The following is a 115343-nucleotide window of genomic DNA, read 5'->3' as shown; positions in this document are numbered from 1 at the left end:
TGCCTGTATTATTGATGGCTTGCGCTTGCACATGGGTAAAAGGTTTGTATATCAGCACAATGATATTGATAGCGCCAAAAAACAATTAGAGCGTGCTACAAAATTAACCAACGAATCTGGAGGCGGAATCCTTTTGATTACTGAAGGTGTATTTGGAATGAGCGGTGCGCAAGGTAAACTAAAAGAAATTGTTGAGTTAAAAAAAGACTTCAACTTCCGTATTTTGGTTGATGATGCACACGGTTTTGGTACAATGGGTAAAACTGGAGCAGGAACACACGAGGCTCAGGATTGTATTGAAGGAATTGATGTTTACTTCGGAACTTTCGCAAAATCAATGGCTGGAATTGGTGCTTTTGTTGCTTCAACTGAAGAAATTACTAATTTCTTAAGATATAACATGCGTTCACAAACATTTGCAAAGGCATTACCAATGCCAATGGTAATTGGTTTGTTAAAACGTTTAGAGTTGCTTAAAAGTAAGCCAGAATTAAAAGATAAACTTTGGGAAATTGCAATGACTTTACAAAAAGGATTGCGTGAACGAGGTTTTGATTTAGGTGTTACAGACTCGGTAGTTACACCTGTTTTCCTAAAAGGAGAACTATCTGATGCGACTGCTATTACTTTTGATTTACGCGAAAACTATAGCATTTTCTGTTCTATCGTTGTTTATCCAGTAATTCCAAAAGGAATGATCGAATTAAGGTTGATTCCAACTGCTGTACACACATTGGAAGATGTTCAGCGTACGCTAGATGCCTTTAGTGAGGTAGCTACTAAATTGGAAAACGGATATTATAAAGAAAATCTATTTGCAACTGTTTAAGTAACAAATAAATTATACAAAGCCCTTTAAACATGTTTAAAGGGCTTTTTTATTTTAAAATTTGGCTCAAATGGTTGATTTATAGTGTTTTAAGCTCTTTTTTCATCTTTTAAATGTTTATAAAAGGAAGAATTGTGGAAAAAAACCACTTTAAAGCCTGTTTTTTCTTATGCTAAAAGTTTTTTTATTTCGTTAAACAGTTTAAATTAGAGTAAGATAATTAAAACTTAAACCTTAAAGTATTATAGGAGTAATTAAAAATGAAAAAATTTGAAGAAGTAAAAAGTTTAGTTGCAGCTTTGGAAGCTGATGCAGACAAGTTTTATAACAAAGGAAACAGCGCTGCTGGAACCCGTGTTCGTAAGGGCATGCAAGATTTAAAAAATTTAGCTCAAGCGATTCGTTTGGAAGTGCAAGACACTAAAAATAAAGCTTAAGCAATCCAAAATATTTGAACCAAGCAAAAGGCCTCAAGAATTTCTTGAGGCTTTTGCTTTATCTAATAAATTTGTAATCTTCGGCATTGCCAGATTGTTCATAGCGAACCAGTTTCGCCTTGTAGAAATAATAGAAAGAATAAAATGGTGTGTTAATCGAATCGAACGTTCGTCGCCCAACTCGATAAATACTTGTTCCGTCTGCCGCTGCAGAAACTAATTCCGCTGATCGATTAGACTTTTTAAAGTCTGTCTCGCTTGTTCCAATCGGGAAAATGGCTGGTGTTTTACAGCCGAGCATAACCACTGCCAAGCCTAATAAAAATAATTTTTTCATTTGTGTTTTATTTGTGTGTACACCAATGATTTCAATAATTAAGCCTGAGTTATTTCAAATTTTTGTTTGGGTTATTAGGGGATTATAATCTATGAATAACTTCCTGTAAATCAGGTAAATTATTAATCGTAATTTTTCGTTTACACACAAAAAAACAGATCTTTCCGTTTGCTAGACGCAAACAGGAATAAATCTGTTCTTTAAAATGGAAACCTGTTGTTTTTTATTCCAGATATTTAAGCAAGCTGGCTCAATTTTTCAATTTCTGATACAATTAGTTGCTCTAAATTAGCAGATGCTTTGACCAAAGGAAGCCTAACGGTATCGTTGCAGATATTTAAATATTTTAAGGCTGCCTTAACGCCTGCTGGATTTCCTTCTACAAAGGCTAGTCGAGTAAACTCAACTAAACTTAAATGAGCCGGTAAAGCCGTTTTAAAATCACCAGCAAGACAATTTCTAACCATATCAGAAAACTGTCTAGGAAGCGCATTTCCAACAACTGAAATAATTCCTGAAGCGCCCAATGCAATCATCGGCAAAGTAATTGGATCATCACCAGAGATTAAAAGAAAATCAGCTGGTTTATCTCTCATAATCTGATTAAACTGGTCAAAATTTCCGCTGGCATCTTTTATGCCAATTATATTCTCAAAATCATTAGCCAATCTGCAAATGGTTTCGGGCGACATGTTGCTTGCCGTACGACCAGGTACATTATATAAGATCAAATCCAGTGGAGAAATTTCAGCAAGATATTTATAGTGCTGATAAATCCCTTCTTGAGTTGGTTTGTTATAATACGGACTTACAGATAATATAGCGCTGTATCCGGTTGTATCAAAAGCTTTAATGTCTTCAGCAATAGCCAAAGTATTATTGCCGCCAATGCCCGCAACCAATGGTAATCTGTTGTTATTAATTTCAGCAGTATAAGCCCACACCTTCTTCTTCTCGTCCTTGGTCATTGTGGCAGTTTCGCCGGTTGTACCTAAAGAAACGAGATAATCTATCCCTCCGTTGATCAAATGATTAATCAGGTTTTTTAAACCATTATAATCAACTGATCCATCTGCATTGAAAGGCGTAATTAGAGCTACACCTGTACCCTGAAATTTATTCATTATATTATTATTATTGTTTTTTTACCACTAAGCCACAAAGAGCACCAAGGTGATTTTTATAATTATAGATTACAAATAACCATTTATAACCCGTTTTATCCCGTCTTTTATTTTGGCGACATTAAAATTTATCAGTAACCCAAGTTTACAATTAGATAATTTTAAATATGTAATCGTTTGTGCTAAATGCACCTCATTTAAAATATTTACAGATTTGATTTCTACTATAACTTTTTGCTCAACCAAAAGATCTATCCTGTATCCACAGGTTAATCTAACATCTCGATAAATGATTGGTAGTTCTTTTTGAGCAACTACTTGTAATCCTCTATCTTTTAATTCGTAAAGTAAATATGCTTCATAAGCTGACTCTAATAAGCCAGGTCCAAGTTCAATATGGACATTGTATGCTGCATTTACAATTGCTTTGGCAATTTCATTTTCATTCATCCCTAAAAATTAAATATTTCTTTTATAGTAATAGGGATGCTTATATTTCTTTGTGTACTTGGTGTCTTTGTGGTTAATTAACTATTTCCAACAACTCAGCATCGCTTATAATCGGAATATTTAATTTGGTTGCCTTTTCCAATTTAGATGGACCCATGTTATCTCCAGCAACTAAATAATCTAATTTACCTGAAATCCCACTTAGTATCTTGCCTCCATTAGCTTCAATTAAATCTTTTAACTGATCGCGACTGTAATTTTCAAAAACGCCCGAAATTACGAATGTTTTTCCAATAAGTTTATCACTTGCAAGCTCAATTACGGTTTCTTCAATTTCAAAAGCCAATCCTGCCAATTTTAGCAATTCAATCTGCTTTATGTGTTCAGAATTTCCAAAATATTCAACGCAACTCTCTGCTATTCGCTGGCCTACCTCATCAATGGCAATTAAATCTTCAACAGTTGCGGTAGACAGGTTATCGATATTTTTTACTCCAGCGGCCAATTTTTTGGCAACAGTTTCGCCAACATATCTAATTCCCAATCCAAACAATACCTTTTCAAAAGGCATTTCTTTTGATTTTTCAATACCTCCAAGCATGTTTTCTATAGAGCGTTCTCCAAAACGATCGATGGTTTTTAGCTGATCAGATTTTTGGTATAAAGTGTATAAATCGCTAATGTGGTTGATCAATCCCCTTTTATAAAAAGTTTCAATGGTCTCATCGCCAAGCCCGTCAATATTCATCGCCTTGCGAGATATAAAATGTTGAATTTTACCTACAATTTGTGGCGGACAACCTTCATCATTTGGGCAATAGTGTACGGCTTCACCCTCTTTTCTAATCAATTCAGTACCGCACTCTGGGCAATTATGCAAATAATGCACCTTGCTCGAACTTGGTAAACGCTTGTCTAGGTTTACCTTTATAATCTTAGGAATAATCTCGCCACCCTTTTCAACAAAAACAGTATCGCCTTCGTGTAAATCTAAACGCTCTATTTCATTAGCATTATGGAGTGTTGCACGCTTAACTGTAGTTCCTGCAAGTAAAACAGGCTTTAAGTTAGCAACTGGCGTAACGGCTCCCGTGCGCCCAACCTGATAAGTCACTTTTTCTAAAACAGTTTCAACTTCTGCAGCTTTGTATTTGTATGAAATTGCCCATCGTGGAGATTTAGATGTAAAGCCCAATTCCTGTTGTTGCGCATAGCTATTTACTTTTATTACAATCCCATCAATGTCGTAACTCAGTTTAAAACGTTCGCTTTCCCAGTGATGGATAAAATCAAGAACATTATCTATATTGTTAACCAGTCTATTGTGTTCACAAACATGGAAACCCCAGTCTTTTACAGCATTTAAACTCTCCCAATGGGTTTTAAATTCGTTATTGTCTGTATATAAAAAGTATATAAAGCCGTCCAGAGGTCGTTTGGCTACCTCTTTGCTATCTTGCATTTTAATGGTTCCAGATGCAAAATTTCTAGGGTTTGCGTAAGCAATTTCTCCCAATTCTTCTCTAGCCGCATTTAACTTTAAAAACGCAGCCTTATGCATAAAAATCTCACCACGGATTTCAAAGTGTTCAGGCGCATCATCTGTCTTGATTTGATGTGGAATGGTATGGATGGTTTTTACATTATTGGTAACATCATCACCTTTGGTTCCGTCGCCACGCGTAACTGCACGTACAAGTTTTCCGTTTTCGTAGGTTAAACTAATAGATAATCCATCAAACTTAAGCTCACAAACATATTGGAAATTATCCCCAATTGCTTTACGAATGCGTTCGTCAAAATCGCGTAGATCTTGCTCGTTGTAGGTATTCCCTAAAGAAAGCATCGGATATTTATGCTTTACTGTAATGAAATTTTTTGTGATATCGCCACCAACCCTTTGAGTAGGCGAATTTGGATCTGCAAAAGTAGGATTAGCTTTTTCGAGTTCGCTTAAATGTGCCAATTTTTTGTCAAATTCATAATCGGCAATGGTAGGCATTGCCAGCACATAATAATTGTAATTGTGTTGGTTAAGCTCTGCAACCAAGGCATCCATTTCTTCTTTTACAGCAAATTGCGACATAAAACAAACTTAGATAAAATTGTTCTTTTTTTACTTATACATGTTGTATTTTTCCAGCCTTTTTCTGCTTTTAAAGCAATTAAAGCGTATTTAGTCAGTTTTAGATCGATGGAAAATTTTTGGAAAACAAAGCGAAGTATTTTATCGGTTACTGCTGTCCTTCTTTCCGCTCAAATCTTTTTTGTTAGAAAAAAACAAAAAAGGATTTCCGCTGCAATAAGGTTTATTTACAAAAAGCTTGTGCAATACACACGGGTTTCGAAGCAAATGCTTAAATCAATTTCGCCTCAATTTCATGGAAAATATCCATAAAATCTTTTTCTAAAATGGTTTTAAAAATACTAAGCTGGCTTGTTAATTCGGCGAGTTGTTTTTCTTCCAGGCTTTCTGGCCACAGCCTCATGCAAATTCTATTTAAAGCATAGCTTATATTTTCTATTTTTTGATAGCTCAGCAAGTATTTGCTACTAATAAATCGTTCAAGAAAACCAAAGAAAACAGATGGATTATTAAGCTTGCAGTGCTCTAAGAATTCACTTAACGAATCATTTTTAACAGCAATCAACTTATCGTAGAAATGATGGACCTGAATTAAATTATGTTCAATTAAAAGATGATCCAATAGCAGTTCTAAACCAATATGTGCCAAAAATGAAGGTCTTATAGGGGTATTTTCGACAACGGGAATAATAAGAAATTTTAATTCTGTGGTTTTTTCTAAGAAGAAATTCGAAGAATGAAAAAGAAGATCTACAGCTAAATGCCTTTTCCATCCACGCAACAAACCTTCTTCATCAGGATTGCCGATAAACAGAAATTCGTTTTTTTGAGGGTAAAGGTTAGCCTCTTTAGATGCATTTTTAATTAAATCTGGTAATACGGTTCCCATTACAACATTTGCATCTGTGGTTAATCGATCGAAATAGTAATGAGATAAAAAGTTCATGTTGCAAGGTAATATTTAAATTATACGTAGAAAACAACAAGGTTAAAATATTGCATTTAAAATTTGTATTGGTTTGTAAACTAATAATTTATAGATTTATTATACCCAATAAGCTAATCATGCCTAACGCTAAAAACTACCGGATTCTTTCTCTAGATGGAGGAGGATCCTGGGCTATAATCCAAGTTAAATGTTTACGCCGACTCTTTGCCGAAACGTTTGGCAATGCTGATCCAACCGGGCACGAAGTTTTGGCAGAGTTTGATTTGGTTGTTGCCAATAGTGGCGGAAGCCTGGTTGCGGCGGCCATGGCAGAAAATCTGCGGCTTTCCGAGATCGAAAAGATTTTTGATGATAAGGAATTAAGAAATAAGGTTTTTTCCAAACTTGGTTTTTTTGAGAAGAGCATTCTTTCTAGTGTTGCCCGTATTTTTAAAATAGGTGCAAAGTATTCTACAAAACGTAAGCACGAGGCGCTGAAGGAAATTCTAAATAAAATTGCAACCATCGATCTTAAAGATATCCCTGCTTATATTTCTGTTCCGGGAAAAACCAAAACCCACTTTCTGATTATTGGTTATGATTATTATCGAAACCGTGCCGAGCTGTTCAGAACAGATTGCGATAGTTTGGGTTCTACTTCATCAATAGAACAGAAAATTAATAAAAGTCCTGCCAAAACAGCTTCGGATTGTGTGGTAAGCCTAGTTGAAGCCAGTCACGCATCAAGCACTGCACCCGTTAATTATTTCAACGAGCCCGCCATGTTTAAGGTGAATAACAAACTTAAATATTATTGGGATGGAGGTGTTACAGGAAACAATAATCCGGTTTTGGCAGGCGTGGTGGAGGCCATTTGCAATAAAGAACAATATGAGATCGAAAACGTGCAGGTATTGTCGATTGGTACTGGAACGGTATCTCAATTGCAGTCCGACGAAGAAATTCCAGTTCAATATTCAGAACTTTTATCAAAAAAAGAAGAACCTGGCTTGATAAAAGATGTACAGAAAATGGGTACAAGTATTCTTAACGATCCACCCGATACCGCAACTTTTATTGCTTATATGATTTTGAATCCTTTGATGCCAGCCAAGCCCGTAGATTTTATTCGGATGAATCCAAATCTTCGACCGGTTTTAAGAGAAGAATCTTCACGCAAAGTATGGGATTTACCTATTGGAATTAGTGCTGAGGAATATGTTTTGCTTAATAAAATGGACATGGATGCGGTAGAAGATGATGAGGTAAATTTAATTAAGAAACTTTGCGACAACTGGCTGAGCAATGGAGGTGTTCCAAACCAGACCATTAGAAGCGATGGAAGCTTAAATTGCCTACTCGGCCATGCAGATTTTAATATTGCAAAGACTGATTTTAAATCTTGGTTTAACCCGATAAACTAATTTTGCTGTAAACTGTGCTAAAATTTTATCTTTGCACGCACAATAATTAATGTGTTTGTACAATGACGAATTTTGTTGAAGAGTTAAGATGGCGTGGCATGTTACACGATATTATGCCGAATACTGAAGAAAAGTTAAATGAAGGTATGACTTCTGGTTATATTGGTTTTGACCCTACTGCAGATTCATTGCATGTTGGACATTTAACTCAAATCATGACACTTATTCACTTTCAAAACGCTGGACATAAGCCGTTTGCTTTAGTCGGTGGTGCAACGGGCATGGTTGGTGATCCATCAGGTAAATCTGATGAACGCAATCTTCAAACTCCAGAAATGGTTGAGCACAATCTTAAGGGAATGAAAAGCCAGTTATCAAAGTTTTTAAAATTTGAAGATTCTGGCAATGGCGCTGTGATGGTTAACAATGCCGATTGGTTTAAAAACATGAATTTTTTAGATTTTATCCGCGATGTTGGTAAACACATTACCGTGAATTACATGATGGCAAAGGATAGCGTAAAAAAACGTTTAGAGGGCGATACAGGTATGTCATTTACTGAGTTTTGCTATCAATTGGTACAAGGTTATGATTTTTACTATTTATGGAAAAATCATAATTGCATGGTTCAAATGGGTGGTTCCGATCAGTGGGGAAATATCGTTACCGGTACAGAATTAATCAGAAGAAAAGATCAGGGAACTGCATATGCAATCACTACTCAATTAATTAAGAAAGCGGATGGAACTAAATTCGGTAAAACCGAAAGCGGTGCAATTTGGTTAGATGCAGCCAAAACATCTCCATATAAATTTTATCAATTTTGGTTAAATGCATCAGATGATGATGTTAAAAAATGGATCAGGATTTTTACCTTAAAAAGTAAAGAGGAAATAGAAGCGTTGGAAATTGAGCATGATGCTACACCTCATCTGCGTATCTTGCAAAAAGCTTTAGCTGAAGATATCACAGTTAAAACCCATTCTTCTGAAGCGTTGGAAACAGCTATAAAAACTTCTGAATTTCTTTTTGGAAATGGCTCATTAGAATTTTTAAAAAGCTTGAATGAAAATCAGGTGATCGATATGTTTGAAGGAATACCCCAGTTTACCATTTCTAAAGCAGAGTTGGCTAACGGAATAGATGCTGCCACTTTGTTGGCTGAGAAATCTACCGTAGCATCTTCAAAAGGAGATGCAAAAAAACTGATCCAGGGCGGTGGTGTATCGGTTAACAAAGAGAAGATTGCCGAAGTTGCTCAGATTTTTAATTCTGAAAATTTAATTAACGATAAGTTTATTGTGCTTCAAAAAGGAAAGAAGAATTATTTTCTTTTAATTGCAGAGTAAATCCTGAAAAAATAGCTTTTAAAGTCTCGATGAAAATTGAGACTTTTTTTATGTGCAAATTTTTAATTTCGGACAAAATGTATATATTTGAGTATAATTGTCTGGTATGAAAAGAAAATTAGAAAAATCAACATTAGTTGTAGAAGAGCCAATGGTTGCTTATGCTAGTATTAATACACCCATGGTGGCCATGATGGGAAATACGTATGCTAACCCCACTGATTTTGATTTACTTAATCTTGCACGTAAGGGCATATCAAAAAAAGCTTTAACTGCACTGGCAAAACAGATTTCTTTAACATTAGAAGAAATTGCAGGTATTCTGCATATCTCAGAACGTACTTTGCAACGTTATGCGCCCACTACTTTAGTTAAAACCGAATATGCCGATAGGGCTATTGAACTTGCCCGTTTATACGAACGTGGCATTGAAGTTTTAGGAAGTGCCAAAGCTTTTAATAGTTGGGTTAAAGCACCAAATTTGGCCCTAAATGGAGAAATCCCATTTAATCTGTTGGATACCAGAATTGGTTTTGAGATGGTTCTGAATATTTTAGGTAGAATAGAATACGGTGTCTTCAGCTAATGGTTTTATATAGAATATCCAATTGCAAACACGCAAGAGACTACAGCGGTACAGGTGCTAAATTATTTGGGGGGAGATGGAATTCGGTTGGAATACCATTGCATTATATGGCAGGTACCCGTGCATTGGCCGCTTTAGAGGTCTTAGTAAACAAAAACTCAATGATTAATTCGAAGAATTTGTGTTTAACTGTTTTTGAATTGCCAGAAAATTCTATTCAAACGTTAGATAAAACAAGTCTTCCAGAAAATTGGAAAGCTTATCCTGCGCCATTAAGTTTAGCTAAACTGGGCGATACCTTTGTAAGGGAAAATAAATTTTTACTTTTAAAAGTACCATCATCAATAATTGATGACGAATTTAACTTTCTAATGAATGTGAACCATACTTTAGTTGATAAAATCAAAATTATCGAGGTTAAACCCTTCAGTTTTGACAATAGGTTATTATGATTTACTGCACCAATAAATTGCAACCTCTTATATCTGCATTATCAAAACGGCCCAAAACTTCGAAACTTTGATCGGGATTGATTCTTCCAAGATCCTGTGTTGCAATAAAGCAACATGAATTTATATTAGCAAGATCTATTACATTTATTCCGCCGGTTTTGCCATTGGGGATTAATGTTAAAGGATCGTTTGTATCACGAATTAATACTTTTATCCAACTTGGGCAATTAAAAATACCTTCGCCTAAGGAATAGGCTTGAGAAAGCAGCTCGGTCATTCCGTATTCGCTATGAATAGATTTGATGCCGAAACCATTGGTTAGTTGTTCGTGCAATTCCTCTCTAACCATTTCCTTGCGCTTGCCTTTCATGCCACCGGTTTCCATTACAATTAAGTTTGGGAAATCGATTTCGTACTGTTCAATAAAATCTAGTAGGGCATAGGTAACGCCAATAAGGACAGTTTTCTGATTTTTTGATTTAAGTTCTTCTAGGGTTTGCGAAAGCTCATCATGATTATAAAGAAAATAGCCACTTTTTGGATGCTTACTCTTCTCGATTAAATCATTAACCATGTATATCAATGATGAACCTGCTCTTTGCTGATAGGATGGCAACAGTGCGAGAAAGCAATAATCTTCTATGTTGCCATAAAATTGATTAAAGGCCTTAAGGTAGCTTTGTTCGTATAATTTAATATTGGTAACATGATGACTACTCTGAGTCATGCCTGTAGTGCCCGAACTGCTAAAAGTTATTTCGACAGGATTTGTATTGCTTAAAATGCTGTGGCTTTTAAAAAAACTTATTGGCAAAAATGGAATTTGTTCAATTGCCGATACAGCTTCAATATTGATATGTAAGTGATGAATATATTCCTTGTAAACGGAGCAATGCTCTGCTTGAAACTTAAATATTTCTAATGCCAGTTTTTTAAACTGTTCATCATTCTCAATCGAAAAAATAGCTTCTGCGGTTATATTCACACGGCAAAAGTACGAAGGCTTATGCTATTTTTTCGTCAGTTTTTTTAACAAGCATGGCTTTACGGAATTGATAACCGCAATAACCGCTTATTCCGGCTACCAAGCCACTTAAAATTCCAGTAACCAGAAGTAAACCCCACCATAATTTTATCCCAGTCATAACTGCAACTCTGCTGGCTAGAACATTGTCGTTAGGTAAGCTTTTGAAAAGAGCGTAACCAATCCACAATAAAAATATGGCTAAGAAAGATTGCCAAAAAGCGATTTTACCAGTTTTACCGATAATGCCACAAGTAGCAAAGGAAATAACAATGATTACCCACCAAGGCATAACCATTTGAAGAAGAAAGCAGATAATTAATATAACGATGAAAACCATTTTTACTATTTTGAAATTTTTAAACGAGAAATAATTGTTCCTGATTTATCATCAGCAGATTGCATGTAAAACAAATCGTAGAGTTTGCCATTTGCCCAGGTATCAATCATATTGTCGTAGAATTTACTTCCTGGATTGCCTGATTGCCCGCCTGGATAAACGCCATGGCCTTTAGGCGTTTTGCCAAGCTCAATAACCATTCTCCAAGAAGGGCCATTACTTTCGCCAAGTGCATTTATAGTGCTTTTTGCTCCGCCAATCATCAATACTTTTGATCCAAATCCCGGAATTTTTGCCAAATGCGGAACGTTTGTTTGTTTAACATTTGCCCAGTTCCAGTCTTTGTTTATCGGTCCAAATCGGCGCTCCAAGCTATCGCAGCTATATTTAAATGCTTCGTTAACCAAATCAGAAAGTGTTTCCTTTTGGCTTGTTTTTGTATTGTCGTACCATTTTGAATTTGGTTTGTTAATAATCATTTCTACTGTTCGATCTCTCGATGGGTAGCGCATGGGTATTCCATCTACCTCAAAATCATCATTCCAAATATCAAAACTCAAACGCTTTGTCCAAATTTCAAAAACACTGGCTGCTATTTCTTTTGCATCATATCTTTTATTCCACTTGGTTAAATAAGATAAAGCTTCTTTTTGGGTTGCGTTAAGCTGTTCGGTATTAACTAAAGGCATAATGCTAGGCAAAACATTCTGCGCCATTATGCTATAATTATCTGTTTGCATTAACCTAATGCTATCTAATGTTGCCTTTGTCATGGAGGTTAACCTATCGTTAATCCTTTTCCCGCGTTCGTAAGGTGCAAACTCCCAATTGATATAATATGGATAGGTTTTATCTGTAGAAGATTGATTTGCAGAACTTACAAAACCACGTGGCGGATTTTTTACCGTAGGATTTTGACCGGCTGGAATCCATCCTTGCCAATCGTAACCTGGATCTGTTCCATCTAAAATAAACTTACCTTGATCCTTCCATTTTAATGGAAACTTGCCATTTGGCGTTATGGCAATGTCATTATCAACACTAGCAAAAACAAAATTCTGTGCAGGTGCGGTATAAAATGTTAGCGCTTTGCGGTAATCGTTATAATTTTTTCCACGATTTAAATAGTAAAACGTCATTAATTCATTCGATTCATCATGCGCAATCCACCTCAATGCATCACCTACGGGAACATTGTTTGCCCTTGCATATTTTGGCTTTTGGAAATACACAACAGGACCATGGTGCGTGTAATAAACGGTATCAACCTCATCTTTTCCCCCACGAATTTTAATCGTTTCTAAGCGCTTAGACGTATTGTTCCATTTATTGTTATACCAATATTCGTTATGCGAATTATCTTTAAATTTAATCTGATAAAAATCAAGTACATCTGCTGCTACATTGGTAACGCCCCAGGCAATTTTTTGATTGAAACCGATAATTACTCCAGGTGCGCCGGGAAGCGAAACCCCATAAGTATTTACGCCAGGCGCATTTAATTGTATTTGATACCAAATAGATGGTAAGGTTAAATCTAAGTGTGGATCGTTGGATAGAATTGGAAATCCAGATGCTGTTTTAGAACCCGATAATGCCCAGTTGTTACTGCCGATTCCTTCAACTTTCTCCTTTGTTTTCACATCGCCAGTTTGTGCTTTTGTAAAGCTCTCGGGTGTTTTTGGTATAGGTAAAGGGGAGAAATCCCATTTGGTTCCTACTGGAATAATGGGGTCTTCACGGAAAGGATAATCAGGAAAAAGATCTTTAGTGATTTCGGGGCCAAACTTTTTCATGATGTTCGTCATGTAAAATTCATCAGATCCCATTGCCAAAACCGCCGACATTTGTTTCAATAAAAGCGCACATTTAACTGGTGTCCAGTTTTCCGGTTTAAAATCCAGTATCTTATATTCAATAGGATAATTAGCATGCGAAAGCGTTTTAATATAAGCGTTGATTCCGTCTGTATAAGCCAGAATCATTTCTTTCGATTTCGGATCTTGCATCATGCCCTTTAAAGAGTTTTCTGCACCGTAAACCATGCCCATTCTTCGCTGATAACGATCTACTTCAATTGCTTTTTCACCTACAACCTCACTAATTCTTCCGGCTGCAAAACGAGTTTGAAAATCCATTTGCCATAGGCGATGCATAGCGGTAACATATCCTTGTGCCAGATACAGGTCATGGTCGTTCTTCGCAAAAATGTGCGGAATCATTCTGTCATCAAATACAATTTCTATTTCATCAATTGCGCCTTTAATTTTTGCTTTATGGTTAAACATAAAATGGTTGTTTTCAGCATTTTGCCAAAAACCCATAAATGGATTTAAAAATTTTAGAAGAGGGGGGGTGCTTCCGAGTTTGGTATTAAATAGAAAAGCTAATGCTATAGGGATTATGATACAGAAAAGAGCCTTGATTTTATTCATAATGGTTAGCTAAAAATTCAACTTTATTTTTTTCTTGTAGCTGAATACATGCAAATTACAACAAAGTGGATATGAATCAAAATTAAAAATTTGATAATAATTATTATGCAAACATAATTTGTTTAATTAAAAAAAACCATTTAAGTTTATATTAACTAAATAACAAATAACCAAACTATAATCATTTATGAGCAGAATCTTTACACAGATCATCTTTGTGGTTTTATTTGTATGCGCAACCTCAGTTGTAGTACAGGCACAAAGCATAACGGTAAGCGGTACCGTTAAGGATAAGCAATCTAAAGAGGCACTTGCTGGCGTTAGTATAATTATTAAAGGCCAGTCTGGTGGTACATCAACAAATGGAAATGGTGCTTTTACATTTTCTACAACCGCAAAGCTTCCTTTTACCTTAGTGGCATCATCGGTTGGTTTTGGCACTGTAGAACAACAAATTACTGGTAGCACAACGGGAATCAATATTGAATTGGAAACTGCTGTTGTATTGGGTGGAGATGTTGTGGTTTCTGCATCAAGAACCCCAGAGCGTATTTTGGAATCCCCTGTATCTATTGAGCGAATGAGCGCTGCAACCATAAAGGAAATTGCTGCACCATCTTTTTACGATGCTTTGAACAATATGAAAGGCGTGGAAAGCAGTATGCAGAGTTTAACTTTTAAATCGATCAATACACGCGGTTTCAACTCTAATGGTAATACGCGTTTTAACCAATATATCGATGGAATGGATAATCAGGCTCCAGGCTTAAACTTCTCTGTAGGTAATATTGTAGGAATCACCGAGCTTGATATCGATAATGTGGAGCTATTACCCGGTGCATCTTCTGCTTTGTATGGTGCAGGTGGTATTAATGGTACTTTATTGATGACCTCAAAAGATCCTTTCAAATACCAAGGCGCAAGCTTTCAATATAAAACCGGTGTAAACCACGTAAATGATGATAATAGCAGTGTTCAGCCCTTTAATCAATTGGATGTTCGCTTAGCAAAATCTTGGAATAATAAATTCGGTTTTAAAGCGGCGTTCTCTTTCTTGCAGGCTAAAGATTGGTTCGGCAATAACTATTCTAATTTTGACCGAGTAGCAAATAGTGTAAAGCCAGGTACCCGTGCTTCTGATCCAGGATACGATGGCGTAAATGTTTATGGTGACGAGGTTAATGCAAATTTACAGTTTGTAGCAAGGGGAGTTTTGGCTACCCAACCTGCGGCTGTTGGTGCGTTTAATAACTTTATTGGTTTAGGTTTAACGTATCCTCAAATTGTAAACTTGGTAAGCACGAATCCAGCTTATACTGCTTTAAGGCCAGCTTTGCCATTGTTAGGTGTTGCATACAGTTTAAACAAAGGAACAACTTCTAATCAACAGGTATCTAGAACAGGTTATAATGAAGAAGATTTAGTAGATTATAATACAAAATCTCTTAAAACCTCTGGTGCATTATATTACAATTTTACCAATACCATTCAATTATCAGCTCAGGCAAACTGGGGTACAGGAACTTCGGTTTATACAGGATCAGATCGTTATTCGTTACGTAATTTTAACATTGGTCAATATAAATTAGAATTGAAGGGGCAAGATTTCTTTGTTAAGGCATATACAACTCAGGAACGTTCCGGAGATTCTTACATCTCATCAATTTTAGGAAGTTATATTAACGAAAAAACAACCCCATCTGCTAGCGCTTGGTTTCCAACTTATACTGTAGCTTATTCTGCGGCAAAATCTCAAGGTGCTTCTGAAGAGGCTGCGAATGCGGCTGCAAGAGCTGCTGCTGATGCCGGAAGAGCTCAGCCAGGTTCGGTTAGTTTTGGAACCAACAAAGAAACGATAAAGAACACCAATATCAGTGCAACAAACTTTGGTACAGGTATATATGGTGCTCGATTTGATGATAAAACAAATCTATATCATTATGAAGGCATGTACAATTTTACAAATGCTTTTAATAACGTAATTGAGTTTCAAGTTGGTGCATCAAGCAGGTTATATCAGCTTAGATCTGGCGGGACAATTTTTGATGATTTAAATCGAAAGATCGATATTAATGAGTACGGAGCCTTTGCTCAGGCAGGTAAGAAATTCGGAGAGTTTTTTAAACTTACAGTTGCTGGCCGTTACGATAAAAGTACCAATTTCGAAGGCCGTTTTACACCTCGTATTACTGGAGTTTTCACAGTTGCCAAAAACAACAACATCCGTTTGTCTTACCAAACAGGTTATCGTAATCCAACTACACAAAATCAATATATAGATCTTTCTGTAGGTGGTGGATCGCAAAGATTGATCGGTGGTTTACCAGAAAGTTTGGCTAAATATGGCTTAGGTACCGAAGCAACTAAGGGTTACACAGAAAACAGTTACCGTGCTTATCAATCAGCTTTAGCTACCGGAAGTCCTACGACAGGCATTTTGCAGAAGTATACATTTGATAGTCGTGGCGTTAGACCAGAAAGTGTTCAGGCCTATGAAATTGGTTACAAGGGCTTGCTAGGACCTAAATTATTGATCGATGCTTACGGTTATTACAATCAATATAAAGATTTCATCACTGCAGTAAATGTTTATCAACAAGTTGGTACAACAACGAATTATGTAAAATATGGTGTTCCAGTTAATGCTGAAGGTAAAGTAACTTCTTACGGAGCGGCGTTGGGATTAGATTATTTAATTGGGAAATACAACATCAGTGGAAACGTTTCTTATAACCAGATCGGCGATCTTCCTGCCAATTATATTAACGATTTCAATACACCTAAAATTCGCTATAATCTGGGTTTAGGAAATAAGGAAATTGTTAAAAACTTTGGTTTTAATGTTTCTTATCGCTGGCAGGATCAGTTCTACTGGAATTCATCATTCTCAGCAGGGCAGGTGCCAGCATACAGTACTTTGGATGCTCAGGTTAGTTTAAGAATCCCTTCAGTAATGTCGGTTGTTAAATTAGGTGGTTCAAATATCTTAAATAAATATTATTTCACTTCTTATGGAAATCCGCAAGCGGGTGCCATTTACTATTTGGCATTTACATTTAATCCATAATTTATACTGCTTATCACTAAAGCCTTTCTTGCTTCCATGTAAGAAAGGCTTTTTTTATGATTTATTAAGGCGCTTATCTAAAATATTTGTATTATAGTACTTTCTTAAGCACATCCCAGTTTAAGGGGTAATTAATATTAAATTTTTGAATAAATAAGGATGGAAGCGCAAAATGATAAGCCAAACGAGGTTAGCGATCTAATTGAAAAAGAACAAGAAATACAGCATTTAAACAACCCGGTTGATATATCTGTTAAACCGATTGTTAAACAATATCTAGGCACAGTTAAGAAAGTAAAAAAAGAAGGCAACAGATTTTATTTCTCTGATGGCGATGCTAGGGTGGAAATTAGAGTTGTTAGTGATGATATTATTCGCGTTCGCTTAGCCCCACACGGTGTTTTCTTAGATGATTTTTCTTATGCCGTACCAGAAGTAGACCAGAAAGTTACCGTGTTCAAAATGCAGGAGCATGAAGATAGTTTCACTGTTTCTACGCACTCTGTTACCTGTAAAATAGAAAAGGCTAATTTCCACATTTCATTTTCTGATAACATTACCAATTTGGTTATGGTTGATGAAGCCAATTCTATGCACTGGGAAGAAAATACGGATTTTGGAGGATACTATATTTTTGCAACCAAAAAATGCCATCCTGAAGAAAATTTCTTTGGTTTAGGTGATAAATCTGGAAACTTTAATCTTCGTGGTCGTCGATTTGAAAACTGGAATACCGATGCATATTCTTTTGGATGGAACCAAGATCCGCTTTATAGAACCATTCCTTTTTACATAGGTTTACATAATCAAGCTTCTTACGGTATATTTTTCGATAATACATTTAAATCTTATTTCGATTTTGGTGGCGAAGATGTAAGTAAAACAAGCTTTTGGGCAGATGGTGGCGAGTTGCAATACTATTACATTCATGGCCCGCATATGATGGATGTTGTTAAGCGTTATGCAAGCTTAACAGGAACGCATCCAATGCCTCCAAAATGGACCTTAGGATATCAACAGTGCCGTTGGAGCTATTATCCAGAAACCAAGGTTAAAGAAATTGCAAAACAATTCAGAGATCGAAAAATCCCATGTGATGCCATTTATCTGGATATCGATTACATGGACGGTTATCGTTGTTTTACTTGGAACAAAAAATATTTTCCTGATCCAAGGAGAATGATTAAAGAGCTTTCTGATGATGGATTTAAAACCGTTGTGATGATTGACCCGGGAATTAAAGTGGATGATGATTACTGGGTTTTTAAAGAAGGTAAAGAGAAAAGATTTTTCTGCCGCAGAAGCGATGATTACTATATGGAAGGGCATGTATGGCCCGGACGTTGCCAATTCCCTGATTTTACCAACCCGAAAGTGCGTACTTGGTGGGGTAATTTATATAAAGAACTGGTAGATATGGGCGTTGCAGGTTTCTGGAACGACATGAATGAACCTGCAGTATTTGGGTCGGGAACGTTCCCTAATGATGTTCGCCATAATTATGATGGTTTCCGTGGTTCGCACCGTAAAGCACACAATGTTTATGGAATGCAGATGGTTCGTTCTACCTACGAAGGACTTAAAAAGCTGATGCGGAATAAACGCCCCTTCACCATTACTAGAGCAGGTTATTCTGGTATGCAACGTTATGCAAGCGTTTGGACGGGCGATAATATTGCAACTTGGGAACACCTGAAAATTGGCAACATTCAATGCCAACGCTTATCCGTATCCGGTGTGCCTTTCTGCGGAACGGATATCGGCGGTTTTAGTGGCGAGCCTGACGGCGAATTATTTACGCGTTGGATTCAGTTAGGTACTTTTTCGCCATTTATGAGGGCCCACTCGGCTGGTGATACTGCCGAGCGTGAGCCATGGAGTTTTGGCGAATTCTTTGAAGACATCAACAGAAAATTCATTGAGTTGAGATATCGCTTAATGCCTTATTTATACTCAGTTTTCTGGGAACACCACCGTTACGGTTTCCCGATTTTAAGACCGCTGGTTATGCTTGAGCAGGAAAATATCAGTAATAGTTTCCGTCAGGATGAGTTTTGTTATGGCGATAAATTATTGATTTGCCCTGTTTTGGAGCAAGGTGCGATCTCAAGAAAAGTATATCTTCCGAAAGGAACCTGGTATAACTATTGGACAAATGAAATTTTAGTTGGCGAAAACGAGTATACTGTTGATGCAAAAATCGATAGTATGCCAATGTTTGTTAGGGCGGGTTCGGTTATACCAGAATATCCAGTAATGCAATATGTTGATGAAAAAGCGATTACAGAAGTTGTTATGAACATCTACAGCAGTGATTATGAAGTCAATTCTTTCATGTACGAAGATCATGGAGATACCTTTGCTTACGAACAGGATATATATTTAGAAAAGAAATTTACCGTTAAAGGCGATAGTCAAATATTAAGAGTTAATCAACTCACCGAAGGATTATACACTCCAAACTACGAGCTTTATGCTTGTAACGTGATGGGCGTACAGTTTCAGGTAAAAAAGATTATTGTTGACAATATGGAAGTAACAGATTTTTATACTAACGATAAAAACTGCTTACACTTTAAATGCAATAAAAACTTCTCCGAAATACAGATTTTAAGTCTGTAACAATTAACCCCAAATGCTGTTTAGCATTTGGGGTTATAATTATCTAGCCAAAAATATCTATGCCATCTACAAAAAAAGTTCCTGCAAAAAAAGCAGTTTTAGCAAAGATTGATCAGCGTAAATCGGTTTGGGCCTTTAGTCTGTTTTCTGATTATGATATTGATTTATTTTTGGTTGGAAAACATTTTCGCCTATACGAAAAGATGGGTTCTCATCTTATTGAGGTAGAAAAAGTTCATGGAACTTATTTTTCGGTTTGGGCCCCGAATGCCATTAATGTGAGTGTTGTCGGTAATTTTAACGATTGGAATAGCGCATCGCACGAGCTAAATAAACGTTGGGATAAATCTGGAATTTGGGAAGGCTTTATACCAAATATTGCCAAGGGCGAAGTTTATAAATATTTTATAAAAGGTTTCGATAAATCGGAACACGAAAAAGGCGATCCTTATGCAAGAAGATGGGAGCATCCTCCTCAAACGGCATCTATTGTTTGGGATACGGATTACGCTTGGAAAGATAAATCTTGGTTAAACAAACGGCCAAAACTTAACAATTTAGATCAGCCGATCTCCGTTTATGAAATCCATTTGGGTTCCTGGCAACGCGATCCCGATAATCCAAAACGTGTTTTAAATTGTAGGGAAGTTGCCCGAACATTAATTCCTTATGTTGTAGAAATGGGTTTTACGCATGTAGAACTTATGCCTGTAATGGAGTTTCCTTATTCGCCAAGTTGGGGATATCAGATCACAGGATATTTCGGAGCGAGTTCTCGATATGGCTCTCCTCAGGATTTAATGTATCTAATTGATGAACTCCATAAAGCAAATATTGCCGTTATTTTAGATTGGGTCCCATCACATTTCCCTGGAGACAGGCATGGATTATATGAATTTGATGGAACGCATTTGTACGAGCATGCAGATATGCGTAAGGGTTTCCATCCGGACTGGAAATCGTATATTTTTAATTATGATAGACCAGAGGTTCGTTCCTTTTTAATTAGTAATGCCACATTTTGGATCGATCAATATCATGCAGATGGCTTAAGGGTTGATGCTGTTGCTTCTATGTTGTACTTTAATTTTTCTCGCGAGGATGAAGATTCTGCAACTAATGAATTTGGCGGAAGCGAAAATTTGGGGGCCATTCAATTTTTGAAGGATTTAAATGAAACCATTTACGGCAATTTTAAAGGTGTTCAAACCATTGCAGAAGAGAGCAGTACTTTTGATGGTGTAACAAGACCTGTTTATGCTGGTGGCTTGGGTTTCGGTATGAAATGGATGATGGGTTGGATGAACGATACTTTGAAGTATTTCAAGGTTGATCCGTTAGGTAGAAAACACCATCATAACCAGTTAAGCTTTAGCATGACTTATGCTTTTACCGAGAACTTTATGTTGCCTTTTTCTCATGATGAGGTTGTTCATGGTAAATCGCCTATGTTGTATAAAATGCCTGGAGATGACTGGCAGAAGTTTGCCAATTTAAGAGCTTTATATGGTTATATGTTTACACACCCAGGTGCAAAGCTTTTGTTTATGGGTAACGAGTTTGGCGATACTGGCGAGTGGAATTTTAAACAATCTTTAAACTGGCATTTACTTCAGTACGCACCTCATAAAGGCATGCAGGAAACGGTTAAAGCGCTTAATTTCTTATATAGAAAAGAACCTGCATTATACCATTTCAATTTTAGCTATGAGGGTTTTGAATGGCTCGACGCTGATAATTCCAATGAATCTGTTTTTGCTTATATCCGTAAAGGCCCTAAAGCTAAGGATACATTAATTGTTGTAATGAATTTTACGCCTGTAGTTCGAGAAAATTATAAAGTAGGCGTACCATTTAAAACCAAATGGAAAGAGATTTTTAATTCTGATGACATCGTTTATTATGGTAGTGGAATTAACAACAGGGGAGATATTATACCTTATTTGGAAGGATATAATAATCAGGAATTCTCAATTAATGTAAATTTACCTCCTTTAGCGGTGATTGTTTTTAAAAGCAAATAATTATAAAAAAGAAGCTGTATCATAAATTATTTTTCTATAGATTTTTGTCACATTAAGCCTGTCGAAATGCTTTGAATTCATTTTTATTAATCCTTCGACAAGCTCAGGATGACAATTCCTATTTATGATACAGCCTCTTTTAGCATTGAAGAAATTTACAGTTTCAGCTTTATTCCTCCATTAAAAGTTCTTCCTTCGGTGTGTGTCCAAATGTCATCAAATGTTGGATTAAGATGAGAACCATTTACCACACTTTTATATTTGCTTTGTCTGGTATCAGTGAAGTTTTCTGCATTTATAAAAATGGAAATTTTACCGAAAACCTTTTCGGCCATAAAGCCGAATTCCCAAAAAGGATTTGTTTCTAAGTTATTGTATAGATATTGTTTATCCGTAAAATAGCCCTCTAATCCAATTTTAAAATTCCTTTCTTTTTCGTAAAGTAATGCTAGGTTTAATTTATTTTTAGGTAGCAATCTAATATTTTGGATCACAGGCAAATAATCTGCCTTTGCATTTGTAAAAGTATAGCCAGCAAAAAGCTTAAAATATTCTTTGAAAATAATTTTTGCATTTGTTTCAAAACCTAAACTTTGAACGGGCTGTCTTGTATTTTCAAAGTGAAAAAAGCCATTCTTATCTTGTAATAAAATGGTCGAATTTGTGATTCTCGTATAGAAAAACATTTGATTGAAGCTCAACATCCAATCTGTTCCGATACTCGTTTTAAAATTTACATCGGCTGTACCTCCATAACTTTTCTCGGCTTCAACATTGTTTAGTGGCAATAAATTCTGGTATTGGAAAGTTTCAGTTTGCTCTGTAAAAAGGGTAGGTGTTTTATATCCCAAACCACCCCCTATTCTGGAACTCCACTTATCATCAAATTTAAATAGCGCTGAAATTCTAGGAAGAATAAAGAATTCCGTTTTGCTATAAAAGGTATTGAAATACTGAACCAAATCTGTTCTTAAGCCACTTTCAAGTTTAAAACGATCGGATAAATCCCAAGTTTGCTGTGCATATAAACCAGCAGTTTTGGTGCTGAAGTTTTTAGCCAAATTTTGTGATTGATTCTGTTCTAAAAACTCATCATACACAAGGTTAGCTCCGAAAATTAAACTTTGATTTTTTAAGTTTTTCAAATAACTAATGTCTGTATACGCATTGTAATTTATCCCATTAAAACTATAATTCGGAATCGAAATGTCGCGTTTAAAGTAGTTAAAGCTGGTTTTTACTTTTAGTAAATCCATCGCTCCAGTTTTATAACTAAAATCTAATGTAGAGGTATTTCTAATGCTGTTATTGGTTTCGAAATATTGATGATTTACATCTGTACCCTCTTTAATTACGAAAATATCGCCACCAGTTCTATCGCTCTTGGTAAAAGCATTCCCTATTATTAGAGTTGTTTTATCATTTGGATAGAGGAATAATTTTGGATGGAGCGTAAAATCTCTCGTTTTCGGAAGCTCGGTAAAATCATCTTTATCTACATCATAAGGTTTTTGGAAATTAACCAAGGCCAATAAGCTATAACCAATTTTGTTATTTCTTTTCATCGCAAAACCACCAATATTTGTCTGTCCAACGTTTGATTGGTTTAAAATAAAATTATACTCTGCTTTTTCTTTGGGCGTTTTCGAAACAAAATTAACCACTCCGGCAATTGCGCCAGCACCATATAAAGTTGATGATGGGCCTTTAATAATTTCCACCTGACTTAAATCTAAGGGTGGGATTTCCAGAATGCTGAGGCCGCTGGCAAAATTCCCGAAACTGGCATAGCCATCTTTTAACAGTTGGGTATATCTGCCATCCAAACCTTGAATCCGAATGCTCGCATTTGCACTTGTTGCTGAAGTCTGCTGAACGGAAATTCCGGTACTTTCATGCAGGATCATGGAAACATTCGCAGGTCGCATGTTGCTTTTCTCATCAATTTCTTCTAGCTCAATGGTTTCTACACGAGTTGGCGTATTCTTAATGGTTCTGCTGGTTCTGGTTGACGAAACAATTACTTCTTCCAGTTCATCCTCCGATTCCTGTAGAAAAATTTCTAAAGGCGCCGACTGATTTATAGGAAACGTTAAAGTAATAGTTTGTTCCTCAAAACCAACATTTCTGATTATTAAAACCTGATTTCCATCGGGGATATTGTTGATGGTCGCCATCCCATTTTCTGCAGTTTTAGCTAGCAAGCCGGTTCCTTTTATAAGAATGGTTGCTGCCGATAGGTTGGCTTTGCTTTCTTTGTTTTTAACCAAAACCTTAAAGCTGTTTTGTGCATAAGCACTCGTTATACACACAAAGGTGCACAACATTAATATTATTTTTCGCATTATAATTTAATGAATATTGAATAAATAAATCAGCATACACTGATTGTGAATTATCGGAATTAACCGATTAAAAATTTATCCAATTTTGGCGGTTGCCATATATTCTGAACGTAATCACTTACAAACTGATTTTTAAAATCAATCTTCTTTTTGCTTACTGCCTGAACCTTTATGAATGGAAAAGATGCAAAAGAAAGTGTGCTAAGCACAGGTTGTCCGCAACAATTACAGGTGCACAGCGGAGAACAATTGTCTTTTTCTGTTTGATTATCTGGTTTGTGAAAGTTCGTTGAAGAGATTTTGGCTAAGCCAGTATCTGTAAATTCGGGTAAATCCTCGCAGGTAATGCAAGAAAGAATTAAAATACTCAGGCTTAATATGCAGCTTAAAATCTTCATTTTGTGTTGCAAATGTACAAATCGAAATAACATTAGCCTAAATTTTCGTAGCCAATCTTATCTTGATCAATTTCAAATATAAATCCGATTACAAAAAGGTGGGTGGTTAAAGAAAGTCACATAAAAATGTTGTACCAGTTTGTACAGATTTTAGTTTAATGATTTACCGACAGCCATGTTAAAGACGATAACTCATTCTGCTCAAAACCATTTTAATAGGATTTTTCAGGAGTCATTGATTGATGTTTATAATCAGGCAAAATATAAAGGTTTAAAGCTTAGTTGCCCTTCGAACCTTTTCTATTAACGGTTTGCAAGTGCAACTAACTCAAAGAATAAATAAAAATCGGTGTTGCCGGTAAAATGTAGGTACGACGATTTATTTAACATTAGCGACGACACAAAATAGTAGGCAGAATTGTTAAAGAAAGAACAACTTCGAACACAGATATTTTTGAAAGCTTTTGAAAAATTCGGGAGACACTATAAAGAGATTATAAAATGGAGCATGAATGGAGAAGCCCAGGTAAAAGTGCCCGAAACCTTGGGTATTAACTATGGATTTATGCAAATAGAAATCGGAGTGTACGGCAAGCCTTGTAAAAAGGGTGCAGGCAAAATAATTTTGGGAAATGACAGAAGATAAAATTTTACTTACAGCCCGTTATGTAGAGGGAGATATGGATGAAACCGAAAGAATAGGTTTTGAAATGCGTGTGAAAAATGAACTCGATTTGCAACAGCATTTAAGAGATTATAACGAAATTCATCAAAGTTTAAAAATTCATTTGGCACCTAGTCAGGAAAATGAGCTTTTTAGGGATACACTTTTTGCTTTTAATAGACAATATTTTATTGAAGAGACCAAAGTCGTATCGCTTAAACCCATAGTAAACTGGATGTCGGGTATTGCTGCGGTTCTTTTGGTCGGTTTTTTAATTTGGGCGCCTTGGCGAAACAACCTGTATAAAGAATATGCTGGTAACAGTACCATGAGCGTAACCGAACGCGAGGCAGAAAAAGAAACGGATCTAGATCGAGCTGCCCAGTTATACAACCAAAAGAATTTTAATGCAGCAAAGCCCTTGCTAGAGAAACAATATAAAGTGGCTCCAACAAATGCATCGTTAGCATACTATTACGGAAATACTCTGGTAGAAACCAATAATGTTGATGAAGCAAGATCTGTACTATTGAAGGTTTATTCTGGAGCGTCAGTGTTTAAATATGATGCGGCATATTCTATTGCACTTAGTTATTTAAAAAACGATAGGAAGGCAGATTGTAAAATATGGTTGCAAAAAATCCCAGCAGGAACACCGCATTACAAAGTTGCGGTCGAATTATTGGGTAAGTTATAAATGCTTTTATATAAAATTAACCTTATCACCAGAATGTTTCATTGATCTCAATAATTAAAGATGAGCGATTTTATAGCCCATTCCATTTAGTTGTTGATTTATAATCTTCAAAAAGAACAATTGCATAATTATACTGTTAAGCATTAATAATCATCAGTAAAATGCAATCATCTTTACCAAGTATTAACCTTCAACAAGAAGATAAAAATCTGAAGGCATGGATAATTGGTCAAGATGTATTTATACAAAAACTGAAAATGCAAGATGTTCTGGCATTTAAATCTTTATACAAACAATATGCTGCTTCTTTATACGGCTCGATAATAAGAACCGTAACCGATGAACAAAAGGCAAAAACTATTCTACAAGAAACATTTATCGAAGCCTGGGAGTTCCTTCCCAAATACAATGAATCTCAATGTAAAATGTTTACTTGGTTAAATAGAATCGCAAAGCAGAAAAGTAGTCTGGTCAAATTTTAATAAATACCAATATAAATTTCTTTCTTATAAATAAAATATCTTTTTCTAATAAGGCTATTGCACATTCTTATTTTATTCAGTTACAGAAAAACTGTATCCTGATAACAAAATAATCTCAAGCTGTACTGGATAATGCTATTGAAAATCTTAAGTGATAAAATCATAAGGTCTAGATTTCAAACTCCCTTAAAATAAGAAAAGAGACAATCTATCCAGACTTGTCTCTTTTTTCTAACCAAATATAAACCTGTTATGAGCCAGGCTTTGTCTTTAATCTTCTATCTAAACCTGGGTTTTTCAAGAAAATGATTTATCTTTTTTTGTGGTGATAAACATCGTTCCGTTTATTACTCTACAAATATAGTAAAAAAATTGATAGTGTAAAAAATACACTAAGAAATTTTTAAGTATTTTTTTTGTCATTTTTTATTTACTATTCTTTTTATGGAAGATTTGAGGATTTAAAATGACTGTAATGCAAATATAGTGCAAAAATGTGTTAAGCAATTGTTAAATATTGTCAAAAATCGGTACGATATATTCAAATCATATCAATTTTAATTGTAAAAACAGCTAATGGCAAAATAATTTGTCTTGTAAATGCTTATCAGTGGTAAAAACGTATAAATATGTGTTGTTGTTTTAATTATTTTAAAATATTCTATTAAAATAAAAATATATTTTACTGATGAAAATGAAATTTAAAACAAAAAGGCAACATTGATTAACAATGTTGCCTTTTAAAATATTTAAAAATCAGCCTTTAGGCCATTTTTACTATAAACTTGCGTAGTATTCTACAAATTTAGCTAATGCAGAAGAATATCCCCATTCATTATCATACCATGATACCACTTTAACGAAGTTGTCATTTAATGAAATCCCCGCTTTTGCATCAAAAATAGAAGCATGGTCATCACCAATGAAGTCAGAAGAAACAACTTCATCTTCAGTATAAGCCAATACACCTTTTAATTCACCTTCAGATGCAGCTTTCATTGCTGCTTTAATTTGTTCGTAAGTAGCTGGTTTTTCTAAACGTGCAGTTAAATCTACAACAGAAACGTCAGCAACCGGAACTCGGAATGACATACCTGTTAATTTACCTTTTAATTCAGGAAGAACCATTCCAACTGCTTTAGCTGCACCAGTAGATGAAGGGATGATATTTGAGAAACCACCACGGCCACCTCTCCAATCTTTTGCAGATGGACCATCAACTGTTTTTTGAGTTGCAGTTACCGCGTGGATTGTACTCATTAACCCTTCTACAATACCGAAGTTATCATTTAGTACTTTTGCAATAGGCGCTAAACAGTTTGTAGTACAAGATGCATTCGAAACAATTGTTTGATCTGCAGTTAATTTATGATGATTTACGCCCATTACGTAAGTTGGGATATCGCCATCTTTGGCTGGGGCAGAGAAAACTACTTTTTTAGCACCTGCAGCGATGTGTTTTTCAGCATCAGCACGAGTTAAAAATAAACCTGTAGATTCGATTACTACTTCAACACCAACAGCATCCCATTTCAAATCTGCAGGGTTTCTTTCTGCAGTTACACGAATCGTTTTACCGTTTACTACTAAATTACCATCAACCACTTCAATTGTTCCATCGAATTTACCGTGGGTAGTATCATATTTCAACATATAAGCCATATAATCCGGCTCAATTAAGTCGTTTATAGCTACAATATCTAATCCTCTTTTTAAAGCAGCTCTGAAAACCAGTCTGCCAATACGGCCGAAGCCGTTAATTCCAATTTTGCTCATTGTTTTGTTAATTAATGTAATGTTTTAATAAATTTAGTATTGGTTCTTTAATAATCGTTTTAATTTCTAAGTTGTATTTCTTTGCGGTAAGGAGCAATCGATCTTCTAACTCGGCAGCTACTTTACCAACAAAATGTATTTCTTCATTTCCATATTTGCTTACCATGGGCAACACATAGGTTTCGAAGTATTTTTCAAATCCTTCATCAATCAGCTTGATAATGTACTCGTGTTTGCTGTTTTGTGTAAAGAAATCGAAAAAAGAGGTTAAAAATATATTTGCCTGAGGCTTGTTATAAATTCTTTCTAAAATTTGAGGGCGATCTAGATTATAGTTTGTAATGAATTTGCTTTCTAAATCTTTAGGTAATTTTTTGCTTAAAAAATCCTTTAATAAAACTTTACCAAAATAATTGGATGATCCTTCATCTCCTAAAATATAACCTAATCCAAAGTTATTGTTAATTGGTTTTTTGCCGTCAAAATATGCGCAATTTGCTCCACTGCCCAACATTCCAACAATTCCGGTCTTATCAAAACAAGCTGCTTTTGCAGCTCCAAATAAGTCATTTTCTACAATCACTTTACTGAATTTAAAAAATGATGATAAAGTATTAGATAATTCTTCCTTTCGATCTGCAGAGGAAGCTCCGGCAGCAAAGAAATAAATTTTCTTTATATTTTCTGCATTGTTTACCAGAACAACTTTTTTATTCAAAATTTGTAATATGGTTTTGGCGTCTACAAAACATGGGTTAATGCCGGTTGTATTGCAATGTGCAACCACCTGTCCATTTTGAGTGAGTTTCCAAAACGCTGTTCTCGATCCGCTGTAAACAACTGCTATCATATTATATCGATAGAACTTCGGTCATCTCCATTAAATCAGGCTCAAGTTTAAAGCTATGTGCGGTTAAAGCTTCTTTAATACTTGTCAATTTAATTTCGTTGCCCTTTAGGCCAACCATTTGTTCGGTTTCTCCAGCAATTAATGCATTAACTGCCGCAAAACCTAATCTACTGCCTAATATACGATCGAAGCTACTTGGGCTACCACCACGTTGCAAGTGACCCAAAATGGTAACCTTAGTATCGTAATGGTCAAATGTTTCTTTTACTTTTTTAGCAATATCATACGCACCGCCCTGTTTATGTCCTTCGGCAACAATCACAATACTTGATGATTTTTTGGTTGCTGCACCTAATGCTAGTTTCTCGATAAGTTCAGTTACACTGGTTTCTTTTTCTGGTAATAATACGGCCTCTGCACCACTGGCAATGGAACTTCTTAAAGCGATACAGCCAGAATCGCGACCCATTACCTCAATAAAAAATAAACGATCGTGTGCGTCCGCGGTATCTCTAATTTTATCTATAGCTTCAATAACAGTATTAATTGCAGTATCATAACCTAAGGTAAAATCAGATCCTACCAAATCGTTGTCTATCGTTCCGGGAATCCCTATAACATTAACGCCGTATTTTTCAGAAAAACGTCTGGCACCTGTAAAGGTTCCATCCCCACCAATCACAACTAATCCATCGATATCGTTTTTCTTTAAATTTTTGTAAGCTATTTCCTGTCCCTCATCTGTTTTAAACTCTAAGCAACGGGCAGTTTTTAATATGGTTCCGCCCAAGTGTAAAATATTACTTACAGAACGGGCATCCATTGGTTTTATATTGTCGGTAATTAGACCCTGGTAACCCTGCATTACACCAAACATGTTTATGCCATGATATATTCCGGTACGTACAACAGCTCTAATCGCAGCATTCATTCCTGGGGCATCGCCACCAGAAGTTAATACAGCTATATTTTTAATATTTGGCTTCATCTTTATAATACGAATATAGTGTGTAATTTTTACACTAAGTAATTTTTTTTATTTTTTTTACTTAATATTGAAAGTCATACCTTTATCTGCTTAAAATAACTAAATTTTACCTTGGAACAAATTTTACCTCATTTAGATTCCGTATTCTCTATAGATTGTGTCCTATTTGGATTTGATGGAAAGGAATTAAAAATCCTGCTCATCGAAAGAAACGAAGAACCATTTAAAGATTGGTGGGCATTGCCCGGTAACATTGTTGGCCCTGACGAAAGTCTGGATCAATCTGCCTCGCGGATTCTATATGAACTTACAGGTTTGCGTGGAATCTATATGGAACAGTATTATGCTTTCGGCGATCCGCACAGGCACCCTCAAGGTAGAGTAATTACGTTGGCTTATTATGCCTTGATTCGTTTAGGTGGAGAAAAAGAGCTTAGGCCAGTAAGCAATTATGCTAAACGTGCAAATTGGTTGCCCATTACGGATTTACCTAAACTGGCTTTCGATCACCAAAAGATTTACGATAAGGGTTTAGAAAAAATAAAGCGTAGAATTAAGCACCAGCCTATTGCTTTCGAGCTTTTGCCAGAGAAATTTACCTTAACTCAGCTGCAACATGTTTATGAGTTGGTGTTGGGCAAAAAACTGGACAAGCGTAACTTCAGAAAGAAGATTGTAAGTTTTGGTGTTTTGAAAGAACTCGATGAAAAACAAAAGGGAGTTTCGTACAGAGCTGCCACCTTATATCGCTTTGATAAGCGTAAATACGCGAAATTATTTGGCAAGGAAATATCTTTTTAAGTGGAAAGTTATAAGTGAAAAGTTGAAAGCGGATAGCTTAAAATGAAAAAGTCTGGTTTGAAATTTCAAACCAGACTTTTTTATGAGTTTATATTAAAGACCTTGAACTTTAAATCTTAAACTTTACACTTTGAACTAAACTTTAGGAGCCAGTTCTAAGTGATAATGAACTAAATCATCTATAGGCGAACGGATGATTTTACCAACGCCCATTTCATAACGATCTGCTACAATACTTAATATATCACGGAAACTGTAACCTACAGAACCTACGCAGTTTAATTTATGGTCTTTATAGTTTGGATAGTGGATAACCAAAGCTTCAAAGAATGCTGTAAACGCATAGTCAATTGTGCTGAAGGCATAATCTTCGTAGTTATCTTTAAAATCGTATAAGAATTTACTGAAACTTGCGCAGAAACGGTTTGGTAACGGTTTATTATAAATATTATCAAAAATGTCCTCATTTGTTAAGGCATAGTTATCATAAAAAGCCTCACGTAAACCTTTTGGCATGTAACCCTTCATGTAATCGCTTAAAATACGCTTACCTATGTAAGATCCACTTCCTTCATCACCTAAAAAATAACCCAATGAATCGATATTTAAAGTAATATCTGTTCCATCATACAAACAAGAGTTTGTTCCAGTGCCTAAAATGCCAGCAAATCCGGGCTCGTTTCCTAGAAGTGCTCTGCAAGAGGCAAGTAAATCATGACCAACAAATACTGATGCGTTTGTAAAAATCTGTTTCATGGCATCAGCCACAATTTTTACGTTTGCAGCGGTAGAACATCCGGCACCATAATAATAAACTGCTGTTAATTTTTCTCGCTCCAAGTGGTCTGGAAGCGTTTCGTTTAAAGACTTTACAATGTATTCTCCTTTAGAAAAATATGGATTGTAACCTTCGGTGTTAAAGTAAATTTTTCTGCCGGCCTCGTTAATCAAACACCAATTTGTTTTGGTAGATCCACCGTCTGCAATTACTATCATTTTATTTATTTTTGGTTTTAGCACGATAAAAGTATAAAAACTCTTATATTTTGTATCTTTTTTTTTAATAATTTTTTAACAATTTGTTGTTGTAGGATTTCAAGTGTGTAAAAAATACACTATATAGCGTGTTTAATCGGCTTAAATCCTTAAAATTATACCATAAAGGGCATTGGTCTTTTTTTTAACAGTCAGAATTATTTTACAATAGATACAAAAATGAATAGCAGTTTTTTAGATTTCAGAAGTGATACCGTAACCAAGCCAACGGCTGGAATGTTGGATGCGATGATGAGCGCAAAAGTTGGCGATGATGTTTTTGGTGAAGATGAAACCGTGCAAAAATTGGAAACCAGATTGGCCGAAACATTTAATATGGAAGCTGGTCTCTTTTGTCCTTCGGGAACAATGACCAACCAAATCGGAATTAAATGTTTTACACAACCCATGGATGAAGTGATTTGTGATCAAACTGCACACGTATATCGGTATGAAATTGGAGGAATTGCTTATCACTCTGCTGCATCAGTAAGGTTGTTATATGGTGAGCGTGGAATTTTAACTCCTGAACTTATAGAGCCTGAAATTAATGAAGATAACATTCACTATCCGAATTCTTCTTTAGTGGTTTTAGAAAACACGGTAAATAAAGGCGGCGGAAGCTGTTATACATTGAATCAAATTGCGCCAATCCATCATTTGTGTAACATTAAAGGCTTAAAACTTCATTTGGATGGGGCAAGAATTTTTAATGCATTAGTGGCTACCGGCGATAAAGCACATCAATATGGAAAGTATTTCGATGGAATTTCTGTCTGTTTATCTAAAGGATTAGGTGCGCCAGTGGGCTCAGTTTTATTGGGCAGTAAGGAAACGATTAAAAAAGCAAGAAAAATTAGAAAGGCTTTCGGCGGAGGAATGCGCCAGGCGGGGTTTTTGGCAGCTGCTGGAATTTATGCACTTGATCATCACGTAGAACGATTAAAAGAAGATCACGATCATGCAAAAGCCTTGGCGAATGCGTTAATTTCAACCAGTTACGTTGTATCTGTAATGCCTGTAGAAACCAATATCGTGATTTTCGAAGTAGCAAAAGGAACTGCTCAAAAGGTAGTTGATCTATTAAAAGAAAAAGGGTTACATTGCAATACCACAAGTGCGAGTACAGTTAGGCTGGTTACCCATTTGGATTTGAGCGCTACAATGATTGATCAGGCAATCGAAATAATATTACATTTGTAAGAAAGGTTAATAGTAGGTTCGTGTATAGTTAATAGCCAAATGTCTGAAAACCAAAACCATAAATTAAAAATTTCCAAAATTCTTATTGCCAATCGTGGCGAAATTGCCCTACGGATTATGCGTTCGGCAAAGGAAATGGGGATAAAAACTGTTGCTGTTTTTTCTGAAGCTGATCGAAACGCCTTGCATGTCCGTTATGCTGATGAAGCTATTTTTATTGGTCCTGCACCTTCCAATCAAAGTTATCTGGTTGGTGAGAAAATAATCGAAGCCTGCAAACAAGCCGGAGCCGAAGCCATTCATCCCGGTTATGGTTTTCTATCAGAAAATGCGGGTTTCGCACAAATGGTTGCTGATGCAGGTTTAATTTTGATTGGTCCATCGCCTTTGGCAATGGAAATTATGGGAAACAAGCTCTCGGCAAAAGCAGCGGCATTGAAATACAATATTCCAATGGTTCCTGGAACGGAAGAAGCCATTAAGGATGTTGCCGAAGCCAAAGAAAGAGCAATTGAAGTTGGTTTTCCGATTTTGATTAAAGCAGCGGCAGGTGGTGGAGGCAAGGGCATGCGCATTGTAGAAAAGGCTGACGATTTTGAAGAACAGATGCAACTGGCCGTAAGCGAGGCAACTTCTGCATTTGGTGATGGTTCTGTGTTTATCGAGCGGTATGTAACTTCGCCAAGGCACATCGAAATTCAGGTTTTGGGCGATACGCATGGAAATATTGTTCATCTTTTTGAACGGGAATGCTCCGTTCAGCGGAGACATCAAAAAGTAGTTGAAGAAGCTCCTTCATCTGTACTAACGGAAGAAATTAGGCAACAAATGGGTAAATGTGCCGTAGATGTTGCCCGATCCGTTAATTACACTGGTGCAGGAACAGTTGAGTTTATTTTGGATGAAAACCTAGATTTCTTTTTCTTAGAAATGAATACGCGTTTGCAGGTAGAACATCCTGTAACTGAATTAATTACTGGAATAGACTTGGTTAAGGAACAAATCAAAATTGCCTCCGGAGAAGTATTGAGTTTTAATCAGGAAGATTTAAAAATAAATGGTCATGCCGTCGAACTTCGGGTTTATGCCGAAGATCCTAAAAACAATTTCTTGCCGGATATAGGAACTTTGCAAACTTATAAAACACCAAAGGGAAATGGAGTAAGGGTTGATGATGGTTTTGAGCAAGGTATGGACATCCCAATCTACTACGATCCAATGATCGCCAAGTTGATCACCTATGGGAAAGATAGAACGGAAGCGATTGAAAGAATGATTAGGGCAATTGCAGAATATGAGATTACCGGGATAGAAACTACATTGGCTTTTGGTAATTTTGTAATGCAGCACGAGGCATTTAAAACAGGCAATTTCGACACTCATTTTGTTGGCAAATATTTTAACGCCGATAGTTTGAAAGTTGAAGATGAAACTGAGGCTTTAATTGCAGCGGTAATTGCATCTGCTCTTTTTGAAAAGAAAAGTGATGTTATTTCAGCAGGAGAGCATTTGAAAAGCAGTTCTGACTGGAGAAAAAATAGATTGAAATATTAAAACTACCATCGTGCAGAAAATTTCATCGCTGATGGCTACAATAAAATAAAAATGTTCACTGGAATTATAGAAACGCTTGGCGAAATAACGGCCATAAAAAACGATCATACAAATATCCATTTCACCATTTCATCGGCTATAAGCCATGAGTTAAAAATCGATCAGAGCGTTGCCCATAATGGTGTTTGCCTGACTGTTGTAGCTGTAAATGATGGAAGCCACACGGTTACAGCCATAGATGAAACATTAAATAAGACAAATCTTGGTCACCTAAAAGTAGGTAATAAGGTAAATCTAGAACGTTGCATGCAAATGAATGCCCGCTTAGATGGACATATTGTTCAAGGCCATGTAGACCAGACTGCGGTTTGCGTTAAACGTGAAGAATTGGATGGGAGCTGGGAATATCGTTTTAAATACGATGCTTCAGCTGGAAATGTAACTGTAGAAAAAGGCTCGGCCTGCGTTAATGGAATTAGCTTAACAGTTGTTAATTCTGCCGATGATGAATTTTCTGTATTTATTATTCCTTACACATTTGAACACACCAACCTGCAAGAAGTTCAGGTAGGGGATACCGTAAATTTGGAATTCGATATTATAGGTAAATATGTTGCTCGCTTAATGGGTAAATAATTTCTTTATCAAACTAAGAAGATTCTTTACTAACGATATATAAAACTTAATCATCTGTATATCAGTTTATTGTGTTATAATTGACGTGTTTGTAACGCTTAATTTTTCATGACAGTGCAGGATAGTAAGCTGAATTATATTTCTGATTATCGCACCGTTAAGATTATAAATTAACGCTAACCATTTATGAAACACTCATTTCCCAAAACAACAGCAGGGCTTATTCTATTCATGCTGTTTTCTTTCGTTATCAATACATCAGCTCAGAAAATTTCGGTCAATAATTTAACGGTAGAGCATTTAACAAATCCGCTTAGCGTTGATCATCCACATCCAAGATTTAGCTGGAAAATCGTTTCAGAAATAAAGAATACTAGCCAAGCGAGTTATGAAATTCGATTGGGAAATACTGCTTCATTTTCTAAAAAGGCATTGTGGAATGTGGATCAGAAAGGAGATGAATCCGTTCTTGTTGCTTATAATGGACCAGAACTTTCTTCAAAAACCAAATATTTTTGGCAGGTAAGGGTAAAGGATAATCATGGCAATACCTCAGCTTGGTCTCCAGTTCAGTATTTTCAAACCGGTTTAAAAGCCAGTGATTGGACAGCGAAATGGATTGCCGTTGAAGGCAGAGATTCATCACTAGCCAGTCCTTTGTTTAGGAAAGATTTTGAGGTTAAAAAGACGATTCGTTCAGCAACAGCTTACATTACAGCTAAAGGACTATACGAAGCGCATATCAATGGTAAAAAGTTAGGCAATCATTATTTTGCTCCGGGATGGACGAGTTATAAAAACCACTTACAATATCAGGTTTATGATGTTACTAAATCGTTTAACAAGGGCGAAAACACCATTGGTGTAATTCTTGGCAATGGCTGGTATAAAGGTAGAATAGGTTTCAATAATCAGCATGATTTTTATGGAGATACAAGAGCGTTATTGCTTCAGGTAGAAATTGAATATACAGATGGAACAAAGGAAGTAGTGAATACAGATAACAGTTGGAAAACAGCTAATGGCCCAATTTTATCATCCAATATTTACGATGGTGAAACCTATGATGCACGACTGGAAATTTCTGGATGGGATAATATTAAATTTAAAGAAACAGCCAGCTGGAAACCTGTTAGCATTTTAGAAAATGGTACCGAAAAGCTGGTTGGAATGAGTGGGCCAACCGTGAGCAAACATGAAGAATTTAAAGCACTTAAAATTTTTAAAACCCCTGCAGGAGAAACGGTTGTAGATTTCGGTCAAAATTTGGTGGGCTGGGTAATGCTTAAAGCTAAAGGGCCATCAGGCACAAAAATAACCATTAGTCATGCTGAGGTTTTGGATAAGGCAGGTAATTTTTATACAACAAATTTAAGATCTGCCAAACAGCAGAATAATTATATTTTAAAGGGAGAATATGAACAGGTTTTCGAACCTCACTTTACGTTTCAAGGGTTTAGATACGTAAAAATTCAAGGATTCCCAGGAGAACTTAAATTAGAAGATTTAACAGCAGTTGCAGTATATTCTGATATGAATGCAACCGGAAAATTCACCACATCAAATACGCTGTTGAATCAATTGCAACATAATATTCAATGGGGACAGAAAGGAAACTTTGTAGATGTGCCTACAGATTGCCCGCAAAGAGACGAACGACTTGGTTGGACTGGCGATGCACAAGCTTTTGCGTCTACTGCTGCTTACAATATGGATGTACCGGGCTTTTTTACCAAATGGCTGAAAGATGTAAGTGCAGATCAATTGCCCAATGGAAGTGTGCCATTTGTTGTTCCAAATGTAATTAGTGAAAGAGATGCAGGCTCATCTGGTTGGGGAGATGTGGCAACCATTATTCCGTGGGATATGTATGTGGCCTATGGTGATAAGGGCATTTTAGAAGCGCAATACGGAAGTATGAAGAAGTGGGTAGATTATATTTCCTCAGTGGCAAAGGATAATCTTTGGAACAGTGGATTTCACTTCGGCGATTGGTTGTTCTACCGTCCAAATGACGATAATGATGGTCGTGCTGCGGTAACCGACAAATACATGATTGCTCAAACTTTTTATGCACATTCCACTCAAATGCTTCTCAACGCGGCTAAAGTTTTGGGTAAAACAGAAGATGTAGAAAAGTACAGCTCATTATTGGAAAAAATTAAGAAAGCCTACGTGAGTGAGAACATGACAGAAAACGGAAAACTAGCCTCTAATACTCAAACGGCTTATGTTCTTGCGCTTCAGTTCGATTTGCTTCCAGAAAATATGCGCCAACAGGCTGCAGAAAGACTGGCTCAAAATGTTAGAGATTATGGCAATCATTTAACAACCGGCTTTTTGGGCACGCCTTACCTTTGCCATGTTTTAAGCAGATTTGGACATCAAGATGTAGCATACGATTTACTTTTGCAGGAAAGCTATCCATCTTGGCTTTATCCTGTAAAAATGGGTGCAACAACCATCTGGGAAAGATGGGATGGAATAAAACAAGATGGTTCGTTTCAAACTGCCGATATGAATTCCTTTAACCATTATGCTTACGGCGCAATTGGCGATTGGATGTACAAAAATATTGCTGGAATAAATCCAGTTTCCGAAACCCCGGGTTATAAAGCAATTTTAATTTCACCAAAACCGGGTGGCAACTTAACCAGTGCATCAGGAGAACTCGAAACGGTTTATGGAACAGTTAAGTCTTCTTGGACAATTAAAGATGGAGTTTTTAAACTTGATGTTACGGTACCAGCTAATGCAAAGGCAACGGTAATTTTGCCCAAGAACAGTAAGAAAGAAGAAATAGGATCAGGTAATTATCATTTTGAAACCAAATACTAAACTTTTAATATTGTAGCGTATTAATAAAACGGAGGCTTCTTTATGCCAACGATTGCAGATAAATATGTACAGTAAAGAAGAGGCAGCAAGATTAAGGCAACAGTTCTGGATCAGTTTTGGGCAATATATGAAACCCGTTCCATCGGCAATTGGTTCTTCTGTAAATTGGATTAACTATAAAACAGGGGTGAAAAACATCTTTTTTAAAATGGATGTTGATCAAAAAAAAGCAATTATCTCCATTCAATTGGCTCACACCGATGCTGGAATCAGGCATTTAATCTTCAATCAATTTGAAGAATTTAAACTGATGTTGACCAACACAATGGGTGAGGAATGGAATTGGGAACAAGATGCTTCAGATGAATATGGTAAAGTTATCAGTCAGATTTCGATTAGCCTTGAGAATGTAAATATTTACAACCAGCAACACTGGCCAGAACTGATTTCGTTCTTTAAACCACGGATAATCGCACTCGATGATTTTTGGGATAATGTGAAGCCAGTATTTGAAGATTTGAGTTAGTTTTTTAGTGCCGTAAGTCTTTTATTAATATACTCCACAACAGGTTTGTTCCCTTCAGTATCAGGAAGATTTCTTAAAACTTGATTATAAGCGCTTATGGCATTTGCCTTCTGATTGAGCTTCTTATCAAAAATCTGTGCAGCTATGTAAATGAGATTGCTCTCGGTATCAAAAAAAGCCCCCTTTTTATAAACCGATGCAGCAAGCTCAAACTTTTCTGCCTGTTCATAGCTTTCGCCCATTTTGGTGTAATACAATAAAGTATTCCTAGAAATGCCAGCGTCTATCGCTTTTTTGAAATAATCACCTGCCATGATGTAATCTTTCAAGCCTCGATAACATAGTGCCATGTTATAAAACAAGCTTTCATTATCATCCGGAGTGTTTGAACGTACTTTTTTAAAATAATTTAGGCTTTTTACGAACTCTTTTTTCATGTAATAAACTTTTCCCAGATTATTAAGAACAAAGGAAGAGCTATCGCCCAGACTAAAAAGCTGTTCTCCAGACTTAATGGCCTCGTCAAATTTATTTTCTGCCAAACACAGTGGAAGCTTGATCTTCAAAAGCTGAATGCTATTTGAATCTGCATTTAAAGCAGGTTTGAGAATGCTGTCAACAAGGCTAAAAATATGCATCTTCATATAGATTTCACTTAAATCAAACACAATATCTGCATCTAATGGATTTAGCTTATTAGCTTTTTTTAAATAGTTTATTTTTTTGATGTTGAACTGCTCTGGATACAAACTGGTTAATTGTTTATAGGCAGCAAAATTGGCCGTATCTATTTTGATAATTTCCTCATAATAATTTTTTGCCTTTTCTACGTTATTTCTTCTACTGGCTATATTTGCCATGCTAAAAAGGATGGGCAAACTCTTAGGCTGGAGTTGATAAGCCTTAAGATAATATTTTTCAGCTTCAGCTGTATTTCCAGCCATTAAATAACAATATCCAATTTGTGTTACGGCGTTTAAATCTGAGGTGCTTTCGGTATAAGCTGTTTTTAAATACTGTGCAGCTTCGGCGTAACGCTGGGTCTGATAAAAATCGAAAAGTTTTTCCTTATCAATTGCTGTAGAACTTTGTGCAAACATCAATTTACTTAGGGATAAAAAACAAATAATGAATAGAGAGTTTTTCATGATCTAATATTTAAACTAATTTATTAGTTGTTTTTCGCAATTCCAAATAAATGGAAATAAAAACAAATTGAAGAGGTATGGGTTTATTATGGAAACAGTTTAAAAATTAAAAATAAGAACCTATGAATACTTTAAAGAAGTTTGAATTGATGGAAAAGATTGTGCGTGAATTAGAAGATTTACAAAATTCTCAGCAGGCACTTATTCAAAAAATTGGAAAAATAGAAGTTGATAATATCGAATTAAGTGATGGTAGACTTGAAAAAGACTTACCAGATATGCATCAGCGTTTGGCCGATAACTTAGATACAATTGTCGGAATTTTAGATTATTTTGCAAATAAAACCCAAAACTTTGGCGATAAAAACAATGTTGATGCACTTAAAGAGCAAGAGGCCATTAACAATGCAACAAGTTAATTAACCTAAAAATCACCCTATTAATATGAAATCGTTCTATCTTACTATTGCCTGTTTATTTGCCGGCTTTTATGCCAGTGCACAGGTTTTGCCTACATTCCAATTGGGGTTAAAGGCTGGAGCAAATTTTTCGAAGTTTGATTCTGAAAATACATTTAGCAGTGAAAATCGCACTGGTTTTTATGGTGGATTGTGGGCAAGGGTAGGAGCTGCTGGTGTTTATTTTCAACCAGAGTTATATATTTCTGGAAAAAAAGCAAATCTGGTTAGCGATGCTACAGGCGAAATAAATCGGGTTCGCTTTACCAGCTTGGATGTTCCACTTTTAATTGGAACTAAATTTGGTGCTGCAGGAATTGGCTTAAGATTAAATACAGGGCCAATGTTCTCTTTAATTTTAGATGAAAACCAAAGTTTTGGTCAAGCCGCTGGAAATGTTTTTAAAGCCGACTTCAAAGATCAGGCATTGGCTTGGCAATTTGGTGCAGGACTGGATATTAAAAAGATCAGTTTTGATGCCCGCTACGAATTGGGGCTATCTAAAATTAATAAATCAGGATACCCTGGAACCAAGCTAAATCTATTTACCGTTGGTATAGGATATAGAATTTTGTAAGTTATCAACATTTTGATAGCTAAGGGTTTAATTGGTTTGATAATTGCGTTTGTGTACAGACTAACTTAATCAAATATGCCTTATGAACTTAAAAGAATTATTACTGAAAGGCCAGAATTTTATCTCCCTACTTAATCAATTTCGTATTGATGCAAAAGATTTGATTATTAAAGATGAAGAAATGATTTTTAATAATCAGAACAACAAAAATACAGAAGTAGTTAAGGAATCGGTTTGGATAGAAGGCAAAAGTAACGATGGTTTGGTAAACCTTTTCGGAACTTTACATTACAATTTGTTGAATAAACTTGCAGTTTTCGAAATGCAGGGATATGAAAAAGTTTCAGCTTAAATAGCGGAAAAATTATATAAAAAAGGCAGGTAAATAATTTATCTGCCTTTTTTTTGTTTTAGGATTTCGTGTTCTACCTGAGTAAGTTCGTAAGCAAAAGCACCATTCTTTGGTTCGATAGGCGTATCTCTTTCATTGCTTAATGCTTTAATAAACGATGCTCCAAAATAAAATATTAGCGAAGAATAAAATACAAAAAGCATAATAACGATTATCGATCCTGCCGATCCATAAATATTGCTAATATTACTTAATGGCAAGAGAATTCTAAGAATATATTTTCCAGCGGTAAATAAACATCCAGTTAATAAACCTCCAGATATTGCAGCTCTCCAAGTTGGCCTTCCATTTGTTAAAAACCTAAAAAGTATTGTAAACCAAGTGGTTACAATAAGTACAAATACAATTTGATTGATAATTGAGGAAACCACCAAACTGAAAGATGGCGAGCCGGTTTTTAAATAGGCCCCAATAAAAGCCTGAACGCTATCTGCCAATAGTCCTAAAAAGAATAAAATACCAGCCAATAAAATTATTGTAACCGAAATGGCCCTAGATTTAAGTGTTGCCAGAATTCCTTTTTTAGCTTGTAAACCAATTGTCCAAATTTGCTCTAAAGAATTTTTAATTACGTTAAAAAGCGTGGTGGCCACAAAAAGGAAAAACACAAAACTGAAGAGTGTTACATACCAGGCTTGATCGATTCCCCTAATGTTTCTTAAGGTTAATCTAATTTGCGCTATACTGCTGTCATCCAGTATATTGGCTAAGCGCTCAAAAATGTGCGTTACCAATAATCTCCTGTCGGTAAACATACCAAACAGGCGAATTAGAATGATTAATATTGGTGGAAGCGCAAAGTTGGTAAAGAATGCCGTTGCCCCGGCCAAACGCAAAGGATCGTTTTTTTGGAACAAGATAAATGCTTTCCTAATGGTAGAGAAAAAGAACTTTAAATCTTCTTTAATTTTAAATCGCATCCTTTGTAATAACTAAAAAGCCCGAAAATACTAAAAATAGTTTGCTCGGGCTTATTCTGATTGTTAAATATGGTTAATTCACTTTCGTAAATACCAAAAGAGTTTTGTTGGCGGCTAATAGATGCAATTTCCCATCTACAATTTTTGCGTTATCTACTTGGTTTAAAGCTTGCAAGTATGAGCGTTCGGCAGCATCTGTATCCTGACAAAACATCTTTGTTCCAAAAATATTTTTTAAGGCCAGTTTATTATCAATAATCTCTCCTTGACCACCATAAGAGTTACAGAAGGATTTCCCACCAATTTTTAAGCTATCGGCAATGTTTAAAGTTGCCTTCGAAGTGCTTGGCAATGTCATCCCAGGCAATTCTGATAATTCCCATTTTGTATTTGCCAATGCTTTAGTGTCTATTTTTTCAATACAAGAACTAAAAAAACAAATCATTAATCCTAAGAATAGTAAATTTTTCATAGTGTACTAATTTTTCAATACTGTTATCAAAAACTAAACCACAGTTGTGATAAAGTTAATTTACGCGTACAAAAACTTAGATGTTCTTAGGTTTCTAAGATGGTTAAACATATAGCTCATTATTGGTCAATAGTAAAATTAAATCACCACCTAAGACATTTAAGAGCACCTAAGCTGGGAGTTGCGACAAAGTTATTTACATGTATAAAAACTTAGATGTTCTTAGGTTTCTAAGATGGTTAAACATATAGCTCGCGTCTGGAGTAAAATTAAATCACCACCTAAGACATTTAAGAGCACCTAAGCTGGGAGTTGCGACAAAGTTATTTACATGTATAAAAACTTAGATGTTCTTAGGTTTCTAAGATGGTTAAACATATAGCTCGCGTCTGGTCAATCATAAAATTAAATCACCACCTAAGACATTTAAGAGCACCTAAGCTGGGAGTTGCGACAAAGTTATTTACATGTATAAAAACTTAGATGTTCTTAGGTTTCTAAGATGGTTAAACATATAGCTCGCGTCTGGTCAATCATAAAATTAAATCACCACCTAAGACATTTAAGAGCACCTTAGCTGGAAGTTGCGACAAAGTTATTTAAGCGTATAAAAACTTAGATGTTCTTAGGTTTCTAAGATGGTTAAAACATATATCTCACTCTGGTCAATGGTAAAATTAAATCACCACCTAAGACATTTAAGAGCACCTAAGCTGGGAGTTGCGACAAAGTTAATTTACACGTATAAAAACTTAGATGTCCTTAGGTTTCTAAGATGGTTAAAACATATAGCTCACTATTGGTCAATGGTAAAATTAAATCATCACCTAAGACATCTAAGGGCACCTTAGCTGGGAGTTGCGACAAAGTTAATTTATGCGTATAAAAACTTAGATGTTCTTAGGTTTCTAAGGTGGAGAAAAAATAAATGATAGACCTAATTATTTAATTTAGTTCTTCTTTTTCAGGAATTCTGTTTTAAGCACAAGTACCGTTCCATTTACACGTCCTTCTATTGCCTTTGGATCATCCGTTAAACGAATGTTTTTTACTGCCGTTCCCTGTTTAATATCGGTAGACATGCCCTTAACTTTTAGTGTTTTGATTACGGTTACCGAATCGCCTTCATTTAGAATATTGCCGTTACTGTCTTTAGTTTCCATGTTCTTGTTGATTTTGGCGAAAATAGAATTTTATAATTGAATTTAGCCTTTTTGTTTTTCGATCTTCATCCAGTGATGAAGCTTTCCGTTATAATCAAACAATTCGATTTTTTTTAAACCCGATTTTTCAAGCACATTAATCGAACCTTGATTATGTACATCGGCTATTCCAATTATAAAATCGAGATTAAGCGTTTCAAAACCGTAGTCGATTGCTGCTTTTGCTGTTTCTGTGGCATAACCCTTTCCCCACGACCTCTTAATAAACCGATAACCCAAATCATAATAGTTAATGTGGTTATTTGTTGATTTGGTTATAAATTTTAAGCCAGACCAGCCAACAAAATCCCCAGTTTCTTTTTCTATAACAGCCCATCTGCCAATGCCCAGTTTTTCATATTGATCTCGAATAAATTCAATATCATTTTTACCTTCTGCTATTGATTTAGTGGGATTGTTCCCAAGATATAAATGAACATCAGGATCTGAATCTAGCTCGAACATTCCTTCCGCGTCAGCTGGTAAAAGCTCTCTTAATAGTAATCGTTCGGTTTCTGCAAAAATTTTCATTCAGATGGTGATGTTTTTCAGTATTTAATATATAGGTTTTAAACGGCTAATGGATTTTCAACTTTATGCATAGAACTATTTTTTCTTTTAAGAATCAATGCTGCAAGAATGGAAACAATGATTCCGATAGGTAAAATCTCCGAATACGTTAAAAGAATAACATAAAGCGGGTTTTTGTAAAGTTCTTTATAATCATTCATTTGTTTGGTTTTTTCCGCCATTTCTACAGCTGTTGCTCCAGCTTTTTTGGCTTCTAGCAGGGCATGTGCGGTATATTTATCCATAAAATCGGGGATAAATAAATAGTAATCGAATAGCCAGACAACAACATACAAAGTTGATGCAATTAAACTGATGTATAATCCGATTTTGAAAGCTTTTCCAAAACTGATTATACCATTATTGTATTTATCACGATAGTTTTTTATTCCAACGAATATGAAGGAAAAGGCCAATAGCATGGAGGCATAGCCTAAAACCATACTGCTTTCAAAATTGGCGTCGCCATAACATTTGGCAGCAGAGAATACCATCATTGCAGTAACAATTGCTCCTGCAATTAATCCGAATACGAGTACATTTTTTTTCATCTGTTTCTGTTTAAGTTTTACAGCACGAAAGTGAAATATTTATTTTTTTTATGGCTCATACTTTAGGGTGATTTTTAAAATATGCAGTAATTTAATGCTAAAGAATGAGCTTTACTATGGAATAATACTTAATCTTTTGGCAACTTCTATGGCTTGTGTTCTTCGCTTTACATTCAGTTTTTCGAAGATTTTTGTTGTATGCGTCTTTATCGTATTTAAGGAAACAAATAATTTCGAAGCAATTTCCTGATTGCTTAATCCAAAAGCCATTAGCTGTAATACATCTAATTCTCGTTTACTGATATTAAGCTTTGCAAGTTCTTTCTCGTTCAGAATAAAAACATTCGGCCTTTCCGTATAAATTTCACGTTCTATTAATATGGTTTTTGGTTTAGTAAGCTTTAATGCCAGCCAGATTCCCAGTGCCGTAAACATTACCGCAATAGAGCCGGCATAAATTTCGAAAGAGTAGTTGCTAACAATAAATTGAAGTTCTAACCATTTTAATAAAAACAACAGCATTGCAAGCACAATACCATAAAGTATCACAATTTTGTATCTGATGAAGAAATTTAAAATCTGCATGTGGTTTACTCAGCTCAAAAATAAAAAAAATACTTAACGATTAATTTTAACCAAATCAAATGTGTTCTATCCAAATCTTTACGTTTGATTATATTTTTTTTTAAAAGGTATCCAGAAAGATGATTAATTTGGGCAAAAAATTTAGCCGTTACCAAAACCTATGAAAACTACACTCTTAGCTCTCTTTTTATCGATAACCTTACTGGCCTGTAAACCGGGAAGCCAGGAAAAAACCCTTGTTCCAAGAGCTTTAACAGCCGATGAAAGTTTTAATGAATTTCCGAAAAGCAAAGATGAAATTTTAACTATTGTTAAAACAGATTCTGGTAAGGTTGATTTATCTGCCATCCAATTTAAAGATACAACCATTTCGATAAAGAAAGATCCGAAACCTTTGGCCAATAAATTTTCGGAGGCCAGATATTTAAACTCACAAAAAACAGCAGTCCTTGTTCAGGTTGCTGATGGTTCGGGACTGGTTTCTCCATTTTACATCATTCTCCTTAAAAATGGAAAATTGGATGTAATTGATTTAGATAAATCATCGAATGGAAAAAACGACAGAAACGTAACTAAGGGATTGGAAGAAATTAGCCGAACCAGCTTTATCATCAACAACGATTTCTTAATTACCTCTGTAAACGGAAACGTTTATCCGATCAAAAGACAAGTTCCTGAAGAACGCATACAAGGAAAGTTTTTTATGTATTCTTCTGATCGTAAAACTTTGGTTTTCCTGACAGCAACTTCATTATACCAGGTAAATTATCAAACAGGCGAAACGCTTAATCTTCCGGTTGATGCGAGTTTGCTTAATCAGCCTGAAACTTTGGTAGGGAATATTCAGCAAGGCTACAGTTGGGTAAAAAATGAACGTGGCACCTCGTTTCTGCTTAAAAACCCTGATGAAGACAGAGTGGTTGATATTAAGGAATTTAAGCACTAGATTAAGTAACAATTTTTGTTTAGAAGATCGAAGCAATTTTAATGCGATTTGCTGCTATAAAACCCAAAGTATTAAGATTGCTTCTTGCCTCGCAATGACATAATGGTTTTGCAATGATTTCAGTCGGTTTAGTGATCAGTGATAATACCGACCACAGATCAATACAAACTAAAGGAACATTAAACCATTGTTCTAAACGTTAAATTTATTCTTGGCCGGATAACTTTTTTAGTCGGTGGTAAACGGTGCAACCAATGGGTTTGAGTTTCATTTTTCATGACCAATAAACTCCCATGTTCTAAAAATGTGGTTATCGTTTCTTTGGTTTCTTTGTGCTTGAAAAGAAACTTTCGTTCTGCGCCAAAACTGAGGGATGCAATGGTTGTATTCTTGCCCAAAGATTTCTCGTCATCGCTGTGATAGGCCATACCTTCATCACCGTTGTGATATAAATTAAGTAAACAGGAATTAAATGCCGTATCTGTTTTTTCTTCAACCAAATTTTTCAGTTCGAGTAATTCTGGTGTCCATATTAAGGCATGCTTAGTCGCATTAGAATAGGTGTAGGCGTATTCTTCGTTTCCGTACCAACCCACTTTTCTTTTGGTTATGATGTGTTTGCCCATAATAAAGGCCTCATCATTTCGCCAATCGATTGTGTTCATTAAAATATTAAAATAATGATCAGCTTTGGTTTTTGAAATCAATTTGCCATAGTAATTAACGGTTCCGCCGTATGGCAGCAAGTTTTTGCTTGTGTCTATTTCTGGGTTGAATAAATCCATTCCTTATATTTTTTGTTAAGGCAATTGCCACAAGGGCGATAACCATGTTCTAGAGCTTCTTTCTCTGATTTAAAGAATACCCGATGCTGCATTTTCATCCTCTTGCCCGATTTACAGCTTAATCTTCCATAAATTTTTAAGTCAGCATTACCACCAAAGCAAATCTGATTATTTTTAATCTGATTTCTTAAATCTTCCATTGATAGTTCTTCGTGTTTTATCATAATTAACTCGTTGCATCGTGAAAAATTATTCCTAAAGTATGCCTTTCACCACTTTTCAATTCACTTACACCATGTTTCATATTTACTCTATAATAACCCTTAATGCCTTTTGCTGGTTTAAAGTTCGTGGTAAAAATTAGTGCATCGCCTTTCTTTGGCTTTAAAACTATCGCTTTTGATTGTGCCCTTGGCGTTTGCTGGGTTAGCACAAATTCTCCTCCTGTATAATCAGCATCGGGTTCGTTTAAAAACAGAACCATCTGCATGGGGAAATAAACATCGCCATATAAATCCTGATGGAGTGTATTGTATCCGCCAATGCCATATTTTAGAATCAGCACCGTAGGCTTCTGCTGATTGTTTGCATTGCAAAGCGATTTTAAATCGTGCAAAGCGTTTGGGAAAGTCTGTTCAATATTTAAAACCTTCATCCATAAATTGGCAATAGGAGCAAGGTAAGGATAAACCGTCTCCCGAATGGTCTGAATCAAATTGGGAAGCGGATAGTCAAAATACCTATACTCGCCCAAGCCAAACCGATAACGTTCCATGACCACCGTTTTGCGATAAAGTTGGTCATTCCCATAATTTTCAATCAGGTTTTCGCAGTTTGCATCCGATAAAAAGTTTGGCAAAACAGCATAGCCCTTATTGTTCATAGAGAATGTTGTCTCATCCCAGTTTATGACTAAAATTCGGTTTATCATTTCTTCTTGCATTACTGTCCTCCTAGTATTTTTGAGGCTTCCCAACCAATAATTGCTGATTTTCGCGTAGTACCCCAATGATAACCGCCAAGTGCTCCACTAGATTGGATTACCCGATGGCATGGAATCAAAAATGCTACCGGATTATCGCCAATTGCCGTACCCACTGCTCTTGATGCATTCGGGTTTTGCAGATGCTTGGCAATTGTGCCATAAGTAGAAAGCTGACCCATCGGGATTTTTAATAAGGTTTCCCAAACTTTCAGCTGGAAATCTGTTCCTTTTAAATGAAGTTTAATCTGGTTGAGTTTACTCCAATCGTGACTGAAAATAAACAGGGCATTCTGTTGCTCCAAATCCAGCATTTGTTTGTATTCGGCCCTTGGAAACTGATTCTTCAAAGTTTCTAAACCGGATAACTCTTCATCAGCAAAAGCAATATGACAGATTCCCTTTTGTGTTGATGCGACTAAAATATTTCCAAATGGACTCTCGGCAAAACTGTAATTGATACTTAGGTTTTCCCCTCCGTTTTTGTATTCTCCCGGTGTCATGCCTTCAATATTTACAAACAAATCGTGAAGTCTGCTCGTGCCAGAAAGACCGGTTTCCAAAGCGGTTTCAAATAAGGAAGCCTGGTTTTCTTTTAATAGTTTTTTAGCATAATTGATGCTGATGTACTGCAAAAATCTTTTCGGACTTGTACCTGCCCATTCGCTAAACAGCCTTTGGAAATGGAAAGGACTTAAGTTTACTTTTTCTGCGATTTGTTCAAGGCTTGGTTGATCCTTAAAATTGGTTTGTATGTAATTGATGGCTTCTGCAATTCTGTTGAAGTTAATTTCGTCTTGAGCTTTCATAACATTTTATTTATACACAAAATTAATGCAGACTAGAACCTTAAGCTACCCGATACTTGCTAAGTTTATTTTTTTAAGGAGATGGACAACAGAATGAAATCCCAAAGAAAGTGGCTAAAAATAAGTATTTTAATGTTCCTGAATTTCCAATAGTGAACGGCAAATACTGCTCCTATAAAAATTGGACCCAATACATTCATGATTGTTCCATACTGAAAGTGAAGTAAACCAAAAAATATGGAAGAGATAATTATTGCCACAACGGGGCTTTTAAATATAATTTCCAAACGAGGCTGGATGTAAGCTCTAAAAATTAATTCTTCTACAATACCTGCAGTAAGGGCAGTAAAAATCATGAGCCAATAATTTTTTTTAAAAATATTAACAATTCTGATTAACGATGCACCGTTGCTTTTTAATCCAAGTAGGGAAATGGCTTTTTGAATACAGGTAACTCCAGTAATTATGATAATGAACATTAAAACTACCGAAACGATGTAAAATGGAATATTATAATTCTTTTCTTCCCAAACGATGAATTTTTGCTTTTCTACTTTTAAGACAAAAAACCAAAGTACAAGCAGGCAAAACCACATCAGTAATCTTGATGTTAGGAATGTTGAGGCACCTACAGATGCACCGATGCTTTTTAAAAAAGGAGAGAAGGTAAGCTGTTGAATAAATAATAAAGCCAGGATGAGAACTATACCAATTATTGTAGTTTTATTTGATTTTAACGTATTGATCATTTGCCATTAAGATAGAAAATAAGAATTAATCTTCTGTCTTTTTATATGGAAATAATATTTTGATGTAATTATTGAACCTTAAAGCAATTAAGCTGTTGCTTTGCGGTGTTGGAAGATATTTTTAAGACTAATTTTTACCAGAACTCAGTTTCCTTTCATTTTCCGTTTGTGGTTTTTCTTTGCCATTTGTTTTGCCTTTACCTATTTCAATTAAGTTTTTTAAGCTTTCCTGAATATATTGAGTCCATGCATCTTGGCAGATTTTATAACATTCGTACGCAGGAACCAAACCCTGATGCGTGAAATGGATTTCAGTTTTACCATCTTTTTTGCTGATCTCGAAAATAATTTTTGTACCAACCCATTCATTTTGATCTTTGGTAAAACTAAAATGATTTTCTTCTACCAACCAGACCACTTTTTTGTTTGGAACCAGCTCGGTTATTTTCATTTTGCAACGATGTACATCCTGAAAGTGATATTTAAATTCTGCATTGAGCTTATCTGTACTGCCCTCAATTTCTTCTGACCACCAGTCGCGAACATTGTTTATCGCATCGAAGGCCTGTTTTGGTGTTTTGTTTACTAAAATGGTGGTGGTAAAATCTTGATTTTTCATTTCTGATTGTGCTAAGGATGGATAACTTTTCAATAATGCGGTTGAAGCAAGCAGATAAAGGTAGATTCTTTTCATGAGGCCATGTTTTTGTAATCCAAATTTAAACATCAATGTTAATTTCTTCGAGGTGTTAAATGGACATTGTAGTGGGTTGATTTGGACATCTGGAATTTTTATCTTTACGAAAAAGAAAACATGAAACACCTGACCATAATCGTACCCAATGGGGAAAATAATTTGAGCAGTATTGTAGGTGCTTATAAAATTTTTACAAGAGCCAATGCCTATTGGAAAGAAACAGGCAAAAAGGAATTGTTTGCCATTCAGTTGGCGGGGATTTCAAAAACAGTAGATTTTTACGAAGGTTTGTTCACTGTAAAACCACATGTAGATGTTTCAGCAGTTAAAAAAACAGACCTCATTATTATCCCATCATTAAATCACAATTACGAACAGGCGGTAGCCAGCAATCATGAACTGATAGATTGGATTGCTAAGCAATATAGAAATGGATCTGAAATTGCGACCATTTGCACAGGTGCTTTTATGCTTGCATCATCTGGCCTTTTAGATGGTAAAAGTTGCTCTACGCATTGGGCGGTTACCGATCATTTCAGAAGCATGTTTCCCAATGTAAATTTGAAAACAGATCGGTTAATTACCGATGAAAATGGGATTTATACCAATGGCGGTGCTTACTCTTTCCTAAATTTGATGATTTATTTAGTTGAAAAATACTATGATCGGCAAACGGCAATTTTTTGCGCAAAGGTTTTTCAGATTGAAATAGAAAGGCAAAGTCAATCGGAGTTTATCATTTTTAAAGGCCAAAAATCGCATGGCGATGAAATGATCAAAAAAGCACAGGATTATATCGAAAAGAACCTGCAGGAAAAAATTTCAATAGCGCATTTATCTTCTAAATTTTCTGTTGGCAGAAGAAATTTCGATCGAAGATTTATCAAAGCTACCGGAAATACCCCAGTTGAATATTCACAACGCGTAAAAATTGAATCTGCTAAAAAAGCTTTTGAAAATAGTAGAAAAACAATAAATGAGGTGATGTATGAGGTTGGTTATTCGGATGTAAAGGCTTTCCGCGAAGTGTTTAGAAAAATTACGGGCATGTCGCCAATTGAGTATAAAGGGAAATATAATAAAGAAGCATTGGTTTAAATGAAGGAGCAAATATTAAGTGCTCCTTCATTATCATTTCTTACAAATTTGAGTACCAATCCAAAATATAATCTGCCACTTTTTCCCAGCCCTTTTCGCCACAAATAAAATGGCTTTTATTATCGAAAATTTTCACATCAACCCGACTGTTTGAATCTTTGTATTTGCCTGCAATTTTTTTTGTTAGAGAAGGAGGGAAGATATTGTCTTGCCCACCACCTATAAATAAAATGGGCTGATGTGGTTTTCCAAATTCTGCATTGGAAAATGATTTTAACAAGGTTTCTCTGCCGATTTTTCTACTTTCAGGAACTGCGATGGCATCGTATGCTTTATTTTTTTCTTCTGGTGTTAGGGTATTAAAAAATGCCCGATTATACCAATCTCTCGAACCTAAAAAATAATCTTTACTCGCAAAGAAATTAAGTGCTGGCCAAACAATTTTTACCGTTGAAAAAGGTGGGAATACATTTTTTGGTGGTGCGCCATCAATGCTTACGGCCGCATCTGCTTTACCAAGATCAATTAGTTTTTGTACTGCAAGGCCAGCCATGGAATGACCAATAACAAGCGGTTTTTCTGGTAAGGTATCGATCAATTTAGCGATATTCATGACCACATCAATAAAGCCAGTTTGAACAAGTTCAGGATGAATATTTGCTCTTAAATCAGCAGGATTTCCACTATGGCCTGGGTTTGCTGGTGTATAAACCGTGTAGCCTTTTTGTTCTAAATATTTTTTCCACTCGGTCCAAGAAGTATCATTTACGAACATTCCATGTACCAATACAATAGTTTTTGATTTTGACATAGCGATAATTTTTTTTGAAGATAAGATTTTTTATCTAAAATTAAATGTAAGTTAATAGTTTACAGTGTTTTATCTTTATAAATTTCGTTATCTTGAGACAAACAGGTTTATATTAACCAATATAAAAATATGAAGACAAGAAAGGCAATAATTTTTTTATCTTACATTTCAAAACAAACCAAATGATTAAAATTAAAAATATAATCCTAATCGCATCCTGCATTACTATTGTGGCTTGCAATCAAAAAGATGCCGATTTCAAAGATCCATTGTTAGCCAATGGAGATAGCACAGTAAAAGCAGGCGATGATTTTTTTAATTATGTAAATGGAGCCTGGTTTAAAAGCCATCCCATTCCAAGTACAGAGCGGGGGAACGGAATTTTCAGAACCATTCAAGATACCATCAATGCGCAGGTAAAAAACATCTGCGAAAAATCTGCAAAAGAAACCAATGCAAAAAAGGGAAGTAATGAGCAGAAAATCGGAGACTTTTATGCATCGGGAATGGATACCGTGGCTATAGAAAAAGAGGGATTAAAGCCTTTGTCTGCGAATTTGCAACGAATCGATCAGATTCGTGATGAGGCTTCATTAATCAGCACTATTGCTTATTTACATACCATTGGCGCTTCTCCAGCATTTAGCTTTTATGTTGGTCAAGACGATAAGAACAGCAGTAAATACGCTGTTTTTTTCTCGCAAGGCGGTTTAGGTATGGGAAATCGTGATTACTATTTCAATACAGATAAAGAAACGGTAAACATTAGAAACGAATATTCAAAACATTTAGATGCCATGTCTCTGCTAATGGGAAATGATGCATCTACCTCAAAAAAGAATTCGGCAACAATTATGAAGTTCGAAACCGAGCTCGCAAAATCGTCGCGGAAATTAGAAGCGCTTCGCGATCCGGTTAAAAATTATAACAAAATGAGCGTGGCACAGTTCAAGGCCTCTACACCCAATATTAACTGGCAAAATGTATTGCAGGAATTGGGTGTTGCCAAAGCAGATACCGTAATTATTGGCCAGCCAGAGTTTTATGTTGCTTTAAACAAAATGGTAAAAAGTTATCCTATTGAAGACTGGAAAGCATATTTAAAATGGGATTTATTGAATTCTTACGCAAATTATCTTCCAAGTGCAATAGATAAACAAAATTTCTATTTCTATTCTACCGTTATGGGTGGGGTAACCAAGCAAAAACCCCGTTGGAAAAGAGTTGTTGAGCAAACCAACGGCTTTTTGGGCGAATTGATTGGGCAGGTTTATGTTTCTGAATATCTTCCAAAAGGCTCAAAAGAGAAATTGCTGGAAATTGGTAACAACATCAGAGATGTTTACGCCCTGCACATCAAAAATTTAGATTGGATGAGTGAAACCACAAAGAAAAAAGCCCTAGTAAAGCTTAGTAAAATTACCATGAAAGTTGGTTATCCAGATAAATGGAAAGATATGAGCACGCTTAACATCAGTCGGGAATCTTATTGTGGCAATGTGCTCGAAGCCAACAAATGGAAGTATCAGTTTATGATCAATAAATTCGGTAAACCTGTTGATCGTACAGAGTGGTATATGTTCCCTCAAACCTATAATGCTTATTATTCTTCAAGTAACAATGAAATTGTTGTGCCTGCCTGCAATATTTTAGTACCAGGTTTTGAAGGAAGAATGCCGGATGATGCCATTTTATACGGTATTATCGGCGGTTCTACTTTTGGCCATGAAATTACCCACGGATTTGACGATCAGGGAAGTCAATACGATGAGAACGGAAATCTAAAAAACTGGTGGACACCAGAAGATTTAGCCAAGTTTAAAATAAAAACCAAGCTGATTGTAAAACAGTTCAATAAATTTGAACCACTGCCAGGCAAGTTTGTAAATGGTGATGCCACACAAGGCGAAAACATTGCTGATTTAGGTGGGGTTGTAATGGGTTTAGAAGCTTTTAAAAAATCTCCTCAATATCAAAAAAATGAAGAAATTGGTGGTTTAACCCCAACACAAAGATATTTTGTGGGTTATAGCTATGCCTGGATGGTACAGGTTAAAAAAGAAGCTTTAGCCAATCAGATTATGGTTGATGTACACGCACCTGCACAATATCGAGTTAACGGCCCTTTGGCTAATGTACCCGAATTTCATAAAGCTTTTGGAATCAAAGCCGGGAGCAAAATGTATCAACCAGATAGTTTAAGGGTAGTGATTTGGTAAAAAAATAACTTTACGAAGTTTTATCGGCCTTAATCGGCGGGTAAACTTCGTAAGTTTTTAAGATGGTTTAGAAACGGAGAGTTGCAAGCTAAAACCAACTTATGAAGTTTTATAGGCCTAAATCGGTGGGGAAACTTCGTTAGTTTTTAAGATGGTTTAGATAAGGAGTGTTGCAAGATACAACCAACTTACGAAGTTTTATCGGCCTTAATTGGTGGGTAAACTTCGTCAGTTTTTAAAATGTTTTAGAAACGGAGAATTGCGAAATACGATTAAAATTACCCTAAACTTTTAGTAATCCCCGAAAACCTCTGGCAGCATAGTAAGATTCTGCTCCATTGTGATATACAAATACTGTCTCGTATCTGCGATCACAAAAGAGTGCGCCCTTTAATTTTCGAATGGCAGCAGGCGTTTCAATCCAGCTTGAAGTTTTCAGATCAAATGATCCAAGTCTTTGCAATGCCCGATACTCTTCTTCGTTTAAAAGTTTAATCGCCATATCCTTTGCCATCTCAATCGCACTATTTTCGGGTTTATGTTCTTTTCTAGATTCTAGCGCTTCATGATCATAACAGATACTTCTTCTCCCTTTCGGACTTTCTGTCGAGCAATCACAAAAAATATATTCGCCTGTTTCTTCATTAAAACCAATAACATCAGGTTCTCCGCCAGTTATTTCCATCTCGTTAAGCGACCATAATTTTTGTTTTTGATTTTCTAATTTCGCTTGGATTAAACCCCAATCAAGGTCTTTATGGCGCATGCTGTTTTTCTCGAAACGATCTTTCAAAATCTTGATTAATTCTTGATTTTGTTCTGATGATAATTCTTTCTCTGTGCTATTCATTTGGTTAATATGCTTTTGACTTTTTATTTTTGCTAATCATTTAAACCTTTGCCTTTTAAAATTAAAGGCATGTATTTTTCAACTCTGGCTTCTCTGGTTTTGGTTTGTTTTGGAGCAGAAAAATGAAGAAGGTAAGCCCGTTGTCTGCCGGGTGTTAATGCTTCGAAAGCCGTTTTTAAAGTAGGAATTTGATCTAATTTATGTTGAAATTCTTCAGATATTTTATATTCGGTGTGCTTTTTAAGCTCAACTTTTAATCCAGCTTTTTCTACTGCAATAGCCTCAGCAATATAATTCTGTATGATATTTTCCTGTTCGAAAATTTCTAGAAGATTGGTAAATCGAACTTGCCGGGCAGATTGTACATTTTCGGTTTGTTGGATGAGCAAACCATTTTTATCATTTATAAGAGCGCCTTTAAAAAACAACAAGGCACAGTAATCTTTAAAGGTGTGAATCAAAACAATATTGCTTTTTTCGAGTACATAGCAGGGGCAACCCCATTTCAGTTCTTCGCTTAAGCCGCTATCAAGTGCAATCATTCTCAATTTATGGATTTCCGCTTGCCACTTTTTAGCCTGATTAAAATAAAAATCAACTTTAGGATTCATAACTGTATTTTATATTGAATTAACCTTTCTATCCGCAGGCCTGAAATACCAAGATACCAAAATCAGAATTAATAGTAATGTTGGTCCAAAAAAATCCTTGGCTGCATCTCCTAGCGCAAAATGTGATATAAGCGCACCCGACATCGCAAAAAAGAAACCCGCATAAGTCCACTCTTTTAGCAATGGAAATTTTGGAACAAGTATAGCAACTACGCCTAATATTTTCCATACGCCTAAAATCGTTAGGAAGTACAGTGGGTAGCCTAAATGGTTCATCAGTGTTACTTCATCTTTTAGCTTCAGAATTTGTACAATCCCTGTAGAGAGCATGCCCAGCGCAAGCCAGGCGGTTGATATCCAATAGATAATTTTATTTCGCCTTGTCATTGTTGTAGTTTAAATTTTTTACCGCATCCTGCAATCTGTTATGAGCCATGTTTAAGCCCTGAGCAAAGGGCAATTTTAACATTTGATCTCTAAGCGCCACCGATTTATACACAATTTGCATAGTGAGTTTACTGGTACTTTCTGTAAGTTTTTCAAATTCCAAAAATTCAAGCTGAACAGCAAAAGGCGTATTTTCCATTTCGAAAGTCCGGGTGATTTTCTGTTCTGGGATAAATTCCGGAATCACGCCATTAGCCCGAAAAACAACGTTTCCATTTGCATCACTGGTTTCAAATTGATAGCTTCCGTGCTTTTTGCTTTCCAGTTTAAGCACTTTTGTACCCATCCATTGCGCTACAATTTCTGGTTCTACATAAGCTTTAAAAAGCAATTCTAGGGGCAAGTCAAATTCTCGTGTAATAATGAGTTCCTGTTTACCATCTTCGGCATCAATTTTTGTTTTGAGTTCCATACAATTATTTTTTATAGTTTTTCATGATGGCTTCTAATTTGTTAAAGCGATCATCCCACATTTGGCGGAAAGGTTCGATAAAATCGGCAACCTCTTTCATTTTTTTTGCGTTGGCGATGTACGATATTTCCCTTCCGTTTTGTTCATGTTTAAGCAGTTCGCATTCGGTAAGAATCTGTAGATGCTTGGAAACCGTTGGCCTCGCTGTATCGAAATTTGAAGCAATTGCTCCTGCAGTCATCGCTTGTGTGGCGACTAATAAAAGGATTGCTCTTCGGGTTGGGTCTGCAATGGCCTGAAATACATCTCGTCTTAAATTCATTATGTAGCTATTTGACTACAAATATATGCGTAGTTATTTAACTACGCAAATTATAATTTAAATTTTTTTTAGGGTAGGTGGATTGACTATTAAATTATAAGGATTAAGTTGTTTCAAGAAAAATTTTGTTCAATATTTCTCAGAAATGCAAAAATGTTTATCTGTGTTTGTGATCTAGTCTGAGCCCAGATATTTAGTTTTTCCCGTACTTAGGTCAACCTCGGCAAAACTGTGCTTGCCGAAGACAACAAACATTTTATCTGTTTTAAGTTTTATAACCCTTATTGCAGGTTTTCCGATATAAGGTTTCCCGCAAATAGCAATTATATTGGTCTTCCACTTTGGTTTGCCATTATAATAAGCAGATAAAGTCTGCATGTCTTTCTCTACGTAATAAATGACATCATTTTTTATTATTCCACGGAATTTTGATTCGAAAGAAAGATTCAGTTCTGACTTTTGAGATATCTGGCGTTTATCAAATTTTTGGGCAAAACTTGAGTGCGTAAGCATTATAATTATAATTGAAAGAAATATACTTTTCATTTTTAATGTTTAATTGCTAGTTCAAAAATAATTCCGATTGCAAACACCAGTATAAAAAACGATAACGTTCCAAGCATATAAGAAAGAAATGCTTTGAGATAATTTATGGCTTTGCGCTTATCAAAAAAATGACCGATGGCCCAAATGGTGTAAACCATACCAACAGCACCTGCAACCTGCATTAAATTTATGTGCGTCAATCCTTCAATCAAGGCAAAAAAAGAAAAAATCAACATGCCCATGCCCATTACAAAACAGAGTAAAATTAAAATTTCGAAAAAATTATAATCATACTTTTTGAAAAACAGCTTGGCCCAAAATGCAATAAAAACACCCATCATAATATTGGCATAACCATAATGACCTTGAATCCATTCAAAAATTGAACTCGTTGCGGTTTTTTTGCTTTCTTCGAATTTCATGTAACCATCTTCTATATGAAAAAGGTGGTTGATTATCGAATAAATTAAGGAGGTAATAATGATGAATATAATGGGTTTTACCAGTCTACTTCTGTTATCGCTAATGTAATTTCTAACATTTTGACCTGGGTTTTTTAGTAATTCCTTTATGGTGTAAAAAATCCCTCTTTCAAAATGCAACACATGTTCAATTTCGTGCGTGATATAGTGCCTATCAATTCTTTTAAGCTTTACCGGTTGCCCACAGTTTGAGCAATAATTTCCATTGATGGTTTGGGCACAGTTTTTACAGTTATCCATTGAGATCGTTATTAGGTATTAATTACCTGATGTTGTTTGATTTTTGGCTAATTTATTTTCCAATTAGCCATCGCACTAACATAATAAAAATACTGCAAACGAATAAGAAAAATAGATCATCTGGATTTTGTTTTAACCAAAAACCTTTGTGCCCACACCTGTAGTGATCAAACTGAATAAACTTTCCTGAATAAGTCTGCTCCAGGCATTTGAGCAACTTCCATAACATTCAATTTCTGGAACCAAACCAATGTGGGTAAAACAAACCTCAGTCTGGTTATTTATTTCGTTAATTTCGAAAACGATTTTGGTGTTTGTCCACTCGGTTTTATCGGTTACAAAATTGATTTTACTTTCAGTAACCTGCCAAACAATTTTTTCGTACGGGACAAATTCTTCTATTTTCTGTCTGGAGAAATGAAATGCTCCAGAGCGGTAGCTAAATTCATCATTCACTTTTTCTGTAGGGCCTGCAATTTCTCCCTGCCACCATCCCCGTACATTATTAATGGCATTAAATACCTCTTTTGCTGAACGATTAACCAAAAAAGATGTGGTAAAATCTGATGTTGTCATTTTTAAATTATTTAAGCAACACCAATTGACCAGTATGATACGCCAAGTGAGTGGTTCTGGTTAAAATGATATTTAGTTTATTTCGGTTGGGCTCTTTTGCAAAGTCTTCGGCAGAAACCGCTGTGTGTTTTGTTAGCCATTCTTCTGGTTTTAAATCATCGAACTTTTGTTTTAAAACTTCGCACTGGTTGTTCCAGAAAATTCTCAATTCCGTTACCGATGGAATTTCGGTTACTGTTTTATCGGGAGATTTTAAAAATGGCTCATACAATTGTGGATATAATTTTTCGCCCAGATCCAATAAGATTAACATATCATCGTGCACGGCAATAAGATGCCCCAATAAATAAATCCCTCTATTTTTGTTTGGTGCGATTTCTCTTTGCAGGGTCTCATCAGATAGGGAATTGAGAAGCGCATCGCAATTTTTTATAGATCCATTCCACCTGTCTAATATCATTTTAACAAATATTTCTATTGCTGTCATATGGTTTGTGCTTAAAAAGTATAAGGCAAATTTATAGTTTAGCCTTTACTTTACTAGGGTGTAGAATAGACTATGTGGTGGGTTGATTTGGACAATAATTTGTGTGTTGCTCATGTAACTGTGAATGCAATTAAAGTTAAAAAGACTGATCTGTAAGATACTTTAAGCGTTATTCCAAAGCTACTTTTCAATTTGCAACTGATCCCAATTATCGCTCTTGTCGAGCATATAATCATTCAAGTTTGCAATGAGGTTATTTTTTTCTAATTCGGAATATTGCTGATTGTTTAAAAATGCAATTATTAATGTTTGGTCACCGGTTTCTATTGGATAGAATCTTTCTTCAAAGTCGCTATTTTGACCAAGAATTGAGTTTAACTTGATTATTAAATCAGGATCAAACCATTCATCACAACGCACTTTAATGGTATGTAGTTTTAAGTTAAATTCGAATGAAACCTGTGCTAAATAATACGCTTTCCCTATACTCCAACCTTCTTGCCAATTGATTTTTTTAGGTAACATCCTATTCATCGAAATTCTGATAAGTTCTTGGAAGAGGTTAATGTAAGCATCACCGTTGTCGAACCGTTCACAATCAAACCAAGTAAATTGATCGTCGGAGATATTAAATTTTTCAAGTATTGCTTCCATATTATTTCATTCTTTAATTTATGAACTCATTTTCAGCGATTCATAGTTTGCTTGTTTGTCGAACACTCTTAGGTATGTTGAGGATAAGTTGCAACAGGCGATACGCTTTCGCTACCATTCAACAATTTAAGATTTATACAATAAAACACCATATTTTCTAGGCTTGAATTCCAAATTTTATAGCCTCTTCAAGCACTTCAACATTTATATCTTTTAGTGCTTTAAACTTTATGCAATAACCAGTTACACTTGCTTTGCCTATTTGTTCACCATAAGCTTTGGCTAAGTAGGTTTTATCATCAATACCAAGAATATAAACTGAAATTCCGGTTGTGTTTGCACTCAAACCAATTTGATAAAACTCTTTTGTTGTTCCATCTGCATATTTAATGGTGCGAACCCCGTATCCAATATTAGGGTTTGAAACAACCTTGTTTTCACTGTTTTTACCATTAAGGAACCACAATTTTGAAGCCGGCATTATGGCCAAAATAATACGATTTAGCTCTTGTAGATCATTGCTTTTAGATATAGGCTGGCTGGTGATGTATTCGTTAATTTGTTCTTGGATGTTCATGTAGATATGGATAAATTTTTTTTATATGGTTTTTCGGTTATTTTTTTGCCCTTTTCGGGGGAAGGCCAAAATAATCTGTTGTTTTTATGATTTCGCTGGTTTAATAGCTTGTTTTTTAAAGCGATTTACAAAATCAACAGCATCAATCATATTTTCGGGATATTTACCATAACTAACAAATCTTTTAATTCCGTGTCTATCTGGCTCATAAATAGATACATGTTGATAGGGAAAACCATTTGCTATTAGAAATTCTACGACTTTCCATTTTCTAAGATCTTCCTTTTTTGGTGGCCTAAATCTATGAGCTATAAGCATTGCTTGATTACCGCACTGAGGGCATGTAAGATCTGAATTTCTAACATCATCATGCGATATGTTAAAACAAATTTTACAGTTCAAACATAATTTTTTATGCGCCATTTCTTAGTTTAATGATTACTTATATTTCTAAAATTTGAATGTACTCTTAGTTGTTTTGCTCTCCAGCGTGATTCTGAAAGATATGCTAAGTAATGAGTTTAGTGTGGGCCAACGCAATGTTGGCGGTTGTTTTTTACAATTGTACAAGGTTGTCAAGCCAATTGTCACGCTCCTGTACAACCCCCAAATATTTATGGTATCTAAGTCCCGATGTCTCAGTTGTTACAGATTTTTCGGCTAAATCTGCATATTTCCTCGCTTCTGCTTGATATCCTTTTGCTTTGTTAAGTATTGAAAGAATTGAATTCACTTTATACTTTTCAATTGGAAACATAAGTCCCGAATAACGTTCTAATAGAATTTTTTCAAGCTCGTCAAATAATTCCAATTTGTTTGTTTTTACAACCAACTCTGAATAATCTAAATAAGCCTGTGTTCTGACATTAGGATAAATTGTTTCAAAATCAAGAGCTTGTTTATAAAAGCCAATAGCCAATTTGTAGTCTTCATTTATTTTGTAAATGTCTCCAAGTGTATATAGTGCAGAACTTTTATTAAAATTGTCATCTGGATATTCAGTCAACATTTTATTAAGCAATTTTTCAGCAACCCTTAATAGTTCCTTGTTTTGGGTGCTAACCAATTCAATGGCTTGTATTTTTAAATATTGTGCTCGACCGTCTTTTCGTGCTCGTGAAAGTTTGGCAAAGAATTCCTCTTCGTCAATTTTCGCCCAAGTTTTTCTTCTATACCATTCTGTCATTCTAGTAGTCGTTAAATTTTCGATATCGGTCAAAAAATTACCGCCAAAATTTAGGTTGTGCCCGATTTACGGAAATGCTTTCTGCCCTTGCACTAAGGTAAATAAATTTGGTATCGGCACAAAGAGCAGTTTACCCGGGAATAGATTAAATTTGCTGTTAAGCGCAGTTTTTATTTACCTTGTGATTCTAGATATTTGTTTAGAAACCCACATGTCAAATATTTATCAGGGGTCGTGCCAAACTCTTTTTCGGCCATCTCAAAAGCGTCTTTCAAGCTTTCGAAATTTGCAATTCTCTTTCCATGCATGTCGTCAGGCTCTAAATAGGTAAAGTCGTAAATTGACTGCACCTCATTACGTTCGTCAAAAACTTCATGAATAACTAATGTGTAAATATCTTTCGTTCGTTCGATTGCAACCCACCTTAATATAGAATAGTCTGCCTGCTCAATTCTGTCAACATATTGTTCAATAGATTTTCCAGGTCCAAAGTTTGAACTAATTTGACTTTCTAATAAATATTTCATTGTAAGTGTGTATTGTTAAATTGCGCACAACGTTTTGGGTGTTGCATTGATGCGGAAAACTGAAGCATAAAAGCCAATGTTAATATTAAAGTTAAATTGAAAAAGCTGTTGAATTTTGCTCTTCACACCGCCTGGCGTAAATCCGTATTAGGGGCTGTTTTTTCTTTCAATAATATTCGTAGTTGCTGTAATGAAATTCTTGGGTTCGTCTTAAATAAAAATTATTTGTTATTAATTTTTCAAGCTCGTCAACTATTGTGTTAATTTTTTTATTTCTTATCAATTTTTCTTTACCTAATGTTTCAAAGTCAACTTTACTTTCGTCTTCTATAAGTTGTCTTAATGATTTGATATAAAGTTCTTTTTGTTTCGTTATTTCATAAGTTTTTTCAAGTTAATTCTTCTCTTTAGGAAATAGGTAAATTGAGTATTCAGCATATCCTAAAATCCTCATTTTTTGGTGATCAAAGTATGTTCCACCATATTGAAAATGTGCAAATAAAGAGTTTATTCTTAAATAAATTTCAATAAGGTTCTTTCGCTGTTGAACATATCTTGTAATACCGTTTTTCTGCTTTAGAAAATATGCATATAAAACATAATAAACATCTTGGCCTTGTTCGCTCCCAAAGTCAACATTGTTTACGAAACGGTAATAGATCCTGTCGGGATGTTCCGGAAATTCCTGAAACAATTCTGGATGTTCATCCACAATTTTATTGAAATCTGATTTGGCGAATTTCAAAGTGTTTCCTATTTCGGTTAAAATCAAAATAGTGTCTTGCTGTGTATAATATTTTGAGTTGTCAACCTTATTTGTTTGTGTTTCCGTTTTAGCAATAGCTGTTTTTTCAACTTGATTAGGTTGATTGTTACAACTTAAAAAAACTGCTGTAATTGCCAAAATATAAGTCTTCTGTTTCACGGTCTTCTTAAAATGCCACTAACTCGTAAATATACACAACTCATTAAATTTAAGAATATTTAAAACTCCTTAGATTTCTAATCAAGATCGTTTTATCGAAATTGACTTGCTTTTGTTGGTACACTTTCCTTGAAAGCCGACAATAAATAAAAGTCTTCTATGCTTAATCTAAATAGATCAATTTCACTCATTTCTCCTCCCTTTTCACCAATAAAAACTCCTCTTCGTTCAATATCAGATAACCATACTCATAGCAGAAGCGATATTGATTTCCATTTTGGGTTTGGTAGGTATGGGTATGGTAATCTAGATTAAACCCTGTAGCAAAAAGTTTTTTACGGGTGATTTTAGTTTTGCCTTCCGGGTTGAGCTGAGCAAGAATATTTCGGTTTTTTTTGAGAATCGCATTAATCCGTTTTACAACAAGACTCTCCTCGCTTTTTAGGCGATTGTTATAACTGTTGCGACATAAATCATCGCAGAATTTTTTATCGGATCTACCTCTTAAAGGTTTACCACAATCTAAACACAAGCGTTCCATAATATTTTTTGATTTTATTATGGGATGATGAGTAAAACTAAACAAATTCTGGCCAACTGACGAAAAATTTATCATGCATTCTGATAACTGCAAGGCTATTTATCCGTGTATAAACGTTTATAAACGACTATAACTGTTTATTGACCGAATAATCTTTATCGCTGTTTGCACCTTTGTTCTGTCGGTAGTCGTGGTGACTATTCGTTCGTTAAATATTTAGATCCTTTAAATTTTATGATTATGGAAAGTTCAATTAACAAAGTGGTATTAAGTGGTTTTGCAGGTGCAGATGTTGAGGTAAAAACATTGGCAGGAAATCAGAAATTAGCTAAAGTAAATTTAGCCGTTAACGAGTACTACAAAAATGCCTCAGGCGAAGACGTTAAAAAAACACAGTGGATTAGTTTAACTTTTTGGAATGCTAAGGCAGAACTTGCTGAGGCACAAATTAAAAAAGGAACAAGATTAACGGTTGAGGGAAAATTGTTAACAGGAAGCTACGAAGCTAAGGATGGAACAAAACGCTTTACAACAGAAATTGTGGTAAGCGAAATCGCGATTAAAGAAATCGATTTGGTTAACTAATCTGATTTCTAGATTATTATTCTAACTATGATAAAAGCCACGCTTAGAAAAAACGCTAAGTGTGGCTTTTGTATTTCTGTGGATTCAAATCCAATTGGTACCTATAATTTCAATCTATAAAGAAATTTGTTTTAAGCATTTCCTATAGTTTTATCGCAAGGCCAGTATAAAAATTTATTCCAGTTGCAGGATTAAAATATCTTCCATTCGCGGCATTTAAATCGTTGCCCAAACTGTATTGCTCATTTAATAAATTATTCACGCCTGCGAAAACGTCTAAATGTGTTTTCATTAATCGTAAATTTCTTATGCCCGCTTTTAATTCAATCAAATCGTATTTTTTTGCCATTACGGTATTGGCATCGTTAAGCGGTAGAGCCGAAGTATGATTGTGTTGGCCAAATAAATAAAAACCTTTTTGAAACTGCAGTTCTAAACTATTCACAACAATATGATCCGGGACACCGGTAAGTTTGTTCCCGCTGAAGTTTGAAGTACCACTTACAAAATCGTTAAATCTAAAATGGCTATAGGTATAATTGCTTCTTAATTGCAAGCCTGTTAAAATGGAAGGGCTGTTTTTGATAATCCAGATGGCAGTTTCCAATTCTATCCCAAGTTGTTTCGTACCGCCCGCATTGATAAAATATTCAGCATCATTTGTATTTAACCGCCGTACAATCGCATCTTTTAACTGATATTGAAAAACACTTCCGTTGGCGTAAAAACGATTGTTTTCGCTTTTATACCTTAAACCGATTTCATAGTTCCAGCCCAGTTCTGCCTGTAAATTGTTGTTGATGTTGTTGTCTGATGATCTAACCTCCGCAATGGTTGGTGGAGAATATCCCTTGCTCGCAGATGCTCTTAAAGATAAGGTAGAATGAAGTAAATAAGAAAAGGCAACCTTTGGCATAAACTGCGCACTAAATTTTCTTTGTTTCTCGGCGATAGCAATAGGGAAGAAGCTTTCGTATTTATAATTAAAGAAGTTTAAACTAGAGGCCAGCTCGATTAAAAATTTACCGCTTATATCAAAATTTAACCGTACAAAAGCAAAATCTTGGTGGGCGTTTAAATAATCATAAGCCTGCATCGTTCCTTCTATACCAGCGTTGTTGTTAAAATTTTTAATCTGACTTTTTGTTCTCGAACTTTCTACACCAGCTTGTGCACTAAATTTAAAATCGTTCTTGATCTGATCAAATTGCAGAAAGGTTCTCAAACCCAAAGTGCTTTCGTATCGATTTTCGTAATTGGTTATAAATGGATTCTTGAAATCGGTATAAGAAGTAAACAATGCAATTACATGTTTAAAATTAGGACTAAACTGATACGTGTTTGATAAACCGCCAAAAATGGTTTTATTGTATATGGCAGCTTGTTGGGTAATGGCCCCAGGTATTGTAGGTGTAGCTGGGCGGGCAAGTTTGGGATCTTGTTCTAACTGTGCTGCGGTTAACCCACCTGGAGTTTTATAGCTTAAATCACTATAAAATGCAAATGCTTTTAAACTCCCTGCTGGACTATAATTCCATTTGTGCGTGGTTTGGAAATACTTCCGATCCATAGCGCTGTTTTGCCTATAACCATCACTTTTTTGATAACCTTCTGATATACTAAAGCTATAATTTTTAAACTGATGCTGAATATTTGCGGTTTGATGAAATAAACCATACGAGCCTGCAATAACCGAGGCATCAATTTTATTTTGATCTAAACCTGGCGGATTGATCAATATTGCGCCACCGGTATTGGCACCAAAAATACTGGCTTCAGGTCCTTTATAAATCTCCATAGAACCAACTGCAGAAACGTCGAGTGCATTTAGATAGGTATTTCCTCCAGCATCTGTTAAAGGAAAATCATCTATATAAATTTTAATATTTCTAATTCCAAATGGCGAACGAAGCAAACTTCCGCGAAGTGAAACACGATAACTTCCTGGCGATCGTTCTTCCATTCTTACACCGGGAACGGCATTAAAGGTGCTTACAAAAGAGCTGGTTTGCTGGTTTTTTAGGCTATTGCTATCAATTAGGCTAACGGAAGAAACCGAGCGTAAAATGGGTTGACTGTTGTAATAACCTTTAACTACGACATCATTTAACTTTTTTACAGAGTCGGTTTTAATCATCTGTGCAAAGCCAGAAACGGAGAATAGGGCAAATACTAAGGTAAAGGTTGATTTCAACTTTTGAGGATTAGAGATTAACTACAAAAAAACCGCAGATTTTTGTCTTAAAATTACAACAATCTGCGGTTCTGCGAATTTTTAAATATCAACTATTTTGCTGCAACTCTCCAAATTACACCACTTACATCATCAGCAACTAAAAGTGCACCATCTGGCGTTAAAGTAACACCAACCGGACGGCCGTAAACCTCGGCTTTTTCGGGGTCAGAAATAAACCCTGTTAAAAAATCTTCGGGTTTTCCTGCGGGTTTACCATCTTTAAAAGGAACAAACGCTACTTTATAACCTGAAATTGCAGAACGGTTCCAAGAGCCATGCTGACCAATAAATGCACCTCCCTGGTATTTTGCAGGGAATTTATTTCCTTTATAAAAAGCCAATCCTAATGATGCCGTGTGTGCTCCAACTGGAACATCGGGAGCAATTGCTTTTTTGACTAAATCAGGATTTTTGCCTTTCAATCTTGGGTCTTCATTTTGACCGTAGTACGAAAATGGCCAGCCGTAAAATGCGCCAGGCTTTACACTCGTAATGTAGTCGGGTACAAGATCATCGCCTAAGCCATCGCGTTCATTTACTGCAGTCCAAAGGGTTTGAGTTCCTGGTGCCCAATCTAATCCAACCGGATTTCTAAGTCCACTTGCGTATATTTTTTCGCCTGTTCCATCTGGATTGATTTCTAAAATATTGGCTCTTCTTTTTTCATTTTCCAGGCCATTTTCGCCTACATTACTCCCAGAGCCAACAGTAACATAGATTTTCGTTTGATCGGCATTGGTTAATAAATTTCTGGTCCAGTGGTTATTGTAACCTCCAGCAGGTAAGCTTAAAATGGTTTTGCTTGGCCCACTAATTTTGGTGTCTCCGGGTTTATATGGAAATTCCAAGATACCATTGGTGTTGGCCACATAGAAATGATTGCCAATAATGGCCATTCCGTAGGGCTGATTTAAACCCGTTAAAAATGTAGTCACCAATTCTGGTTTTCCATCCTTATTGGCATCTCTATAAAGTAAAATGGTGTTTGCGCTTTTACCGGGAACTTCTGATTTTGCTTTTCCGGTAACTGTATTGGCAACTGCTTCAACAGCACTTCGCTCCGAATTGGTGAGCACAACCAAAACATCACCATTTGGCGTAATGATCATATTACGGGGACTTTTTATGTCGGAAGCAAATTTAGTTACGACAAAGCCCTCTGGGGCGATGGGCATTTTGCCCGCCGGCCAGCCAATAACCTTACTGAATTTACTTTTTGATGCAGTAGTGTCTGGTGCAGGAAGTTTTATTTCTTCAGTTTTAGTCTCTACTTCTGTACTGGTTTTGGATTCACTTTCTTGCGATCCTGATTTGGATTGGCAACCAAATATTGCAAGAGCGGAAGATAAGGCAATGTAGAAAATCTTATTTTTCATGGCGTTTATAAATTGAGAAATGGGATAAGTTCACAAAGATGATAAACACCGTAAAGGGGAAATATGTTTGTAACTAAAATGATTCGGGTTACATTACCCGAATCATTTTATCTTATTTTTTGAAGACATTTATTTTGTATTGATAGGTTGCCAAAAAATATCGCCTCAAAATATTTCGATCTGATGTAATAACAGCGTTATTGTAAGCATATCTGGATACGGAAATGTTCTGATCAAAAATATCGTAAACCGATAATTTAAGCTGACCGCGATCTTTCTTCAGCATTTGAAAGGTAAGCGCCAAGTTTAGCTGATGCGCACTTTTAGGAAAGCCCTCACTTACCTGCGGGTTATAGTTATAACTGTAGTTCGCATCCAAAATAATTCTTTTTGGCCACCTTAAACTTAAGTCGCTGCCCAAAGTATGGGTATATGTATTTACCGTGTTAAAGTCAACATTCTTGTAATTTGTCGATTCTCTGTTAAAGCTGTAGCGCATGCTTAAGCTCAGAAGCTCTTTGTAATTAAAATTGATATTTTCATAAGTATAGAGATTAAACGTATTGGCGAAGCCATCATTTTCATTTAATATAAAAGGTCTATGGCCCATATTTATACTCATATTATGATTAAAGCCCACCTGCCAGTTTTGCGACTTTTTAAACTGTTTTCCGAATCCGATTCCTGCATAACCATTAAAGTTCCCATTTCTAATTACAAATGATGCATTTGTAGCGCCGGCACTATTTACCAAACTTCGCTGTATAACTACATTATCGCTAAAGTTTAACCCTGAATACACATTAAAGTTGATTTGTTTTGCATAACTGTATTTGTAAATATTCAGATTAATGTTGCGAACATGGCTGGGCTTTAAATCTGGATTACCAACCGATGTATAAAGTGAATTATAAGTTCTTACTATAGGTTGCATCTGCGAAATGTTTGGTAAATCCAATCGTTCATCATAACTAAGAGACATGCTTGGTCCATCAAGCCTAAAAGTTGGAAAAAAATTATAAAAATCTTGGTCTATATCGGCATAACCATAGTTAAATTTATTTTTAACATACTGATATTCTGCCTTCACACCAAGCCGAACACTGTAGTTTTTATTAATTTTATACAATAACTGAGGTCTGAAATTTTGCGTAAAAACATTTCGTTGCAAATCGTTACTCAGATTAATCAGTAGGATATCATAATTGCCGGTAAGCGGATTGTTTTCGAAAGTTCCTGCCTGATCTTTATTACTGGAATACTTTGTGTAAGTATTAAATTCAGCGAAAAGCTTTTTGGTAAATGGGTAATTATAGGTTAAGGATAAATCTCCCGAACTGGATTTGTTCCAGCTGTCGCGAAATCGATTCTGCATTTCCGACTTAATATCAGCCGTGTAAGAAATTAGATTGTAACGCGAGAAGTTAAATCCTTCATTATCATTTAACTGAAGCGAGTGGTTAATGGTAAAAGATTCTCCTTTTTTCTTAAGTCTTTTGTAAAAATTAAAATTGTGCGAAAAACCACTATTGCTGCCTCTGTTCGAATTGGTGCCGTTGCTTTCTGTAAGTTTTGGATTTTGCGTATTGGCGCTACTGCCAAGCGTTTCATTGGCATTATTATCATATCTCAAATTCAGTTTTGGCTCGTATCTCAATCTTCTCATGGTGTCGGGTACCCATTCTATTAAGCCCCCTATTGCATGTTTATTGTTTCTATTGTTGCTGTTGTTGCTTGATGCAGAAGTAAGAATGGTATTGGCTACAGCCTGTTCTTGTAGCGAATTTCCTATATTGAGATTTCCGGTGTGCGTTAAAAAATAGGTTAGGTTGAGTTTTAATTTTGTTCCATAATTATTGTTGATGTTTAATCCTGCAGACGATACACTTTCAATTCCTCCCCAGCCTCTACCGCCAAAAGTTCCATCCCAAGCCTGTTGACCGCCCGATCGATCGAAACCGCCCATTGAATACAATTCATTTTGAGAAAAGCCTGTTTTGTTTAAGTTGTTTGCCAAGCCGATTAAACTAACCTGCAAAGTGTCTCTAAAATTGCTTAAAATGCCACCAACTTCGTAACGTTCTCTACTGCCAGCGCCACCATAAATTTTGCCTAACGTGCTTTTTTTGATTTTACTTTTCAGTTTTAGATTGATGATTTTAGAAACCTGCGTTTCGCTCACCAAATGATCAGGGTCATTTTCGCGATCATCATAAACCTGAATTTTATCAACCATATCTGCGTCTAAATTCTTTGTGGCTACTTTTGGGTCTGTACCAAAGAATTCTTTACCATCTATTAAAAGTTTGCTGATCGATTTTCCATTCACCAGAATAGAACCATCAACGTTTACCTGTACACCGGGCAGTTTTTTTAAAAGTTCTTCAACAACTGCATTGGGGCGGGTTTTAAAAGCTTCGGTATTAAATTCGATGGTGTCTTTTTTAATGACCACTGGAGATCTTTCGCCTTTTATAACCACCTCTTCTAAATGGTTTCCCTGTAAATAAATGGTTTTAAAATCTTCTACTACATCTTTTTTAAGGTTGAGTAATTGCCGATAAGTAGTGTAGCCGACATACGATACAATCATTTTTGTAGGCTTATCGATGGCAATTCCCGCTAATTTGAAAACACCGTTTTTATCGGTTAGCGTATACGAAATTAGTGAGGTGTCTTTTGCATTAACAATGGCAACAGTTGCAAATTCGAGTGGAGCTTTTGAGTCAAAATCGGCAATTATACCTTTAACAGATGTTTTGTTTTGTGCAGAAGTAATGGATGTAGCAAATACAAATAGGAGCAGCGCAATAAATTTGAGGTGTTTCATTTAGTGGTGTTGAGAGATGATTGGTTAGGTTTTTTAAGCGTTTAATATTATTCAAATGCTTAAAACAATTTTACATTTTTTCATTAGATGATTTTGTTAAGATATTGTTAAAACGTTTTAGTAATGTATTTTTAAATAAGATTGCGGAATAATTTTACTTGATTAAATTCCCGATAATCAGTTTTTCGATTTCCTTGCCATTTAGAAGGAGTGCGGCAAAGTGAGAATCAGATTTTACCAACAGATATTTTCCCGTAGGAAGAATAATTGCAGATGTACCGCAGGTGGTTTGCTCTTTAAAAAGCAGATTTTTTAAGTAGCCAGAATCTGTTTCAATCTCAAGTCCTTTTGATTTTATCGGACTAAAACTGCTGCCTTCCTGCCGGTATTGATAAACGGCTATAGTTGGCCTTTTGGCAGATTTTTCTTTAACATAATTTTGATAAGCGTATCTAGAATCGTTTAAAAAAGTTGCATTTTGATAGCTTAAGTCGTTCCAACAAACATCCTTATTGAAATCGTACTTAATGAAAATGGTATCTCTTAATTCTGCTCTGGCGTTTTCTTTTAAAAAACTTTTTAACGAATCAATTTTAGCTTCACTGAGCGAGCCACTTTCATATTGATTTTCGGCATTGTAAAGCTTAGGTGAGCAAGCCATTAAAAAATATGAACACGCCATTAAAAGCAGAATAGGTTTAAGATTGGGCATTTGATTAGAGTATTATATTTTGCTAATACCTAAATCTATAACTAAATTTTTAAGTGATAAAATTTAATGAAATAAAAGTTGAACTATAACAGGAATATCACAATTGATTATGCAGGTATCCTTCTAGTTCAACTTTTTATTTTTATGCTCTACGCTTTTAAAATTTTGGTTTTTTCTGCATCGAATTCTTCAGCAGAAAGTATTCCTGCATCTAAAAGTTCTTTTAAATCCAATAAAGCCTGTTTTTTAGAAGCCATATCGGTTTTAGCCTGCTCTGGTGCTGTTGCAGGAGCTGGTTGATTTGATGGTGCCGATGTTACAGGATTTGAAGGACTTGCCTTTAAAAGCAGTTCTGTAATTTCATTAAAGCCTTTAATGTTCGAATAATCAATGGCTTTCTGCTCTTTTACATTTACAATGGATGGATCGGCAGATTTTTCAATTAGAAACTTAACAATATCTTTTTTGCCATTTGCAGAAGCGTAATGCAGGGCTGTATTTCCGCTTTCATCTTGAATATTAATATTTGCGCCTTTATCCAAAAGCAATTTCAACATGCTTAAATGACCACTTTTAGAGGCAACATGTAACATGCTTTCGCCACCATAATTATAAGAACCATCCAAAGAGAAACTAGCAGAAATTGAAATGTTATTAGCGGTTTCTACCCATTCTAGATAGGAATACATAGAATCGTCGTTCCCCGAAAGTGGTTTTGCATAATTCACATCAACACCGTTTTCTAAAAACAGATCGACTATTTCCTTCTGATTATGACCACATGCATACCAAACGGGAGACAATCCACTTTTTGATGATACAAAAACATCGGCTCCTTTATTAACCAAAATCTTTGTTAGCATTCTGTTAGAATCGTAACAGGCAATTAACAAAGCAGATTCTCCTTCATGATTGACATGATTTATGCCGGCGCCATTTTCTAAAAGCAACTCGACCATTGGCGTGTTTTTAGATTTTGCCGCAAAAAGCAAAGGCGAATTTCCGTGTTTGTTCGTGGTGTTTACATTGGCTCCAAATTCAATCAGTTTTTGAACAATTTCTTTATTTCTCCAGCTTGATGCTAAAAGCAAAGGGGTTTCCGCTTCGTTATTTTCTATATCGGCTTCCAAACCGGCTTCGAGCAATTTTGTTAAAACCTCGATCTGTCCGTTTTGAGCAGTTAAATGAAGCAGGCTGTTTCCTTTGTTATCTTTTATGGTAATTTTTGCACCCTTATCCATCAAAAAAAGTGCAGTTTGTTTCTGTTTTTGAAGGCAGGCAAAGTAAAAAGGTGTTTCACCATCATGATCTTCGTAATCTAAATCGGCACCCGCATTTGCCAACAGCTGAACCAAGTCTAGATAGCCTTGATGCGCCGCATAATGTAATGCTGTTCTGCCTTTTTCATCGGTGTACGTTACATCTACTTCGTTATTTGCCAATAAAAGTTCGGCTATTTTTCTTTTGCCGCTTTCGCAGGCAATTATAAAAGACATTGACATATGTTCTTATTTTTTAATTAAGATTGTTTCATTAATAATTCTACTGTTTTTGCTTTATAGTTATCATCAGATGCCAGCATTAATGCCGTTTGGTCCATATCATTGGTTATGCTTGCATCGGCTCCTTTTTCGAGCAACAATTTTACTTTTCGGTATGTTTCTTTTGCTTTGTCGTAATCGTCGTTTACGGGGTAGGCACAAACCTGGTGTAAAAGCGTGTTTCCATTGCTATCCTGTGCGTTAATGTTTATGGTGTTTGTGTCTAAAATGGCGCTTAAAATGTACAAAGACTTCCCGGCAGCCATTTCTAATGGAGTTTTTTCTTCTCCATACCTTTTACAGACTCTGTATAAATCGGCTCCATCGGCAATTAGCTGTGTAATAATTTCTCGGGTTTTCTCTTCGCTATCAAAATTCACTTCAGCAAGGTATTCGAATAAAACAGTCCAGTCTAAGCCATTCAATTCGTTAAGCTCGGGCTGTACATATGCACTTAATCTTTTATAGGCTTCTAGGTCTCTATTCCAGATAATGGCATAATAAAAGGCATTGTTCCCAGTATTGTCTGTATGGTTCGGATTGGCACCATTCTCTAAAAGAACAGGCAAGAGATTGGTTCTTCTAAACCGAAGCGCCGAAAGTAATGGAGTTTCATTTGCGGCATTGGGCATATCTATCTGTAAGCCATTATTTTTCAACAGTGTAATATGTTGGCTTAGCAAATCGGCGTAGTCTTCTTGCGTATATCTATACCTGCAATAATCTGCCTTAATGAGCTGGTGCACAATATCTTCGTTCTCGTTGTTTCTAAAATTTACATCGCAGTCAAAGTTTATTAAGGCCTGTATATTTCTAGAATTGGCACCTCTTGTAAAAGCGTAGCTAAGCAGGGTATCACCATTTATTTCATCATTTACATTTGTAAAATGGCCGATAAACACGTCAAAAAAAACGTTAATTTCTTCATCAATATTTTGGGAATTGAACAGGCTGTCGAAGAAGCTATAATCAAAGCTATCATATTCAAAAATATCGGTCTCCATTATTTTATAATGTGCAAAAAGATGAAGTATATCAAACTGTTTTGCCTCGATTAAAATGGTGTAAATAGATTTTTTGGTGTGCTTGTCCAAATCTGTTGGCAACCTTTCTCCACTGCCAAGTCCAGCCAGCGCACTTAAAAAATCTCCCGACCTTATTGCTTCTTCTAACATAATTATGCGTTTTTCATTAAAAGCTCAACTGTTTTAATTTTTAGGTTATCATCAGATGCGAGCATTAATGCCGTTTTATCCTGATCGTTTGTAAGGGAAACATCAGCTCCATTTTCGATTAGCAACTTAACTTTTCGGTAAGTTTCCTTTGCCTTGTCTGCTTCGTAATTTACATTATACGCACAAACCTTATGAAGCATGGTGTTGCCACCAGCATCCTGTCGGTTAACATCAATATTGCCCGTTTCCAAAACAGCTTCCAAAACATCAGCAGATTTTTCAGCAATTAAATCGAGTGGGGTGGTTTCCCTGCCATAATAAATACTGGTTTGATAAAGGTCGGCACCATCATCTATCATTTTGCAGAGCAATTTTAAAGCATCTGCAGAGTTGTACATCATGCGTACATATTCAAAAAGCAAGGTAACTTGATCACGGTTTTGAACATCAAAATCTGGCGTGCCATAATCTCTGAGCTTATTGTAAAGCTCCAGATCCAATTTATGCGCTACGGCATAAAAGAAAGCAGAATTTCCGTCTTTATCTACATCGTTCGGGTTGGCTCCATTTTCCAAAAGCACATCTAAGTAATCTACCTTATCAAATTCTACGGTTGCAATTAAAGGTGTTTTCTTTACGATATTTGTGGCATTGACGTCCAAACCTTCGTTAATTAAGAATTCGATGTAAGAGCATGTTAAATCTGGTTTCATCAAATTGGTTTTAATTACCTGATGAATAAAATTCTCTTCTGCATTGTTCTTGAAATTTACATCGCAACCGGCATCTACAAGAATTTTTATCTTTTGAAGACTTGCGCCCTTTTCAAAAAAATATCCGAGTAAAGTTTTAGCACCAACTTCATCGTTCAGATTATCAAATTTTGATATCAGCGATTTAAAAAAATCCTGACCTTCAGCGCTATCTTTTAAATTTCTGATTATGCTTTGAAATATACTTTTATCGAAATTTTCCAATTCATAGATGTCGGTTTCAACAGCCTTTGTTTTTATTAGATAATCGATTATCTCAAATTGATCGCCACGAAAGAGATTATCGAAGATTTGCCATTTGGCGTAGTCCTGGATAGTTTTTGGAAGTTTTTCCCCATTATTTAATTGCAATAAGGCTTCAGGGTAATGGCCTGAATTTAAAAGTTGTTCTAATGTTTGATCACTCATTATTTAAGTATGTTTTTTTTAAAAAATCTGACATACTTAGACACGGCAATTCGAAAAAGATATTTAGAATGGAGTAAAAAAGGCACCCGGATTTATATCGTTTTAGATTTGCTTATCGCATCTAAATAAATCAATAATAAAATGTAGGGTGATTGTGGCGCAATGATTATTGCTGGGCTAAATTATGAAAAAATTGTAAAGAATAAATCGATATTACCAATAACCTTAAATCCGTTGGTAAAAACTTTAAATAACATTGCAATGTTCCTAAATTCATCTGATTATTTTATCTTTAGGCGATTTTAAAATAATCGGTTTTTTCAAATAAACTCGATTAATCATTAACCTTAATAAGCAAAATCAATATAAACATGTCAAATACATCAAAAATTATCTACACCAAAACCGATGAGGCGCCAATGTTGGCAACCTATTCACTTTTACCTATTGTACAAGCTTTTACCGCATCAGCAGGTATTGATGTAGAGACCAGAGATATTTCTTTAGCAGGAAGAATTTTGGCAAACTTTCCGGAGTATTTAAAAGACGATCAAAAAATTAGTGATGCATTGGCTGAGCTTGGTGCATTGGCTACCACTCCAGAAGCCAACATCATCAAATTACCAAACATATCGGCATCTATTCCACAATTAGTGGGTGCAATCACCGAATTACAATCGCAAGGATATGCCATTCCGAATTATCCAGATAATGCGCAAAGCGATGAAGAAAAAGCAATCAAGGCAAAATATGCAAAAGTTTTAGGTTCAGCGGTTAACCCTGTTTTACGTGAGGGTAATTCAGATCGTAGAGCGCCAAAGGCTGTTAAAAATTATGCTAAAACCAATCCGCATTCAATGGGAAAATGGTCTGCAGATTCGAAAACCAAAGTTGCAAGCATGAGCGAAGGCGATTTCTATGGTTCAGAAAAATCGGTAACCATTGCAGAAGCCTCGCAATTTAAAATAGAATTTGTTGGTGCCGATGATGCTGTGAAAGAATTAAAGGGTCTATCGCCTTTAAAAGCAGGCGAAGTAATTGACAGTTCAACGTTGAGTTTATCGGCTTTAAAAGCTTTTGTTGCAAAAGAAATTGCCGAGGCTAAGGCTGAAGGCGTTTTATTATCAGCACATTTAAAAGCAACGATGATGAAAGTTTCTGATCCATTAATTTTTGGTGCAATTGTAGAAGTTTACTTTGGCGATGTTTTTACAAAATATGCTGATTTATTTAAAGAACTAAATGTTGATACCAGCAATGGTTTGGGCGATGTTTATGCGAAAATTGCAGGCAATCCTAAACAGGCAGAAGTTGAAGCTGCATTAGCCGCTGCAATTGAAAATGGGCCGGCTTTAGCGATGGTAAATTCGGATAAGGGAATTACCAATCTTCACGTTCCAAGTGATGTAATTGTTGATGCTTCGATGCCAGCAATGATTCGTACTTCGGGTCAGATGTGGAATAAGGACGGAAAGCCTCAAGATACCATTGCTTTAATTCCTGATCGTAGTTACGCTGGTGTTTATACAGCAACGATAGATGATTGTAAGGCAAACGGTGCTTTTGATGTAACCACAATGGGCTCAGTACCAAATGTGGGTTTAATGGCACAAAAAGCCGAAGAATATGGTTCTCACGATAAAACTTTCCAAGCTTCGGCAAGTGGAACCATTCGTGTAACAGATGCTGACGGTAAAGTTTTCTTCGATCAGAAAGTAGAAAAAGGAGATATCTTCCGTATGTGCCAGACTAAGGACGCTCCAATTCAGGACTGGGTTAAACTTGCTGTAAACAGAGCACGTTTATCAGAAACTCCAGCAGTTTTCTGGTTAGATGAAAAACGAGCACACGATAGAGAAATTATTGCTAAAGTAAATACCTATTTAAAAGACCACGATACAACAGGCTTGGATATTAGAATTTTGGCTCCAATTGAGGCGACCAAATTTACTTTGGAACGCATTCGTAAAGGCGAAGATACCATCTCGGTAACCGGTAATGTACTGCGTGATTATTTAACAGATTTATTCCCGATTTTAGAACTTGGAACTTCTGCTAAAATGTTATCTATTGTTCCTTTAATGAATGGCGGTGGTTTATTTGAAACCGGTGCTGGTGGTTCTGCTCCAAAACATATTGAGCAATTTATAGAAGAAGGTTATTTGCGTTGGGATTCTTTAGGCGAGTTTTTAGCTTTACAGGCCTCTTTAGAACATTTATCTCAAACCCAAAACAATGCAAAAGCACAAGTATTGGCCGATGCTTTAGATGAAGCAAATGCTAAATTTTTGGCAACCGATAAATCTCCTGGTAGAAAATTGGGAACTATAGATAACCGAGGTTCGCATTTCTATCTAGCTTTATATTGGGCAGAGGCTCTGGCTACACAATCAAAAGATGCAGAACTAAAAGCAAGATTTGCACCTTTGGCGAAAGCTTTAATTGATAATGAATCAAAAATAAATCAAGAGTTAATTGGATCGCAAGGCAAGCCTCAAAACATTGGTGGATATTACAATCCGAATGATGATTTGGCAAGCAAAGCAATGCGCCCAAGTGAAACATTAAACAGTACTTTAGCTTCTTTGTAAACTAATTGTTGATATTTAAACGCCTTGATTTAAAATCAAGGCGTTTTTTTTGTGCTTTTACAGATAGGTAAATATTAAATTAACACCCCGGTCTGCGACCACCCCTCTGAGAGAGAGGAATAGCAAACTGCCTATAAAAATCGGGGGGAATTCCCCTCTTCTAGAGGGGTGCCTGAAAGGCGGGGTGTTTTTATAACATCAAATTACTTTTCGGTAAGTGAGACACCAACGATAGATAAAAGAAAATTATTGAAGCGCCAATCATAACAAAAAATAAGTTAAAAGAACGCGATTTTTCTTTCTCAGTATTGTTAAAAATTGTAAACCCATCCACTTCAAGTTTGTAGACGGAAATTTCGTTTCCTAATCGAATCGATTTAAACCACACTGTTACCTGGGCAGAATTCTTCAGAGCATTATTTAAACTATCCACGCTGCTTTCACTTGAATGTATTATTTCTATGCTTTCGGAGATTCGAAATCGTTCATCTCTATTTTTCAACTTGAATTTTAAAGTAAGGAATTTGTCAACCTGCTCTCCGAATAAAGACTTATGATTGTCATGGACAACTTCAATATTAACAGTAGAAGTGTCGAGTGGTGCACTTATTTTTTGAAGGTTAGATTGCAAAAACGTGATGTCGACCAGAATATATATTGCTATACAAAGCATAGCAAAGGCAAATATCAGGAGTTTACTTTTCAAAATCACCGTTATAAATTGATTGTTTTCAGTGAGTAAATTTATATTATTTTTTTATCGGATAGTGTTTCGCTGATCAAAATATTAAACTAAAACCTCGGCCGGTGAGATATCACTCCATAGGTTAAATTTTTTCGCGTGAGGGATAGGAGCGGTATCCTTTTTGTTTTTCAAAATTTTAATAATATAAAAAGTTAAAAACAAAAAGATTTAGCGGATAGCCCGACCCTTGCGCAACTTGGGGCACGCCCAGATAATAATTTATAATAACTCAATTAAAGAACAAACCTTATCGCCATCAAATTGTTGTATTCATATAAATTAAAGGAGACCAAAATCATGGCAAATAACGAAAACCAAGGATCAAAAGATAAAATACATAGCACTACAGAAAATAGCGAAATCAATAAGGAAAATCTTTCTTATGATGAAACAAAACAGAGTTACGAGCTTGATGTAAAGGGTAAGGATGAAGATTACGATCACCCAATGGGTTATGAAACTGTTGCTGTTGGTGCAAAGGATGATGATTCTACCTATGATGAAGCCAATCCTTATGTTGGTGATGAGTATGCTACCGATGAGGAGATAGCAAACGATAACTTAGAGGAGTTGGGTATGCATGTGGATAATGGAGAGAGCGTAAAGCTTAGTCCGGAAGATGAGATTTTGGCCCGCACGCCAGAAGATAATCGCGATGATCTTGATGAAGAGGGCTATCCAATTAATGATGAACCCCTAAAATAGTCGGATGGATTGCTGTATAGCAATTACTAATCGGCGAAAACAATCATAATTAGAAGAGCAGGATGATGCATGAAGTGTGATCCTGCTTTTTTTTGGATTTGATTTAGGGATTAATATCTAGATTAAACCTTCTTCGAAGTTCATCTAACTTCGGGTTTTTATTAACCAGATAATCATACTTTTCCCGGTTGCCGTAAAGTCTGTTTTCTATTTTGCGCTCAACGAGATTAAAGGTAATATCTACAGCAAAATTCTGTAGCTCGTTTCTTAAAAAGTTCATCAATTCTACAGATTCCTGTTGAACAAACTGTTCCTGGGTTTTGCTTTCTACCGAAATTTCGATCAAAACTGGATTAACGAGTTTTGGTGGGAAGTTATTAAGGATGGTAAACAGGTTAATTTTATCGGTTGCTTTGAGTAACTTAATATAGTTATTCCAAACTTCCAATAATCTATCATAGCTGAAAGGTTCCCGAGCCTCGCCGGTGGCTTTCTTTGGTCCACCATCCTCATCGCCATTGGCAACTCGATTTAAATCATTTAACGAGGGGATTAACGTACTTGCTGCATTAGTTTTTGGAATGTTAATGCTGATTGAAGATGCGGAAGGCATCGTATTTTGCCTTTGAACTTCCTTTGGTTTTTCCTCTATAGAAATACTTGACGCAACTTCTGATTTCGGAATATTTAAGGAGGAAGAGGAAAAGTTTTCGCTTTCTACTTTTGGCTTTTGGCTTTCTGCTTCAATAGCTTTTTCGGCTACGTTATTAGTTTTTTTTTTATCCTGATCTGAATCAGTTGCTGTGTTATTGGTATTTAAAGGCTGTTGGGCGAGTTGAACCACGGATCGGATATGGCACATCTTAATCAACGCAAGTTCGACTTGAAGCCTTTGGTTTTTAGAGTTTTTATAATTTAAATCGCAGGTATTGGCTAAATTAAGTGCCGTTAATAGAAACGAGAGTTCTGTTTGTCTACATTGATCTAAATATTTCTGCTTGATGTTTTCGCTTACTTCTAACAGTTTAATGGTTGCAGCATCTTTACCCACCAATAAATTGCGGAAATGCGTTGCCAGGCCATTTATAAAGTTGTTGCCATCGAAACCGTTATTCAAAATTTCATCAAATAAGAGTAAGGTCTGGCTAACTTCTGCTGCGGTTAAATGGTTAGTAAGCTTAAAAAAATAATCGTAATCTAAAATGTTTAGGTTATCGATTACAGATTTATAAGTGATGTTCTTATTTGCATAACTCGCGATTTGATCGAACATCGAAAGCGCATCACGCAAACCACCATCTGCTTTCTGCGCAATAATATGCAAACCATCTGGCTCGAAAGCAATGCTTTCTCGCTGAGCGATGGTTGCTAAATGACTTGAAATATCTTCTACCTGAATTCTGTTGAAATCAAAAATCTGACAACGGGATAAAATGGTAGGCAGAATTTTATGTTTCTCGGTAGTTGCTAATATAAATATAGCGTAAGATGGAGGTTCTTCTAGCGTTTTAAGGAAAGCATTGAATGCATTTGCCGAAAGCATGTGCACCTCATCAATAATGTATATTTTATACTTTCCAGCTTGTGGCGGGATACGAACCTGTTCAATCAAACTACGGATATCATCAACCGAGTTGTTTGATGCCGCGTCTAATTCGTGAATATTAAAAGAGTGCCCGGTTTGAAAAGAAACACAGTTTTCGCATTGTCCGCAGGCCTCCATATCGGCTGTAGGGCTGGTGCAGTTAATGGTTTTTGCCAGGATTCTTGCGCAGGTGGTTTTACCAACACCACGTGGGCCACAAAATAAAAATGCCTGGGCAAGCTGATTGTTTTTGATGGCATTTTTAAGCGTACCTGTAATATGCTGTTGCCCAACTACGGTTTCAAACGTGGCCGGACGATATTTACGGGCAGAAACGATAAAATTTTCCATCGGCACGAAAATAGGAATTTTTTGTTGAGTTGAAATGTTGTAAAGTTGGAATGTTGAAAAGTTGACGGATCGACTATTTTATAACCGATTTTAATTCGTGCCGATACTGCGAGGCGCTTTTGCCTGTAAATTCTTTAAACAGCTTGTTAAAATGGCTAAAGTTGTTAAAGCCGCTTTCAAATGAAATGTTGGCTATGCTGATGGGTTTCTCGGCCAAAAGCTTGGATGCATGAACCACGCGATACTCATTTACAAAACGCGTAAAGGTTTTTTTTGTTATTTTTTTGAAATATCTGCAAAACGAAGGAACGGTCATACTTGCCATTTCTGCAACAGCTTCCAAACTAATCTGATCTTGAAAATGATCTTTAACGTAATTGAAAACCATATTAATGCGGTCGTTGTCCTGAATTTGCATTTCCATAGAAAAACCTGCAGCATTTAAGATTTTGTAATCATTGGTATGTTCCAACTCCTTTAAAACACTTAATAAAGTTAATAGTCGGGTAAACGGCGGTTGATCATCCATCATTTCGATTCTTTTACCTACGGCTATTTTGGTAGCCATCCCAAAGGCAATTCCACCCTTTGCCTTGTCAAAAAGTTCTTGGATCCCTTTTATCTCCTGTAACCCCAAAAAGTCGGGTCCCAAAAAATTAGGCTTCATCTGGATTACGGTTTCATTTTTATTCCCGGTGTTGGTATCGGTAAAACCACAATGGGGCAGGTTGCTTCCAATCAGAATTAAATCACCTTCGGTGTAATAAGAAATATGGCTTCCGATTTGTCTTTTGCCTGCCCCACCATTTACGTAAACCATCTCTATTTCAGGATGATAATGCCACAAATGGGCCATGTTATTGGCATTTTGCACATATTTTGCGTAACGGAATGAACTGCCAAAAGAGGGTTCTATGGCTTCGAAACTTGGTTTTAATGTTTTCATATTTAACTTCACAAATCTACTCAAATAAATATACTTTATTGTTCTGATTACAATTATATGATAAATTTAAGGGTAATATAGCATAGAAATAGGAAAATATGCAATCAACTATCTTACAGCGAAGTAGGTAATTTAGCCTTGTCAAATAATTACAAACTCTTTAAGCACTTGGTTATGAAAAATTTCTTAAAAATCAGTTTAATTGCAGCGATGTTTTTCTCTGCTTCTGGCGCATATGCAAATGATGATGTTTTCTCCTTAAAGGTTAAAAGTGAGAAAGAAAAAAATATTCGTTTTTTTATAAACGAAGCAAATGATATAAACTTTTCTCTTTATGGAGACGGTGAAGAAAAACTATTCGAAGAAAATATCCACACAAATGGTGCTTCTACCAAAACTTATAATTTAGAGGCTTTTCCTGATGGCAACTATACATTAAAAGTTGAAACAGGTTCAAAATTGGCTGAGTACGATATTGTTATTGCGAATGGCTTGGCATTGGTATCTGCACCAACCATTACTGAGGTTTTTAAACCCGTTATTACAAAAGATAATCAGGTTATTACATTAAATGTAGAAAGCAAAGATAAAAACCCAATTAAAGTTCAGGTTTTTAACGAGTTTAACGAAGAATTATATTCTGAAACTTTTACAGATAAAGCAAAGTTGACTAAGAAGTTTTATGCTGGTCAAACAGATTCGAAAGTTTTAACTTTTATTGTAAAATCCAACAAACAGACATTTATAAAAAATGTTGATGCAAATTAATCCCCGCTAATTGAAATACAAAAGGGAGATTGTCTTTATGATGATCTCCCTTTTTTTTATTCACTGAATTTATTTGTTCTTTTGGAATGTAAACTCAGGTTAATGAATGCAGTTTACTTCAAAGCATAGAATGCTAAATTTCAACTAATTATAGCATAGAGCTTTTTATTATAGGATGTTATAGAGTTTTCAAACCTTTTTCTTATTAAAGGTTTGATTTTAAGAAATATATTGCTACTTTTGCATCCCCGTAATATACCTCGGGATTAACAAATTAAAAACATAATTTATAACAATGAATCAGTACGAAACTGTTATCGTTCTAACCCCATTGTTATCTGAAGAAGCAGCGAAAGAGGCATTAGCCAAATTCAAAGCGGTTCTTGTAGATAACGGTGCCGAAATTATCCAAGAGGATAATTGGGGTTTGAGAAAATTAGCGTATCCGATTGAGAAAAAATCAAACGGATTCTTCAACTTAACTGAATACAAAGCTTCAGGAGATTTGATCGCAAAATTAGAGCTTCAATTAAAACGCGATGAGCGTGTGTTACGTTTCTTAACTATCCGTTTAGACAAACACGCTGTTGCTTACAATGAGAAAAAACGTAGTGGTGCGTTTAACAAAAAAACTAAGGAGGCTGTAGCGTAATGGCAAGAGAACAAATACAATACGTAACCGCCCCTAAAGTAGAGGATAACCGTAAAAAATATTGCCGTTTCAAGAAAAACGGTATTAAATACATCGATTACAAGGATGCAAACTTCTTGTTGAAATTTATTAACGATCAAGGTAAATTGTTACCAAGACGCCTTACTGGTACTTCGTTAAAATTCCAACGTAAAGTGGCACAAGCAGTAAAACGTGCTCGTCACATCGGTTTGTTACCTTTCGTTGCAGATCAATTAAAATAGGAGGCTCAGAGATATGGAAATTATTTTAAAACAAGATATTAAAGGCCTTGGCGAGAAAGATGATGTAGTTAATGTAAAACCAGGTTATGGTCGTAACTATTTAATCCCTCAAGGATTTGGCGCTTTGGCTACTTCTTCTGCTAAAAAAGTTTTAGCTGAAAACTTAAAGCAAGCTGCTTTTAAACAAGATAAAATTAAGAAAGATGCTGAAGGTATTGCAGAGCGTTTAACTGATGTTAAACTTTCTATCGGTGCTAAAGCTGGCGAAAGCGGAAAAATCTTCGGAGCTGTTAACACAATCCAGATTGCTGAAGCATTAAAAGCTCAAGGCTTTGATGTAGATCGTCGTCGCATTACTTTCGAAACTGAACCTAAATTTGTTGGCGAATATGTTGCTAACTTAAACTTACACAAAGAAGTTAAAGTTCAGGTTCCTTTTGAAGTTGTGGCTGAATAAGCATTTCTTTAAAATATAAAAAAAGTCCTTTCAGAAACTGGAAGGACTTTTTTTTTGTGATGTAAAATGTAAAGATGTCAGATGGATGATGTGCGGAATTCCATCTTACATCTTACATTGTCCATCAAACCTATCCCTTTGGCGTAGTGGGTCTAATTTCTATTTTACTTGGTAGAGTTCTAGCCGGCATAGCCAATAAATCTACAATTAGTTTACCCATATCCTCAGGCTGTATTTTCCATGCATCGGTTTCTGCATCTGGATTGTGATCATTAAAATGACTAGCAACCGAACCTGGCATAATCGTACTTACTTTAATGCCGTATTTTCTTAAATCGAGCATAACCGATTGCGTAAAGCCAGTTAAACCGAACTTACTTGCATTATACGCCGAACCTCCAGCAAAAAAGTTTGTTCCGGCTAAGCTTGATATGGTAAAAATGTGTCCTTTGGTTTTTTTGATTTCTTCCAAACTGGCCTTAATGCTATAAAATACACCGGTAAGATTCGTGTCGATGGTCTCATTCCATAATGCTACGTCAAGCTCATCTATCGGAGCAAAATGACCAACGCCTGCATTGGCAATTAACACATCTAGTTGTCCCCACTTTTCGATAATTAGATTTATTGCATCTTGTTGAGATTTGAAATCCTTTACGTCAGCTTCTATTGCTAAAACATCGCCATGGTTTACTAAACTCGAAGCAGCAGTATTTGCAGCTTCTAATGTTCTGCTGGTAATGGCTACCTTGTAACCTTCTTTTAAAAGTGATTCGGCTATACCAAAACCTATTCCTTTACTTCCTCCTGTAATTAGGGCTACTTTTATGCTCATGATAATTCTTTTTGATTTAACGATTGAAAAGCAAATATGTTTAATAAGAAATCAAATATGGTTATTGGAATGTAATTCAAATCTATTTTGGTTTTTTTAGTATTATGCAACAATTACCAGATTTATCGAGGAAGCTAGAAAGATGCATGCCATTAATTTTTATGTCCATTCTTTTTGTAAGCGCACTATCAAACATTATTTTACCAAATTTAATCTCGTAAAATTCTGAAGGATTATAATAAATGGAATCCGGACTTTGTGGTACTTCATTAACGTCGAAACCACCATATTCTAAAAAACCATCATTATCGATATCAGTAAATGGGGCAGGTCCCCCTCCTTGTTTTTTTGTCGTTATAAACACAGTCCACTAAAAATGTAAGACTATCTTTAAATAACGAATAGGCAACTATTCTATTAAAATTTGGTCTATCATCAATTTCTAAAAACAGGAAAATCTTTTGTCCATTTTTAATTAATCTGTTATACTTACTATCTTCTATAAATTTGTATTTCTTGTCAAGATAGATGGTTTTTCCATTCCTAATAAATGCGTAATTATAATTGCTGTAATCCTTTTTGTCAAAATATATTCGTTTAAGTAATATGCTATCTTGTTGATTTATTTTTAAAGTGATTGCTTTATAACCTGTGTCGGTTTTTTTGAGCGATTTTTCAAAATTCTTGATTGCAATTACAGCTGTTTCGGTTTTATTTTGATTTTTAACTTTTGGAGGGCTACAGGCAATAAAAATTATGGGAAAAGCGAAGAGCAATAATATTTTCATGTATCGAATATATGAAAATCGGTAAGCAATAATTATGGATTATCCTTTTTTATTACCTTTACAGCATGGCCAAAACCCGAAATACTCGATCGAAAACCAAAATAAAACATCCGCTTTTAAAAAGGATTACCAACATAGCAACTAAGGTGTTTTTATACTTTTTGCTGGTTTCTGTTTTTTGGGTAATCGTATTGCGTTTTATAAATCCGCCTATTACGTTGTTAATGGTTTTAAGAAACATTGAACGTAAAGCAGATGGAAAGCCTTTTAAAACGGAGAAAAAGTGGGTCAAATTTGAAGACATGTCTGATAACATGAAGCGTGCTGCGGTTTCGGCAGAAGACCAACTGTTTTTAAAGCATATCGGTTTTGATATGAAAGCCATTGAAAAAGCTTTTGCCAGCAATGCTAAGGGCAAAAAAGTTAAGGGTGGAAGTACAATCTCTCAGCAAACGGCTAAAAATGTTTTTCTATGGCCTGGTCGATCATGGATTCGGAAGGGATTTGAGGCTTATTTTACCTTATTGATTGAGCTTTTTTGGAGTAAGGAAAGAATTTTGGAAGTATACCTGAATGTTATAGAAATGGGTGATGGCATTTATGGTGCAGAAGCCGCCGCTCAGGAATATTATGGAAAATCCTGTAAAAACTTATCTAAAAATCAGGCAGCGTTAATAGCCTCATGCTTTCCAAATCCGAGAAGGTGGACGCCTAAAAATGCTACGCCTTACATCAGGCATAGGCAGTATCTTATTTTAAGGAACATGAAAAGGCTAGGGCCACTCGATTTTTAAGATAAGATGTTAAATGGAAGAGGTAAGATGGGTAGCAATTTGCCATTGTCAATAGTCTATCATCCATTTTACATGTCTTAGTCATGGTCCTTATTCCACCTAATTTTAATTCCACCTTTTTCGTCATCAACTGCTTTTAGGTGCAATACTATGCCACGCATTCTGGCTTCGCGTTTTTCACTTTTAGTTAAATTTTCATCACCTTTCGGATTTCTCAGCGGAATATCCATTTCAACTGCTGTTCCTGGGCCTAGTGCATAAACACCCTTTACATTGAAATTCATGGCACTAGAATTTATCTGCATAGGACTAATCTCAACCTTATCGCCCTTAATATTCAGGGTTCCATCTAGATTTTTAATTTCCACATTAGAGAGATTTCTATTGGCAAAAGCGAACTTTCCTACCTTAACCATCGGATCAAAGTTAACCAGCGCTGCATTGTTTAGGTTAAAAACTACTTTTCCATTTATTGAACGTGGAAGGATCTTGCCGGTATGAGAGATTCGCCCAGAAATGTTAACCAATGATGATAGATAACCCTTTAAGTTTTTATTGGTAATGGTGTTCTGTCCAAAATTATCAAAGGAGTAAAAAAAATCTTTAACGCTTACATGGCTAATTTTAGAGTTAATTTTAAAGCTATTGGAGGCTGATTCCTGAATAATGCTTCCATTTAAAGAAAGTAATCCGCCGGCATGTGCCACGCTAATCTTATTAAAGAAAATGCCTTCGCCACGTAACGAGATGTCTGCATCAAGATTTTTAGCGGTAAATTTATCGTAAATGGCTTTATCTACAGTCAAGCGAATATTCATTTTGGAGACTTCTAAAACATTGCTTAGTTCTTTAGAAGCGGCCTTCATAGAATTATTCGACTTGGTTTTTTTCTTTGTGCTCCTTGGTCCTAAAAAGGGTAAAAACTCATTTAAGTATAACTGTGGACTATGCATTTTTAGATTAACCAGAATTTTATCTGGATCGGTATAATATAAATTTGCAAAATTTGCGATGTTACAGCTTACATTAAGTTCGCTTTTTCCCAATTGAAAATGACCGTTTTGGATGGATAAATCATTTTGGTCGAACTTAATGTTCAGCGCACTTTTTACCAGATGCAATTTGCGGGGAACATATAAAATATCCGCATCGGCAATGTCTATTTTTCCAGATACCACAGGTTTTGTAAATCTGAAATTATCGATATCGGCCTGACAGTAAAGCCTTAGGTTCGCCGTTCCATTTTTAAATTCAAAATCATTTGTTCCTAGCGAATTGTTTAAGTTGGATAGAGGAAACTGAGAGGTTACTAAACCTGTAGCAATAGGGCGGGAGAGATTATTTACGGTAAAAGTTTCTATGCTTAACGGCGCATTAAAATATTTGGCGGTAAGTTTACTGAACTTTATAGATGAATTTTCATCTCCAATTATTCCGCCAACGGTATCCTGATTGGTAAAAGCACCATCAAAATTACATGCCGTTAAAGTTCCGGCCGGAATAGTAACCGCATTGTCTCTAACTTTTATGCCAACTTTGATCAATGGGTCACCATATTTCCCGGAGCCATCATCAACTATATTTCCTCGGATATCAATGGGTTTGGCTATTCCGAACTTTAAGAGTTTTGAAGATATATTTGGAGATAACAAAAGTGCAACATCTCTAAATAGAATATCATCAACAGCAATACTTATGGCAAAAGCAGATTTGTCAAGCTCTATCTTAGCTCCGATTTTAAAAGGATGGCCTCCAATATTTAATACTTCAGGATCTAGAATTACGGCATCTAAATCTCTACTGTAATGTGCCGAAAGTGTTCCTTCAAGCGATTTATCCTTTAAAAAACTTCCCTTTCTGGTGTTAAATGCAAAATTATTAACCTGGGTTTTAAGTTTGATCTTGCCCGTCCAACCGCTGTCAGGATATTGCATTCTGCCTTGAATCTGATCAATATTGAAATTGAAAAGCTTAAATCTTTTTTGGTTATCCAGTACAAGGTTAACCTTGTTAAAGTCTATTTTTTTAACCTCAAGCGCCGAGGATTTTGAAGAGGATTTTTTTTCTCCTTTTGGTTTACTTTTAAAAATACTGGTGTTGCTGTAACCTGAAGAGTCGGTATAAATGTAAATTGAAGCATCGTTTATGGCAATTTGATTAATGTTAATATTACCTACTATAAGTGAGAGCACGTTCAGCGAAACATCAATATCCTGAGCTTTTAACAAATCATGCTTATGCCTTGCCCATAAACTATCTCTCAATAAAACGCCATTTAAAGAAACGGAAACACCCGGAAAACTTTTAAGCAAAGTTGGTTCCATACTTGTGGCCGTAATTTTTCCATTAAGATTTTTGTTTAACTGCTCTAGTATAGAGGCCAACACTTCCTTTTTATTCCGGCTGATGTAAAACGCTCCAGCTAACCAGGTTAGAATAACTAACAAGAGCAGTACCGAAAGTATTTTTAAGGAGATTTTGAGCCAGCGTTTCATAAATATTAATTGGTTTAAGCAATATAATATTTTTTACGGGCTAATTGTTTGACGTAATGAGAATTAAATACGAATAGAGATAAAGGTTTTGAAAATGATTGTAACAATAACGGATTATAATAAGTGAGCAAAAACGGTTGAATGCCAGCTGTTTTGAAATGGAACTTCCCATTTTGTATTCAAATCGGCCAAAGTCTGCACCATATTATTAAACACAATCGTATCGGGTGTAACTTGCTTTATGTTTACCAACGTTTCGAAATCTTCCTTGCTGTTAACAATAACATCATCATTTACTTTATAAGCAATATTAAATCGGTTAAAAAGATCTATGTTGTATTCTTGCTCAATTTCTTTTATTAACCGCACGGAACTATCGATAGAACAACCTGTAACGTTTGCCTGAGTTTCATCAACAGTAAGAATAATAAAGAAGCCATAACGGATTTCGGCTTTTGCAAGCAATTCGTTACCATGAGCTTTCCATTGATTGGTAAAAGACTCTAATTTTTTAAGGATCTCGGTTTCTTCAGCTGATGTAAATTTACGGTTGCTTTGGTAGATCCAAACTCTAGATTGTGGAGAAAAACTCATATACAAATTTATGATTTTATTTAATTTGCTTTGTCTAAAATATCAGCCTTATGAAAAAGTTTACATTGAGCTTGAAATTACTTCTTATTCCAGCCTTTTGCCTATTTCTATGCGCTTTTTCCGATTCAGATTCTATTGATGAGTATGTTGGATATCTGCAAAAGTCTTTAACCGATCATTACGATTTTAGTCAGGAAAGCAACCAGATAAAGCGCTATGAGCTAAATGTTACTAACAATGGTTTTTGTAGATACAAGCGATATTTTAATAATGGTAAAACAGAGTATTTCGCGTTTAAGCTGGCTAAGTTTAAAGATATGGATTATTATGGCAGTACCGAATCTGGGAAGTTGTGTCTGCATACCAAAGGTGATGATGTGATTGTGCAAACCTATAAAGACAAGGGAGGAGATGTAGATTCTATGGCAACACAAATAACCATTCCGGTTAAAAATATAGAAGCTGAGGATTTAAACAGGATAAGGGAGAGTCTAAATAAAATAAATCCCCAAACCCCCTAAAGGGGGCTTTTCCTAGCGATAGCAAAAACTATGCGCTTATAAGCTAGGGCAAAAAAAATCAAACCCTTTCCGTAGATAGAACTATTACCACCTAAAAGGGCTTTACACAACGATAGCAAAAACTAGGCGCTTCTGTAATCATAGCGAAAAATATTATAACCAACCTTTTTTCATAGTTGGGTACTTCTTGCAATTTTTATGAACGGTAGAAAGTCAAAGTCCCCTTTAGGGGATTTAGGCGCTTAAACCCTTTTCCATATCTGGAGGTTCGCCAACCAGAATCAATATGTTTTAGGTTGGTGAAGCATCAGCATTGGGCACTGGTTGCACTTTACATGACGGTAGAAAGTCAAAGTCCCCTTTAGGGGATTTAGGGGTTTAAAGTCCGTTTGCTCTTGCGGTAATCTCTGCTATATCCAATACCTTAACTTCCTGTTCCTTATCCTTTAATTTGATGCCGTCACTAAGCATGGTCATACAGAAGGGACAACCAGCCGCAATAACCTGTGGATTGGTTTCCAGTGCCTCATCAATACGTTCTACATTGATGTCTTTATTTCCCTTTTCAGGTTCTTTAAACATTTGTGCGCCACCGGCACCACAGCATAAACCATTGCTTTTGCAACGTTTCATTTCTACCAATTGCGCATCTAAAACTTCTAATGCTTTTCTTGGTGCTTCGTAAATTCCATTTCCCCGACCTAAATAGCAAGGATCATGATAGGTAATCTTTTTGCCTTTAAAACTCTCACCACCTTCAGCTTTAAGCTTTCCTTCGTTTATTAAATCCTGAATAAGCTGGGTATGATGAATCACTTCGTACGTTCCACCCAGGCCTGGATATTCATTTTTAATGGTATTGAAACAATGAGGACATCCCGTAACTATCTTTTTAATGTTGTAGGCATTTAGCACTTCGATATTGGTCATGGCCTGCATTTGAAACAGAAATTCATTTCCGGCACGTTTTGCAGGATCACCAGTGCAACTTTCTTCCGTACCCAAAACAGCATATTTTATCCCTACATGATGTAAGATCTTGCAGATGTCTCGGGTAATTTTTTGCGCTCTTTCATCGTAACTTCCAGCACAACCCACCCAAAATAAGATTTCCGGTTCTTCGCCTGCAGCCATCATTTCGGCCATTGTAGGGACTTTAAATTCCATTTCTTTAGTATCGAATGTTTAGTATCTAGTTTCTAGTATCAGGTAATTATTATAAGTATCAGGCCGGTATTAGTTTCCTTCTGCCCAATTAAAACGATCAGCTGGAGAATATTTCCAAGGTGCCTGATTGTTTTCAATATTTCCCATCATGGCGTTAATACTTGCTGGCGCCTGCGATTCTTCCATTACAGCAAAGCGGCGCAATTCCATAATAATTTGTAAAGGATCGATATTTACCGGACAAGCCTGAACGCAGGCATTGCAACTTGTACATGCCCAAATTTCCTCTCTTGTAATGTAATCATCCAATAAAGATTTTCCATCCTGATGCTCTGCACCATGTTTGTCGATGTTTTTTCCAACTTCTGTAATCCGGTCGCGGGTGTCCATCATAATTTTTCTTGGCGATAATAATTTACCTGTAATATTTGCGGGACAAACCGAGGTACAGCGACCACATTCTGTACAGGTATAGGCATTCATTAAGTTTACCCAAGTCAAATCCGTCACATCTTTAGCTCCAAATTTACCCGGTTCAGTTTCTGCAGGAACAAAAGAGGGATCTAACATCGCTTTCACTTCATTGGTAACTGAAGGCATATTTGTAAATTCTCCCTTTGGCTCCAAATTTGAAAAATAAGTGTTTGGGAAAGCGAAAAGAATGTGGAAATGTTTTGAGTAGGGCAGGTAGTTTAAAAAAGCTAAAATCCCCAAAATGTGAAACCACCAACAACCGCGTTCTAACATGATTAATGCATTTTCTGACGAAGGTAATAAGGCTTGTAAGTATTGACTGATTGGGAAAGAACCTGCGGTAACGTAATGGCCAACGCCTAGAGTCTGTAATTTTGCATCGGCGGCATTCATCAATAAGAATGCAGTCATCAGCAAAACTTCGGTAATTAAAATATAATTGGCATCTGATTTTGGCCAGGCTGTCATCTCGGTGCCTCTGAAACGTTTTAATTTTAAGATATTTCTGCGGATTAAGAAAATAACACAAGAAAGCCAAACGGTTAAGGCTAAAATTTCGAAAGAGCCGATTAAAAAATCGTATAAACCACCAAGTCCGTGAAAAATACGGTGTGTTCCAAAAAGTCCATCGATCATAATTTCTAAAACTTCGATGTTGATGATTACAAAACCAACGTAAACGAAGAAGTGCAAAAAGGCAGGTATAGGACGAACAACCATTTTAGATTGACCAAAGGCAACCTTAATCATTGTCATTAATCTTTTTTGAGGTTGATCATTACGATCTACTGCCTTACCCAAACGGATATTGCGGATAATTTTTCGAAAATTAACGGTAAACAGCACAATTGCTGCAAGTGTAAATACAAGAAAAAGGATTTGAGCCACCATGCATTTTAGGTTTGTAGCGCTAAATTAGGATATTTAATTCAAATAAATTACTATGCATGCATAAAAAAATCTATAATTTTTTTGTTTGGATTCATTCTATGCTTATTAAAATCTGAAGATTAAAAATGCCAAAAAAAATTAATTAATTGATAATCAGTGGCACAGGGATTTTTTTGAAAAAAAATTTTGCTTTTGAAAAAAGAACGCTACATTTGCAATCCCAAACGGTTGGTGCCTTAGCTCAGTCGGTAGAGCAAAGGACTGAAAATCCTTGTGTCGCTGGTTCGATTCCAGCAGGCACCACAACCCAAAGCCTTACAGAAATGTAAGGCTTTTTTGGTTTTCTATGGTCCGTCTTATTATCTAAACCAAGTCTAAAAGCCATTTCCAATCCTCATCTTTGGAAACGACTGTAAATTTTTCTTCCTCATTTAAAAATTAAAAAAATATTCGTTTTATGTTGTCGAGTATATTATATTTGTGACAACAAAAATAAATTTAAATGAGAAAATTAGAATTTGCATCTCTTCAAGTAAGAGATTTAGAAGTATCAAAAGCTTTTTATATCGATAAACTGGGATTTGAAGCATCCGAAATGAGCAATCCACATGCTTGCGTTTTTAAGTACAATAAGGGAGAAGCCAGTTTTGCCATAAGAACACCCATTGGAAATATAAACGACAAAGAGTTCGGTGTTGGCGCTTCACTTTGGTTTGCTATTGATGGAAAAATTGAAGTGCTGCAACATCAGTTTTCAGAAAAAGGCCTAATTGTTTTAGGAAGCATCAACCAGACACCTTTTGGTAAAACGCTGATGGTCCAAGATCCGGATGGTTATATTATTACTTTTTTGGAAACAAACTAAAACAGCGCCGAATGAAGGAGAGAAATTTAAAATACTGGATAGTTGTGGCCTCAAAAGATCATGTAAAAAATGGGATTGCTGAAGGAATTGCTCAGGCCTGCCACGGAAAATCTTCCCCATTAAAGCGAATGAAGAAGGGAGATTTTGTAATTTATTATTCGGGGAAACAAACACTTGGTATGCCAGACAAATGCCAAGAATTTACGGCGCTCGGAAAGGTAATTGATGATGAAGTTTATCAGTTTCACGTTTCGGAAGACTTTTGCCCTTCAAGGCGCAATATCGAATTTTTGCCATGTGAAGATATTTCAATTCTTCCTTTAATTGAGGATTTGAATTTTATTCAAAATAAAAAAAGTTGGGGTTATCCATTCCGATTTGGTTTCTTTGAAATAAATAATCACGACTTTGAGTTAATTTCATCACGAATGCTTAAACATCATTATGCCTAAAGAAATAGAATTTCATTTTAAAAGTCCGAAAGATAGTCCAGGTTATTTGCTTGGACAAGTTACCATGCTTTGGCAACGTAAACTAAAGAAATGCCTAGATCCATTAGACTTGACGCAAACACAGTTTGTTCTGTTGGCTGCCTTAGGCTGGCTATCAAAAACGAGCAGTGCAGTTACACAAGTAGATATTGCCAACCAAAGCAATGCAGATAGAATGATGGTATCTAAAGTATTGCGAACATTAGAAGATAAGGGCTTTATAACGCGGCAAGAACATGAAAAAGACACAAGGGCAAAAACCATTAAATTAACGCCTAGTGGCGAAATTGTTTTGCAAAAGGGACTTGTTGAAGTAGAAAATGCAGACCTAGAATTTTTTGCTCCATTGGATACTAAAATTTCTACATTTAATAAAAGTATGGTTCAACTTATTGAAAAAAATAGCGAATAACGATTACAATAATCATGTTCAGTATTTTATGCTACATAAAAAAATCAAAATGACGCGAATATCGACATACCTAATTCTGTACTTGCTTTTAACTTTAAATAGTTGCAAAGGCCAAAAAGCTAAAGAACATTTAAGAATTTCTGATTTTAAGTTTAAATCTATTTTCGGAACGATTTCCAAGGAGCCGAAGAATACTTATTGTTTACTTGGGTCAGGATTTTTTAGAACGCCCAGATCAGAAAATTCAGACTCTCTGATCATTGATTGGTTAAGTAAGCATCGGAATGCCTTCGTGGTTCCGGTTTCTTCTTTTGGGCCATCACAAATCCAAGAGCAAGATTCAAAAATAATTTATTGTTGGGTAATAGATCGTAAAGATACTTTGAATAACTATTTAATAAAAAATGGCTGTTTCCCTGGTGGAACTATGATAAGACCAAAGGCTTGGGATGAAATGGAAAAAAGTGAGAAGCAATCATATGAAGATGAAAAACCTGATGTTAAAGTTTTTGTGGATAAAAAAGGATATAATATTTTTATTGAGCAAATAAAGACGGCAGAACAGTATGCAAGGGAAAATAAACTTGGTATCTGGCTTAAAGGGCAAGAAGAGCGGTAGAAAATTGCAGCTAAATATTATTTGCAAGTTCAACGGACAATTAAAAAAACTAATCTTTATGAAAATTCCAGCAATGTAATGAAACAAAAATAATGGTCGGACGACAAGTGTTGGAAGATTAACTATTTGTTTTCTGACAACAACTTTATCTTATCCAAAGCCTTTGGCCATGTTTCTTCGAAATAAGCCTGCATTTCTGCATTACTATCCATGGTAATTAATAATTCAGTTTTCCCATCTTTTTCGCTGAGGTTGTAATTTTCTTTTGCACCGCTCCATTCATGATTTAAATCTTCTTTGCCGTCCTTAATCATACCTAAATGTTCTATTGACATAAATTCGTTTGGAATATTATCGGCAATTCTTGAAACCATTCCTTCATTATTAGAATCTAGAAATAAAGCTTTACTTCCCTTTTGCCAGTCTGTTTCTGCTTTGGAGCCTTCTGCAAATACGGCAGCCCACTCAGGATAAGAATCTTTTCCCAAAAGAACAGCCCAAACTTTTTCTGCTGGAGCATTAATTTCGATGCTGATTTTTATTTTATCCATGATCTTCGTTTTATATTCAAATATGAAACTCTTTTTATAAAAAACTACGGTGTAAAGGCGACATATTTAAGGGGCATTTTAGCAATATTAGATTTAATAGCTCAATCTGATTTAGATTGTTTTTCTCTTCTGCAACGGTCACTACAATATTTTACATCACCCCAATTTTTGGCCCATTTTTTACGCCAGGAAAAAGGTTTTAAACAGACCAAACATATTTTACTTTGCAGGTGTTCTTTCTTTACATTCTTCATTTAAAACTCATATTTATTTATTCAATTGGGTATCAAGCATAAAAATTCATTAATCGATAGATAAATCCATTTCACCGATACTTTTAATAATGAAATAACGTTTTTTGCTAGATTTAGATTGCTGATAATTAAAAAGTTACTGTTATAACAACTAAATGAGATGCTTTACCGTATATACAAATAACCGCACATCCACACACATGAAAAACAATAAAAACATACCCTACTTGGTTTTGGCATTTTTAGGCTTGAGTATTTTTGTTTCCTGTAAAAAAAATACTGCCACGCCAGAAGATACAACACTACCAACAACCACGACTACCACTACTACGGTGGGCACTCGTGATGAGCTTACCAAAGATTCGATTTTTTTGTATTCGAAAGAACTTTATTATTGGTATAATTCTTTGCCAACCTATGCTGCGTTTAATCCGAGAGGATATAGCTCAAATGAAACTGAACTTTATGCCTTAACCCAGTTTTCTAACGATCCAACAACGGGCAAATCATATGAATATGTAAGCGGATATGCTGAACCAAAATATTCTTTTTTGGATTATGTAACAACAGCATCTAAAACAAGCGCTCTAAAAGCTGATATTAATGGAACAGCAAACGATTATGGTTTTTCGGTAACCTACAACTCAACTACAGATTTAAGAGTAAAATATGTTTATCCAGTTTCGCCAGCGGCTCAACAAGGCTTAACACGAGGTTGTAGAATTACAGCCGTTAATGGGCGAACCGACTTAACCTATAACAGCAGTAATGTAACCTATTTAAATAATGCCATTTTTGGAACAAACGCAAGCGTAACCCTAACTTTTGTCGATTTAACAAATGCTACTAAGAATGTAACCGTTACCAATGCAAGCTATACCGTTAAGCCGATTCTTTTTACCGGAATTTATACGGCAGGAACCAAAAAAGTAGGTTACATTGTATTTAATAGTTTTACCAATAATGCTACGGCTGATTTAAATACGGCATTTGCAAACTTCGCTACTCAGGGCGTTACCGAACTTGTGGTAGATTTAAGGTATAACGGTGGTGGCTATGTATCAACGGCAACTCAGATTATAAATTTAGCCGCTCCAACTGCCGAAACGGGCAATACCATGTTTACTTATTATTACAATGATTACCTTCAGAATATTACGGCTGCTCAAAGAAAGACTTCTATATTAATTCATCAGCCTTTGTTGGATAATGATGGCAAACTCCAAACATTTACTACAGGCGTAAATGGGAAATATGCTACCTATGCCGATTTAAATTATCAACCAACCTCTGCAGATAATATTGAAAAATTTGCCAAATCTGGCTCCTTAAATTTAGGGCGTATTTATTTTATAGTAGGAAGCGGAACAGCTTCTGCGAGCGAATTAACCATTAATAGTTTAAAACCGGTTATGGATGTGAAGCTAATTGGTGCTACAACTTATGGCAAGCCTGTTGGATTTTTCCCAATTAGAATTGATAAACTGGATATGTATATTCCCGAATTCGAAACCAAAAACAAAAATGGTGTGGGGGGTTATTATTCTGGCTTGACGGTTGATAAGGCTGCAAATGAAGATTTAACCAAAGCTTGGGGTGATGAAAGTGAAACTTTATTGGCTTATGCTTTATTATATGCCAGAACAGGAAGTTTTGTAGCTACCGCAGCCAAAACAGCAAGCTTGAGTGCCACATCTACTGTTATGCCAAATAAACTTTCGTCTGCAGAAATCAAATCTTTGGAATTAAGTTTAGATCAAAATAGCTTTAAGGGTATGGTTAAAATGCCAACAAAGAAATTTTAAGAAATTAACTTGCGAAGTTTTAAAGGCCAAAGCGCTGAAAGACTTCGCAAGTTTTTTTGAAGGGAATCATCTTTGAGACTTTCGAAGTTTCCTGAGTGCTTAGCCCCGTTAAAATTTCGAAAGTCGAATCAAATTTTAAAGCAGAATCTTGCTGCTAATGTCTTTATTAATGGTAATGTATCCCGGATATTTAAACGGCGTATTTCCAATCATAAATGTCGGCTTAATCTTGATGGTGAGCAAACCGAGCTTTTCATCTTTTGAAGAGCCTTTCTGTGCTGCTTTAATAATGTCGTTTAAAACAGTCCCGCTAGAAATTAAGCTGTAAATATTGCTATTAAGCTGAACAGGAACTGTTACGGTTTGTCCTTGGGCAATGCTTACATTCTGGTTGATAATTCCTTCAGCCAAATCGGTATTGTTGACCAGGATTTTGTACTCAAACTGGTTAATTGCAGCCAAGTTTTCAGATGGATTGGTAATCTCCAAGTTTAAGTTTGCCCTAAGTGGAATGTCTTTTCTCAATAAACCCAAAGCAACACCAGGCAAACTTCCAATGTTAAAATTTTGTTGATCGATTAATCTTTTAACATCTGTTCCCGCAATCAATACCTGTTGAACGCTTGTGATTTTATAAGTACAGTCTTCAAGCGCTTTAATCTGTTGGGCTTGCCTGTTTATTCCACATCCAAAAATGGATATTGTGAAAAGGCAAAGCAATAGTTTTTGTTTCATTTTGTGTGTGTGTTAGTGAATGGAATTTTTGCCTCAAAACATCGGGCAATTGTGTAGTGCAAACATAACGCCAAAATAACAAATCTATTTAAGAGCGGTCGATTTAGTACTTATAGAGCTTTGTTACTAAGTTTATTTTTTCTTTAAAGCATATGGATGGATGTTTAACTTTGGAAAAAAAATACCATGGCCATTACCTATCGTAAAATAGAGGAAAGAGATAACGCGGTGCTTGCTGAATTGATAAGAACTGTTCTAAGAGAATTCAAGGTCGATAAACCGGGAACGGTTTATACAGATCCCACAACTGATCATCTATCGGATGTTTTTACCGTTGAGCAGTCTGACTATTGGATTGCTGAAGAAGATGGCATTTTAATAGGCGGTTGTGGCATTTATCCAACTTCAGGTTTGCCAGATGGCTGTGTAGAATTGGTAAAGCTTTACACTTCTGCTGAAGCTAGAGGTAAGGGTGTTGGCAAAATGCTGATGCAGAAAAGCATAGAATCTGCCCAGCATTTTGGCTATAATGAAATTTACCTAGAATCCTTCCCTGAACTTACAACGGCAATTTCGATGTATGAAAAAATTGGTTTCAAAAAACTCTCAGCTCCTTTAGGAAATTCAGGACACTTTGCTTGTAATGTTTGGATGTTGTTGGTTTTATAAACAACATATTTAAACATAGAATAGGCGTTGGGATAATTTTTTAAGGTGTTGGAATAACAAAGTTCCATCGAGGTCATACTTTTTCTAGCTTTAAACCATGAAGAAAATCAAAATTATTTCCATTCACATTCTTTGCTGGGTACTGGTTTTAGCATATTTCTATGGAGAAATGTTAATTAAAGGCATAACGCTTAGTGCTGCGGCTTTTGATATTTCCATGAATTTTATCCAAATTGTAGAATTTTACGTTTGTTATTTATGGCTTTATCCATCGTTTTTAAACCGCAGTAAAATCCCTCAGCTTATTTTAGGAATTTTATTTACAATGGCTTTATTCATCGCTATGCGGTATTTTATAGAGCAAATTTTATACTTCCAATGGTTTGGTATGAAGAATTATTCTGATGATACACCTATGGCAAAGTATATCTCGGATAATATTTATTATAGCATTTCATTTTTGGTAATTCCAGCTGCGGTTTTTAGCATTCAGCAAAACTTCCAGTCGGAGATTTCGAATAGAAAACTTAAGGATGAAGTCGTAAAATCCGAATTGGCCTTTCTTAAATCCCAAATTAATCCACATTTTTTATATAACACTTTAAATTACGTGTATTCGTTGGCTATACCGGTTTCTGATAAACTGGCCAATGCTGTTTTACGCCTTTCGGATTTAATGCGTTACACTTTAAACGATAGTCCGGATGGGAAAGTTACCCTAACAAAAGAGGTTGAATATTTAGAAAGCTATATTGAGTTGTTTAAAATGAGGTTTGAACCAAAGTTCTATGTCGAATTTACAACAGATGGAATTGCAGAACAAAAAGTTGCAGCCTTAATGTTGATTCCATTTGTAGAAAATGCTTTTAAACATGGCGTAGTAAATGATGAAAAACAACCCGTTCGCATAAAGTTGAAAGTTCAAAATAATCGATTGAGTTTTGAGGTTAGCAATAAAATCAGTCATGCTCAGAAAGATCATTCGAGTGGTGTAGGCTTGGTGAACATTCAGCGTAGATTAGATTTAATTTATCCCGATAAACACGAACTTTTGGTTTCTAACAATGGAAACACTTATAAAACCACATTAATTTTGAACATTTAAAGCCGATAATTTTTTTAGATTTAGCGCTTTAATCCGTAATTTTTACCCATTCAAAAAAAAGAAATATGATCCGTTGCCTTGCCGTTGATGATGAATCTTACGCTTCAGATATTATTGCTGCTTTTATCAATAAAACTCCCTTTTTGGAATTGGTGGGCACTACAACCAATGCATTTGAAGCTCTAAATTTGGTGCAGGAAGGTAAAGTTGATCTGGTATTTTTGGATATCCAAATGCCAGAACTAACCGGAATCCAGTTTCTAAAAATCTGTGGCGGTAAGTGTAAGGTAATTTTAACCACGGCCTATCCAGAATATGCTTTAGAAGGTTTTGAGCTGGATGTGGTAGACTATCTTTTAAAACCGATTTCTTATGAACGTTTTTACAAGGCCGCTACAAAAGCACAGCAAATTTTAGCACCAGTTGCGCCTGTTCAGCGGGAAGTTACACAGACACAAGCTCAGGGTAACGATTTTATCTTTATTAAAGGCGATACCAAAAATAAATTCATCAAGGTAAACTATGATGATATTCTTTACATAGAAGGATTAAAAAATTACGTTTCAGTATATACCGCAACCCAGCGGATTATAACCTACCAAGCCCTCCGAGAACTTGAAGTTGAATTGCCAAAACCACCTTTCTATCGCATACATAAATCGTACATAATTTCCATAGAAAAAATCAAAATGATCGATGGAAATACGGTTTATATTAATGATCAAGCCATCCCTATAGGCGAAACATATAAAGAAGAGTTTTTTAAAGTGGTAAGAGAAGGGAAGAAACGGTAGAGGAAGGTTAATTGTTTAAACTGTTTAACTGTTTAAATTGTAAAAATTGGTTAACTGATTGAACAATAGTCAGCGAAAATCATTTTGATTTGCGGGAAAAATTAGCAAAAGATGCTATGGTTGTAGCCAATTGATTAGTTGGTTAATTGTTTGAATTGTAAATTGGTTAATTGGCCATACTGATTTTAGCCCCGCATATTAAAAAGATGGGCGCAGATTGTCAGCGAAAATCATTTTGATCTGCGGGAATATTAAGCAAAAGATGCTATGGTTGTAGCCAATTGATTAGTTGGTTAATTGTTCGAATTGTAAAATTGGTTAATTGGCCATACCGATTTTAGTCCCGCATATTAAAAGATGGGCGCAGATTGTCAGCGAAAATCATTTTGATCTGCAGGAAAAATTAGCAAAAGATGCTATGGTTGTAGCGAATTGATTAGTTGGTTAATTGTTTGAATTTTAAAATTGGTTATTGGCCATACCGATTTTAGTCCCGCATATTAAAAAGATGGGCGCAGATTGTCAGCGAAAATCATTTTGATCTGCGGGAAAAATTAGCAAAAGATGCTATGGTTGTAGCGAATTGATTAGTTGGTTAATTTTTTGGATATAAAACAGCGGATTTATCTAAGCTGTATAATTTAAACGTTTTGCTTTATTCATTGCCGTCGTGCTTCAGCCGATGGATAGCAATTGGTTAACCGGCCTAGGCAGTTAACCAATTTAAATAGTTAACCAGTTACGCTCTTACCCTGTTTATAAATTCCCCAAATTATTTACTTCGATTTTTTTAAGTTTGTTGCATAAAGATTAAACCAAACAATGCCATGCAAGAAACAAATTCCTTAAATCAAGTTGCAGAATTTCACACCACTTTTAAACACCCAATATTAGAAACGCCAATTATTCCGTCAAAGCAGAGAGCGAACCTACGTATTTCGTTGTTGGCAGAAGAGCTAAAAGAATTACAGGAAGCAGTTGAAAACGATGATTTGGTTGAAGTTGCTGATGCACTTTGCGATTTACAGTATGTTTTGGCTGGTGCCATCCATGAGTTTGGTTTGGGCGGAAAATTTAAAACACTGTTTGATGAAGTTCATCGTTCTAACATGAGCAAGGCTTGCAAAACGGTGGATGAAGCCGAACAAACCATCAAGTATTATTTCGATAAAGACCAAACAGAATCTTATTACAAAGAAATTGATGGACTGTTTTTGGTTTTCAGAAAAGGTGACGATAAAACCTTAAAATCGATCAATTATTCTCCGGCCGATATTAAAGGACTTCTGGTTTAAACTTAATTAAAAAAGCTGAGCATGAAAAAGCTAAAAGAACTTGTTAATGCGCTTAAAATCTCAGCCAATCATACCGATGCGCAGATTCGAGAGTTTATTTTTTACTCGCCGAAGATGCCCCTGCGATTGCATCAGGAACAGTTAATTGCAGAATCGAAGCAGTTTAGCCTAAATGTTTTTGATGAATATTTTACAAAATCAGAAATTTCCATTAACTGTTTCAGTTGGGGAAATGGCAAAACCAAAGTGGTTCTAGTACATGGTTGGGCATCAAAAGCCTTAGATTTTTTTGAGCTGATTACAGAACTCAGAAAGATTGATGATTTAGAGATTATTGCATTCGATGCACCAGGTAATGGAAGTTCGATTTCTGAATTTTCAAATTTAATGCTTTATGCAGGATCTTTAAAAGCCATTGCGCTTAATTATACGGAACCAGATATAGTAATTGGGCATTCGCTTGGTGGCATGGCAAATGCAATTGCTTTACAGGAACTTCCGAAAAAGCCAAAATTATTAATCAGTATTGCACCCTTAATTCGTTTAAAGGAAAATTTCGAACAAAGCATGGATTCTGTTGGGGTGAGCCAAGAATCACAAAATAAGTTCTTTAAAAATTTTGCAACCGAGTTTCCTGTCCCTGCCGAATATTTCAATTTGGTAAATTTGTATGCATTGGAAGGAATTCCACATTTTCTAGCTTACGATCCTGAAGATCACATTTCTCCATATCCTTTTCTAAAAGAGTTTTTGAACGAAAATCCTCAAATCGAATCCAAATCTTATGAAGATATTGGTCATTATAAAATTCTTAAATCACCAGATTTAATTGAAGATATTCTACTAAAAATTAAGGCCCGAATCTAATTATTCGGACCCATTCTTTATTCGCATTTTGATATTATTTATCATTATTCGCCAAACTGTTAAGTGCTTTTTCTAATTTAGATCGGTAAACCCATTACTAACCAAATTTTATCAGTACCAAAACAATGACTAAACACAATTTTAAAATCGGCTTATTCGGCATCGGTTTAGATACTTACTGGCCACAGTTTGAAGGTTTAGAGCAAAGATTGATGGGATATTTAGCTCAGGTTGAAACAAAAATAAATGCTTACGGTGCCGAAGTTTTAAACTTGGGTTTGATTGATAATGCGGATAAAGCTTTTACCGCTGGACACGATTTTAAAAAAGGCGATGTTGATGTAATATTTCTTTATGTAACCACTTATGCACTTTCATCAACTGTTTTGCCGGTGGTTAGGCGGGCTAAAGTTCCGATAATAATTTTAAATCTTGTTCCGGAAAAGGCTATTGATTATAAAAACTTCAACCAGTTAAAAGATCGAACCAAAATGACTGGCGATTGGCTGGCTTTCTGCTCAGCATGCCCTGTTCCAGAAATTGCAAATGTTTTTAAACGTTCGGGCATTCAGTTTCATCAGGTTACGGGTGTGCTTAACGATGAAAAAACCTGGGAAGAAATTGGAGACTGGGTTGAGGCCGCGAAAGTAGTGCACACCATGAGCCACAACACACTTGGCCTAATGGGGAATTATTATAGTGGCATGTTGGATATTTACTCAGATTTAACGCTTCAATGTGCCGTATTTGGAAACCATATCGAAATTATTGAGCCTGATGAACTGACCGCTTTAAGAGATGATGCTACTGAAAGTGAGGTTAAAGCAAAAACAGAAGAATTCAAAAAACTATTTGAAATAGATCCATCATGTGAAGAAGTTGAGCTTGATAAAGCGGCAAAAACAGCTGTTGCTTTAGATAAATTGGTAAACCAATACGACTTGGGTTCGATGGCATACTACCATAAAGGCACAGGCAATGCAAACGCAGATACGATGAGCTCAATTATTTTGGGCAATTCTATTTTAACAGCAAAAGGAATTCCTGTAGCTGGAGAATATGAAGTTAAAAATGCCCAGGCCATGAAAATTATGGACAGCTTTGGTGTTGGTGGTTCATTTACAGAATATTATGCCATGGATTTTGAAGATGATGTGGTTTTAATGGGGCATGATGGCCCCGGGCATTTGGCCATTGCAGAGGGCAAAATAAAAGTGAAACCTTTGCAAGTATATCACGGTAAGGTTGGTAGCGGTTTATCTGTAGAAATGTCTGTAAAACACGGGCCAGTTACATTACTTTCTGTTGTTGAAAGTAATGGTAAAATTTTTCTTCTTATCGCAGAAGGCGAATCGGTTGCTGGGCCAATTTTGGAGATTGGAAATACCAATAGCCGGTACTGCTTTCCAATCGGAGCCAAAAAATTTACAGAAAACTGGAACAACAATGGTCCTGCCCATCACTGCGCAGTTGGAATTGGTCACATTGGCAATAAATTAATAAAACTTGCAGGCCTCTTAAACATTGAGGTTATTAAAATTTGCTAACTAAAATTTTACTTAATTAAAAATCCTTACCAGTTAATCTAAAACTTAAATAAAGCTTAACTTTTTCTTAAAATAACTTAAAAATAATTTAATTAACTTTAAATTGCATGACAGTACATGACAGATGGCTGTGTTGCTCAATCTAACTTTATTCTAACCAAATAGTATAAAAAGAATGTTGATTGGATCATTCTAGATTTAAGTTTTAATTATGAGATATTGTTATTTAAATCCTAATAAGAGGGTTTTAAGTTGCTTTAATGATGTTAAGGTTTTGTTTTCCAGTAACCTAAAAAGTTCATTCCTTTTATTTGCATTTCAGTTTTTTTTCGCAATTGCGCTTGGGCAGAACCTTAATTTATCAGGATTAACCGTAAACTATAAATCGAACCCAGTTGGTATTGAGGCTTCAGACATTCGTTTTAGTTGGAAAATTACTTCTGATGTTAAGCAAATCATGCAAAAAAGCTATGAGATCAGGGTGGCCACCAACGAGAGCGATTTGCTTAAAGGCAAAAATCTTGTTTGGGAAAGTGGTAAAATAGAAACAGATCAATCTGCTCACATACCTTATTCGGGTAAAATTTTGCTTGCCAAACAAAGGTATTTTTGGCAGGTTAAAATTACTGATAAAAATAAAAACGCCTCTACATGGAGTACCACTCAGTTTTTTGAAACTGGAATGCTGAGTCCATCAGATTGGTCTGCCAATTGGATTGAAACTTCTTTAGTAACAGATGGTAAAGTTGGCCCGGCGCCAATTTTTGCGAAGAAATTCGAACTAGTAAAAACCATTAAATCTGCCCGTCTTTATATTACTGCCCATGGTTTGTACGAAGCAACCTTAAATGGCAAAAGAATTGGAAACCAGTTTTTCGCACCCGGTTGGACAAGTTATCATAAGCGCCTTCAATATCAAACTTATGATGTTACCTCACTTTTAAAAACGGGAGATAACTCAACTTTTGTTACCGTAGGTGATGGTTGGTATAGAGGCAATTTAGAATTTAACAACAAACGCAATACTTATGGTAAGGAAGTTGGTCTTTTGTATCAGTTAGAAGTGGTTTATAATGATGGAACCTCTACTCTAATTGCTTCTGATGGTACTTGGAAATCATCTTTTGAGGGGCCGATAAAAAAATCTGATATCTATAATGGAGAAACTTTTGATGCACGTTTGGTTAGATCATCAAAAGATTTAAGCAGCACTTCCTGGAAACCCGTTAAGGTAGCCAGCTATGCAAAAGAGAATCTTGTTTCGCCTTTAGGCCCTGCGGTTGTACAGCATGAGAATTTTTCTCCAATCAAAATCTTCAAAACACCAAAAGGCGAAACAGTTGCCGATTTTGGTCAGAATTTGGTGGGCTGGGTGAAATTAAATATTCATGGTACCAAAGGCGATACCGTAACCCTAAACCATGCCGAGGTTCTGGATAAAGATGGCAATTTTTATACGGACAATCTTCGCAACGCGAAACAAGAGAATAAATACGTTTTAAGTGGCGCAAAAGAAGATGTTTTAGAACCTCATTTTACCTTTCAGGGGTTTAGGTATGTTAAAATAAGCGGATATAAAAATACACTGACTAAAGATAACTTAACAGCCATTGCAATTTATTCGGATATGAAGCCGACTGGAGAATTTACTTCATCTAACGCATTGATTAATCAGCTGCAGCATAACATCCAATGGGGGCAAAAAGGAAACTTTTTAGATGTGCCAACAGATTGTCCGCAACGCGATGAGCGATTAGGCTGGACAGGAGATGCGCAGGTGTTTTTTAGTACGGCGGCATTTAATATGGATGTTGCCGGTTTCTTTTCTAAATGGTTAGCAGATTTAAAGGTAGATCAACATCCAACGGGAAATGTTCCGGTGGTTATTCCAGACGTGAGAGCCGTAAATAATGCGGGCTCTGCTGGCTGGGGCGATGTAGCAACCATAATTCCGTATAATTATTATTTGGCTTATGGCGATAAGGATTTGCTAGGCAGGCAATACAGCAGTATGAAAGCTTGGGTAGAATACATCAAAAGCATAAGTAAACAAAACCTTTGGAACAGTGGGCCACATTATGGGGACTGGCTTTTTTACACCAAGGATGATGATCGCGATGGAAAAGCTGCCATTACCGATAAATTTTTAATCGCACAGATTTTTTATGCGGCATCAACCCAAAATGTAATTAATGCGGCCAAGGCTTTGGGAAAAGATGATGACGCCAAACAGTATCAAGCTTTGCTTAAAGAAATCAAATCGGCCTTTATGAAAGAATATGTAACGCCTGCTGGAAGATTGGTCTCCAGTTCTCAAACGGCCTATGTTTTAGCTTTGAACTTTGATATGTTACCAGAAGATCTTCGCCCTCAGGCCGCACAAAGGTTAGCCGAAAATGTAGAGTCTTATAAAAATCATTTAACCACCGGATTTTTAGGAACCCCATATTTATGTGCCGTACTCAGCCGCTTTGGCTATGCAGATTTGGCCTACAAGCTTTTGCTTCAAGAAACATACCCATCATGGCTTTATCCAGTTAAAAAAGGTGCAACCACAATTTGGGAGCGTTGGGACGGCATTAAACCTGATGGAAGTTTTCAAGCCACCTCTATGAACTCTTTTAACCATTACGCCTATGGCGCAATTGGCGATTGGATGTACAAAACCGTAGCGGGCTTAAATTATGATGCGGAAGAGCCGGGATATAAAAAAATAATTATTTCACCCATTTTAGGAGGAAAATTTACAGAAGCATCTGCTAAATTAGAAAGCATTTATGGGCCTATTCAATCCAGTTGGAAATTAGATGGTGAGCGATTTATTTTGGATGTTGTTGTTCCGCCAAATACTTCAGCAAATGTAATTCTGCCAAATTCTACAGATTCAGAAATTATGGAAAATAACAAAGAAGCCGGAAAACAAACCTATCTTAAAAAACGAAATGATGAATTAAAAAACAAATCGTTTGAGGTGGGTTCAGGACGATACCATTTCGAATATAATTTGAGTAAATAATGATCAATGCAGAAGCTTAAAACTCTTTTATGAAAAGTATCAACCGCCGTAAATTTATTCGAATCAGTTCTTTAACTACCGCAAGTTTGGCTGTGCTGAATTCGTCTAGTATGGCAGCGCTAATCAATAATCCATCATCTGATCCGGTTTCTACTTTACAGCTTTTAGAAAGTGCATTCCTTTCTCCGCCAGAAAGCACAAGAGCGGGCGGTTATTGGTGGTGGTTTAACGGTTTGGTTAATAAAAAGGGCATCACCAGAGATTTGGAAGAGTTTAAGCTAAAGGGCATTGGAAACGTACTTTTGGTAAATTCTGCTGGTGGACTTGCAGGTGTTCCATATCCCCAGGGCGAAAAATTTTTATCATCAGGCTGGAAGGCATTATATCGCCATGCTTTAAAAGAAGCTGATCGCTTAGGTATTGAAGTTGGCGTAAATTTAAGTTCTGGGTGGTGTATGGGCGGTCCGTGGATTAAACCCGAAAACGCAGGACGATGGTTTCTTCAATCCACCTTAAATGTAAAAGGTCCGCAGAAATTTTCAGAGAAACTTCCGTTGCCGGGTGGGCGAGATGGATATGATAATGTTTTTAATCCCCCTGGATTTAAAGATTATATAGATTTGCCTTTAAATCAACTGGATTATCGCGATACTTCTGTTGTAGCTATTTTAAATCCAAATGGCGATCAGGCAAAAATTTCGGGTGCCCGAAAGGCGGTATTTTCAGCCAAAACAAATCGGAAAGACGCGAGCAATTTTGCCAAAGCCAACGATGTAATGGGGCCAACGCTTTATCCATGGACAAATGAAGCAACGGATAAACCAATTCCATTAAATTCGGTAATTAACCTAACTGAAAAAGTTGATAAAGATGGCTTTTTAAATTGGAATGTCCCAGAAGGAGATTGGACAATTATAAGAACTGGGCACAGAATGACAGGCTCAAAATTGATGATTGCCCAGCCGGAAGCGGATGGATTATCAATTGATTGGTTTGACAATAGAGGCGTTGAAATTCAATTTGAAAATTTGGGAAATGTGTTGTTAGAGGAAACGGCCAAAGCAAACTCAAAAGCCTTAAAATATTTTTGCGATGATAGCTTTGAAGATGGATTTCCAAATTGGACACCCAAAATATTAGAAAAATTTAAAGCTTTTTGCGCTTACGATCCACAACCCTATTTGCCAGTTTTAGCTGGTTTTATAATAGAAAATGCAGAGGTTTCAGATCGATTTTTACACGATTACAGAAAAACAATTGCCGATTGCATGGCCAATGGACATTATAAACGCTTCGCCGAACTTTGCCATGAGAAAGGATTAAAAGTTCAAAACGAATCTGCGGGGCCAAGTCGATCGGGAACCATGTGCATGGACACCTTGAAAAACTTGGGCAGAAGCGATAATCCGATGGGCGAATTTTGGCTTGGGCCAAAACATGATGAGCCAGGAAACTTGGATGACGACAAGCCTTACAGTGTTTCCAGATTAGAAAACGGACAAAACAAAGTAACAAAAATGGTTGCTTCCGCTGCTCATATTTATGGGAAAGCAACTGCATCTGCTGAAGCATTTACATCTTTTAGAAGTTGGAAAGATGCACCGGGAAATTTGAAACAGGCTTTAGATCGTGCCTTTTGCGAAGGAATAAATCGAATTGTTATTCATACCACTACAGCATCAAGACCAGAAGATGGTTTGCCGGGTTACGAATATGGGGCAGGTACACACTTTAATCCAAATGTAACTTGGTGGGAAAAGTCTGGTGCATTTTTTACCTATGTTTCGCGTTGCCAGCATTTGTTAAGATCAGGAAAGTTTGTAGCCGATGTGCTGTTTTATAATGGAGATGCCGCACCAAATATTGTACTTCCAAAACATGTTTCGCCAGATTTAGGCAAAGGTTACGATTATGATGTTTGTAACGAGGAAGTGCTATTAACCAGACTCTCCGTTCAAAATAATTTTATTGTACTGCCCGATGGAATGCGATATCGCGTTTTGGTTTTGCCAGATGAAAAAAGAATGCCTGAGGCGGTGGTTACAAAAATTGAACAGCTGGTTAAAGCTGGTGCAACAGTGATTGGTACACGTCCTTCAAAAGCTCCAGGATTATCAAATTATCCCACTTGTGATTTAAACGTAAAAAACATAGCCAATAAAGTTTGGGGAAAAATTGATGGAAAGAACATCAAGTTTAATCAATATGGAAAGGGAAGGGTTTATCAAGGTGAAAGCATTAGAAACGTATTGTTGAAAGATGGCATTAAGCCAGATTTTGAATACGACGGTGATGGTAATTTCATTGATTTCATCCATAGAAAAACCGAAAACGAAGACCTTTATTTCATTACAAACCGTTTAAACAAAGCAGTAAAATCTACCTGTACTTTTAGAATTGGTAATAAACAGCCTCAGCTTTGGGATGCCGTAACCGGAGAAATAACCAAAAATATTCCTTACAAAATTTTAGGAAACCGAATAGTAATCGATTTCGATTTTGCCAGTTTTCAGTCTTATTTCGTGATTTTTCCGAAGGTTGTTTCGGGTGTTGCGCTTTCAAAAAATTATCCATTTCCCAAACTAACAGATAAACAATTATTAAATGGATCTTGGGAAGTAAGCTTTGATCCTAAATGGGGCGGACCAGATAAAATTACTTTCGATGAACTAAGTGATTGGAGTAAGCATACGGATGAGGGCATTAAATATTATTCTGGCAAGGCGGTTTATCGAAAAACATTTAATCTAGATCAGCCATCGAAGAATAAGATTACTTATCTCGATTTGGGCATTGTAAAAGACATCGCTAGTGTAAAGCTAAATGGTAAAGATTTGGGCATCGTTTGGACAAGCCCATGGCGGGTAAATGTTTCCGAATGTTTAAAAAACACCAATAATTTATTAGAGATAGAAGTGATTAACCAATGGCCGAACCGCTTAATTGGCGATGCCGCTTTACCAAAAGAAAAGCGCTTAACCAATACCAATATTGTATTCAAAAAAACAGATCCGCTCATGGCTTCCGGCCTTCTTGGGCCTGTTCGGATTTTAGAATCCAATTCCTAAAACATAACAGTGCATAACAGTTAAGCACATTGCGATTTCTATTTTAGACCAACCAAATATATCAACAGGCATGCAGGCATTTCTAGGCGTAATTTTTCATTTTATCGGCGGTTTCGCTTCCGGTAGTTTTTACATTCCATACAAAAAAGTTAAGGGCTGGGCTTGGGAAAGCTATTGGATTGTAGGTGGTATTTTTTCTTGGTTAATCGTTCCGCCATTGGCAGCGTTTTTAACCATTCCCAACTTTACCGATATTATTGCCAGTACGAATGGGAAAATCCTTTTAATAACCTACTTTTTTGGTATACTTTGGGGCATTGGTGGTTTAACCTATGGCCTTGGTGTTCGTTATCTGGGCGTATCTCTCGGAAGCAGTATTATCCTCGGTTTGTGCATGGTATTGGGTTCTATCCTGCCATCCATTTACTTCGATTTCTTCCCTCAGGCCGGAAAAGATACTTTCACTATGTTTTTGCAAACCGATTGGGGGCGAATGGTTCTGCTCGGTCTTTTGGTCTGCGTAATTGGAATTATCATCTGCGGAAAAGCAGGGATGATGAAGGAAAAAGAAATGAAATCTGGCGTTACAGATCCCCACGGACTAGAAATTAAAACTGAATATAAATTTGGTCTAGGTCTTTTTGTTGGGATCGTTTCTGGTGTTTTAAGTGCCTGTTTCAATTTCGGTATCGAGGCTGGTAAGCCAATGGCCGATGCCGCAAATACAATCTGGAAAGCAGCGAATCCGTCAGAAACCGGAAATTTTTTATTCTCCAATAACGTTACTTATATTATTGTGCTTTGGGGCGGTTTAACCACCAACTTTATTTGGTGCATGGTTTTAAATGCCAGAAACAAAACTTTTGGCGATTACACCAATAAAACTACACCACTGTTAAAAAACTACATTTTTTCGGCCCTAGCCGGAACCACATGGTTTCTGCAATTTTTCTTCTACGGTATGGGCGAAAGCAAAATGGGTAATGGTGCCAGTTCGTGGATTCTGCACATGGCTTTCATTATTTTAATTGCAAACGTTTGGGGCTTGGTACTAAAAGAATGGAGAGGCGTTTCCAGAAAAACATTAATTACGGTTTTGGTTGGTATCCTAACCATTATCGCTTCGGTACTTATTGTTGGTTACGGCAATTCAATAAAAGGTTAATCATTAAAAAATAAATAAAATATTAAAATGTCAATCGATACTAAAAGTTATAAGCATGTAAGCTATCTGTGGGATGAGGAAGAAGCCGCGAAACTGGCTGGAGATGAAGTTGCCCTACTCATTTATCGCTCTAATTTATTGGGAGCAGATTTGCGCTTAACCAATTATGGTGGTGGCAATACTTCTTGTAAATTATTGGAAAAAGATCCACTTACAGGTTCAGAGACTGAGGTAATGTGGGTAAAGGGTTCTGGTGGCGATTTGGGTACACTTAAAAAAAGCGGTTTGGCAGCACTTTATGTAGATCGTTTAAGAAGCCTTAAAAATATTTACCGCGGTGTAGAACACGAAGATGAAATGGTCGAACTGTTTAACCACTGCATTTTCGATTTGAGTTCAAAAGCACCATCAATAGATACGCCTTTACACGGATTTTTACCATTTGCGCATATCGATCATTTACATCCGGATGCTGCAATCGCAATTGCAGCGGCAAAAGATGGAAAGAAAATTACTCAAGAACTTTTCGGTGGTACAATTGGCTGGGTAGAGTGGAAAAAACCAGGTTTCGAGCTGGGTTTAACTTTAAAGCAATGTTTGGATGAAAACCCAGGGATTCGTGGGATTATGTTGGGTTCGCACGGATTGTTTACCTGGGGCGATACTGCTTACGAAAGTTACTTGAACACGCTTGAGGTAATCGAAATCTGTTCCGATTATCTTGAAAAAAATTATGGTAAAAAAGGTCTGGTTTTCGGTGGTCAGAAAATAGAAAGCGCCGAAGCCAATCAGCGTAAAAAACAGGCCGCATCATTAGCACCCGTATTACGTGGCTTATGTTCTTCAAAACAACATATGGTTGGCCACTTTACAGATGACTCTCGCGTTTTAGAATTCATAAATTCAAATGATTTAGGCCGACTTGCACCAATGGGAACAAGTTGTCCCGATCACTTTTTAAGAACAAAAATTAGTCCGCTGGTTTTGAGTTTGCAAAGCGATGCAGATTTATCAGATGTAAAAGCTTTAAAGGAAACGCTTGAACCTGCATTTGAGGCTTATAGAAAAATGTATACAGAGTATTATGAAACCTGTAAACATCCCAATAGCCCTGCAATTCGCGATACCAATCCCGTTGTAATTTTATATCCAGGGATCGGTATGTTTACCTTTTCAAAAGATAAGCAAACGGCTAGGGTGGCAGCAGAATTTTACATCAATGCCATTAACGTAATGAAAGGTGCAGAAGCCATTTCCGAATATACTTCATTACCGCACCAAGAAGCTTTTAATATCGAATATTGGTTGTTGGAAGAGGCTAAACTTCAGCGGATGCCAAAACCTAAACCATTAACTGGCAAAATTGCTTTAATTACCGGAAGTGCTGGTGGAATTGGTAAGGCAATTGCTAAAAAATTCGTTTCTGAAGGCGGTGTTGTTGTGTTAAATGATATGAATGCAGAGCGCTTAGAAGCAACAGGCAAAGAATTTGAAGCTCAATTTGGTAAAGATTCTTACAGTACCACACTTTTAAATGTAACCAGTCAGGAAGATATTAATGGAGCATTTGATGCTGCAGCGTTGGCTTTTGGAGGGATTGATATTGTTGTAAATAATGCGGGTTTATCGATTTCCAAAACCATTGGCGATCATACAGAAAAAGACTGGGATTTGCTTTATGATGTTTTGGTTAAGGGGCAATTCTTTATTACTCAGGCTGCAACAAATACGATGCAAAAGCAAAGTATTGGAGGCGATATCATTAATATTGTAAGTAAGAACGCATTGGTAAGCGGACCAAACAATGCCGGTTATGGCAGTGCAAAAGCAGCTCAACTCCATTTAAGCAGATTAAATGCTGCGGAACTTGGTGCCGATAACATTCGTGTTAATGTTGTAAACCCCGATGCCGTAATTAGCGATAGCAATATCTGGGCTGGCGGATGGGCTGAAGGTAGGGCAAAAGCCTATGGAATTACCGTTGCAGAACTGCCGGCTTATTATGCAAAACGTACTTTGTTAAATCAAATTATTTTGCCAGATGATATTGCCAATGCATGTTTCGCCTTTGTTGGTGGTTTGCTAAACAAATCAACAGGAAATGTTTTAAATGTTGATGGCGGTGTGGCCATGGCATTTGTAAGATAATAAAAGTAGTTTTAGTAAGTTGTTCTCTCGATCTGTGTTCTGCACAGATCGAAAATGACTTTGTAATCCTCCCTGTTTAAAACAGGGAAAAGTTAATGGGCGAATTTAATCGCTTAGATTATTAACCTAACAAAACCAAATATTCTGATGAATATCGAGCAGAACCAAATTGAAAAACATAACGACTCCCTTATAACTTCTCATCAGCGCAAGCTAAGTTTTTTAAAAGAAGACTGGTCTAATATCGATCTTGAAAGTGTTATCCAAAAACTTGTCGATTTTCAAATCGCCATTCCAAGTTGGGCTTTAGGCACAGGTGGAACCCGTTTCGGACGTTTTGCAATCACGGGTGGAGAACCACGTACCATCGAAGAAAAAATCGAGGATGTAGGTTTGCTTCACGCTTTGAATGGTGCAAGCGGTGCAATTTCCCTTCACATCCCTTGGGATATTCCTCAAAATGCAGAAGCGCTTAAAAGTTTGGCTGCTGGTTATGGCTTAAAGTTCGATGCCATGAATTCGAATACTTTTCAAGATCAGGCTGGTTCGGCCTATAGCTATAAATTTGGCTCACTCCAAAACGTTAATAAAGCCATTCGCAAACAGGCTATTGAACATAATATCGAAGTAATTAAACATGGTATTGCATTAGGATCTGATGCTTTAACCGTTTGGCTGGCCGATGGTTCTTGCTTTCCTGGTCAGTTAAATTTCCGCAAGGCTTTCGAAAATACATTGGAAAGTTTACAGGAAATTTATTCGGCGTTGCCAGAAAACTGGAAAATGTTTGTAGAGTATAAAGCCTTTGAACCTAACTTTTATTCAACAACGGTTGGAGACTGGGGACAATCATTACTATATGCTTCCAAACTTGGAAAAAAGGCATACACCTTGGTCGATTTAGGTCATCATTTACCCAATGCGAACATCGAACAAATTGTGGCACTACTTTTAATGGAAGGTAAGTTGGGCGGTTTCCACTTTAATGATTCTAAGTA

At 36.0% G+C, this 115343-nt stretch carries 112 protein-coding genes and 1 tRNA gene (2 of these 113 cut by a window edge); 50 read left to right on the top strand and 63 right to left on the bottom strand.

All coding sequences use genetic code 11. The annotated features are described in order from the left end of the window. Both DF947_RS13710 and DF947_RS13705 read left to right on the top strand, forming a co-directional pair. Positions 1-829: the 3' portion of an aminotransferase class I/II-fold pyridoxal phosphate-dependent enzyme gene (locus DF947_RS13710; RefSeq protein WP_109930600.1), read on the top strand. It extends 413 nt beyond the left edge of the window; 829 of the gene's 1242 nt are visible here — the last part of the coding sequence; its start codon lies off the left edge, out of view; the stop codon is at positions 827-829. Positions 830-1089: 260 nt separating this feature from the next. Further along, positions 1090-1266 carry a hypothetical protein gene (locus DF947_RS13705; RefSeq protein WP_010602932.1) on the top strand — a complete coding sequence of 59 codons (177 nt, stop codon included), beginning with the start codon at positions 1090-1092 and terminating at the stop codon, positions 1264-1266. A gap of 58 nt (positions 1267-1324) precedes the next feature. Here the strand turns inward: DF947_RS13705 and DF947_RS13700 are convergent, their stop codons facing one another. The 5 genes from DF947_RS13700 to DF947_RS13675 all read right to left on the bottom strand — a co-directional run bounded on the left by DF947_RS13700 (position 1325) and on the right by DF947_RS13675 (position 6209). Next, complete coding sequence (locus DF947_RS13700) at positions 1325-1603, bottom strand: hypothetical protein (protein WP_109930599.1); 279 nt, start codon at positions 1601-1603, stop codon at positions 1325-1327. Between the two features lie 236 nt (positions 1604-1839). Then, the gene (dapA, locus tag DF947_RS13695; RefSeq protein WP_109930598.1) at positions 1840-2727 is read right to left on the bottom strand and encodes a 4-hydroxy-tetrahydrodipicolinate synthase; all 888 of its coding nucleotides are present in this window, start codon (positions 2725-2727) and stop codon (positions 1840-1842) included. A gap of 69 nt (positions 2728-2796) precedes the next feature. Then, the gene (locus DF947_RS13690) at positions 2797-3177 is read right to left on the bottom strand and encodes a GxxExxY protein (protein ID WP_109930597.1); all 381 of its coding nucleotides are present in this window, start codon (positions 3175-3177) and stop codon (positions 2797-2799) included. Positions 3178-3250: 73 nt separating this feature from the next. Continuing rightward, positions 3251-5263: an NAD-dependent DNA ligase LigA gene (gene ligA, locus DF947_RS13685; RefSeq protein ID WP_109930596.1), complete on the bottom strand. Its 2013-nt coding sequence runs from the start codon at positions 5261-5263 to the stop codon at positions 3251-3253. A 271-nt stretch (positions 5264-5534) separates the two neighbouring features. Next, positions 5535-6209: an ACP phosphodiesterase gene (locus DF947_RS13675; protein ID WP_109930594.1), complete on the bottom strand. Its 675-nt coding sequence runs from the start codon at positions 6207-6209 to the stop codon at positions 5535-5537. A 119-nt stretch (positions 6210-6328) separates the two neighbouring features. Between DF947_RS13675 and DF947_RS13670 the strand changes: the two genes are divergently transcribed. From DF947_RS13670 to DF947_RS13655, 4 genes are all read left to right on the top strand, one after another. Next, complete coding sequence (locus DF947_RS13670; protein WP_109930593.1) at positions 6329-7615, top strand: patatin-like phospholipase family protein; 1287 nt, start codon at positions 6329-6331, stop codon at positions 7613-7615. A 62-nt stretch (positions 7616-7677) separates the two neighbouring features. Next, positions 7678-8964: a tyrosine--tRNA ligase gene (tyrS, locus tag DF947_RS13665; protein WP_109930592.1), complete on the top strand. Its 1287-nt coding sequence runs from the start codon at positions 7678-7680 to the stop codon at positions 8962-8964. A 106-nt stretch (positions 8965-9070) separates the two neighbouring features. Continuing rightward, positions 9071-9550 (top strand): type II RES/Xre toxin-antitoxin system antitoxin, encoded by a 480-nt coding sequence (gene parS, locus DF947_RS13660; protein WP_109930591.1) that lies wholly within the window; start codon positions 9071-9073, stop codon positions 9548-9550. Next, on the top strand, positions 9550-10002 hold the full coding sequence (locus tag DF947_RS13655) for an RES family NAD+ phosphorylase (RefSeq protein WP_109930590.1): 453 nt from the start codon (positions 9550-9552) through the stop codon (positions 10000-10002). The genes parS and DF947_RS13655 overlap by 1 nt, the downstream gene beginning before the upstream one ends. Position 10003: 1 nt before the next feature. Here the strand turns inward: DF947_RS13655 and DF947_RS13650 are convergent, their stop codons facing one another. The 3 genes from DF947_RS13650 to DF947_RS13640 are packed head-to-tail and all read right to left on the bottom strand — an operon-like array spanning position 10004 to position 13801. Then, positions 10004-10987 (bottom strand): LuxE/PaaK family acyltransferase, encoded by a 984-nt coding sequence (locus DF947_RS13650; RefSeq protein WP_205940791.1) that lies wholly within the window; start codon positions 10985-10987, stop codon positions 10004-10006. Between the two features lie 19 nt (positions 10988-11006). Continuing rightward, a complete protein-coding gene (locus DF947_RS13645; protein ID WP_109930589.1) occupies positions 11007-11366 on the bottom strand; it encodes a hypothetical protein in 360 nt (119 codons plus the stop codon). A gap of 5 nt (positions 11367-11371) precedes the next feature. Continuing rightward, complete coding sequence (locus tag DF947_RS13640; protein WP_109930588.1) at positions 11372-13801, bottom strand: penicillin acylase family protein; 2430 nt, start codon at positions 13799-13801, stop codon at positions 11372-11374. A gap of 187 nt (positions 13802-13988) precedes the next feature. Here DF947_RS13640 and DF947_RS13635 point away from each other — a divergent pair, with 187 nt between their 5' ends. From DF947_RS13635 to glgB, 3 genes are all read left to right on the top strand, one after another. Then, the gene (locus DF947_RS13635; RefSeq protein ID WP_109930587.1) at positions 13989-16868 is read left to right on the top strand and encodes a TonB-dependent receptor; all 2880 of its coding nucleotides are present in this window, start codon (positions 13989-13991) and stop codon (positions 16866-16868) included. 159 nt (positions 16869-17027) lie between these two features. Next, positions 17028-19490: a glycoside hydrolase family 31 protein gene (locus DF947_RS13630; protein WP_109930586.1), complete on the top strand. Its 2463-nt coding sequence runs from the start codon at positions 17028-17030 to the stop codon at positions 19488-19490. A 59-nt stretch (positions 19491-19549) separates the two neighbouring features. Further along, positions 19550-21514, top strand: a complete 1965-nt coding sequence (gene glgB / locus DF947_RS13625) for a 1,4-alpha-glucan branching protein GlgB (protein WP_109930585.1) — start codon at positions 19550-19552, stop codon at positions 21512-21514. A gap of 155 nt (positions 21515-21669) precedes the next feature. On the opposite strand, the gene DF947_RS13620 is transcribed toward glgB, so the two are convergent. Both DF947_RS13620 and DF947_RS13615 read right to left on the bottom strand, forming a co-directional pair. Beyond that, positions 21670-23859, bottom strand: a complete 2190-nt coding sequence (locus DF947_RS13620) for a TonB-dependent receptor (RefSeq protein ID WP_109930584.1) — start codon at positions 23857-23859, stop codon at positions 21670-21672. Between the two features lie 59 nt (positions 23860-23918). Beyond that, positions 23919-24257: a DUF6660 family protein gene (locus DF947_RS13615; protein ID WP_109930583.1), complete on the bottom strand. Its 339-nt coding sequence runs from the start codon at positions 24255-24257 to the stop codon at positions 23919-23921. 418 nt (positions 24258-24675) lie between these two features. Here DF947_RS13615 and DF947_RS13610 point away from each other — a divergent pair, with 418 nt between their 5' ends. The 3 genes from DF947_RS13610 (at position 24676) to DF947_RS13600 (ending at position 26100) form a co-directional block, all read left to right on the top strand. Next, on the top strand, positions 24676-24903 hold the full coding sequence (locus DF947_RS13610) for a hypothetical protein (protein WP_109930582.1): 228 nt from the start codon (positions 24676-24678) through the stop codon (positions 24901-24903). After that, on the top strand, positions 24890-25618 hold the full coding sequence (locus tag DF947_RS13605) for a tetratricopeptide repeat protein (protein ID WP_109930581.1): 729 nt from the start codon (positions 24890-24892) through the stop codon (positions 25616-25618). Before DF947_RS13610 ends, DF947_RS13605 begins: the two co-directional genes overlap by 14 nt. Before the next feature lie 161 nt (positions 25619-25779). Continuing rightward, positions 25780-26100, top strand: coding sequence for an RNA polymerase sigma factor (locus DF947_RS13600; RefSeq protein WP_109930580.1), 321 nt, complete (start codon positions 25780-25782; stop codon positions 26098-26100). 777 nt (positions 26101-26877) lie between these two features. On the opposite strand, the gene gap is transcribed toward DF947_RS13600, so the two are convergent. The 3 genes from gap to pfkA are packed head-to-tail and all read right to left on the bottom strand — an operon-like array spanning position 26878 to position 29714. Continuing rightward, entirely contained in the window at positions 26878-27876 is a 999-nt protein-coding gene (gap, locus tag DF947_RS13595; protein WP_029280245.1) for a type I glyceraldehyde-3-phosphate dehydrogenase, read from the bottom strand. A gap of 7 nt (positions 27877-27883) precedes the next feature. After that, entirely contained in the window at positions 27884-28726 is an 843-nt protein-coding gene (locus tag DF947_RS13590) for a hypothetical protein (RefSeq protein WP_109930579.1), read from the bottom strand. Position 28727: 1 nt separating this feature from the next. Further along, entirely contained in the window at positions 28728-29714 is a 987-nt protein-coding gene (pfkA, locus tag DF947_RS13585; RefSeq protein WP_109930578.1) for a 6-phosphofructokinase, read from the bottom strand. 111 nt (positions 29715-29825) lie between these two features. On the opposite strand from pfkA, the gene DF947_RS13580 reads away from it, so the two are divergent. Beyond that, positions 29826-30515, top strand: coding sequence for an NUDIX hydrolase (locus tag DF947_RS13580; RefSeq protein ID WP_109930577.1), 690 nt, complete (start codon positions 29826-29828; stop codon positions 30513-30515). A gap of 135 nt (positions 30516-30650) precedes the next feature. Here the strand turns inward: DF947_RS13580 and DF947_RS13575 are convergent, their stop codons facing one another. Next, positions 30651-31511 carry an N-acetylglucosamine kinase gene (locus DF947_RS13575; protein ID WP_109930576.1) on the bottom strand — a complete coding sequence of 287 codons (861 nt, stop codon included), beginning with the start codon at positions 31509-31511 and terminating at the stop codon, positions 30651-30653. 219 nt (positions 31512-31730) lie between these two features. Here DF947_RS13575 and DF947_RS13570 point away from each other — a divergent pair, with 219 nt between their 5' ends. From DF947_RS13570 to DF947_RS13550, 5 genes are all read left to right on the top strand, one after another. Next, entirely contained in the window at positions 31731-32753 is a 1023-nt protein-coding gene (locus DF947_RS13570) for a threonine aldolase family protein (protein ID WP_109930575.1), read from the top strand. 39 nt (positions 32754-32792) lie between these two features. Beyond that, on the top strand, positions 32793-34307 hold the full coding sequence (gene accC / locus DF947_RS13565; RefSeq protein WP_109930574.1) for an acetyl-CoA carboxylase biotin carboxylase subunit: 1515 nt from the start codon (positions 32793-32795) through the stop codon (positions 34305-34307). Between the two features lie 51 nt (positions 34308-34358). Beyond that, the gene (locus tag DF947_RS13560; protein WP_109930573.1) at positions 34359-34943 is read left to right on the top strand and encodes a riboflavin synthase; all 585 of its coding nucleotides are present in this window, start codon (positions 34359-34361) and stop codon (positions 34941-34943) included. Between the two features lie 186 nt (positions 34944-35129). Continuing rightward, positions 35130-37781: a glycoside hydrolase family 78 protein gene (locus DF947_RS13555; RefSeq protein WP_109930572.1), complete on the top strand. Its 2652-nt coding sequence runs from the start codon at positions 35130-35132 to the stop codon at positions 37779-37781. Between the two features lie 64 nt (positions 37782-37845). Next, positions 37846-38307, top strand: coding sequence for a DUF4268 domain-containing protein (locus tag DF947_RS13550; RefSeq protein WP_109930571.1), 462 nt, complete (start codon positions 37846-37848; stop codon positions 38305-38307). On the opposite strand, the gene DF947_RS13545 is transcribed toward DF947_RS13550, so the two are convergent. Then, positions 38304-39455, bottom strand: coding sequence for a tetratricopeptide repeat protein (locus DF947_RS13545; protein ID WP_109930570.1), 1152 nt, complete (start codon positions 39453-39455; stop codon positions 38304-38306). The genes DF947_RS13550 and DF947_RS13545 overlap by 4 nt on opposite strands. Before the next feature lie 122 nt (positions 39456-39577). Between DF947_RS13545 and DF947_RS13540 the strand changes: the two genes are divergently transcribed. The 3 genes from DF947_RS13540 to DF947_RS13530 all read left to right on the top strand — a co-directional run bounded on the left by DF947_RS13540 (position 39578) and on the right by DF947_RS13530 (position 40842). Beyond that, entirely contained in the window at positions 39578-39874 is a 297-nt protein-coding gene (locus DF947_RS13540; protein WP_109930569.1) for a hypothetical protein, read from the top strand. Between the two features lie 25 nt (positions 39875-39899). After that, entirely contained in the window at positions 39900-40490 is a 591-nt protein-coding gene (locus DF947_RS13535; RefSeq protein ID WP_109930568.1) for a porin family protein, read from the top strand. An 82-nt stretch (positions 40491-40572) separates the two neighbouring features. Continuing rightward, positions 40573-40842 (top strand): hypothetical protein, encoded by a 270-nt coding sequence (locus DF947_RS13530; RefSeq protein WP_109930567.1) that lies wholly within the window; start codon positions 40573-40575, stop codon positions 40840-40842. Positions 40843-40880: 38 nt separating this feature from the next. On the opposite strand, the gene DF947_RS13525 is transcribed toward DF947_RS13530, so the two are convergent. From DF947_RS13525 to DF947_RS13500, 6 genes are all read right to left on the bottom strand, one after another. Next, positions 40881-41822 carry a YihY/virulence factor BrkB family protein gene (locus DF947_RS13525; protein WP_109930566.1) on the bottom strand — a complete coding sequence of 314 codons (942 nt, stop codon included), beginning with the start codon at positions 41820-41822 and terminating at the stop codon, positions 40881-40883. 73 nt (positions 41823-41895) lie between these two features. Beyond that, a complete protein-coding gene (locus DF947_RS13520; RefSeq protein ID WP_109930565.1) occupies positions 41896-42294 on the bottom strand; it encodes an META domain-containing protein in 399 nt (132 codons plus the stop codon). A 950-nt stretch (positions 42295-43244) separates the two neighbouring features. Further along, a complete protein-coding gene (locus tag DF947_RS13515; RefSeq protein ID WP_109930564.1) occupies positions 43245-43457 on the bottom strand; it encodes an alkylphosphonate utilization protein in 213 nt (70 codons plus the stop codon). Between the two features lie 42 nt (positions 43458-43499). Continuing rightward, a complete protein-coding gene (locus tag DF947_RS13510) occupies positions 43500-44027 on the bottom strand; it encodes a GNAT family N-acetyltransferase (protein ID WP_109930563.1) in 528 nt (175 codons plus the stop codon). Between the two features lie 38 nt (positions 44028-44065). After that, complete coding sequence (locus DF947_RS13505; RefSeq protein WP_109930562.1) at positions 44066-44617, bottom strand: DUF4199 domain-containing protein; 552 nt, start codon at positions 44615-44617, stop codon at positions 44066-44068. A 114-nt stretch (positions 44618-44731) separates the two neighbouring features. Beyond that, positions 44732-45202, bottom strand: a complete 471-nt coding sequence (locus DF947_RS13500; RefSeq protein ID WP_109930561.1) for a response regulator transcription factor — start codon at positions 45200-45202, stop codon at positions 44732-44734. A gap of 160 nt (positions 45203-45362) precedes the next feature. Between DF947_RS13500 and DF947_RS13495 the strand changes: the two genes are divergently transcribed. After that, on the top strand, positions 45363-46148 hold the full coding sequence (locus DF947_RS13495) for a hypothetical protein (protein ID WP_109930560.1): 786 nt from the start codon (positions 45363-45365) through the stop codon (positions 46146-46148). A 179-nt stretch (positions 46149-46327) separates the two neighbouring features. Here DF947_RS13495 and DF947_RS13490 read toward each other — a convergent pair whose 3' ends face one another. The 6 genes from DF947_RS13490 to DF947_RS13465 all read right to left on the bottom strand — a co-directional run bounded on the left by DF947_RS13490 (position 46328) and on the right by DF947_RS13465 (position 50167). After that, complete coding sequence (locus DF947_RS13490; RefSeq protein WP_109930559.1) at positions 46328-46933, bottom strand: alpha-ketoglutarate-dependent dioxygenase AlkB family protein; 606 nt, start codon at positions 46931-46933, stop codon at positions 46328-46330. Then, a complete protein-coding gene (locus DF947_RS13485) occupies positions 46909-47157 on the bottom strand; it encodes an Ada metal-binding domain-containing protein (protein WP_109930558.1) in 249 nt (82 codons plus the stop codon). Before DF947_RS13485 ends, DF947_RS13490 begins: the two co-directional genes overlap by 25 nt. A gap of 2 nt (positions 47158-47159) precedes the next feature. Next, on the bottom strand, positions 47160-47876 hold the full coding sequence (locus tag DF947_RS13480; protein ID WP_240615382.1) for a 2OG-Fe(II) oxygenase: 717 nt from the start codon (positions 47874-47876) through the stop codon (positions 47160-47162). After that, positions 47876-48724, bottom strand: a complete 849-nt coding sequence (locus DF947_RS13475; RefSeq protein WP_109930557.1) for a methylated-DNA--[protein]-cysteine S-methyltransferase — start codon at positions 48722-48724, stop codon at positions 47876-47878. Before DF947_RS13475 ends, DF947_RS13480 begins: the two co-directional genes overlap by 1 nt. A gap of 65 nt (positions 48725-48789) precedes the next feature. Then, on the bottom strand, positions 48790-49473 hold the full coding sequence (locus DF947_RS13470) for a CPBP family intramembrane glutamic endopeptidase (RefSeq protein WP_109930556.1): 684 nt from the start codon (positions 49471-49473) through the stop codon (positions 48790-48792). 127 nt (positions 49474-49600) lie between these two features. Further along, positions 49601-50167 carry an SRPBCC family protein gene (locus DF947_RS13465; protein ID WP_240615381.1) on the bottom strand — a complete coding sequence of 189 codons (567 nt, stop codon included), beginning with the start codon at positions 50165-50167 and terminating at the stop codon, positions 49601-49603. Positions 50168-50287: 120 nt separating this feature from the next. On the opposite strand from DF947_RS13465, the gene DF947_RS13460 reads away from it, so the two are divergent. Next, positions 50288-51268 (top strand): GlxA family transcriptional regulator, encoded by a 981-nt coding sequence (locus DF947_RS13460; protein ID WP_109930555.1) that lies wholly within the window; start codon positions 50288-50290, stop codon positions 51266-51268. 40 nt (positions 51269-51308) lie between these two features. On the opposite strand, the gene DF947_RS13455 is transcribed toward DF947_RS13460, so the two are convergent. Beyond that, positions 51309-52079, bottom strand: a complete 771-nt coding sequence (locus DF947_RS13455; protein ID WP_109930554.1) for an alpha/beta hydrolase — start codon at positions 52077-52079, stop codon at positions 51309-51311. 182 nt (positions 52080-52261) lie between these two features. Here DF947_RS13455 and DF947_RS13450 point away from each other — a divergent pair, with 182 nt between their 5' ends. Further along, positions 52262-54298, top strand: a complete 2037-nt coding sequence (locus DF947_RS13450; RefSeq protein WP_109930553.1) for a M13 family metallopeptidase — start codon at positions 52262-52264, stop codon at positions 54296-54298. 283 nt (positions 54299-54581) lie between these two features. On the opposite strand, the gene DF947_RS13445 is transcribed toward DF947_RS13450, so the two are convergent. The 16 genes from DF947_RS13445 to DF947_RS13370 form a co-directional block, all read right to left on the bottom strand. Beyond that, positions 54582-55148 (bottom strand): DUF4256 domain-containing protein, encoded by a 567-nt coding sequence (locus DF947_RS13445; RefSeq protein WP_109930552.1) that lies wholly within the window; start codon positions 55146-55148, stop codon positions 54582-54584. A 32-nt stretch (positions 55149-55180) separates the two neighbouring features. Beyond that, positions 55181-55759: a YdeI/OmpD-associated family protein gene (locus tag DF947_RS13440; protein WP_109930551.1), complete on the bottom strand. Its 579-nt coding sequence runs from the start codon at positions 55757-55759 to the stop codon at positions 55181-55183. Between the two features lie 9 nt (positions 55760-55768). Beyond that, complete coding sequence (locus tag DF947_RS13435) at positions 55769-56146, bottom strand: DoxX family protein (protein ID WP_109930550.1); 378 nt, start codon at positions 56144-56146, stop codon at positions 55769-55771. After that, complete coding sequence (locus DF947_RS13430; RefSeq protein ID WP_109930549.1) at positions 56130-56618, bottom strand: SRPBCC family protein; 489 nt, start codon at positions 56616-56618, stop codon at positions 56130-56132. Before DF947_RS13430 ends, DF947_RS13435 begins: the two co-directional genes overlap by 17 nt. A 4-nt stretch (positions 56619-56622) precedes the next feature. After that, positions 56623-56940, bottom strand: a complete 318-nt coding sequence (locus DF947_RS13425; protein ID WP_109930548.1) for an ArsR/SmtB family transcription factor — start codon at positions 56938-56940, stop codon at positions 56623-56625. Between the two features lie 174 nt (positions 56941-57114). Beyond that, entirely contained in the window at positions 57115-57486 is a 372-nt protein-coding gene (locus tag DF947_RS13420) for a hypothetical protein (RefSeq protein WP_109930547.1), read from the bottom strand. 2 nt (positions 57487-57488) lie between these two features. Then, the gene (locus tag DF947_RS13415) at positions 57489-58208 is read right to left on the bottom strand and encodes a DUF3667 domain-containing protein (protein ID WP_109930546.1); all 720 of its coding nucleotides are present in this window, start codon (positions 58206-58208) and stop codon (positions 57489-57491) included. Between the two features lie 132 nt (positions 58209-58340). Further along, a complete protein-coding gene (locus tag DF947_RS13410; protein WP_109930545.1) occupies positions 58341-58784 on the bottom strand; it encodes an SRPBCC domain-containing protein in 444 nt (147 codons plus the stop codon). A 7-nt stretch (positions 58785-58791) separates the two neighbouring features. Further along, positions 58792-59271: a DinB family protein gene (locus DF947_RS13405; RefSeq protein ID WP_109930544.1), complete on the bottom strand. Its 480-nt coding sequence runs from the start codon at positions 59269-59271 to the stop codon at positions 58792-58794. A 180-nt stretch (positions 59272-59451) separates the two neighbouring features. Beyond that, positions 59452-59925, bottom strand: coding sequence for a hypothetical protein (locus DF947_RS13400; protein ID WP_109930543.1), 474 nt, complete (start codon positions 59923-59925; stop codon positions 59452-59454). 157 nt (positions 59926-60082) lie between these two features. Then, a complete protein-coding gene (locus DF947_RS13395; protein WP_109930542.1) occupies positions 60083-60502 on the bottom strand; it encodes a DUF1801 domain-containing protein in 420 nt (139 codons plus the stop codon). Between the two features lie 84 nt (positions 60503-60586). Continuing rightward, the gene (locus tag DF947_RS13390; protein ID WP_109930541.1) at positions 60587-60925 is read right to left on the bottom strand and encodes a hypothetical protein; all 339 of its coding nucleotides are present in this window, start codon (positions 60923-60925) and stop codon (positions 60587-60589) included. Between the two features lie 133 nt (positions 60926-61058). Beyond that, positions 61059-61688, bottom strand: a complete 630-nt coding sequence (locus DF947_RS13385; RefSeq protein WP_109930540.1) for a hypothetical protein — start codon at positions 61686-61688, stop codon at positions 61059-61061. Between the two features lie 170 nt (positions 61689-61858). Continuing rightward, positions 61859-62215, bottom strand: coding sequence for a hypothetical protein (locus DF947_RS13380; protein WP_109930539.1), 357 nt, complete (start codon positions 62213-62215; stop codon positions 61859-61861). 394 nt (positions 62216-62609) lie between these two features. Then, entirely contained in the window at positions 62610-63140 is a 531-nt protein-coding gene (locus DF947_RS13375) for a hypothetical protein (RefSeq protein WP_109930538.1), read from the bottom strand. Positions 63141-63327: 187 nt separating this feature from the next. Next, positions 63328-63681: a hypothetical protein gene (locus tag DF947_RS13370; protein ID WP_109930537.1), complete on the bottom strand. Its 354-nt coding sequence runs from the start codon at positions 63679-63681 to the stop codon at positions 63328-63330. A gap of 240 nt (positions 63682-63921) precedes the next feature. On the opposite strand from DF947_RS13370, the gene DF947_RS13365 reads away from it, so the two are divergent. Continuing rightward, positions 63922-64266, top strand: a complete 345-nt coding sequence (locus DF947_RS13365) for a single-stranded DNA-binding protein (RefSeq protein WP_109930700.1) — start codon at positions 63922-63924, stop codon at positions 64264-64266. Between the two features lie 142 nt (positions 64267-64408). Here the strand turns inward: DF947_RS13365 and DF947_RS13360 are convergent, their stop codons facing one another. From DF947_RS13360 to DF947_RS13330, 7 genes are all read right to left on the bottom strand, one after another. Further along, the gene (locus DF947_RS13360; protein WP_109930536.1) at positions 64409-66460 is read right to left on the bottom strand and encodes a TonB-dependent receptor; all 2052 of its coding nucleotides are present in this window, start codon (positions 66458-66460) and stop codon (positions 64409-64411) included. A 92-nt stretch (positions 66461-66552) separates the two neighbouring features. Beyond that, positions 66553-67878, bottom strand: coding sequence for a PQQ-dependent sugar dehydrogenase (locus tag DF947_RS13355; RefSeq protein WP_109930535.1), 1326 nt, complete (start codon positions 67876-67878; stop codon positions 66553-66555). 112 nt (positions 67879-67990) lie between these two features. Further along, complete coding sequence (locus DF947_RS13350; RefSeq protein WP_109930534.1) at positions 67991-70708, bottom strand: outer membrane beta-barrel protein; 2718 nt, start codon at positions 70706-70708, stop codon at positions 67991-67993. Positions 70709-70862: 154 nt separating this feature from the next. Continuing rightward, positions 70863-71390 carry a hypothetical protein gene (locus DF947_RS13345; RefSeq protein WP_146202917.1) on the bottom strand — a complete coding sequence of 176 codons (528 nt, stop codon included), beginning with the start codon at positions 71388-71390 and terminating at the stop codon, positions 70863-70865. Between the two features lie 179 nt (positions 71391-71569). After that, positions 71570-72916, bottom strand: coding sequence for an ankyrin repeat domain-containing protein (locus DF947_RS13340; RefSeq protein WP_240615380.1), 1347 nt, complete (start codon positions 72914-72916; stop codon positions 71570-71572). Between the two features lie 23 nt (positions 72917-72939). Then, a complete protein-coding gene (locus DF947_RS13335; RefSeq protein ID WP_109930531.1) occupies positions 72940-74136 on the bottom strand; it encodes an ankyrin repeat domain-containing protein in 1197 nt (398 codons plus the stop codon). 2 nt (positions 74137-74138) lie between these two features. Further along, complete coding sequence (locus DF947_RS13330) at positions 74139-75317, bottom strand: ankyrin repeat domain-containing protein (RefSeq protein ID WP_109930530.1); 1179 nt, start codon at positions 75315-75317, stop codon at positions 74139-74141. Positions 75318-75688: 371 nt separating this feature from the next. On the opposite strand from DF947_RS13330, the gene DF947_RS13325 reads away from it, so the two are divergent. Continuing rightward, positions 75689-77908 carry an NADP-dependent isocitrate dehydrogenase gene (locus tag DF947_RS13325; RefSeq protein ID WP_109930529.1) on the top strand — a complete coding sequence of 740 codons (2220 nt, stop codon included), beginning with the start codon at positions 75689-75691 and terminating at the stop codon, positions 77906-77908. A 190-nt stretch (positions 77909-78098) separates the two neighbouring features. Here the strand turns inward: DF947_RS13325 and DF947_RS13320 are convergent, their stop codons facing one another. Further along, on the bottom strand, positions 78099-78614 hold the full coding sequence (locus DF947_RS13320; RefSeq protein WP_146202916.1) for a hypothetical protein: 516 nt from the start codon (positions 78612-78614) through the stop codon (positions 78099-78101). A 336-nt stretch (positions 78615-78950) separates the two neighbouring features. On the opposite strand from DF947_RS13320, the gene DF947_RS13315 reads away from it, so the two are divergent. After that, a complete protein-coding gene (locus DF947_RS13315) occupies positions 78951-79358 on the top strand; it encodes a hypothetical protein (RefSeq protein ID WP_109930527.1) in 408 nt (135 codons plus the stop codon). A 103-nt stretch (positions 79359-79461) separates the two neighbouring features. Here DF947_RS13315 and DF947_RS13310 read toward each other — a convergent pair whose 3' ends face one another. Continuing rightward, a complete protein-coding gene (locus DF947_RS13310; RefSeq protein ID WP_109930526.1) occupies positions 79462-81294 on the bottom strand; it encodes a DNA polymerase III subunit gamma/tau in 1833 nt (610 codons plus the stop codon). A 73-nt stretch (positions 81295-81367) separates the two neighbouring features. Then, entirely contained in the window at positions 81368-82240 is an 873-nt protein-coding gene (locus tag DF947_RS13305; protein WP_109930525.1) for an AraC family transcriptional regulator, read from the bottom strand. 174 nt (positions 82241-82414) lie between these two features. Here DF947_RS13305 and DF947_RS13300 point away from each other — a divergent pair, with 174 nt between their 5' ends. From DF947_RS13300 to rplI, 4 genes are all read left to right on the top strand, one after another. Continuing rightward, positions 82415-83008, top strand: a complete 594-nt coding sequence (locus tag DF947_RS13300; RefSeq protein ID WP_109930524.1) for a hypothetical protein — start codon at positions 82415-82417, stop codon at positions 83006-83008. A gap of 295 nt (positions 83009-83303) precedes the next feature. Then, on the top strand, positions 83304-83660 hold the full coding sequence (rpsF, locus tag DF947_RS13295) for a 30S ribosomal protein S6 (protein ID WP_109930523.1): 357 nt from the start codon (positions 83304-83306) through the stop codon (positions 83658-83660). Continuing rightward, complete coding sequence (gene rpsR, locus DF947_RS13290; protein ID WP_010599582.1) at positions 83660-83923, top strand: 30S ribosomal protein S18; 264 nt, start codon at positions 83660-83662, stop codon at positions 83921-83923. Before rpsF ends, rpsR begins: the two co-directional genes overlap by 1 nt. Before the next feature lie 13 nt (positions 83924-83936). Continuing rightward, on the top strand, positions 83937-84380 hold the full coding sequence (gene rplI, locus DF947_RS13285) for a 50S ribosomal protein L9 (protein WP_109930522.1): 444 nt from the start codon (positions 83937-83939) through the stop codon (positions 84378-84380). A gap of 130 nt (positions 84381-84510) precedes the next feature. Here rplI and DF947_RS13280 read toward each other — a convergent pair whose 3' ends face one another. Together DF947_RS13280 and DF947_RS13270 are read right to left on the bottom strand one after the other, a co-directional pair. After that, complete coding sequence (locus DF947_RS13280) at positions 84511-85215, bottom strand: SDR family oxidoreductase (RefSeq protein WP_109930521.1); 705 nt, start codon at positions 85213-85215, stop codon at positions 84511-84513. Positions 85216-85529: 314 nt separating this feature from the next. Beyond that, a complete protein-coding gene (locus tag DF947_RS13270) occupies positions 85530-86003 on the bottom strand; it encodes a hypothetical protein (protein WP_109930519.1) in 474 nt (157 codons plus the stop codon). Between the two features lie 65 nt (positions 86004-86068). Here DF947_RS13270 and mtgA point away from each other — a divergent pair, with 65 nt between their 5' ends. Then, on the top strand, positions 86069-86797 hold the full coding sequence (gene mtgA, locus DF947_RS13265; protein WP_109930518.1) for a monofunctional biosynthetic peptidoglycan transglycosylase: 729 nt from the start codon (positions 86069-86071) through the stop codon (positions 86795-86797). A 77-nt stretch (positions 86798-86874) separates the two neighbouring features. On the opposite strand, the gene DF947_RS13260 is transcribed toward mtgA, so the two are convergent. Next, entirely contained in the window at positions 86875-89292 is a 2418-nt protein-coding gene (locus DF947_RS13260; protein ID WP_109930517.1) for an AsmA family protein, read from the bottom strand. Positions 89293-89406: 114 nt separating this feature from the next. Further along, on the bottom strand, positions 89407-89886 hold the full coding sequence (locus DF947_RS13255) for an ABC transporter ATPase (RefSeq protein WP_109930516.1): 480 nt from the start codon (positions 89884-89886) through the stop codon (positions 89407-89409). 50 nt (positions 89887-89936) lie between these two features. Here DF947_RS13255 and DF947_RS13250 point away from each other — a divergent pair, with 50 nt between their 5' ends. Then, on the top strand, positions 89937-90407 hold the full coding sequence (locus tag DF947_RS13250) for a hypothetical protein (RefSeq protein WP_109930515.1): 471 nt from the start codon (positions 89937-89939) through the stop codon (positions 90405-90407). A gap of 378 nt (positions 90408-90785) precedes the next feature. On the opposite strand, the gene DF947_RS13245 is transcribed toward DF947_RS13250, so the two are convergent. Together DF947_RS13245 and DF947_RS13240 are read right to left on the bottom strand one after the other, a co-directional pair. Further along, positions 90786-91574, bottom strand: a complete 789-nt coding sequence (locus DF947_RS13245) for a (Fe-S)-binding protein (RefSeq protein ID WP_109930514.1) — start codon at positions 91572-91574, stop codon at positions 90786-90788. A gap of 69 nt (positions 91575-91643) precedes the next feature. After that, the gene (locus tag DF947_RS13240; protein WP_109930513.1) at positions 91644-92939 is read right to left on the bottom strand and encodes a (Fe-S)-binding protein; all 1296 of its coding nucleotides are present in this window, start codon (positions 92937-92939) and stop codon (positions 91644-91646) included. A 230-nt stretch (positions 92940-93169) separates the two neighbouring features. Here DF947_RS13240 and DF947_RS13235 point away from each other — a divergent pair. From DF947_RS13235 to DF947_RS13215, 5 genes are all read left to right on the top strand, one after another. Beyond that, positions 93170-93242, top strand: a tRNA-Phe gene (locus tag DF947_RS13235). 199 nt (positions 93243-93441) lie between these two features. Further along, the gene (locus DF947_RS13230; RefSeq protein WP_109930511.1) at positions 93442-93804 is read left to right on the top strand and encodes a VOC family protein; all 363 of its coding nucleotides are present in this window, start codon (positions 93442-93444) and stop codon (positions 93802-93804) included. Positions 93805-93815: 11 nt separating this feature from the next. After that, positions 93816-94256: an EVE domain-containing protein gene (locus DF947_RS13225; RefSeq protein ID WP_109930510.1), complete on the top strand. Its 441-nt coding sequence runs from the start codon at positions 93816-93818 to the stop codon at positions 94254-94256. Further along, positions 94249-94707 (top strand): MarR family winged helix-turn-helix transcriptional regulator, encoded by a 459-nt coding sequence (locus DF947_RS13220; protein WP_109930508.1) that lies wholly within the window; start codon positions 94249-94251, stop codon positions 94705-94707. The genes DF947_RS13225 and DF947_RS13220 overlap by 8 nt, the downstream gene beginning before the upstream one ends. Positions 94708-94789: 82 nt before the next feature. Continuing rightward, positions 94790-95326: a hypothetical protein gene (locus DF947_RS13215; protein ID WP_146202915.1), complete on the top strand. Its 537-nt coding sequence runs from the start codon at positions 94790-94792 to the stop codon at positions 95324-95326. A 122-nt stretch (positions 95327-95448) separates the two neighbouring features. On the opposite strand, the gene DF947_RS13210 is transcribed toward DF947_RS13215, so the two are convergent. Both DF947_RS13210 and DF947_RS13205 read right to left on the bottom strand, forming a co-directional pair. Continuing rightward, a complete protein-coding gene (locus DF947_RS13210) occupies positions 95449-95877 on the bottom strand; it encodes an SRPBCC family protein (protein WP_109930504.1) in 429 nt (142 codons plus the stop codon). Positions 95878-95978: 101 nt separating this feature from the next. After that, complete coding sequence (locus DF947_RS13205; RefSeq protein WP_109930502.1) at positions 95979-96131, bottom strand: DUF2256 domain-containing protein; 153 nt, start codon at positions 96129-96131, stop codon at positions 95979-95981. Positions 96132-96331: 200 nt separating this feature from the next. On the opposite strand from DF947_RS13205, the gene DF947_RS13200 reads away from it, so the two are divergent. Then, a complete protein-coding gene (locus DF947_RS13200) occupies positions 96332-97936 on the top strand; it encodes a S41 family peptidase (RefSeq protein ID WP_109930500.1) in 1605 nt (534 codons plus the stop codon). 135 nt (positions 97937-98071) lie between these two features. Here DF947_RS13200 and DF947_RS13195 read toward each other — a convergent pair whose 3' ends face one another. Continuing rightward, positions 98072-98671: a hypothetical protein gene (locus DF947_RS13195; RefSeq protein ID WP_109930498.1), complete on the bottom strand. Its 600-nt coding sequence runs from the start codon at positions 98669-98671 to the stop codon at positions 98072-98074. 186 nt (positions 98672-98857) lie between these two features. Between DF947_RS13195 and DF947_RS13190 the strand changes: the two genes are divergently transcribed. The 11 genes from DF947_RS13190 to DF947_RS13140 form a co-directional block, all read left to right on the top strand. Beyond that, a complete protein-coding gene (locus DF947_RS13190; protein ID WP_109930496.1) occupies positions 98858-99340 on the top strand; it encodes a GNAT family N-acetyltransferase in 483 nt (160 codons plus the stop codon). A 97-nt stretch (positions 99341-99437) separates the two neighbouring features. Continuing rightward, complete coding sequence (locus DF947_RS13185; protein WP_109930494.1) at positions 99438-100445, top strand: sensor histidine kinase; 1008 nt, start codon at positions 99438-99440, stop codon at positions 100443-100445. Between the two features lie 65 nt (positions 100446-100510). After that, positions 100511-101239 (top strand): LytR/AlgR family response regulator transcription factor, encoded by a 729-nt coding sequence (locus DF947_RS13180; protein ID WP_109930492.1) that lies wholly within the window; start codon positions 100511-100513, stop codon positions 101237-101239. 827 nt (positions 101240-102066) lie between these two features. Then, the gene (locus DF947_RS13175) at positions 102067-102534 is read left to right on the top strand and encodes a pyrophosphohydrolase domain-containing protein (protein WP_109930490.1); all 468 of its coding nucleotides are present in this window, start codon (positions 102067-102069) and stop codon (positions 102532-102534) included. 21 nt (positions 102535-102555) lie between these two features. Beyond that, positions 102556-103401, top strand: a complete 846-nt coding sequence (locus tag DF947_RS13170) for an alpha/beta fold hydrolase (RefSeq protein WP_109930488.1) — start codon at positions 102556-102558, stop codon at positions 103399-103401. Between the two features lie 125 nt (positions 103402-103526). Then, entirely contained in the window at positions 103527-104948 is a 1422-nt protein-coding gene (locus DF947_RS13165; protein ID WP_109930486.1) for an arabinose isomerase, read from the top strand. A 211-nt stretch (positions 104949-105159) separates the two neighbouring features. Then, on the top strand, positions 105160-107964 hold the full coding sequence (locus tag DF947_RS13160) for an alpha-L-rhamnosidase (RefSeq protein WP_109930484.1): 2805 nt from the start codon (positions 105160-105162) through the stop codon (positions 107962-107964). 29 nt (positions 107965-107993) lie between these two features. After that, positions 107994-111032, top strand: a complete 3039-nt coding sequence (locus DF947_RS13155) for a glycosyl hydrolase (RefSeq protein WP_109930482.1) — start codon at positions 107994-107996, stop codon at positions 111030-111032. A gap of 70 nt (positions 111033-111102) precedes the next feature. Beyond that, positions 111103-112197 (top strand): L-rhamnose/proton symporter RhaT, encoded by a 1095-nt coding sequence (gene rhaT, locus DF947_RS13150; RefSeq protein WP_109930480.1) that lies wholly within the window; start codon positions 111103-111105, stop codon positions 112195-112197. Positions 112198-112224: 27 nt separating this feature from the next. After that, positions 112225-114345 (top strand): bifunctional aldolase/short-chain dehydrogenase, encoded by a 2121-nt coding sequence (locus DF947_RS13145; RefSeq protein WP_109930478.1) that lies wholly within the window; start codon positions 112225-112227, stop codon positions 114343-114345. Between the two features lie 147 nt (positions 114346-114492). Then, positions 114493-115343 carry the 5' portion of a sugar isomerase gene (locus DF947_RS13140; protein ID WP_109930476.1) on the top strand. It continues 433 nt past the right edge of the window, so 851 of the gene's 1284 nt are visible here — the first part of the coding sequence; its start codon is at positions 114493-114495; the stop codon falls past the right edge of the window.

The organism is Pedobacter paludis, assembly GCF_003173575.1.
In the GTDB taxonomy this organism is placed as follows: Bacteria; Bacteroidota; Bacteroidia; order Sphingobacteriales; family Sphingobacteriaceae; genus Pedobacter; species Pedobacter paludis.
Note: the sequence above shows the minus strand (reverse complement) of the source record. Positions and strands in the feature narration are given on the sequence as shown.

Excerpts from the sequence above, each read along its gene's own strand:
- rpsF (WP_109930523.1), top strand. The coding sequence starts at position 83,304 with ATGAATCAGTACGAAACTGTTATCGTTCTAACCCCATTGTTATCTGAA.
- DF947_RS13315 (WP_109930527.1), top strand. The coding sequence starts at position 78,951 with ATGGCAAATAACGAAAACCAAGGATCAAAAGATAAAATACATAGCACT.
- DF947_RS13200 (WP_109930500.1), top strand. The coding sequence starts at position 96,332 with ATGAAAAACAATAAAAACATACCCTACTTGGTTTTGGCATTTTTAGGC.
- DF947_RS13280 (WP_109930521.1), bottom strand. The coding sequence starts at position 85,215 with ATGAGCATAAAAGTAGCCCTAATTACAGGAGGAAGTAAAGGAATAGGT.
- DF947_RS13525 (WP_109930566.1), bottom strand. The coding sequence starts at position 41,822 with ATGCGATTTAAAATTAAAGAAGATTTAAAGTTCTTTTTCTCTACCATT.
- DF947_RS13490 (WP_109930559.1), bottom strand. The coding sequence starts at position 46,933 with ATGGATTTATTCAACCCAGAAATAGACACAAGCAAAAACTTGCTGCCA.
- gap (WP_029280245.1), bottom strand. The coding sequence starts at position 27,876 with ATGAGCAAAATTGGAATTAACGGCTTCGGCCGTATTGGCAGACTGGTT.
- DF947_RS13485 (WP_109930558.1), bottom strand. The coding sequence starts at position 47,157 with ATGATAAAACACGAAGAACTATCAATGGAAGATTTAAGAAATCAGATT.
- DF947_RS13365 (WP_109930700.1), top strand. The coding sequence starts at position 63,922 with ATGGAAAGTTCAATTAACAAAGTGGTATTAAGTGGTTTTGCAGGTGCA.
- DF947_RS13160 (WP_109930484.1), top strand. The coding sequence starts at position 105,160 with ATGAGATATTGTTATTTAAATCCTAATAAGAGGGTTTTAAGTTGCTTT.
- DF947_RS13180 (WP_109930492.1), top strand. The coding sequence starts at position 100,511 with ATGATCCGTTGCCTTGCCGTTGATGATGAATCTTACGCTTCAGATATT.
- dapA (WP_109930598.1), bottom strand. The coding sequence starts at position 2,727 with ATGAATAAATTTCAGGGTACAGGTGTAGCTCTAATTACGCCTTTCAAT.
- DF947_RS13495 (WP_109930560.1), top strand. The coding sequence starts at position 45,363 with ATGAAAACTACACTCTTAGCTCTCTTTTTATCGATAACCTTACTGGCC.
- DF947_RS13705 (WP_010602932.1), top strand. The coding sequence starts at position 1,090 with ATGAAAAAATTTGAAGAAGTAAAAAGTTTAGTTGCAGCTTTGGAAGCT.
- DF947_RS13175 (WP_109930490.1), top strand. The coding sequence starts at position 102,067 with ATGCAAGAAACAAATTCCTTAAATCAAGTTGCAGAATTTCACACCACT.
- DF947_RS13220 (WP_109930508.1), top strand. The coding sequence starts at position 94,249 with ATGCCTAAAGAAATAGAATTTCATTTTAAAAGTCCGAAAGATAGTCCA.
- rplI (WP_109930522.1), top strand. The coding sequence starts at position 83,937 with ATGGAAATTATTTTAAAACAAGATATTAAAGGCCTTGGCGAGAAAGAT.
- DF947_RS13505 (WP_109930562.1), bottom strand. The coding sequence starts at position 44,617 with ATGAAAAAAAATGTACTCGTATTCGGATTAATTGCAGGAGCAATTGTT.
- DF947_RS13325 (WP_109930529.1), top strand. The coding sequence starts at position 75,689 with ATGTCAAATACATCAAAAATTATCTACACCAAAACCGATGAGGCGCCA.
- DF947_RS13415 (WP_109930546.1), bottom strand. The coding sequence starts at position 58,208 with ATGGATAACTGTAAAAACTGTGCCCAAACCATCAATGGAAATTATTGC.
- DF947_RS13255 (WP_109930516.1), bottom strand. The coding sequence starts at position 89,886 with ATGAGTTTTTCTCCACAATCTAGAGTTTGGATCTACCAAAGCAACCGT.
- DF947_RS13535 (WP_109930568.1), top strand. The coding sequence starts at position 39,900 with ATGAAATCGTTCTATCTTACTATTGCCTGTTTATTTGCCGGCTTTTAT.
- DF947_RS13190 (WP_109930496.1), top strand. The coding sequence starts at position 98,858 with ATGGCCATTACCTATCGTAAAATAGAGGAAAGAGATAACGCGGTGCTT.
- DF947_RS13225 (WP_109930510.1), top strand. The coding sequence starts at position 93,816 with ATGAAGGAGAGAAATTTAAAATACTGGATAGTTGTGGCCTCAAAAGAT.
- DF947_RS13635 (WP_109930587.1), top strand. The coding sequence starts at position 13,989 with ATGAGCAGAATCTTTACACAGATCATCTTTGTGGTTTTATTTGTATGC.
- DF947_RS13370 (WP_109930537.1), bottom strand. The coding sequence starts at position 63,681 with ATGGAACGCTTGTGTTTAGATTGTGGTAAACCTTTAAGAGGTAGATCC.
- DF947_RS13410 (WP_109930545.1), bottom strand. The coding sequence starts at position 58,784 with ATGACAACATCAGATTTTACCACATCTTTTTTGGTTAATCGTTCAGCA.
- DF947_RS13400 (WP_109930543.1), bottom strand. The coding sequence starts at position 59,925 with ATGGAAGCAATACTTGAAAAATTTAATATCTCCGACGATCAATTTACT.
- DF947_RS13345 (WP_146202917.1), bottom strand. The coding sequence starts at position 71,390 with ATGGCGTGTTCATATTTTTTAATGGCTTGCTCACCTAAGCTTTACAAT.
- DF947_RS13600 (WP_109930580.1), top strand. The coding sequence starts at position 25,780 with ATGCAATCATCTTTACCAAGTATTAACCTTCAACAAGAAGATAAAAAT.
- DF947_RS13645 (WP_109930589.1), bottom strand. The coding sequence starts at position 11,366 with ATGGTTTTCATCGTTATATTAATTATCTGCTTTCTTCTTCAAATGGTT.
- DF947_RS13590 (WP_109930579.1), bottom strand. The coding sequence starts at position 28,726 with ATGATAGCAGTTGTTTACAGCGGATCGAGAACAGCGTTTTGGAAACTC.
- DF947_RS13700 (WP_109930599.1), bottom strand. The coding sequence starts at position 1,603 with ATGAAAAAATTATTTTTATTAGGCTTGGCAGTGGTTATGCTCGGCTGT.
- DF947_RS13575 (WP_109930576.1), bottom strand. The coding sequence starts at position 31,511 with ATGATAGTAATTGCAGACGGTGGATCTACCAAAACAAATTGGTGTTTG.
- DF947_RS13560 (WP_109930573.1), top strand. The coding sequence starts at position 34,359 with ATGTTCACTGGAATTATAGAAACGCTTGGCGAAATAACGGCCATAAAA.
- DF947_RS13165 (WP_109930486.1), top strand. The coding sequence starts at position 103,527 with ATGACTAAACACAATTTTAAAATCGGCTTATTCGGCATCGGTTTAGAT.
- DF947_RS13155 (WP_109930482.1), top strand. The coding sequence starts at position 107,994 with ATGAAAAGTATCAACCGCCGTAAATTTATTCGAATCAGTTCTTTAACT.
- DF947_RS13435 (WP_109930550.1), bottom strand. The coding sequence starts at position 56,146 with ATGACAAGGCGAAATAAAATTATCTATTGGATATCAACCGCCTGGCTT.
- tyrS (WP_109930592.1), top strand. The coding sequence starts at position 7,678 with ATGACGAATTTTGTTGAAGAGTTAAGATGGCGTGGCATGTTACACGAT.
- DF947_RS13210 (WP_109930504.1), bottom strand. The coding sequence starts at position 95,877 with ATGGATAAAATAAAAATCAGCATCGAAATTAATGCTCCAGCAGAAAAA.
- DF947_RS13230 (WP_109930511.1), top strand. The coding sequence starts at position 93,442 with ATGAGAAAATTAGAATTTGCATCTCTTCAAGTAAGAGATTTAGAAGTA.
- DF947_RS13195 (WP_109930498.1), bottom strand. The coding sequence starts at position 98,671 with ATGAAACAAAAACTATTGCTTTGCCTTTTCACAATATCCATTTTTGGA.
- DF947_RS13465 (WP_240615381.1), bottom strand. The coding sequence starts at position 50,167 with ATGAAAAGAATCTACCTTTATCTGCTTGCTTCAACCGCATTATTGAAA.
- DF947_RS13640 (WP_109930588.1), bottom strand. The coding sequence starts at position 13,801 with ATGAATAAAATCAAGGCTCTTTTCTGTATCATAATCCCTATAGCATTA.
- DF947_RS13330 (WP_109930530.1), bottom strand. The coding sequence starts at position 75,317 with ATGAGTGATCAAACATTAGAACAACTTTTAAATTCAGGCCATTACCCT.
- DF947_RS13445 (WP_109930552.1), bottom strand. The coding sequence starts at position 55,148 with ATGAATAGCACAGAGAAAGAATTATCATCAGAACAAAATCAAGAATTA.
- DF947_RS13690 (WP_109930597.1), bottom strand. The coding sequence starts at position 3,177 with ATGAATGAAAATGAAATTGCCAAAGCAATTGTAAATGCAGCATACAAT.
- glgB (WP_109930585.1), top strand. The coding sequence starts at position 19,550 with ATGCCATCTACAAAAAAAGTTCCTGCAAAAAAAGCAGTTTTAGCAAAG.
- DF947_RS13555 (WP_109930572.1), top strand. The coding sequence starts at position 35,130 with ATGAAACACTCATTTCCCAAAACAACAGCAGGGCTTATTCTATTCATG.
- rhaT (WP_109930480.1), top strand. The coding sequence starts at position 111,103 with ATGCAGGCATTTCTAGGCGTAATTTTTCATTTTATCGGCGGTTTCGCT.
- DF947_RS13300 (WP_109930524.1), top strand. The coding sequence starts at position 82,415 with ATGAAAAATTTCTTAAAAATCAGTTTAATTGCAGCGATGTTTTTCTCT.
- DF947_RS13340 (WP_240615380.1), bottom strand. The coding sequence starts at position 72,916 with ATGTCTTTTATAATTGCCTGCGAAAGCGGCAAAAGAAAAATAGCCGAA.
- DF947_RS13480 (WP_240615382.1), bottom strand. The coding sequence starts at position 47,876 with ATGCAAGAAGAAATGATAAACCGAATTTTAGTCATAAACTGGGATGAG.
- DF947_RS13185 (WP_109930494.1), top strand. The coding sequence starts at position 99,438 with ATGAAGAAAATCAAAATTATTTCCATTCACATTCTTTGCTGGGTACTG.
- DF947_RS13470 (WP_109930556.1), bottom strand. The coding sequence starts at position 49,473 with ATGATCAATACGTTAAAATCAAATAAAACTACAATAATTGGTATAGTT.
- DF947_RS13450 (WP_109930553.1), top strand. The coding sequence starts at position 52,262 with ATGATTAAAATTAAAAATATAATCCTAATCGCATCCTGCATTACTATT.
- parS (WP_109930591.1), top strand. The coding sequence starts at position 9,071 with ATGAAAAGAAAATTAGAAAAATCAACATTAGTTGTAGAAGAGCCAATG.
- DF947_RS13510 (WP_109930563.1), bottom strand. The coding sequence starts at position 44,027 with ATGAAAATTTTTGCAGAAACCGAACGATTACTATTAAGAGAGCTTTTA.
- DF947_RS13540 (WP_109930569.1), top strand. The coding sequence starts at position 39,578 with ATGAATACTTTAAAGAAGTTTGAATTGATGGAAAAGATTGTGCGTGAA.
- DF947_RS13545 (WP_109930570.1), bottom strand. The coding sequence starts at position 39,455 with ATGAAAAACTCTCTATTCATTATTTGTTTTTTATCCCTAAGTAAATTG.
- DF947_RS13675 (WP_109930594.1), bottom strand. The coding sequence starts at position 6,209 with ATGAACTTTTTATCTCATTACTATTTCGATCGATTAACCACAGATGCA.
- DF947_RS13530 (WP_109930567.1), top strand. The coding sequence starts at position 40,573 with ATGAACTTAAAAGAATTATTACTGAAAGGCCAGAATTTTATCTCCCTA.
- DF947_RS13550 (WP_109930571.1), top strand. The coding sequence starts at position 37,846 with ATGTACAGTAAAGAAGAGGCAGCAAGATTAAGGCAACAGTTCTGGATC.
- DF947_RS13670 (WP_109930593.1), top strand. The coding sequence starts at position 6,329 with ATGCCTAACGCTAAAAACTACCGGATTCTTTCTCTAGATGGAGGAGGA.
- DF947_RS13520 (WP_109930565.1), bottom strand. The coding sequence starts at position 42,294 with ATGAAAAATTTACTATTCTTAGGATTAATGATTTGTTTTTTTAGTTCT.
- DF947_RS13620 (WP_109930584.1), bottom strand. The coding sequence starts at position 23,859 with ATGCGAAAAATAATATTAATGTTGTGCACCTTTGTGTGTATAACGAGT.
- DF947_RS13380 (WP_109930539.1), bottom strand. The coding sequence starts at position 62,215 with ATGAAATATTTATTAGAAAGTCAAATTAGTTCAAACTTTGGACCTGGA.
- DF947_RS13385 (WP_109930540.1), bottom strand. The coding sequence starts at position 61,688 with ATGACAGAATGGTATAGAAGAAAAACTTGGGCGAAAATTGACGAAGAG.
- DF947_RS13390 (WP_109930541.1), bottom strand. The coding sequence starts at position 60,925 with ATGGCGCATAAAAAATTATGTTTGAACTGTAAAATTTGTTTTAACATA.
- DF947_RS13475 (WP_109930557.1), bottom strand. The coding sequence starts at position 48,724 with ATGAAAGCTCAAGACGAAATTAACTTCAACAGAATTGCAGAAGCCATC.
- DF947_RS13630 (WP_109930586.1), top strand. The coding sequence starts at position 17,028 with ATGGAAGCGCAAAATGATAAGCCAAACGAGGTTAGCGATCTAATTGAA.
- DF947_RS13655 (WP_109930590.1), top strand. The coding sequence starts at position 9,550 with ATGGTTTTATATAGAATATCCAATTGCAAACACGCAAGAGACTACAGC.
- DF947_RS13260 (WP_109930517.1), bottom strand. The coding sequence starts at position 89,292 with ATGAAACGCTGGCTCAAAATCTCCTTAAAAATACTTTCGGTACTGCTC.
- DF947_RS13305 (WP_109930525.1), bottom strand. The coding sequence starts at position 82,240 with ATGAAAACATTAAAACCAAGTTTCGAAGCCATAGAACCCTCTTTTGGC.
- pfkA (WP_109930578.1), bottom strand. The coding sequence starts at position 29,714 with ATGAAGCCAAATATTAAAAATATAGCTGTATTAACTTCTGGTGGCGAT.
- DF947_RS13355 (WP_109930535.1), bottom strand. The coding sequence starts at position 67,878 with ATGAAAAATAAGATTTTCTACATTGCCTTATCTTCCGCTCTTGCAATA.
- accC (WP_109930574.1), top strand. The coding sequence starts at position 32,793 with ATGTCTGAAAACCAAAACCATAAATTAAAAATTTCCAAAATTCTTATT.
- ligA (WP_109930596.1), bottom strand. The coding sequence starts at position 5,263 with ATGTCGCAATTTGCTGTAAAAGAAGAAATGGATGCCTTGGTTGCAGAG.
- DF947_RS13405 (WP_109930544.1), bottom strand. The coding sequence starts at position 59,271 with ATGACAGCAATAGAAATATTTGTTAAAATGATATTAGACAGGTGGAAT.
- DF947_RS13425 (WP_109930548.1), bottom strand. The coding sequence starts at position 56,940 with ATGAATTTAAGACGAGATGTATTTCAGGCCATTGCAGACCCAACCCGA.
- rpsR (WP_010599582.1), top strand. The coding sequence starts at position 83,660 with ATGGCAAGAGAACAAATACAATACGTAACCGCCCCTAAAGTAGAGGAT.
- DF947_RS13455 (WP_109930554.1), bottom strand. The coding sequence starts at position 52,079 with ATGTCAAAATCAAAAACTATTGTATTGGTACATGGAATGTTCGTAAAT.
- DF947_RS13205 (WP_109930502.1), bottom strand. The coding sequence starts at position 96,131 with ATGAAGAATGTAAAGAAAGAACACCTGCAAAGTAAAATATGTTTGGTC.
- DF947_RS13500 (WP_109930561.1), bottom strand. The coding sequence starts at position 45,202 with ATGCAGATTTTAAATTTCTTCATCAGATACAAAATTGTGATACTTTAT.
- DF947_RS13245 (WP_109930514.1), bottom strand. The coding sequence starts at position 91,574 with ATGGAATTTAAAGTCCCTACAATGGCCGAAATGATGGCTGCAGGCGAA.
- DF947_RS13250 (WP_109930515.1), top strand. The coding sequence starts at position 89,937 with ATGAAAAAGTTTACATTGAGCTTGAAATTACTTCTTATTCCAGCCTTT.
- DF947_RS13240 (WP_109930513.1), bottom strand. The coding sequence starts at position 92,939 with ATGGTGGCTCAAATCCTTTTTCTTGTATTTACACTTGCAGCAATTGTG.
- DF947_RS13335 (WP_109930531.1), bottom strand. The coding sequence starts at position 74,136 with ATGTTAGAAGAAGCAATAAGGTCGGGAGATTTTTTAAGTGCGCTGGCT.
- DF947_RS13605 (WP_109930581.1), top strand. The coding sequence starts at position 24,890 with ATGACAGAAGATAAAATTTTACTTACAGCCCGTTATGTAGAGGGAGAT.
- DF947_RS13310 (WP_109930526.1), bottom strand. The coding sequence starts at position 81,294 with ATGGAAAATTTTATCGTTTCTGCCCGTAAATATCGTCCGGCCACGTTT.
- DF947_RS13615 (WP_109930583.1), bottom strand. The coding sequence starts at position 24,257 with ATGAAGATTTTAAGCTGCATATTAAGCCTGAGTATTTTAATTCTTTCT.
- DF947_RS13430 (WP_109930549.1), bottom strand. The coding sequence starts at position 56,618 with ATGGAACTCAAAACAAAAATTGATGCCGAAGATGGTAAACAGGAACTC.
- DF947_RS13440 (WP_109930551.1), bottom strand. The coding sequence starts at position 55,759 with ATGAATCCTAAAGTTGATTTTTATTTTAATCAGGCTAAAAAGTGGCAA.
- DF947_RS13170 (WP_109930488.1), top strand. The coding sequence starts at position 102,556 with ATGAAAAAGCTAAAAGAACTTGTTAATGCGCTTAAAATCTCAGCCAAT.
- DF947_RS13145 (WP_109930478.1), top strand. The coding sequence starts at position 112,225 with ATGTCAATCGATACTAAAAGTTATAAGCATGTAAGCTATCTGTGGGAT.
- DF947_RS13515 (WP_109930564.1), bottom strand. The coding sequence starts at position 43,457 with ATGGAAACTAAAGACAGTAACGGCAATATTCTAAATGAAGGCGATTCG.
- DF947_RS13570 (WP_109930575.1), top strand. The coding sequence starts at position 31,731 with ATGAATAGCAGTTTTTTAGATTTCAGAAGTGATACCGTAACCAAGCCA.
- DF947_RS13460 (WP_109930555.1), top strand. The coding sequence starts at position 50,288 with ATGAAACACCTGACCATAATCGTACCCAATGGGGAAAATAATTTGAGC.
- DF947_RS13420 (WP_109930547.1), bottom strand. The coding sequence starts at position 57,486 with ATGAAAAGTATATTTCTTTCAATTATAATTATAATGCTTACGCACTCA.
- mtgA (WP_109930518.1), top strand. The coding sequence starts at position 86,069 with ATGGCCAAAACCCGAAATACTCGATCGAAAACCAAAATAAAACATCCG.
- DF947_RS13270 (WP_109930519.1), bottom strand. The coding sequence starts at position 86,003 with ATGAAAATATTATTGCTCTTCGCTTTTCCCATAATTTTTATTGCCTGT.
- DF947_RS13395 (WP_109930542.1), bottom strand. The coding sequence starts at position 60,502 with ATGAACATCCAAGAACAAATTAACGAATACATCACCAGCCAGCCTATA.
- DF947_RS13350 (WP_109930534.1), bottom strand. The coding sequence starts at position 70,708 with ATGAAACACCTCAAATTTATTGCGCTGCTCCTATTTGTATTTGCTACA.